Source organism: Chloroflexus sp. MS-CIW-1, from assembly GCF_030444705.1.
GTDB lineage: Bacteria > Chloroflexota > Chloroflexia > Chloroflexales > Chloroflexaceae > Chloroflexus.
On the sequence record NZ_JAUBWR010000002.1, the window covers coordinates 692,058 to 807,400 of the forward strand.

The window sequence follows — 115,343 nt, forward strand, 5'->3', positions numbered from 1 at the left end:
CCGCCGTTACCCCAAGGAAAATGCCGGTCAGACCACCGATTACAAACAACCCGATGAAGCCAAGCGCATAAAGCATCGGTGTGCGATAGCTGATCGAACCCTTGTACAGCGTCGCCGTCCAGTTAAAGACTTTAATCGCTGAAGGAATAGCAACCAGCATCGTGATAAACGAGAAGATCAGCCCCGCGTACACCGACTGGCTACTAACGAACATATGGTGCCCCCACACGAGGAAGCCCAGGATTGCGATAGCAATACTCGAAAAGGCAATGAATTCGTAGCCAAAGATCCGCTTGCGCGAGAAGGTGCTGATCAACTCGCTAATGACACCCATTGCCGGCAAGATCATAATGTAAACTGCCGGATGCGAGTAAAACCAGAACAGGTGTTGGAAGAGCAGCGGATCACCACCGAGGGCCGGATCGTAGATACCAACTCCCCACAAGCGCTCAACGACGACCAGCAGTAGGGCAATACCCAATACTGGCGTGGCCAGAATCTGAATGATGCTGGTTGCGTAGTTTGCCCAAATGAAGAGTGGCAACCGGAACCAAGTCAATCCTGGTGCCCGCATCTTGTGGATGGTGACGATAAAATTGAGTCCGGTCAGAATAGAGGAGAACCCCATAATGAATGCACCGGTAATCGTCATCACCACATTTGAGTTTGAGTAGGTTGAACTGAATGGCGTATAGAATGTCCAACCGGTATCAACCCCACCAAACACAGCAGCGATCAGGGCAAACAGACCACCGATCATGTAGAGATACCAGCTTAGCAGGTTTAAGCGCGGGAAAGCCAGATCACGGGCGCCAATCATCAACGGCACCAGAAAGTTCCCCAGCACGGCCGGGATCGACGGGATCAGAAAGAAAAAGACCATGATCACGCCGTGCAACGTAAACGCCCGGTTGTAGACATCAGACGACATCAGATCGCCCTGCGGCGTAATCAACTCGACCCGCACCAGTGTTGCGGCTAGGCCACCGAGCAGGAAGAAGAAGTTGATTGACAGCAGGTAGAGAATCGCGATCCGCTTGTGATCGACAGTCAACAACCACGACTTGAGCCACTCGACAAAAGTGCGTGAGTTATCGCGAATGTAGCTACTCTGTGGAAGTGAAAGCGTAGCCATAGGCTTAATTCCCCGTATCTGCTAATGACTTGATATACGCAATCAACTGGTTGAGCTGATCTTCACTGATCTGCCCTTGATACGACGGCATCACCGGCGCATAGCCAGCAACAATTTTTGCGGTTGGGTTCAGGATCGATTCGCGCAGGTAATTCTCATCAGCGGTCACAGTCGAGCCATCGTTTAGCTTTTGGGTTGCCCCGTACAGACCCTTTAAACTCGGTCCTACCCCACCACCTGCCATTGCATGACACCCGGCACAACCGAGGTTGGTGAAGAGCCGGGCGCCAGCCGCAGCCATTGGATCGCCAAGATTCGCGACCACTGTTGGTCGGCCAGTATCAATTGAACCGTCCGGTAAGATGACCGGCCCAGGTGTTGCCAGCCAACGCTCGTAATCGGCCAACGGTAGCGCTACCACACGCCCGATCATCAGTGAGTGCTCGGTACCGCAGTATTCTGCACAGAAGAGATGGTATTCGCCGGGCTTCGTCGCTTGAAACCACATGACCGTATACCGACCAGGTAGCACGTCTTGCTTCACGCGGAATGCTGGAATGTAAAAGCTATGGATGACATCCTGTGATGTCATAATGAGCTTGACCGGCTGCCCAATCGGAACATGCAGTTCATTATTCTCACGCTTCCCATTCGGATGCTGCACATGCCACATCCATTGCTTACCGATCACGTAGACATCAAGCGTGCGAGCAGGGGGCGTTCGTATCTGGACATAGAGAAATGCACCCCAGAAAAAGACCAGCATGACCAGAATGAGCGGAATAATGGTCCAGGTCAGCTCTAACTTTAAATTGGAATTAACAGGATTGCTCCGGTCAACTTTCTGACTGCGATGATAGCGAACGATGAGATAGAGAATGACGAACGGTAACACCCCAGCAAAAATCAGACTCAGGGCTACCAGGAAGAAGTAGAGCTGATCAACCTGCGTTGCAAAGGTTGATGCCTGATCAGGAAATAATGGAAAATCGCGCATACGTTCGTCCTGTCTGGAGGCGCATTCCTGCCCCGGTTACTACTACCATCAAGCTGGCACCGATTCGCGTGGTGGCGGTAGATGACCGCCAGGTGTCGAGCGACTCAACGTCACAATGAGCGTAATAATCCCGATAACGGTAAGCACACCGGCAATGCGGATAATCGTCATAATCGTCGGCGTGTACTTACCGGTAACAGGGTTGTACTGATAGCACAGAAGCAGGATTTGGTCGATGACGTTCCCGACCTTTCCGGCTGACGCCTCGACCAGACCCAACCTCAGATCAGATGCGTTAAACTCGATCCCGAAGAAGTAGCGAGCAGTTTTTCCTTGCGGCGTTAGCACAACAAAACCGGCAGCATGGGCATACTGATCAATGGTTTCATCGTAGTAATATTTGAAACCAATTGCATCGGCGACCCGCCGAATCTGCTCTTCACTTCCGGTCAGGAAATGCCACCCTTGCTCAGCACCGGCCCGCGCATAGCGCTGCAAGGTTAAGGTCTTAACACCCGCCGCCATCATCGGTGTTTCGAGTGGATCAATACTGATGTTGACCACCTGAAAATCCTGCCCGGCAGTCAGCGGTACCTGCTGTAGCGCCGCCAACACACCTTCACGCACAAACGAACAGAGCATTGGGCACTCGTAATAGCTCATCACGAGCACCACTGGCTGACCAGTAGTAAAGAATTGCCCCAGGCGAACTTCAATGCCCTGCTCGTCGATAAAACGGGCATCGAGCGGAACCTGTTCACCCATCCGCTGCTCGAAGGCAACGCCATCTGCCGGATTCGGCTTACCGCCCTGGGCTAACGCGACCGCAGGCATCCACAACAGGACAGCAAACCAAGCAACGAACGTTATCCAATACCGGCGTTTCATCACACCATCTCACGATCTAGGATGATGAAATTCATCACTTCACCGCATCAAAACCGTGCTCAAGCAGCAATTCCATCGCACGCTCAATCGGAATATGAGCACGACCGGCTCGTTCGTTGACCCAGCCATAGCTTTCGAGATGTTCCGTGGCTTCAGCAATAATCCGATCACCTTCTACCCGTGGATTTTGTTCGAGGCGCGGCGCTGGCGGCAACTGCAATTGCGTCACCTCGTCGTCCAAAAGCGCGTTACTGGTATCAGCTACAGAACCAGCAGTTAGTGCCAGAACTCCTGCCATTAACGCAAAGGAAAGTATCAGCACCCCGGCTACTATTACCACACCCCAGATAATTGGCTGCGACTGCGCATCGCTAACTTCGTGATTCAGCGCCAGACTCTCAGCGGAAGGCCCTTCACTGTGAACGTGAGCATGACTCATAGTAACGTCTCCTCTAGCGATGGCACACGAAGCAGTTGGTCAGGCGGCCATCGGTGGGGATCTGATATTCGATCACCAATTGCTTCCGTTCGGCCAGCGATAGCGAATTAACATCCCACTCCATATTGAAAACCTCTTCACGTGGTCGAATATGGTCTTCAGGAGCGCGATGACAACCGAGGCACCAGCCCATGTACAACGGCTGCGCTTTTGCCGCTAACTGTTGCTGATCGATTCGACCGTGGCATGAGCTACAGCCAATACCCTTTGCAACATGAATTGAATGGTTAAAGTAAACAAAATCGGGCAGGTCGTAGATACGGTTCCAAACCACCGGCTCCCCGGTCTGATAGCTAGTACGAACCACTTCCAACAAAGGGCTGTTCGTCCAGACCTGGGAATGGCAGGACATACAGGTTTCAGTTGCCGGAAAGCCTGCGTGAGCGGCCTTCTCGACCGTGGCGTGACAATACCGACAGTCGATCTTCAACTCGCTTACGTGATGCTTATGGCTGAATGGAACCGGCTGGGCTTTGGCCACTCCTACATCAGTATACCATGGCGAGAGGTAGAAACCGACCATCGCCGCAATCGTCCCTATGATCAGCATCACAAGGCCAAAGAGACTGGCCAGGAAGATCGCATTTGCATTACGCGGAAAGATTTGGGCAGACATACGTCGCGTCTCTCACTCTCTAGCCTAGCGACCGGCTTTAACTCGTTCCAGCTCAGCCTCACTCAACAAGGCCACATCGGTATTTTGACTCAATTGCAGGGCACGAACATACGCCGCAATCGCCCAACGGTCTTCAGGCGGAATACGGGCCGCATAACTGTACATTCTGCCAATACCGTTCGTGATCACATCAAAGAAATAGCCGATGGGCACCGTGCGCAATCGATCTTGATGCAAACTTGGTACCGTCATTGGTCCGCGATAAGCAATCACACCTTGACCATCACCGACCAATCCATGACACGGAGCGCAGAAAGCGTTGTAGCGCGACTGTCCGTGGGCAAGCAGGGCGGCATCAAGTTTGATCTCTGGTGGTAACTGATCGGCCAGTTGACCCTCGACCCGGCCAGTCATTAATGGCGAGTTGGGGTTATAACTGTTCAACGGCACCGTATTAGCAGGCGGCGGCTGCATTGCGCGCCCATCTGGAAAGAAATTGCTCACATCATTCGGCTTATATTTAGGCTGGTCATACATGTCAACGTGACAGGCAACCAGCACCAGGCAGAGCGGCAACCAGGCCAGCCGCACTACCCGAGCCAGAATTGATTGACGAATAGAATACTTCATACGCCAATACTCGTTTCTAGCACTAGCCAGCTTTCCCTGGCCGATCTGCTCTTACCCTGCACTGTGCCCACCGTCAAGCCCTTCACTGGGGTTGCGTACCCGTGCCAGATAGCTTGTACGCGGCTTGAGATTCAACTCATCGAACACGGTGTAGTTGTGCGGCTGCTTCTTAATCTTAGCCACGCGGCTATCAGGATCATTGATATTGCCAAAGATAATCGCCTCGGTCGGACAAACTTGCTGACACGCAGTGACTACCTCACCATCGCGAATAGGCCGATTACCTTCGACCTTCGCCTTGATCCGTGCTGCGCTGATCCGCTGTACGCAGTAGCTGCACTTTTCCATCACACCGCGATTACGCACCGTCACTTCTGGGTTGCGCATCAGCTTCAGACTCTCGCTGGTCAGGTCGCTATACTGCAAGAAGTTAAACCGGCGCACCTTAAAGGGACAGTTGTTCGAGCAGTACTTCGTTCCAACACAGCGGTTGTAGACCATGTTGTTGATACCTTCGGCATCGTGAACAGTAGCCGCAACCGGACAGACCAACTCACAGGGCGCCTGTTCACAATGCGCGCAGGTCATTGGCATTAAGTATGCTTCGGGATTGTCGAGGTCCTCACCAGCGTAGTAGCGATCAATGCGGATCCAGTGCATCTCACGCCCACGAGCGACCTCCTCTTTTCCAACGATTGGAATGTTATTTTCAGCCTGACAGGCGATCACACAGGCATTACAGCCGATACACGCCGACAGGTCAATCACCATCCCCCACTGATTACCGGTGCTGTAATCATAACCAGGCAACGATCCCGGTAGCAATGACTGATACTTCGGCTTCCGCTCAGGCGAACCGTACTTCTCGGCATAGACCTCTTTGGCAATGTACTTGGGGTCTTCCTTGAAGCGAGTAAATTCACCGGCGCGCACCACATCACGCCCTTCGAGCGTCCAGTGATCCTGGGTGCTTACCAGCAGATAACGTTCGTTGGTTGCAGCTACACCGACTCCGGCAACCAGCCACGGTGTTGCACTCGGACGCAAGCGATAGCTATTAAAACCAGCGCCTTCTGCCACTCGACCACCTTGTTGCCGACCATAACCGAGCGTTACCGTGATGGTATTTTCTGCATGACCGGGCACAATCCAGATTGGTAGTCGTAGTGCACCAACCGGTGTGGTGACATCGATCATGCGGCCGTTCTCACCGGTCAGCCGTTCCAGCGCCTGTTCACGAGCTCGCCCGGGAGCAGACAGACTATTCGGATCGAAAGGTAAATTGAGCAAGCGAATTGCGGTACGTGGACTGACCAGCGCCGCATTATCCCACGTCAGTTTCGTCATCGGACGTGGCAACTCTTGCAACCAACCGTTATTCGCGAAGCGACCATCCCAGATCGCCGGATCAGGCCGGAAGATCAACTCCAGACCATCTGTCGGCAATGGCGCCTCAAGACGCAGGCCACTGACAAGCGACACTTGAACCGGAGCAAAACGTGAGCCTTCAACGACACCTGAGCTAAGTGCTCGCTTGAAGAAGTCGTCGAATGCAGCATCTTCTAGACCGGTTTGCTGCTGCCAATACGCACGCACAATATCGTAATCGGTTGTCCCGATATTGCCGTTCAGGGCGGCCACCAGCTCATGTGCCGACCGCGAGCTGTATAGAGGGCGGATCAGCGGCTGAATAATCGTTGCTGTGCCGTCATAGGCACGCGCATCTGACCACGATTCAAGAGGATGGGTTAGCGGGATAAACCACGTTGCCAGAGCTGCCGTCTCATCTTCATAAGGATTGAGCACAACAGTCTGTTTTGCTTGCCGCATTGCCTCGGCAAAACCTAGATCGGCTGGAGCAGTAAAGACAGGATTACTATCAATAATGACCAGTAGCTCGACATTGCCAGCCCGTAAATCGTTCACCAGGGTCACTAGGTCTTGAAGATCTGACGGTTGCGCAACCGGTTCAGTATACTCGACAGTCGTTCCTACGGCACCGAGCTGGAGATTTATGGCATGAGCAATAGCGTGCACAACTGGCGGCTGCGCTTCACCGACAATAACGACCGCCCGCGAGCCAGCTCGCCGCAAATCATCTACGACAGCCGACACCCACTGCTGCTGCTTCTCGTTCAGACCGGTTGCCGGTGCAACCGCAGCGACCCCCAACTGATTTGCCACTGCTGCCGCTAATTGCCCGATCATACCAGCCGAGACTGCCAGCCGATGATCAGCAATTGCACCGGTTGGTGAAAACACCGGCTCGGCCACATACAAACGGCTCATCGTGTTGGTCTCGGCGCGAACCCGCCGCCGCTGCATCAAATCACGGGCATAGCGCACCCGGCCAGGCCCTTCGCTGACAAAATCGGCATCAAGTGCCAGCACAACATCAGCCTGCGTAAAATCGTAGCGAGGTTCATACGGCGCTCCAAACGCCAGCTTTGTACCAGCATACGTATTACTGCGCCCAACCGGATCGTACTGAATCCAACGTGCTGCCGGAAATGTTGTCAGCAGCTCCTTCATCTGTGAGCGCAGCGTTGGCGATGTGATCGTTGGCGTCAGTACCCGTAACCCCTGGCCTTGCAAAGCACGTTGCACCTGCAACATTTCGGTAATTGCCGTCAGGAATGTCTCCCACGTGCTCAGCAAACCGCTACGCCGTACCGTCTCAGGGCGATCAGGATCGTAGAGAGCCAGTAATTCGGCCTGGGCAAATACATCGGTTGCGCCCAGACTGGCCGGATGAACCGGATTCCCTTCGATCTTGGTTGGACGCCCCTCGTTACTCTTCACCGTAACCCCAAGCGCAAACCCATCGAGGGTCACGGCAGTAGCGTAGTAGTTGGGAATACCCGGAATCTGATCACGCGGTGCACGGGCAAAGGGCGCAACCTGCTCTTGCGGTTGTTTGATCGCGAAGGTGCAGCCAGAAAGACCGGCAAGCGCCAACGATGCTCCCATCAGTTTGAGGAACGAACGACGTGACACCGGATCGCTCAACTCACTCGCACCCTGGGGAAATTCACGGGCGAGCAGTTCGCGGAAGGCCGGCGTATCGACCAGTTGATCGAGCGAACGCCAGAATTGCTTGCCGCGCACTTGCTGTAACTGGGCGCGGACAGCCTCGATCTCAGGCTTGGCAGGGTGAAGATTCATCTCACTCATTGGTGTGGCCAGACTAGATACGTAGCGGTTCCAATCCCGCCCTCAAACTTGTGAATTCGGGCACATTCAATCACTTGTGATTATAACAGAAAGCTAACCCATCAATGCTGACAAGCTGATACTTGTCGTGTCTAGGTTTGGTATCTAGCAGGAATAGCGTAGTTTACAGTTTTCCAAACCAGACGTGATGCTTACAGTATGGGTATTATTGTTGCGAGCTAACTACCGAATTTATCGCCAGTTTCGGCGTGATCTTTGTGCCGACTTGTACAATTATAGTAGCATACCTTGCAGAAAACGCGCAACATGAACAAGCCCTGTGCAAGCCATCTCACAATCTATTGGCTGCACAGGGCTGTAAGAAGTTACTTGCCAGAATTGTCAGGAAGTGGCTGCAAATACCCGATAGGACTCATCGAGCAATTCGATAATATATCGCACCTGAACATTCTTTCCGCGGCGGCGTAGTTCTCCCGCTAATTGCAATGCGCAGCCAGGGTTTGCTGTGGCGATAATCTCAGCACCGGTGGTAAGGGCATTATCAATCTTGCGGGCGCCAAGACTCATCGCCATGTCGGGCTGAGTGATGTTATAGATACCGGCACTCCCACAGCACAGTGAGGATTCGGGCATTTCTTTCAGGGTGAGACCGGGGATGGCAGTCAACAATACCCGTGGCTGTGCACTGATGCGTTGAGCGTGTACCAGATGGCACGGCTCTTGATACGTCACCGTGATGTTCAATCGGCCTAATTCACTGCGATTGAAGTCAATACCGGCAAGAAATTCATGGACATCTTTTACCTTGGCGCTAAACCGCTCGGCGCGTTCACGCCATTCCGGGTCATCGTGCAGGAGGTGACCATATTCTTTGAGCGTGCTGCCACAACCGGCAGCATTGACAATAATTGCATCAACCCCTAATCCTTCAAATGCCGCAATATTACGTCGAGCTAACTCGCGACCACCGTCGAGATCCCCGCCGTGAGTGTGCAACGCACCACAACACCCCTGATCGGGCGGTAGAATGACCTCACAGCCATTTTTGCGCAAGACGCGAATGGTTGCTTCGTGCACGTGTGCAAAAGCAGTACTCATGATGCAACCGGTCAGCAACGCAACACTGTAGCGAGGTTCGCCCTCAGCCGGAAAAATCTGACCGTGTGGTACGCTATAGTGATCGCTGATTGGCGGCAACATCGCTTCGGTATCGGCCAGACCGAGGAGCTTGAGTAAACCACTCTTGCGAGCAAGCCATTGGATGCCACTGCGTTGGTAGAGCCGCATCATAGTTGAGAAGAGCCGGAATACCTCCATCCGCTTGAACAGTACTCCGAAGACAGCTCCACGCAGGGCACGTTGCCAAAACGGACGGGGAGGTAACTTTGGTTCTGGTGTGCCTGGTATGGCCGGTGGCCCGGCTTTACCGGCCCGTGCCTGCTCGATCTGGGCCCGGCTGGCTTCAAGGATGGCACCATACTGCACCCCCGAAGGACACACAGCCTCACACGCCCGACAATTCAAACACAGGCTCATCTGCTCTTGAAAGACTTCGCTGGCAAGACTGATGCGTCCTTCGTCAACCGCTTTCATCAAGTAGATCCGTCCGCGCGGCGAAGCCATTTCTAATCCGGTTTCACGGTAGGTCGGACACGACGAGAGACATAATCCACAATGCACACAGGTATTGATAATGTCAGAGCTTGGTTTATCTTTGATGCTAAAACCGATCAACGGGATGGTCGGCTGAGTTGATGATGACGATGCCTGAGTAACAGTCACGGGTCGTTCTCCTCTTTCGCTTATAGACGATTATCGGCAAACCAAAATGCTTCTGGGTTCATCTGGTTGTGCGGATCGATAGCAACTTTGATTGCCCGCATCTGGTCGCGGGCAGCCGGTAAGTGTCCCCACCTTTCCGCATGTGGTATGAAGTCTGGCGGTGCGGCTAACAAGTGAGTATGCGGGAATGCAGCGGCAAGATCGCTATGGAATGCGGCAATCTGCTGGAAATCACCGGTAACCTGGATGTAGATGATCCCATTGAGCGCGTGAGCCGTAACTGCTGCCGTCACCTGCCGATGATGAGCATGCGCTGTAATAGCCTGTACCGTTGCTGCACAGTGTGCCGGCCAGACACCGACTCGCAGCAACACTTGTTCTCTCATCGGTGCATAACGAGCTACGGTCTGATGCCAGAAGTTCGTCTCATCGGTATCGCGAACAACGGTCACCGATGCAGCACAGCGCTGAGCCAGAACGGTTGCTTCCTGTACATGGCGCTCAACTGCCGCTGGATGTCCTTCAGCACGCATCGCGACAACGATAGCCTGATGATCGGCCAGATACTCAACTGCCGTTGGCAGCAGGCGACTGGTAGCCAGATCATCGATGAACGCCCAGGCTGAGGCCGAATCGGGGAATTGTCCGAGCAGCGTTGCACTTGCTGGTGGTTGAGGAAAGACTTTCAAGGCCACTGCGGTGATGACCCCAAGTGTACCAGCGCTTCCAACGTACAATTTCACCAGATCGTAGCCGGTCACATTCTTCACAACCTGCGCCCCTAACCGAACCTGGATGCCGTCAGGTTCAATAACATCGAGTGCCAGCACCCAATCGCGCCAGGAACCATACCCTAACCGACGGGGGCCATCAACTGCCATCGCGACCAGCCCGCCCAGACTCTGGTGTGGGTCGGCCGAATCGAGGGGGAGCATCTGGCGATGCGGGGCAAGGATTGCCTGTAGTTCGGCCAGAGTGGTACCGGCGGCCACCTTAATCGTCAGATCGTCTGGTTCGTACACCAATATTCCCCGCCAGTGCATCGTCGAAACTGTCACCGCTTGCGACGAGCGTGCGACGGAACCACCTGTAGCAACAACCGGTATTCCCGCGTGATGACAGGCATTGATCAACTCGGCGGCAGCAGCGGGTGTTTCTGGCGCTACGAACGAACCGGGAATAGGCAGATTCTGGATTTTTGTCGGATCACGCTGTTGTAGACGCGCCGCACGAGCCGCTGCCAGCGCAGCCGGGGTTGTGTCAGGTGGAAATATCTTCGCCGGATTAAAACAACCGGTTGGATTAAAGACCTGATGGATGGTGGCGTGCAATTGCAGTTCGGCAGGCGAGAAGAAACGCGGCAAATACTCACATTTCTCCAGGCCGATACCGTGTTCACCGCTGACCACACCACCCTGGGCGATACTTAGTTCCAGTACACCGGCTGCAATCGCATGTGCCCGTTGACGTTGATCCGGATCGCGTGGATCGTAGAGCACCAGCGGATGCAAATTGCCATCGCCAGCATGGAACACGTTACACACTTCCATCCCATATTCAGCCCGCAATCGTTCAACGTGCTCCATCATGACCGGCAATCTGGTGCGGGGCACCACAGTATCGACCAGGTAATAGGCAGGAGCAAGTCGGCCAATAGCCCCCGCAACGGACTTTCTTGCTGTCCACACCCGCGCCTGCGTTGCCGGATCGCGTGCCGGACGCACCTCAAATGCACCATGCTGACGACAGATAGCAATGATCTGATCCAGTTGATCGTCAAGGCCATCTTGCACACCATCGACTTCAATAATTAAGGCGGTGGTGCCGGTTGTTTCCGGTAAACCCAGGCTATACGCACTATTTACTGCGCGAATTGCATTGTGATCCATCACTTCGAGTGAGGTGGGTAACGAACCGGCTGCGATCACCGCACTAACGGCTGCGGCAGCCGCAACCACCGACGGAAAGAGCGCCAGTACCACCCTCACCGCTTCGGGCAATGGGGTCAGCCGCACAATCGCAGCAGTTACCACACCGAGGGTTCCTTCACTCCCTGCCAGCAAGCCGGTCAGATCGTAACCAATAGGATCAAGAACGCCATCACCGCTCCAGTAGCGATGTCCGGTATGATCGACAACCTCAACCGCCAGGACATGATTACTCGTTACCCCATATTTGAGGCAATGCGGACCACCGGCGTTGGTCGCGATATTCCCGCCGATCGTGCTGGCACGCTGCGAAGAGGGATCGGGCGCAAATTGATACCCCAGCGGTGCGAGATAGGCGTTAAGGTCGGCATTGACCACGCCAGGCTGCACAATAGCCAGACGTGATCGCACATCAACCGTTAAAATGTTGTCCATCCGAGCCGTGCTTATTACCATGCCTCCGCAGAGTGGTACAGCCCCACCAGCAATACCGGTACCGGCGCCACGCGCCACGATTGCCAGACCAGCGCGGGCAGCCAGTCGTACCGCAGTAGCCACCTGTTCGGCAGTGGTTGGCACAACCACGATTGCAGGTGGATGGGCAACCAGCATGCTACCGTCGGAATCGTAGGTCAGTAACGCTTCCGGTTCGGTTATGACAGCCTCCGCCCCAAGCGCCGCTCGTAGTTCGGCGATCAGTTCGGCAGACGCAGCGACTGATGTCACGTTGCAAAACTCCTCTGGCGTTCAGACGACAAAACGTCCGGGATTCAGCAGATTTTCAGGATCGAATTCTTGCTTAATCCGCTGCATCACCTCGAGATTAGCGATCTGAGTGCCAAACGCTGGCACCTCATCCACAAGCGAGGTGGGGGCAGCGAGGACCATTGTTTGCGGTGCAGCCTGTAATACGGCAGTGTGCCACTCGTGCAACTGAGAAACTGAACCGCGCACTCGCAGGTAAGCAACACCGTTTGTGGCGCGGGCAACCGCCTGCAACGATACAGTGGCGTGCTGTGCAGCAGTTCGCGCCGCAGCCAGCACACTACTCAGCGCGGCAGGAAGACAGGTAACACGCACAACCAGCTCATCAGCCGCAACCGATGCTGTCTGTGGTATATCATTGATAGCTTCCCATAGCCGAATATGGGCTTCGTCGCGCAATGGTTCAGCCTGCACCCCAACCTGTGCAGCAAACGTAGTGACATCGCGAACATGGCGCTCAACGGCTGCGGCTAATCCTTCGCTGCGCACGGCCAATGCAAACGGCGTATCAGCAAGATCAATCCCCTCAAGATATTCCACTGCAACCGGGGTTAGTTGACTGGAGGCGATAGCATTCACTAACTTCCACAATGGTTCTGGCGTTGCGGCCCGACAGAGAATACTGGCAGCGGAACGTGGTTGCGGTATCAGCTTGAAATTGGCCGAGGCAATGATTGCCAGCGTCCCAAAACTGCCGAGATAGAGCTTCATCATATCGAAGCCGCTCACATTCTTTACTACCATCCCGCCAGCTTTCGAGATGCGTCCGGTCGCTTCCACCACCCGAATCCCGATCAGCAGATCGCGAGCTGAGCCATACCCCAAACGTCGGGGACCGTCCATTGCCGTTGCCAATAAACCACCGATTGTTGCCCGATCAGGCAACGGTGCATCAAGCGGCAACATCTGGCCATTCGCTGCTAATGCAGCACTGAGCGCACCCAGCGTCATACCGGCTTCAACCGAAATGGTAAGATCATCGGGTGTATAGTCGAGAATACGGTTCAGGCGACCGGTTAAGAGTACGGCGAAAGGACGTGACGGTGGACGACCCCATCTCTGCTGTGTGCCACCACCCCAGGGAACAATCGCAACGTGTTCGGCAGCCAGCCGGGCAACCGTCTGCGCCATTTCCTCAAGCGAGCCAGGTGCAACACTCAACAACGGCTGTTGACCATAGATATAGTATCCGGTAGGATGCTCTCTAACGTACTGTTCACCGACTAACGATTCCAGATCGGCGCGTAACAATGCGTTATTCATCTGCTTCAACTCGACTTCAAAGCACTCCAGGCCACACCCGAACGGCGCAGAGCCGCCAATTCACCGCAGCCACGCCCCTTGGGAAAGACTTTACCGGGATTAAACAGATCGTGCGGGTCAAAACTCTGATGGAGACCGGCCATTGCTGCCAGATCATCCGTCGAAAAGAGCAGCGTCATGTAATCCTGCTTCTCAACCCCAATTCCGTGTTCACCGCTGATCACTCCACCAAAATCAATGCTTACCTTCATCACACTGGTTGCCGCTTCAAGCGCACGCTGATTTTGCGAGCGATCACGACGATCAAAGAGAATGATCGGATGGAGGTTACCATCGCCAGCGTGAAACACGTTGGCAATCGGCAACCGAAACTCACGAGAAATGCGCCCAACCTCATCCATTGTCTGCGGTAATTTGGTGCGCGGTACCACCGTATCAACCAGATAGTAAGTTGGCGCCAACCGTCCCATCGCGCCAAAGGCATTCTTGCGGGCTGCCCAGACCTGATTTTGCTCGGCCAATGTGCGGGCAGGACGAACATCAATCGCTCCATTCCGCCAGCAGATAGCGGTAATATCATTCAACAATTCATCAAGACCATCTTCAACACCATCAACTTCGATCAGCAGAGCGGCGCCAGCAGCTTCGGGGAGACCCAGCTTATACATGTCGTTCACCGCCTTGATTGCCAGCCGATCCATGATCTCGAGCGCGGCGGGCAACAAGCCAGTAGCAATCACCTGTGATACTGTCGTTGAAGCACCGGCAATATCGGGAAAGAGCGCCAGCACAACCCGTACTGCTTCAGGAAGCCGGGTCAAGCGCAACCAGGCGGCAGTAACGAAACCAATCGTCCCTTCAGAACCGGTAATCACACCGGTAAGGTCGTACCCCGCTGCATACGCACTACCATCACCAGTCCAGATGATTGAACCATCGGGTAACACAACTTGCACTGCCAGCACATGGCTAGCCGTGATACCATATTTCAGACAGTGTGGGCCCCCGGAATTATTAGCGATATTCCCACCAATAGTACAGGCTTTTTGGGAGGATGGATCAGGGGCAAACTGATACCCAAACGATTTCAGATACTGTGATAACTCCCAGTTAATCACCCCAGGTTGACACAGAACACGTCCATTCGCAGTATCAACCTGTAAAATCTTATCCATGCGGGCTGTGGAGATAACAATACCACCCTGCATCGGTGTTGCGCCACCAGCAAGCCCGGTGCCGGCGCCGCGCGGGACAATCGGCATACCGGCACGTGCAGCCAGTCGTACAATTGCCGCCACCTGCTCAGCACTCGTTGGCAACGTCACCACGTGCGGCTCGCAAGTATCCATCACACAACCATCGGCATCGTAAGTCAACAGCGCATCAGGATTTGTCACGACGCCGCGTGGGCCAAGAATGCGCTCCAGCTCTGCGATTAGTTCAGCACGGTTCATTCCGCACTCCTACGGCCATCGAGGCCGCTTATCCAGGGTTTTGATAGGAAATTCTTTTAGAAGTGGCTGCTATGTGTGTAGTATACCATAAAAAGTAGGCGATAGTGAGGGAGAAAGGGAAAGTGCGCAGGAGCAGATAAGTCTTTTCAGAGTTCTCATTCGACCGAGTAGCAGTGAGGAGAGAGGGAAGATAAACGTTCGTAAACGAAGTAGTTTCCTGTGCCAACAGTGGTCTGCGACTAGCCCCCTCGGTAGTGCGCCAATCACATCCGTCAGCACACGGTAGGGGCAGGTTCCACCTCCTCCACAAGCAGCGGGTTGGGGGTTGCCGATGCCGTCTGTCGCACACAAAATGACTGCATGGAAGACCACTCGCCTTCACGCGAGTCCTCTTTCTTCTCTCACATGGTGAGAAAAAAGGCGAGGTAAAGGCAGGTACAGAATGTTCCCGCCGAGGTAGGCAGATTGCTCCGACCTGAACGGATGCTGCGAGTGTTCGTTTCCACCCGTGCGCCTGAACACACGGTGCAGAATCAGTCACCGTGTACGTGTACGTGTATAGGTCATGGGCACATCAGACACAACTACCTCCTTCCCCTGCCAGAATAGGAGAGGAAGGAGGAGATAACAGAACGGCATCGTCAATAGGGATTTCTCGGACGTCCGCTCACGGCGCAACAAAGCGACCCTGCCACATCTTGATCTGGGCAATGGTATCTTGTGCACGCAAATAAGACAAACGAGGGCTCCAATCAGGATTGAGAATAGCGAATGAAGCCTGTTCGTGATTGGGATTACCCTGCTCACCCCAGAGCACGGCGAAATTGATGTTCCAGAGGAACATATTTCCGACGAACGGATAGTTATCGTAAACGCGCAACATCGCCGAGCGGATGTACTCTGCCTGCTGTTCCGGGGTCACATAGTTACCAAATTCGTAGCCCGGCGTGTTATTTGGAGTTGCCCAGCCGTACTCGGTAATCCAGATCTCCTTGTCGCCCATACCATACTGCTCCATCCACTTCCGAACATTTTCTACATGGCGGAAGTAATGGGTTTCGTGGTCGTTCCAGCAGCGATCGGGAGCTGGCTTGCAACCGGGGATATAGCTCGGATTATCAGGCCAGAGGGTATCAGGCGGATTAGCCGCACCACCTGGATGCACTGCCTGGATATCGAAGTAGTTACGGGCTTCGCCTTTGTTGTAGGTGTACATCAGGCGATAGAATTCTTGATCAGAAAGCGCAATAGACGGATTGGTCACCCCACTCGACGACGAAGCTGCTGCCAGCACTAAAGCATCCGGATTCAGCGACTTAATGCGCGTATAGGCAGCCTTCAGAATTTCGACATAATGCCCGACATCCTCTGGCACAATCTCGCCACCATTCTCTACCGCCAGATTCGGCTCATTCCAAATTTCGTAGGCGTGAATTTTATTGCCATAGCGACGAACCATCTGCTCAAGGAAGTTCGCCAGGGTTTCGGGATCATCGGGTAGGCCATTGGTTGCGTTATAGGCGGTAGGTGAGCGCACCACATTGACCAGCAGCTTAATGCCAAACCGGTTAACTGCCTCAACAATCCGATCTAGTTCATCCCAACCGTAAATACCCTTGACCGGGTCTTCAATATCCATCCACACCACCTGCTGGCGGAACCAGTCAAAGCCGGCATTCTTCGTCAGTTGCAGCACACGATCGCGATCCGTGTAGTAGAGATGACCAACGACACCGAACTCCAGGTAATCGGGGTTAATTGGCACTGGTGTTGGCGCAACTGGGGTTGCGGTTGGCTCAACTGGCGCCACCGTTGGCTGGGTAGGTGCCATAGTTGGTACAGGGGTAGGCGGAGTTGACGTATCAGGAGTTGCGACAATCGCCGCCGTCGGCACATTACTGACGGGTGGATTAGCCGTTCCGCCGCCGCAGGCCACCAGAAATGCGGCAACTATCATCAACACAAGGAAGAGTGCAGACCAGCGCCGCATTCGTTTGATTAAAATACGAGACATACCCATAAGACCCTCTCAGTTCAAAGACGAGTGGCACGTGCAGATCATTGGAGCCACTGCCTGCTCATTCCTGCTCACTAATCCTTCGGCATAGCCTGAATTGCAAACCATGCCGGACGCGGGCTCCAGTCACCGTTAATCACGCCAAACGATGCCTGTTCGTGGAGTTCATTGCCCTGTGCGCGCCACGGTACTGCGAAGTTCAGATTCCAGAGGAACATCGCTCCCACCCATGGTGCATATTCACGGCGACCGATCTGAAATGCGCGGGTAATCCATTCGGCCTGTTGCTCAAATGAGATCGAATTACCGTACTCGTACCCTGGTGTATTGTTGCGCGTCGCCCAACCAAACTCGGTAATCCAGATCGGTTTATCAGCCAGACCGTTTTCGACCAGGATATTGCGAATGTCTTCGACCCGACGGAAGTAGAACTCACGGCTGGTACGCCACTGCGGGCCGGGGCCAGGGCGATCGGGCCAGAGTGTGTCGGGCGGATTGTAATGACCACCGGGATGCACACCAATTGCATCAACATTCGCCCGGAACTTTGGATTTGAAGCCATTGAGCGCACATACGACGTATCGCTCAACGCAATATTTGGGTTATTCGTTTCAGTGCTGGTTGGCGCACCACTGACCACAATTGCCATTGGGTCATTGGCTTTAATCGCCTTATAAGCCACTTCGAGCAGATCGACATAGTAGCTGGCATCAGCCACTCGTCCACCAACTCCACCATCGCGCGCACAGTCACCACCATTCTCACAAGCGCGATTCTGCTCATTCCAAATTTCGTAAGCCTGTACTCGTCCCTTATAACGCTTCGCCATCTCACCCATAAAGTAGGCGAAATCTTTAAAGTTTTCACGACGTGGCATCCCGTGGCTACCATTGGCCGTTGCCCAGGATGGCGAAGCAACGATGCTCAACAACAAATTCACACCCTGACGATGAGCATCGGCCACAATGTCATCAAGCTCCGCCCAATAAATTGCACCTGAACGGTCGTGGAGATCCATCCAGCGCACTTGCTGTCGAATCCAGTAAACCCCGGCGTCACGGCTCATTTGCAACACCCGGTTCCGATCCTGCCAGGCGGTACCCTGACCGTACAGGTGCGCATTGAAGCCATAGATGAACGGTCGTGGTAATGATTGATCAGGCGTGCGGTAATTGAAAGCGGGATTAGTGCGATGCTTGAGATCACGGTACTCATTGCCTAACAAACCGAGCAAAATGCGATAACGCGGATCAGGTTCATCTGGATGCCACTCCATGCGCTGGCGCTCAAAATACTGCACCCAGTAGACCTCGCCGGTTGCCTGATTCCGCTCCTGGAACTGCTCGGAGAGCGGGTAGCCAAACACTTCCAGACCACCATTTCGCAACCAGAAGGTTCGGAATGGCGCCGGACTATCACGTAACGTATGCCCTGTCTCGGCAAACCACGTACCGTCACCAGGGTTAGCAACTCTCTGGAACGGTGGCTCATTCTCACGACCTTCAACCAACCGCCGACCGAGCAAACGACCCAGGATGTAGAAGCGATTATTTTGGATCCCGAAATTTTCGGGATGCTCTTCCAGAATCGCCCGCTCGAAATATTGGACGCGGTAGAACTTCCCTGGCTCGGTAAAACTCTCTTCAATAAACGGTTCCGAGATCGGATAACCAAGGACAAACAGGGCATTCGGTGTATTCTTCCAGGTCTCTAAAAACCAGTTGACCGCGCTATGACCGGTTTCAGGAAAATAGCGCGCCTGATACGGTGGATACGTGTCGGGTACGCCCATCTGAGCGGCGCCAGATCGTGGCCAGATCAGCAGCGAGGCCGTCAGCACAAACAAGCCCAATACAGCAAAAATCCGTTGTGTCATGCAGAAACTCCCTTTGTGACACTGATCGCAATCATAGCATTTACCTGTCTAACTGCTATGGTAGCGAAACTTACATAGCAGGTGGCTGAGGAAAAGCTGATATTTCGCTCAGGAGAAGATCGGCCAACTGATAGCAGGTAACCGAGCGGATTATACTCTTCGCCAGGGATGAGCGTCAAGTTGTGACCAAAGAGCGTGACTATATCGGTAACGTAGTTTGTCAACAACCGATTTTCAATTTATAGACTCAGCGCGAAGACTCATACGTGTACGTTAAGAGCCTATCCGAATGATCACCCCTCTCCCGCAGCGCGGGAGAGGGGTTGGGGGTGAGGGCCACCCGCAGCGCCTGGCGGCCCTCCCTTTCCCCCCAGCCCCCTTCCGCTCCCACTAGGGGAGAGATTAGCGTAGCAGCGGCGACTCTGTGCTGAGTCTTTCAACGATACCGAGTTCACCAACCAGATCACCCCTCTCCCGCAGCGCGGGAGAGGGGTTAGGGGTGAGGGCCGCCCGCAGCACCTGGCGCTGCACGCTCAGCAGCGGGAACGTGCGGCGGATGGAGGAACAAAACGTTGGCCCCTCAACACAACGGTTGCCTAGGCCTGGTACGTTCCCAATAAGAAATCCGGGTTTGTGATCAGGCTCTAAGATGAATAACCCGCATTGGCTATCAGGAAGATGCCGTGCCCATCGTAGAGGGGTAGTTCGCGAACCGTCTCTCCACCATTGGCGGATATAGGTGTGACGCCTCGAATCTATTGTGCGTTGCGTCGTCATGCTGGACATTGACCGTCGCAATTGGGGATCCCCGCTCGGCCATCGGCGCATCCCGATACCTCTGCGGTTCGTACCAGCACGGAGCAACCTTCGCTGCCGTTATTTCCCGCGCTGTTGCGGATAGGTTCTTAGCCGGACACATGTGCCTCTGACGCCGATGACGACCTCGTACTTCCAAACGTTCCCAGACTGCGTGCGACGGAGATTGTTGTGATCGCATGGATAACAAATCGTCACGTTCTTCCATCTATTTCCGGTGAAGCGGCGATTAAAAAGAAGACGTTGAAAAATTCTTTGATCGTGTGGTATCATTTGCTGTCACAGTATCTTGAGTTCACTATCTTAATACCTCCCGATCCGAGAATTTTTCTGATAAACCAAAAGGTTTGAATGGTGGAATCAGTACAATTTCCTAGCATACTGCTATTGATGTAAAACAACATTGGACAACAGCAATGGATGTGCAGATCACAACCCTGACCCCCTTCTGGACCGGCGGTGTGGAGGGAACGACCGACCGGCTGCACGAAAGCGGACTGATTGGCAGCATGCGTTGGTGGTATGAAGCGATCGTGCGTGGGTTGGGCGGTGAGGCATGCGATCCGAGTCAGAGCAAGTGCACCTTCGACGCTGAAAAGTATCAGAAATCATCAGCCAGCACTCCATTGCAACGTCTGCGCGATGCTGGACTGTGCGATGCATGCCAGGTCTTTGGCGCGACCGGCTGGCGGCGACGGTTTCGTCTGACGATCATTAATGATCAGACGCAACCTATCTGGAAGGATGCACAACCACTCAACATCCGCCCCCCTGATCGCACGCGAGGCTGGTTTTTGCCGCCAGGGCGTATGGGTACGTTCACTTTACGACTGACTGGCGATCCAGAGGCAGTACAGCGGATTGCGGCGCTGCTCCTATTTTTGGAACAGTGGGGAAGCCTAGGCGCTAAACCACAGCTTGGGTACGGTGCATTTCGTATAGATAATCGTGAAGATGTGCTTGCCGTGGCAAAGCAGGCGAACTGGAATACGATTTCAGTATCACAGAGCGCGAGTGCCGACCCTGATCTGCGGCAATTCCTGTTCTTCCGGTTCGATTTCACTCCTAGGCAGCCGGGCTGGTGGACAAACATCCCAGGGATAAGTCGCGTTAGCATTCAGGTGCAACCATTGGTACAGCACTACAACATCGTACCGGTAACGCCAGCTTTGAAAAACGCATGGCGGTTTGGTCAAAAATGGAATCGTGCTGATGAGCAAACGATATTCGGCGCTGCACTTCCCAATCGTCAACGAGGACGAATAGTAGCAACATGGGCATACCTCGACCCCGGTAATAACCGGTGGTGCGTTCACGGCTGGGCGTGGTTGCCTGCACAATCGCAAACAGCGAGTATGCTGACGCAGACGTTAGGTAACGCAACAACCTGGAATCAGACGTTGAATGTACAGGGGACACTGACCCAACAACGTCCGCGAACAACTCAGGATGTGCGGCAACTGCTATAGGGGGCACTGCAATGCTTCAATCTCTGACCATCCACCGCTTTCGTGGTATTCGCGAGGGCGTGATCCAAAATCTACGGGCATTCAACGTCTTGATCGGTCCGAACAATAGCGGCAAGTCCGCGCTGCTGGAACTACTCTACCTGGGCGGCTTGAGCAGACGAACCTGCCAGCTCATCACCGAAACCATTGAGCCTCCCGTTCACGCGGCGACAACCCTCGTCGCAAGAGATTTTTTGGCGCATTCGCCCACCAAACGGCTACGTCAACGCCATGGCTATGCGGTGCGTGAGACGGATTCCTTCGTGATTGATCTAGACAAAGAAAAGGCTTTGGATCTGGAGCTTCCCGATCTTCCGGCAACACACCCGTTGCACCGATTCCGTCTGGCTGCTGAAGCACCAGACCGGTTTCGCAAAACCGACATGCAACACGCAGTCCTGTTTTCGCTCAGTCAGCCGAACCAGGCGCCGCCGGAGTTCATCCCAACGCTCCTCAACACCCATCATCCAGAGCACCCCTCGCAGCGCTGGCATTACGTGTGGGATCAACGCTGGGTGTATCGCTGGAACGATACTCAACCCCTGGATCGACTGGCAATATGGGCAGAGGCTGGCGACGGCGCGGCAGCACATGTGCTCTTCTTTGATTTTCACACCGCCCATGCCCACTTTGAAGGCGCCTTTGCGCAACGGTGCTATCGCACGGTGAACAAGTGGGAAGAGCGCATCGCGCAGAGCATGGCGCGGGTATTTCCGGATATGGCCGGAGTACGAGTGAACGTGAAACCGACCCCAACCGGCACGACCTGGGGCGGGTACCTGGAACTTCCCAACCGAACCCTGCCGATTGAGATCGATCAGTTCGGCGATGGCGCCCGTCATGCGTTCAAGGTGCTGGCTGCCCTCATCGCCCTGGTTGACCGCGCCGAACAGCACGAGTCGGGATTGTTCTTGTGGGAAGATCCGGAGTTGTTTATGCACCCTGCCACTCTTGGTCGGTTGCTCGATGAAGTTGCCCGGCTGGTGGCAGGAAAGGCTGTGCAGGTTTTCTTGTCTACCCAAAGCCTGGAAGTGCTTTCATGGCTTGCGCTTGCAATGAGAGAACCTGAGCAACAGACGTCGCTCAACCCATCCGATGTCTGTACGCTACGATTGCAGCTCGTAGGGGGAACCTTGCAAGTTCAGACGTTTCCAGGTGAGTCGATTGGAAGTTGGATGGAATTGTTTGGCGATCCGCGCACGACTGGCGAAGATGAACTGATCTCGCCGCTAGCACGTTTTCTGCGTGTGCGAGAGGTCAGGCCGTGAGTCCTGCGGAAGTCTTGATTATTGCTGAAGGCGCTACCGAACGTGAGGTGGGCAATGTTTTATACCAGAAAGGGATTCTTCATAACGGTTTGACTTATCGACTACCTTCAGGCATTCGCCAGCGTGAGGGGTATGATGCGGTAGTGGATATTCTCACCAGAGCAAACCCGCTACTCGCGTTGCAAGGCACTGGTGGCAATGTGCTGTTCATGCTCGATCAGGAGGATAGTCCTAGCCCCCTAGATCGGAAAGACCAATTCTTGCGCGATCTTCAACAGCGTGACACTAACGATTTCTGGCAAAACATTTCGTTCAGTCAGCATGCAAATACAAATAATATTTTTGAGTATCAAGCAAACAACCTGCATCTCGTGCTCCACATCTCGAATGCCGAAGTTCCAGGAATTTCAAGATGTGATTTTGATGGATATATCCTGAACATCTTGCAAAATTCCAATATTAACCAACAGGTTGTTAGCAGGATAGTTGCTGAGGGGCAGAGTTGCCAACAACTTTTGCACAAAGCTGAGATTGAGTTCACCAATCTCATGGTATCGAACGGATATTCATGGACACATGCCAAATCATGGCTGTATGCTTACATTACCGCTTTCCAGTATCGCAGATCGCATGTGTGGTTTGCGCGAGATGTGGTCAAATATACGTCAGATGACGAGCTCCGTCAGGTCTTTGCTTCACTGATCGCGGCCTGGAACCTTTTTAGCAACAAACTACGGGAGTAGCTATGATCGAACGCATCATGATTCACCGCTTTCGCGGTATTCGGCAGGGACACATTGATCGTCTACGGAAAGTGAACCTGCTCATTGGTCCGAATAATAGTGGCAAAACAGCACTGTTAGAACTCCTGTACCTGAGTGCAACATGTGGGCGTCCTGCGATCTTTATTCGGGATGATCTCTTGCCAGACGAGACTGGTACACTCCCTGCACGAACGGCACTGGCGCACGATTTCTCAGGGCATCCGCCGTTCCAGCGTTTACGCCAGCGTCACGGCAAACGTGGCGAGTGGCAGGACAATCCGGCCACGCTTACGCGAGAACGGGGAATAGCAGTGCGCCTCGACTTACTAAAGAAGGACGTTCGTGCGCCGGATGTGCCATGGGCGGAGTTTCGTCTGGAACCTCCGCTACCGGAATGGGGTGAAAAAGACATCTATGCCTTCGAGCAGGCAGACCTTGCCCAGATTGCCCTCTTCAGTCTGCCCCAACCAAAAGCGCTCGACGCCAGTATGATTCCGCCAACGTTTGCTGAGTCTGGCATTCAGCCAGGCGATGCTCACTGGTACTATCTCTGGGAGCCGGACTGGGTGTACCGCTGGAAGCTACAACACCCGCTTGATCGGCTTGCCGTCTGGACAACGCACGGATCAATGCCTGATCCAGCACGGGTGATGTTCTACGATACCGTCGCTGCCAGCTCTCATCTGACCACGTCCTTTGCTCAATGGGCATACAACACCGTTCCCGACTGGCACGAGCACATTGCTGAACGGATGGCAGAGATATTCCCGTCGCTGAAGGAAGCAACCATTGAGGTCACTGATGCGCCCGATAACCAGCATGGACGCACCGGTTATGTGCGGTTCCGTGGTCAAACACCATTGGGAATCGATCAATTCGGTGATGGCGCCCGTCACGCATTTAAGCTCATTGCCCATCTGGTTGCACTTGCTGCAACAGTAGACGACACCCATCCGGGGATGGTTCTGTGGGAAGAACCAGAGGTGTTTCAAAACCCTGCAACCCTGGGCCGATTGCTCGATGTCGTTGTTCAGCTTACAAAAGATAAGCCCATCCAGGTCTTCATCACCACTCAAAGCCTGGAAGTCATCGCCCATCTTACCCGCATGCTCCAGCACGACATCTTACCGCCCGAACAAACGCTGGCATTTCGTCTGAACCTGCGTGATGGGGTGCTCAGATCATCGTGGTTCAATCGCGAAAATCTGGCTTCCTGGCTTGAATCAGGTCGCGATCCGCGTGTTCTTGAAGACATTGATGCACCGCTTCAGTTTCAACTGCGGGAGGAAGTTCATGAAGATTCAAGTCTTTGCTGAGGGTAAAACTGAAGAGAAAGTGATTGAAAGGTTAAAGCAATTTTTTTCCTGGTCGTACCTTTCAGACCTTCGATTGTAGGGGAAGGGACAACACTAACAGGGAATTTGTCACTAAACTCGGCCCAGATATAGGACAACAGCCGGTTCGGGCGCTCATTCTGCGTGATCTGGATGATAGAGAGAATAACCAACAGATCATCCAAAGTATCAGCGATGGGCTGATTAAGTTATTTCATAAGAGAAAAATTAACGCAGTTCCCCAATTTCAACAACTACCATCGCACGGGAATGTTTTTATCTGGAAATCAACCAGTCTTGACTTTTACATTGCCGTTCATATTGCTAACTATCGCTGGAATACCAGTTTTACCAAAAGAACCATCGACGATCTGGTGTTGCAACTGGCGTTTAATCAAGATGTAGTCGATCATCTTGCGCAAAGGCAGAAGGTAGATGTAAACGGACAGATTATCATTCAAAAAGTGACGCAAGAAATACCGATGTTGCTGCGACAGAACGGCTTTCCGCCTCTGTCAGAAGCCAAAGATTATGTGCGTCTGTATGCAGCAGTGACTCGGATGCATACCTCGCCGCCAGTGTTTGCTGAGGTAGTGCTAGCAAACACGGATGATCATCTCTTACAGCAGAACTTTGCGTCGATTATTGCAGCAATTGAGGCACTTCAATGAGTTACGAATTCCATGCTCACTTCTCTTTTGCCCTTCAGGACGGTACCGTGCAGGCATTTGCGCTGCAATGGCTTGCCGGCGAGACGCAGGAGCTGCCAAAGCGCTGGGGTAATCTGCGCTTGCTGCGTGACCCGACTGCACGGCTGGCAGTGCTGGCGCAGGCAATGATCACGCCCCAACTCGAACGTGCCCGCAGTGGCACCCGCACACAGGCTGGCGGTTACCGCCTGTGGGTTGGACGGGACGCCGCAGCATTCCTTGCCCGCCAACGCACTACAATGCAGCAACTCGGTCTGGAGCCGTCATTACCTGACCTGGCAACCCTCCCGCCCGGCGCATGGGCGCTGCGCCTGACCTTCACGCTGAGCAAGCCGTATCTGAGCAGAGACGACCGTCTTTTTCACCTGCTGGAAAATCCGGTGAAGAAGGAGTGGGTCTTTGATGTTCCCTACGTTGCGCCGTCGGGATGGAAAGGTGCCCTGCGCGCCGCGCTGCGCCAGATGCGCGGGTATACCACCCTGGAACAGGAAGCGAGCGACTCGCAGATGGTGCGGCTGTTCGGCAATGTCAGGGGTGACGAAGAGGCATTTTGCGCCGGGTTTGTGCAGTTCTTCCCCACCTTCTTCGACCGCCTCGGTCTGGAGGTGATCAACCCGCACGATCGGGAAAAGGGGGTTGGCGCACGTGGTCCGATTTTGCTGGAATGCGTACCCGCTGGCGCACAGGGTGCGTTGATGCTGCTCTATGTGCCAACCGGCACGGCGGTCGATGCGCAGCAGAGCGCCGACGACCTCGTGGTCGTTGCGCAGGGCATTCAGGCGATGCTGAGCACCTATGGCTTTGGCGCGAAGACCAGCAGCGGCTTCGGCATAGCCGCAGATGACCTGGTGGATGGCGAGATACGCATCGCTACGCAGACGCTTTCTCTGAAGGGTAAACGGCTGAGTAATCTGGCAGCGGAGGTAGAACACTGGCTGAAGACCGCGCTGTAATGCTGCCGCCGTCCGAATCCAATGGCAGCACGTCGCGCCAGGCGTGAAGACGAACCGGCGCGGTGTGTGGAGGTGTTGTGCGTAGTGTAACATAACGCATTACGGTAAGGAGCGCAGCGCTGCTGCACCTCTACAGTGAATTGGTTGTGTTCGATGCCTATCGGCAATTGTGGCAGGTCATCAGAGGAACAGGCCCATGAGCTATGATTTGAATACATTGGTTACAGCACGGGATAATCTGCTACTGGCAGAGGTGGCAGCGTGGGTGCATGATATGGGAAAGTGCGCCGATGCATTCTATCAACCCGATGGTGTAGGATTCAACGCTAATCAATGTCAAGGAAAGCCCCGCGTCAATCCTCACAAGGCTGTATTCTCTGATACTGATCTACCAACATTGCGGTACTGGTCGTGTCTTACGACAAATCGCGGTCAGTGTGCTCGCCTCCAGGAAGCATTACATCCGACAGCGTTGTGGAAAACTCTACAAAGACATAATCTATCACTTCCAAATAAAGCTATCATACTTGCGGGTATTGGAAATGAAAATTTTCTTGAAATACTTCTTTGGGGCCGACCGCTCGTCTCTGAGAACTACAGTGGTTTTCAAACAATTCTCGGCAACAGCCTGGTATACCTGGCGGGGACACTAGGTCGTGCTCACGCAGTTGCCCACCTGGAAAAGGAAGATGCAGCAGATGGAGGAAGTTCGAAAGAGATAGTCAGTCCATTTGGCTTTACATTTTCTGGGGTAAGTTCACTCGATAACAAGCTGGTACAAGTTATTTCTCAATTTGATAGGCCAAGGAAAGACTTTATATACGAACTATATCTGCAATTCCGAGGTGCGCCAGGCGACACCCGACGGCCAATCAACGAAGTCACCCTGTGGGACTGGTCTTCGATTGTCGCTGCGCTTTACAAGGCTGAACTGGCTCGATGTGTGCTTACCAATCAACAACGCAAGCCATCGGATATTTCCTGGCGCTTACTGAGTATTCGCGTTGACGGCCTACAATACCTGCTTTCAGCCTCGCGTATTCCCGACGTACTGGCGCGCCGCGAGCTGTTGACCGATGCGTTGAACCGGGTGCAGACGCTGATTGAAGAGACCTACCCACTAGGTCTGGAAGTGTATCGCGACGAGAATGGATCGGTCTTTGTCGTGCCGGACATTGAGAACCTGCTGGATGAATCCCAAGTTGCTCAAGATGGTGGAGAGAGAAAGACCCTGAGAGATCTTATTCGAGATGCATTTGCTGCCGGAACAGTAAAGAATGATTCATCTCTCGCCATACGGCACGAACGTGTGCCTGAACTCTATCTGGATGACAAGCCGTGGAAGGGTCAGCCGGCTCCACAGGAGTTGCCACCGATTGTGAACCATCTCAAACGGGACATACGTGAAACTACTGACCCTCAATGGCTCGAAACACTCTGGCGTGGTCAGAATGCCGAAGTATGCACTGTCTGCGGTCTACGCCCGCAGGGACCCAGTCCCAAGGCGCGGGAGCGCAAGGTCTGCGATGTGTGCGAACAGCGGCGCGCCGATCGGGCGCAACAGTGGGCGCGCGCGCTGGGCTGCGGCGATCATCCGACTATCTGGATTGATGACCTGACTGATATCCACGGTCGCTATGCGCTCATCGTCGGCGCGTTCGATCTGAGCGGCTGGCTCGCGGGTGATCTGGTGCGCACCCTGGTTGTTCGTCAACCAGGTAACAGCAATCGTGTCGCCGACAAGGTTTCCAAAAATCCCTCCTTCGCCCGTCTGCGCCGAATCTGGGAAACGACACGCGCGTTCTGGCAGCAGGTCGCACCGGTAGAGCCGGGCGGGTTGTCAGACTCGCTGATCGGTCGCGTGGTGGGGCGCGCCGGACCACGGTTGGAGATTCAGGGGAGACTGAACAGTCAAGCGCTAACACCTTACCACACGTATGAACTGGTCTTGCACGGCGGCATCAGGCTTAGTGTGCTGTGGGACGGAAAATGTTTTATCACCTGTGATAATCTGGACTATTTGAACAGTCTTATGCGTCTGAAAAAGGTTCAGGATATCCTGAAACAGGGTGAGACCTTTCTGATCGAAGCATCGGATGATACCGGAAAGCGTCATCAACTAGACAGCATCACGCTCAGCCAGGATGCAGTGCCGATTGCCGACAGTTCCTTTGTTCCAGCCCTGCCTCTCCTCGCCGAACCACGGGTCTTCATGGCGCTTGTACCGGCGGATAAGGCCCTGGAGATCATCCGCCAGATCAAGACGAAGTACGAACGCGAGATGGGCAAGGTACGGAATCGCCTGCCGCTGCACCTGGGCGTGGTATTTGCGCCACGCCCCACCCCGCTGCGTGCCGTGCTCGACGCCGGGCGGGCGATGCTGGAGCGCCAGACGGTAGCTGGTGTGTGGGAAGTATTGTGCTGTGCGCGGAAAATGGTCAGTCAAGGCGATTCGCTGCCCCCGCGCTTCCAGCCTGACCAGGCGGGTCAATTCGCTGAGTGGTACGAAGTAACCTTGCAGCGGGATGACCAGCGCCTGACCTGGCATATTCCAGCTTTAATGGGCGACGGTCAGACCGAAGACCTCTGGTACCCTTACGTCTTTCTGGATGATCCAACTGAACCGACAACACGCAAACGGTATTTCAAGAGTCGCAATCCGTGGAAGGGTTGCGATGGCTGGCTGGTTCACGCCGATGAGTTGCAGGTCGGCGATCGGGTATGGTTCACACCCGCGACGTTCGACTTCGAGTTCCTTGATACAACCACTCGCCGCTTTGAGATCCACTATGATACCAATGGACGGCGGACGAACCGACGCACCCGACCGTTTTACATCGACGATCTGGAGCGGTTCGATAGGCTCTGGGAGGTTTTCCTGTGCCTGAGCACCACTCAGCGCCATCAAGTGGTGCGCACGATTGAGGTGACTCGTGAGGAATGGTTTGCACGGGATCGTAATGGCACGTCGGTCACCGATCCGGTGTTCAAGCAATTTGTGCATGACACGCTGGCTGGCGCCGGATGGGATTGGAAGGCGTTGCCGCAGCACATCCGTGATCAGTTTGTCGCTGCTGGTGTGCGTGGTGAACTGGCCGATCTGCTCGAACTGCGCATGGAGATTCTCAAGGAGGAATGAGGTTATGGCAATCTACAAGCGACGACGTTATCTCTTCATGACACTTGATCCGGTGCATATCGGTACCGGCGGCTACCGCCTGGGGCGCGTGGACAACAGCATCGTGCGCGAGCCGGGCACACGGGTACCGAAAATCCCTGGCACAAGTCTCCACGGCGCAGCCCGTTCTTACGCTGCCCAACTGTATGGAACGCCCGAAGCTGCCGGTCAAACGCACGACACGGTGACCAATCCCGAGCAGAATCCAGTGTGTTATACCTTTGGCTACATCAAGAAAAGCAATAACGGACAGGACGTCAAAGCCTACTCCGGCGTGGTCAACGTCTTCGACGCGCACATCGTGCTCTTCCCGGTGCATTCGCTGGTTGGACCGGTGTGGGTCGGCACGGTCGAGCGGTTGCGTGAGGCAGGTTTTGAAATGAGCAACGTGCCCGATGGGTGGGCAAAGGAGGTGGCACTGTTAACATTTGCGCGCCGAGATCCGCTCAACCTGGGATGGTTGATGCTCAACAGGGGCGGGCAGGTCACCGTGAATGCGCCGACCAATTGGCAAACCGAGCGCTGGAATGCGATTGAGAACAAGATCGCATTGGTACATGAGTCCATCTTCAGCCACATCGTCAACAGCAACCTTGAAGTGCGCACCTCGGTGAGCATCAACCCCGAAACCGGCGCTGCCGAGGATAAGGCGCTCTTCACCTATGAAGCCATCCCCCGCGCCACGTTTCTAACCGCTGAGGTGGTGCTGGATGATTATCGGGCAAATCACGCCGGATGGTCGCCCGGTCAAATTTCGCAAACCGGCAAGGGTCATCCGCTGCCAGGCAATGCCGTCTGGCAATCGCCCCTCGACGTACTCGATGCCGGTCTGCGCTTGATCGAGTGGCTGGGCGTTGGCGGTATGGGCACACGCGGCTTCGGTCGGATCGCTATCGTCGGTCAACCGCAGGAAGAGGATTATGGTCAGCAGGCCAATGCCGCGCAGTCACCATCGAATGAAGGAGTGACAACGCCGTAAAGCGAGGAGCAACTATGACCAACACGACTTCGATCAATCTTGACTACCTGGCTGCAAAATATGCACAGACTATCATCCAGAAGACGAAGGACAAGAAGGCTTCTGACATCGAAAACACGATCACCAAAGCACTAGGTGTGCTTCAGGAAGACGGGGTCTATGCCTGCTTTCTCTACTTGCTTGCCAGAGAGAAGGAGAACGGCGCTGTTGTCGTTGATGAAATGCTCAATCTGTTAAGTAGTCTACCGTTCGGTTGGCAGACGCCAACAAATAATAGTAATGAGATACTCCGCTTCATCAATGAACAGGTAACAAAAGACCTGGAGCGTCTGTTGTTGGCGCGTGAGGTGCTGGAACAGATGCTGATCTACGCACGCTATGGTGCAAAAGCGCGTGACAAGGGCGGAAGCGAGGCGCCAGGAGCATCGTCATGAACTGGATCGGGTATCGCATTGTTTTTCGTTTGCACTCACCGTTGCACATCGGCTGGCGCAAGGCTGGCAATGTGCAGGTCACCCGTCCCTACCTCACCGGTCGCTCCTTCTGGGGGGCGCTGACCGAACGCCTGGCGCGTGATACAGCGGCGCAAAAGGGACAGAAGGCAACCACCTCGAACGATTATCACGAGAGCGGTCATCAAGTGAACGAATACCTGGCGTTCACCTACTTTTACCCGGCGCTACAATCGGGCAATGACTATCAGGTGGTCTGGCCGTGGGATGATGAACGCACCTTTCGCCGACGTTTCCTGAGCAGTTATCAATCTACTGCGCTGGTTTATCCGGAGCATTCAGCCGCCGAAGGGTCACTGCACGAGATAGAGTTTCTCTCGCCCCACACGCTCGATACCGCCGATCCAGTTTACCTGATCGGGTATGTGTTTGCGCACAAAGATTGTTCGCTTCCCTGGCACGACGCACTGACACGTCTGCAATTCGGCGGCGAACGCGGCTACGGCTGGGGTAAGACAGAATTGGTGAGTCTTGAGAAGACAGACGATGCCTTCAGTTGCACCGTTGATTGTAGCGGTCGTCGCCCTGTTATAACCGTTCCGCAAGACAAACGCCTGCTCGCCCACACGAAACCGGATCAGGCAATGATCGCAGGCGAGGTCGAGCCGCTGGTTGGGCGCGAGTGGCATACGAACAACGGTGCAGGGCAGAGCTTGTCATTTACAGGTATTATGTATGTGCCAGGGAGCAGGGTTCTATCAGAGAAACAGCGTTTTACTATGGGCAACTTTGGAATCTGGAAGGTGCATACCAAATCATCATGCAGGGCTGGTTTCCCAACTCGCCCCTAGCAAATAATGTCCTTAACTCAACTCAACCAGTATCTGTGAGCGGGCAGGCTGTCGTAATCGTGGTGCCTGCTCCCATAAACGTTCGCGTTGCATTAAGCGAACAAACACATCAACCACCTGGGCATCCCAGTGAGTACCGCGACCTTCTTGAAGAATTTGCAGGGCCTGTTCGGGTGACAATGCTGGACGGTACGCCCGATCAGCGGTCAGCGCTTCAAAGGCATCGGCTACGGCAAGAATACGGGCGCCGAGTGGAATGTCGTCGCCGCGCAGACCGTGCGGATACCCGGTGCCATCAATACGCTCGTGGTGCGCGGCGATAATCGGCAGGATGTCGCGTAAACCGCGAATCTGCTCAAGGATGCGAATACCGATCTCTGGATGGGCTCGCATTTGAGCAGCTTCTTGTGACGAGAGCGGCCCTGGCTTGAGCAGCACATCATCGGGCACACCAATCTTACCGATGTCATGCAACAAACCCGCATAGTGAATACGCTCGATGTCATCGGCGCTCAACCCCAGCTCTTGGGCCAACCGCACTGCGTAGCGCGTCACCTGGCGAGAATGACCGTAGGTATACGCATCACGAGCCTCGATAGCACCGGCGAGTGCGGCAATCATCTGCTCGTATTGGTCTTTGAGGGCGCGATACAGACGAGCGTTGTCGAGTGCAGAGGCAATCTGTGAGGCAAAGACTTCTATTAGATGGCGGTCAGTAGCATCGAACGGTGGTTGCTCATTTCTAACCGCGAGATCGAGCAGACCAATCGCCCGATCACGGCTCCTCAATATCACTTCAATCCAGCGATCAGGAGAGACTGAGGGGCGATCTATCAATTGACGATGGACTATGCGCAGTGCCTCTTCACTCGTTGCTGCTAGCGTGAGCCGCCGCCCAGGATCAGGCCCAATAAGAGTAACCAGTGTCTCACCATCAGAATCGATGAGTGATAAACCAATATGGCTTGGAGTAAAACGACGACCAATAAACTCGATCAAACGAGCAGTCTGTTCTTCAATGTCGAGCGATGTTGCAATCGCCTGACTGAATTGATACATCAGGACTAAATCCGAAAGGCGTTCTTTTTCGCGTCGGACACGCTGCAACTCGATTGCAGTGCGAATTGTTTTCTGCAACTGCTCGGCATCTATCGGTTTGGCAATGTAATCCAGGGCACCAAGTTTCAACGCTTCACGGGCTGTTTCCACCGTCGCATGGGCAGTCATTACGATGGCATCGGTATGTAGATAGAAGGTGCGCAGATGTTTCACCAACTCAATGCCATCGACATGAGGCATTTGGAGATCTGTCAGCACCAGATCGAACGATTGTTCACGCAGTATCTCAATAGCCGACAGACCATGCTCAACGGCGGCTACATCGTAGTCACGACGAAGTAACAGGCGACAAAACTCACGAATATTTATCTCATCGTCCACAATGAGGATGCGGGGGCGGGGTGATGAAGTATTTACGTAATCCGCCATACGAGAGGCTCCTCAAACACATCCAGGTGAGGCTGGAGACCGGACATTTCAAGAAGAGTCTAATCGAGCGAGATTGCAGTAACCCTACAGCAGTCGCACATCTGATAACAGAATTGACACCGAGATCTAAATTGACCAGGCGAACCATGCCTGTATTATTAATAGTATAAACAGCGTCTGAATGCTTACGATCCACTTTGGGAACGACGGGCAAAATAGTTTGCTAATCGTCGTTCAAGCTCATCGAAGTCAAATGGCTTGGTTAAATATTCGTTAACACCGGCCCGAAATGCGTTCCGTTCAGTATCAGGAGTACCAAAGGCGGTGACCATAATCACATACACCTGAGATTGATTTTGGCGAAGCGTGCGCACCAATTCAATTCCACCCATGCGTGCCATGTTCATGTCGGTAATGATAACATCGCAATCGTGTACGGCCAGCTTTTCCAGCGCATCAACACCGTCTTCAGCTTCGATAACGTTGTAGCCATTGTTGTGTAAGAGGAATCGGTAGAGACGACGTGTTGCGGCATCATCTTCGACAACCATTATTGTGGGTGGCACAGCGCATTCTCCTCGACGATACGAACACTACCTTGTGCTACTGAACGTGAGCCAGGTTCTCTTTTAGGATGTTAGCCGAACGCTGAAAAAGAGCAACTTCCTGATCGGATAAAGGCAAGTTCAATACTTCTTCAGCTCCGTCGCGGCCAACAATGGTGGGCAGGCTAATAGCAATCCCGCTCACTCCATACTGTCCGATCATCAGACTACTAATGGTCATCACGGTATGTTGATCGCGTAGCACCGCCTCGGCAATTGCCAGCAAGCCCAATCCGATCGCGTAATAGGTAGCCCGTTTACGCTTGATAATCTCGTAAGCGGCATTGCGCGTCTGTTCAAGAATGGCATCAAGCGCAGCCTGATCGTACCCCTGACCGTTCGCACCAACAAAATCAACCAGCCTGACACCGGCAATGTTTGCCAGACTCCAGAGTGCCAGCTCACTGTCACCATGCTCACCGACGATATAGGCATGAACGGAACGCGGATCGACACCATAATGCTGACCGAGGAGATAGCGGAACCGTGCGGTATCGAGGATGGTTCCTGAACCGATCACACGGTGGGCTGCCGGGCCAGCCAGTTGCGCACCGATGGTTGTCAGAATATCTACCGGATTGGTAGCGACAACGATGACTCCATCATCGTTAACTGCCAGAATGCGGGGTACGATGTCACGGAAGATAGCCGCGTTGCGGCTCAGCAGATCAAGACGGGTTTCGCCAGGGCGTTGATTAGCACCAGCAGCAATTACGATGAGATCGGCGCCACTGAGGTCGTCATAGCTACCGGCGTAAATTCGCATGGGCCGCACGAAGGGTAAGCCGTGATTAAGATCCATCGCCTCACCCTCAGCGCGGGCGTGGTCTACATCGATCAGCACCAGTTCGTTGGCCAGACTGCGCTGCATCAGTGCATACGCGAAGGATGTACCAACCATACCAGTTCCTACTACGCCAACTTTTCCGGTGCGTTTACGTAAACCCATTGCAAGCCTCCTCATTCTCTATTGCTCTAATATCATACCATATCGCACCAGAGAATGCGTATGCACAGAGGGGTACATGGCTAATGCCAGTGCGCTGAGAGTAGCATAGCACTAACCAGCAAGCGAGAGGTTACGAATTTGTTATTTTGGGGATATCAATACTGACAACGTCCTAACGATACGCAGCCAGGTCACGCTCTTCGATGGTCGGCATATAGCGAGACATTTCTACCATCTTAAAAATTTTTTGATGGTGAGGCGTTACATTCATGGCAAAAAGCTGATACCCAGCCTTACGGGCACTCACCACAAACTTAAGGAGCGCCGAAATACCCGCCGAATTAATAAACGAAACCTCACTAAAATCGAGCACGGTAATCGGTCGCATCTCACGACATTCTGCGGCAATAGCAGCAGCAGAGATGGCATCAACGCTGGTCGTTAGAATGTGGAGGATCACTACGTCACCAAATTCTTCACGTCGAATGATGTCGCTCATTGTTGAGGTTCCTTCCGATACAGACGAAGGGTAAGCACCGTTCCTTGCTGGGACGATTCGATTTCGTAATCATCAACCAACGCACTGATCAAATACATACCAAAACCACGGAGATAGCCAGCTTCAAGCGTTTCATCATCAATCACACGCCGGGCGACATTGATTCGCTCAATGCCTTCGCCCTGGTCGCTGATCCGAATTTCGATCTTTTCCCCATCGATGTCAAACGTTACTCCCACCAGCTTGGCTGTGTCACCGCGATTACCGTGATCAATAGCATTATTGACTGCTTCGCTCACTGCCAGCTTAAGGTCTTCGACCTGTTCGGGGCTAAAGCCAGCCGCACTGCCCACTTCAGCAGCGCTGGCCCGCACTACTCGTTCAAAGATTGGAATTGATGGAATTCGTAGCTCTACTCGTTGCATGCCACTGCCTCTATGCGCGTTGTTCGCCTCATTTCTCTATCAGTGTACCGACAACGACGAACCATAGCATTGCCAATTACGACGATAACTGCCGCGTCGGAAGCGGTTGGGACCGGGTTGATCCATTCATCGTTGACGCCTGGCGAACTAGATGATCATATCGACGCAGATAGGCCTTCCCCAGTGACGTATTGCCGATTTGCAGATAACAGGCGCCCAGGTAATACAGAGCCTGCGCATGACGTGGATTGCGGCGCAATACCTTTTCAAATAGTGGAATGGCTCGTGTCGGTTCAAGCAATTCTTTGTAGCATAGCCCCAGCATAAACTGGGTCTCTAGATCGTCTGGCCACTGTTCGAGAACCTGCTGAAACTCACGTGCTGCCAGGTCGTAACGACCACGCCGAATGTACATGTAGCCAAGATCAAAACGCAGAGAGTGAGCATCGGGGGCCAGTTGCACCGCTTTACGCCAGGCCGCCAGCGCCCACGTATCCCGTCCTAATGTATTGTACACAAAACCGAGCAAGTAATGGGCTTGGGCATCGGTCGGCATGAGTTGCACCGCCCGCTCAAAGGCACGGGCAGCTTGGGCATTCATCCCCAGATCGTAGAGCAGTTTACCCATCTGTAAAAAGAGTTGACCGTGGTGTGGATGCAGACGTGCGCAGGCGAAGAGGATCTCGTAAGCTTGTTTTGGTTTCTTCTGCAAACGCAAGATGGCGCTCATCCGCAGACGGGCATCGACATAATGGCGATGTTGTGGGGGTACCTGTTCGTACTCTGCATATGCTTCATCAAAGCGGCGCTGACGGGCCAGCAAATTCCCAAGCAGGTAGCGAGCTGCATGCTCCTGGGGACGCCACTGCAACAATGCCCGGTAAATTCGCTCGGCTTCCTCTTCATAGCCTTGCTGCTTGAGCGCCTGACTCAACCGGTAGTACCACTGCGCAACTTCTTCCTCACTACGATTGACCAACGGTTCGTCGGGGAGTGGTTCGGGCGAAACGAACGTCGGTTCGACCCGTAATGCTTCAGCAAAACAGCGTTGTGCCAGCTCATAGGCGCCATGACTCTGGTGCATCAACCCCAAGTAGTAGCGAGGTTCGGCAGCCTGTGGACGCGCATTACATGCACTGCTGAAATGGATGTAGGCACGTCCAGCATCATCGATTCGCTGATAACAACGGCCAAGGGCAAAGTGGGCTTCGTACAGATTGGGATTGTATTCGAGGGTCTCCTTGAACGCGGCAATCGCCCGATCAATCTGACCAAGAGCAGCAAACGCAACACCCAGGTTGTAATGGGCTTCGGCCAGTTGTGGATCGGTCTGGACTGCCTCAAGATACTCGCGTAATGCCTCTTCCCAATGATCCTGAAATGCCAGGGAGTTACCAATGTATAGATAGATAATGGCCCGCTCGCGCTCAAAAATCTGGGCTTGCTCCTCACCATCGACATACGCAGCTATTAGAGCAGCCTTGAAGTGTTCAATCGCATCGGCATACGCTGCCCGCAGATACGAGCGCATACCCTGACTGAAAGCTGCACCGAGCCGTGTTCCGGCCATAAAACGCTCACTGCCAGCAAAGGTGTCAAGGTCGAGGGGCATAAATTGTAATTCATTGGTTGAAGCCATAGCGCACCTCGGCAACCGAATTATGCTGATCTCTACTATAGCATGCTCCTCGCCGCTCGTATATGGTAGAATCGTTATGTAAAAAATTACGACAATATGTAGTTTTATTTATCTGTACACGATGAACTATAGTAAAGGATAGCAATATTGTCGCAGTATTGTCTACACGATTCGTAGCAATTACACATTACGTTCTCGTAACTTCCTGCCCATTCCACGCGAAATTCAAGGGCTATAGACATTCGAGGAAACCCCTGTAACCTCCTTTGCCGGGGCTTTGCAACGATTTCAGTTTTTGGTCGAGTTCATTAATGACCAGCTTTCACACCCTGACAATGATCGCTGATTTGTGAGCGTGATCAAAAACCTGGGCTTTTGATAAGATTTGATAATGGTGCGCAATATCCGGTTTTGGGGCCTGTGCTGCGGAGCACGCTCGGCGGCCCTCACCTTCCCCCCAGCCCCCTTCCTCTCCCGCGCTGCGGGAGAGGAAGGGGGGGATCACGCCCCCATACCTTTGCCCTTGCCTCCGTCCGCTCCCCCACGAGGAGCGGACGGGGGGATCATGCCCCCATACCTTCCCCCAGCCCCCTTTCGATCCCGCGCTGCGGGAGCGTAGCAATGGCGATCTTGCGCCTGCATCTTGCAACGATGCCGCGTTTACGAACCCAATCCCCCCTCTCCCGCGCTGCGGGAGAGGGGCCGGGGGTGAGGGCACCCCCCATACCTTCCCCCAGCCCCCTTTCGATCCCGCACTGCGGGAGCGTAGCAATGGCGATCCTGCGCCTGCATCTTGCAACGATGCCGCATTTACGAACCCAATCCCCCCTCTCCCGCAGTGCGGGAGAGGGGCCGGGGGTGAGGGCACCCCAGGATTTAGCATTCTCTACGACAGGTGACCGATACCCCGGCAGCGGAACATCGACGACGACTCCATCCCTGATGCCTACGCGATCACCTGGATGTGCGGGTCGCTGGCTCGCCAGTGCGGTAAACGACTGGAACCCATCGGGGAGCGCATCAGCGCCCCATTATCCCAGGCACCTTGCCAGCACCCTGCCAACATCCTTCCGCTCGCGAGAGGGGTGACGGGTATGATCAGCGAACTAGCCGAACACAGCATCGTTCGTTCACGCAGGGAAAGAAGTGGACCAGAGGCCAGCGCACCGGGATACACAGTTTTCTCAGCCAGAATTGGTATTAAACACGTTCGCGGTAGTCGTCGAGGGTGAGCCGGATTTGTTGCAACAATTCACGGGCAATCCCACGACCAAATTGCGTCTGTGCCAACGCCTGTACTTGTGGTAGTCGCTCACGCCAGGAATCGACGTCGGTTGGCGGATCATCGGCTAGTGCAGCTTCCCAGAAGGTTTGTAGCGCTTCACAGCCGATGACATCTGCGATCACACTGCGTATTTCAGCCACTAGATCAAGCAACCTTCGGCGCAAGATCACGAGCGTTACATCATCGCTCAGGATACCGTTCGTCCAGGAGCGCACTTCCTGGATGAGTGTTGCAGCCAGCGCACGCGGTTTCCGCTGCGGTTGACTCATGATCAGATCAACCAGGCGCTCAAAGCCCAAAATTGCGCCATCGGCACGCTCGGCTTCGATCAATCCATCGGTGTAAAGAAGGAGGCTCTCACCCGGCGCAATAACTGCGCTCAATTCGGTATATTCACTCTCGCTATCAACCCCTAGCGGTAATCCGCTCACCTCTAACTCGCATACCGTATCGGTAATTAAGAGCGGAAACGTGTGACCGGCATTCACACAACGTACCTGACCGGTGTGCGGCTCCAGTTGCAGATAGAGCATCGTTACCATACCGTGAGGAATCTCACTCAAGACGCCTCGATTGACCGCCGCCATCGCTGTTGCCGGATCAGCATGGTAACGTGCTTCGTGGCGAAAGACGGTGCGCGCTACCGCCATCCGCAGCGCCGCAGGTAACCCCTTTCCACTAACATCGCCGATCATGATCCCTTGCCAGCCATGAGTAAGCGGTAAAAAATCGTACAGATCGCCACCTAAATCACGCGCTGGTAACGAAATTGCAGTAACTTCCCAACCAGGCAGATGTGGGGCCGCTTCCAGCAACAATCCCTGTTGAATATCACGGGCAAGTTGCAGTTCTTGCTCGAGTTCACGTGCCCGCCGCTGCGCTGCCTCGTCAACGACCGGTTCGGCAGGCGGTGGATCAAGCGGAGCGCGTGCTTTCCGCACGGATAGCAGCCTGCGCTGACGATGACTGAGCAGGCTTGACCAGACTCTCCGACGTATCAGCATGTCAGGAATCAGACGACCGTTATGGACAGGCATCTAACGATCTCCTTCAAGCCGAGCGATCCAACGCCGACAACTCTCTACCAGCCAGTGGGCAGCAACTCCTTCGAGCAGGTAATCGGGTGGTATCTGAGCCAACAAGCGTTCCGCGTTGCGATATTCGCGAATAGCATCCGTCATCCGATTCGTTTGCCGATAACACTCGGCTAGATGAAATGCAACCAGTGGATTATCATTGCTGAGATAACGTGCCTTTTCCAAATGTTGGATTGCCAGTGTCGGCTGCTGTTGCCGTTCGTAGATCATTCCCAACAAGAGATAGGCCTCGGTCAGCAATGGATTTAGCTCAAGCGCACGGCGAGCCTCGGCCAGTGCCAGATCGAGATCACCACGGTTGGCGTGGGCTTGGGCAGCAAGTGACAATACGACCGGTGCGTACCGACCGGCCAATGGTACACGTGCGAAGAGGTCTAACGCTGCATCGAGTTGACCACGTTCGAGTAGACGGCGACCTTCGTGGACAACCGTCTCATCGGTAAATAACGCCACCGACTTTTCACTCACACTGGCAGAGCTTGAACGCGATAGATGGGTTGGTAATCGCTTACGCAGCACCGGCGAGCCAGGCACTGCAGGCGACGTTGGCGGGTCTTTGCGGTAGAGAAACGCACCATCGACCGCAATCGGGGTTAGCCGGTCAAAAATATTCCACAGCGTCTCTGAAAAACCGAGGCAGAGGATACCGCCCTCGGTCAGCACATCGTAGAAGCGTGCCATCAGTGCACGGCAGGTATCGAGGGAAAAGTAGATGGTCACGTTCTGGCAGAAAAGAATATGGGTGCCATAGGCAAGAGCCGGAAAGGGTTCGAGCAAATTATGCTGCATAAAGGTCACGAGTTGACGTACCCGCTGGTGGACGGCCAGACCATTCTCGTGGGGCGTAAAGAAACGTACCCGCTGTAAGGGGGACAGATTAGTTAACGTGCGCCCACGATACACCCCACTTTGCGCTTTGGCTAAGGCAGCAGTACTGAGATCGGTAGCAAGAATCGTGACCGGACGGGGCAGCGGTTCACCGAGTGCCTCTAACACGGTGATGGCGATTGAATACGGTTCTTCGCCAGTAGCACAGCCAGCACTCCAGATTTTAATCGGTGCCCCCGCCGGCAATTTTGCATGAAGAGCGGGCAGGATGGTCTTGCGCAATGCATCCATGTGGGGGCGATTGCGAAAAAAGATCGTCTCGTGATTCAGCAACAATTCAGCCAGTTGCTGCAACTCGGCGCGGTCGGTTGCGAGCACCACATCGGCCAGATAGCGCGCCGGCGACCGGCCACAGGCGGCAGCCCGCCGCTCAACTGCACTACGCAAGGTCAGTAAACGCGCATCGTCGAGCACAACCCCGCAATAGTGTGCCAGCACATCGCGCAGTGGGATCAACATCTCTGATGATAGTGTCATGGCATACTCGCAGGTCTGGCAAACCGCTCGCACAACACCACCAGTATCTCTTCGGGCGGCAAGACCATCTCGGCTGCCCTCAGCTCAATGGCTGCCCGAGGCATCCCAAAAATCGTGCAACTGGCCTCATCCTGAGCAATCGTCAACCCCCCAGCCCGTCGAATAGCACGCATCCCGACTGCACCATCACGCCCCATACCGGTTAACAGCACCCCTACCGCACTGGCCCCATAGAGTTCAGCCACCGTTGTCATCGTAATATCAATGGAAGGGCGCTGTAACAACAACGGTGACGTGCTCAGATGGATTGTGCCATCGCGATTGAGCAATAGATCAGACCGATCAGGAGCCAGGACTGCATGGCCAGGACGCAACGGCATCCCCTCCGTCGCCAGTGCGAGCGGAATAGTGCTCGCTGCGGCCAACCATTCGGCCATACCAATACTGAAGCCATGCGCAATATGTTGCACCACAATGACCGCTGCGGCGAACGTCGGTGGTAGCCCGGCCAACAACTGGCGAACCACCTTTGGACCACCGGTTGAAGCCCCAATAACAACAACCGGAAACTGTCCGGGGGCAACCCGTGCTGTATGCACCTGATGGAGGGCCTCGCCAGAAACATCGTTTAATACTGAAGGTGGATGCCGCCGCCCACGCAAATGGGTCACCACCTTAATCCGGGCAATCAACTTCACCCGCCTAATCAGCATACGGCGCAAATGATCAAGTTCGTCGGGATTGGTCAGGCTGGGCTTTTCCATAACCTCAAGTGCCCCAGCCGCCAGCGCCTCAAAAGATGTTGTAGCATCATGACCGCTTACGGCTGCCGATAACACCAGAATGGGAGTGGGATGATAGGCCATAATCTGGCGAGTCGTTTCCACACCATCCAGCACCGGCATGCGGACATCGAGCGTAATAACATCGGGACGCAACTCGGCAGTCAGCGCAATGGCCGTTTTGCCATCTGCTGCTTCGCCAACGACTCGAATCGACGGATCACTTTCGAGCATTTGCCGTAGCAAACGGCGCACTAACGCAGAATCATCAACAATTAAAACGCGCAGAGGGTCATTCATACATACTACCCACGAATTGCGCCGCCGTTCGGCTCTGCCTCTATTCCATCTCTAACACTAAGCGCACCCGATTGGGTAGGTTGAGCAGATCGATGTCTTTGTTTAGATAATCATCAACTCCGGCCTCAAAAGCGGCACGCTTATCATCAGAAGAGGTCAACATTATAATCCGCAGATCATCCAGGGCCGGATTCTCGCGAATGCGACGACACACCTCATAACCATCGATGCCGGGCATCTGCACATCAAGTACCAGCAAATCGGGTGGTTCAGCAGCAATGGCGGCAAGCGCCTCTTCGCCGCTATGAGCCAGGCGAACCGTATAGCCGTACATCTCTAGCCGCATCTTTACGATGTCGGTAACGAGACGACTATCATCAACGACCAGAATTGTTGGCATAGTTACTCCTCGTGGCCAAGCAATTGCTGAATCACCTTCAGCAAGCTATCCTGATTAAACTGACTCTTCACGATGTAGGCCTGCGCTCCTACTTCCAGACCACGACGACGATGTTCTTCTGAGGCGAGGCTGGTAATTAAAATTACCGGTAGGTCAACGAGGGCCAGGTCGTTTCGGATGCGAGTCGTGAGGGTAAAGCCATCGACACGAGGCATCTCGATATCGCTTACTACCAGATCGTAGGTCGTTGCTCGTAACCTGTCAAGAGCATCGGCTCCGTCAATTGCTACCGTTACATCGTATCCAGCCGATTGGAGAATGCTCCGTAATAACTCACGGGTGGTGAATGAATCCTCGACAACCAGCAAGCGTGCCGGAGTGGTAGCAGTCGGTAAAGCTTTCCTTTCCGTGGCCGGCGGGAGTGAACGATGAGTATTACTTTCGACAAGATAGAACGGATTGATCAACAATATCAACCGACCATCACCGAGTTGTACCGCACCACTTAGAGCCGGACGACGCGCAAACAAGGGGCCGAGCGGTTTAACCACTGCCTCACGTTCGTCAATCAGATCATCAACTAACAACGCCACTCGTTTCTGACGTGCCTTGAGGATGAGCGCAGGTGCCCGCAGATGTCGTTGCAGCGGTGACTCGGCAGGCAGGTCAAGCAGAGCCGCAAGTGGGATGAGACTGATCGCACGTTGTTGATACGTGATCGCAGGCTGGTTATCGATGAAGTACACCTGATTGCGCTGAACCCAGATAATGCTCTGCACTGCGGTTGCCGGTAGCGCCACTACTTGCTGCGCAACCTGTACCAATACGATCTGACTGGTAATCAAGGTGAGCGGAATGGTCAGCGTGACCGTTGTACCCTGACCGACAACAGTATCGATCCGCACCTGACCACCCAGCTCGAGCAGATTGGTGCGTACAACATCCATACCAACGCCGCGACCAGAGATTTCGGTGATCGTTGTAGCTGTCGAGAAACCCGGTTGAAAAATAAGATCGAGTGCTTCTTGCGTATCGAGCTGCCCGGCCCGCTCGGCAGTCAACCAGCCAAGTTCAACCGCACGACGACGCAGCCGGTCCGTATCAATGCCTCGCCCATCATCCTGAATACGGATGCGAATTTCATTCCCTGCGGCCTCGGCGCCGATCCGAACTAAGCCAACCGGTGATTTCCCTGCCGCAATTCGCTCCTCCGGCAACTCAAGACCGTGATCTATCGCATTGCGCACCAGATGCACTAACGGATCCCCAATCAGCTCCAGCACCTTACGATCCAGTTCCGTTGTTTCACCGTATATGTCAAGTTGAACCTGCTTACCGGTAGCAGCCGCCAGATCGCGTACCAGACGTGGTAAACCATTGAAGAGCGTGGCAATCGGCAATAGCCGCACGGCCATCACTTCGTGTTCCAGCTCTTTCACCAACAGATTCTGGTGCAAAAGGTGTCGACCGAGCCGATCAAGCTGGTGTTGAACGTGATCGGTAAGCGTGGTTTGTGTACCGCGCAACTCGGCGAGACGGGCATCGAGCAACTGGCGTTGTGACGGTGAAAAACGGAGACGACCCAGATCATGTTCAAGCGCGAGCAGAGCACGTTGCTGGTGTTCGACCATTTTCTGTAATCGCTCTAACTCTCGTTCCAGTTCGGCAAGCCATTGCTGACCGATGTTCAGCTCACCGGCCAGATTGAATAGACGATCAAGCCGGTCAACACGCACGCGCACTGTCTGGCGACCGGTGCGTGAAGGCGATGCAGTATCAGGTGGCGTCGCGACTGGGGTTTCGGTGGCTGAGGATGTGGCTGGTGCTGGTAGTGGCGGCAATGGTGAAGTGGCAGCAGCGGCTGGAGTCGTCGTATCACCCAGAGCTTGCAGCAGTTCCGGCAATTGAGCAAGCGTGGCTGCTGACAGATGAGGAACTTCGCTGGTCAATTGCATGATCAGATCACCACCGCGAAGTAAGAGATCGATCAATGACCGTTCTGGTATGCGTTTGCCCTGTCTCACTTCATCTAACACATGTTCTAAGGCATGGGCAAGACGGGCAATTGGCTCAAAGCCCAACATCCTGGCCGAACCTTTAATCGTATGCACCGCCCGAAAAGCACGATCAAGCTCGGCGCGTCGTTGTGCCTCGTCAACCTGTGCCTCAAGCGCCACCAGAGCATCGTTCAAGGTACGAACATGTTCGGTAGTCTCATCACGAAATTGGGTATGAAAGGCGGTTAAATCCATACTCACTACCGATGATCAGATTGCGCCAACCCGTGCAGGCGCGCAGCAATCGCATTCAATTTTGCCGCCGACTCGGCCATATGCCGGGCACTCAGCGCCGATTGACGAGCCACTTCAGCAATCTCCCGCATCGTCTCCACGACCTGCTCACTGGCACTCTGCTGTTGAGCGGTTGCCAGACCAATCTCAGCCGCAGCTTGCGCCGTCCGTTCGGCAACCATCACGATATTGTCCATAACCTGACCGGCGCGATGGGCCAATTCGACGCCACGTTCAACCTCTTTGCTGCCCTCTTCAGCGGCCAACACTGCCGCACTGGTCGCCTGCCGGATTTCGGCAATGACCCCTTTGACCTCTTTCGCTGCTGCCAGCGTGCGATTGGCTAAACTCTTCACTTCGGCTGCAACAACAGCGAATCGACGTCCATATTCACCGGCGCCGGCAGCTTCGATAGCCGCATTGAGGGCAAGTAAGTGGGTTTCATCAGAAATATCATCAATCAGATCGATGATCTCGCCGATCTGCTGCGAACGTTCACCCAAACCGAGCACACGGGTTGAGATGTCTTGCACCCGCTGCCGAATGCGTTCCATCGCCTGAATACTTTCATCAACGGCACTCTGACCGGTACTGAGTTGTTCTAAGGTCTGCTGCGCTGCTTCCGAGACATGCTCAGCGGCCTGGGCAATCTGACGGGCCGTACTACCCAGTTCTTCAATCGTTGTCGAGACTTCGGAAACGGCACTGGCCTGCTCGCTTGCCCCACCCGCCTGTTGTTGCGAATTGGCCTGTAGTTCAGCAGCGGCAGCCGCCAATTCACTTCCCAACTCGACTTGCTGAATGCTACGCTCCATGAGCTGCTCGGTATTGCGCAGCAACTCTTCTGCACGCGCCTGCGATTCGGCCAGTGCACGACTGAGATCACGACTGCTTAACCAGGCCAGGATACTAATCGAAGCTACTGCTATCAGTAAAAAGCCACTGTCAATGAAGAGATTTCCCGCATAAAACGGTTGCCAACCGGCATACTGTTCGGCCAGCAGAAGCGCGAAATATGTCACGAGACTCAGCACACTAACCAGCAAGGTGTCACTACCACTGCCGAGCAGACCGGCACTGACAACCGCCACGAACAGCACACTTACCCGTGCGCCATCAACACCACCAAATAGCAACATCACCAGAACAGCTCCGGTTGTCATGGCCAGAAATAGCCAGCGACGCCCGGCAATTGTTCGTCCGCGCCTAAACGACCAGGCGGCCAGGCCGTATAAAGCCAATCCGAACAGGGTGATCAAGCTAGCAAGCACAAACGAGGGTAGGAGCGTATTGTCAGAAAGCCAAAAGCCAAGACCGACGATCCAAAAGATCACCTGAGCCACAGTGCCGGTCACAACTAACCACTGCAACAGAGAACGATTCTCGCGCAGCGCAGACAATTCGGTGAGAGAAAAAGGTGCGGTCTGCGAATTCATAACGCTTCCTCAGTATGATTCAAGCGAAGCCCCAGAGCAAGATCGGCGGCCAATCGGCGCAGATCGAGCACGACAACCGGCTGTTCGTCGAGCAAAGCCACGCCAGTTACCCATGGCAACCGCAAACGTGCAGCCAGGAAGGGGGCAAGTGGCGTGATAGTTGGCGCATCGGCAAGTAGATCAATCCGCACAGCCAGTAATTCTACAACCCGCCGCCGCAAACCGATGGTCAGTGCGTGCAAACGACCAGAAGCTGGTGGATCGGTCGGATCGAGCAGTGGCCCCAACTGATAGCGCAGAATTGCGCGGCCCCGCTCGTCACGATCCACGGTAGAAGGCCAGCCAATCGTATCAATATCACTCTGCCGACCAAGATACCTGCGGGTAATCGTTTCGATAAGCAGGATCACAACGCCTCCTGCACCAGGATCAATAAGGCTGACGGATCGAGAATTGCTATCGGCTGATCGTCATCACGTTGGTACACCGCCTGAATCACTCGCTGAGCCGATCCGGTGAGATTGATCGGCGGAGGGGTGAGGTGATCAGGGGCAATCGTGATCAAATCAATCACTGCATCAACCAGCAATGCCGCATCGGTCGCATGGTGCTGAATCCAGACCAGACGAGTTGAACGATCAAGAGGCGCAGCCGCCAGACCGAGCAGCAGGCGGGCATCGATTACGGTCAGAATCTGCCCCCGCTGATTAATCAGACCGGGAATCATCGGGGGGGCGCCAGGAACCGGCGTCGGTGTTCGCCAGCGCATAATCTCGCGAACCGATGTTCCGGGCAGCGCGTAGTATTCTGACGCTAAACGCATGGTAAGATACCCGGTCGTTGGTGATTGAGCTACTGACGACATCATACGCCATCAACACCTGTCAGATGACCGGTACTTCCGGTGATTACTGTGAGCATACGGCAAGCACGCCGGTTGGTCAAGCGGCTTGCCGGTATCAGCCTGCTATGCTATAATCGCTAGCGGAACAGAGCCGATCAGGCAGGCGGCGAACCATCCGCCTGCCAAATTTGTGTGTCAGAGCGCCGTGCAGTCCCGCTACCATGCGGGCGCCTGTCGGCATAGAGTGAAAGGAGCGACGCCGTGTCGCAACAACTGCTAGAAGAGTTGGGCCGGCGCCAATACCGCACCGACATTCCCGATTTTCGCGTCGGTGACACGGTGCGCGTCGGTGTAAAGGTTGTCGAAGGAAACCGCGAACGAGTTCAGGACTTTGAAGGGGTCGTTATTCGCCGACGCGGCGAGGGGATCAACGAGAACTTTACGGTGCGACGGATCGCATCACACGGCATTGGTGTTGAGCGTACTTTCCCGTTGCACGCCCCGCGCATTGATTACATCAAGGTTATTCGGCGGGGGAAGGTGCGCCGGGCCAAGCTCTATTACCTGCGTGGTCTCGCCGGTAAAGCAGCACGTATTCGCGAGCGCCGAGAAACGACGTAATCCTTACCTCTCAAACGGTCGAGGCGTTGTTTGCCAACGCCTCGATTTTTTCAATCTCTGAGGGCCTATCCAAATACTTCCGTCACGGCACAACGGATGAAACCCGTCGCCGGCGATAGATGATTGGTCTGACGCCGATAGAGTCGCATGATCGACAAGACGAACCCTTATCCCCACAAGTAAACCCTGACAGACCGGAACAGCGGCGCAATGCCCTGGATTCCCACTGCCGGAGGGTCGGTTCACGAACCGCCTCTCCTCCTGCAAGCGGAAAACTCTGTACCTGGAAGGTGACCAGAAGCAAGCATTGCCCACCCTTCACCTCTTGTCAGCCGGTCGTATAATACACATAGCAGAACTCTTTCACAGATGATAGATGATAGGAACAAGGCAATGCAAGAATTTTTTGAATTCAGCCTTGGGGCAAGAGTGTTGTACCAGATCGGGCTGGCCGGTGAACTGGGTCAGGTTATCAGCAGTTCGTTCCCGCAACGTCGGGCCTTCATTGTCGCCGATAAGGGCGTCGTACAGGCAGGATTGCTCGATCCTATTCAGGCCGGCCTGGCGCCCATCGAAGTGGTCGGGATGTTCGACGATGTACCGGCCAATTCCTCTGTCGCCAAAGTTGCTGAAGGCGCCGAACAGGCACAGGCCGCCGACGCCGATCTGATCATTGCCGTGGGAGGTGGTAGTCCTATCGATACTGCTAAAGGGATCCGCATTCTACTCACCCTTGGCGGATCGATTCCCGACTATGAAGGGTATAACGTGATTGACACGCCACTAACCCCACTGGTTGCCATCCCAACGACCGCCGGTACCGGTAGTGAAGTAACCCCCATCGCGGTTATTCTCGATGAAGAGAGTCAGCGAAAAATAAGTATTGTTAGTCGCTACCTTACGCCCACCTTAGCCATCCTTGATCCGTTACTGACCCGCACGTTACCACCACGCCTGACAGCAGCCACCGGAATGGATGCCCTCTCTCACGCGATTGAAACGTATGTCTCGACCGAGAACAACCCCCTCAGTGATAGCCTGGCCCTGGCCGCTATCGACATGATTGCCACTCATCTGCGCGATGCTGTACACGACGGCGAGAATATCGAGGCGCGGAGTCAGTTGTTGATCGCAGCCACTATGGCCGGTATCGCCTGTGGGAATAGTCTCTTCGGTGTGGTGCATGCGCTATCACACGCCGTTGGCGGAAAGTTCCCCGTCCATCACGGCACAGCCAACGCGATCTTCTTGCCACCAGCGATGCGTTTCAATAGCGAAGTAGTACCCGATCGCTATGTGCGTATTGCCAGAGCTATGGGCGTCAATGTTGGTGGCCGCAGCAACGCTGAAGTAATTGCCGATGGTATTGCAGCCGTGCGGACGCTGACGGCAGATTGTGGTCTACCAACAAAACTGCGCGAGGTGGGTGTACCGCGTGAAGCACTCCCTGAATTGGCGGAACTGGCTGCCGTTGAACCGGCGATTTTCAACAATCCACGACCGGCTCCCCCGGCAGAACTGCTGGCAATGCTCGAAGAAGTGTGGTGACGAGAACGAAGCTGGAGCAGTCACACCGCTTGCTCCAGCATCCGTTCATAGACTACCGATGACCTACCTGACAGGATTGTTAGCAGACAAAGAGACGCAGCCACATTCCGGGTAGCTGCGTTTGGCACTCGGCACCACTGGCACGGTACCATTACTCCTGAGCAACATCATCACGTGCGCTTGCGACCCGATGCGCAAACAGTTTTTGAAATTTCGCTACCTTTGGCGCCACCACAAACTGACAGTAAGGCTGATAAGGGTTCCGCACAAAGTACTCTTGGTGGTAGTCTTCGGCAGGGTAGAATGTCGTAGCCGGTACGATCTCGGTCACAATGGGATCGCGAAAAACCTTCTGTTCGGTCAGTTCACGCACCAGTTGCTCGGCGATCTGACGCTGTTCTTCAGAGTGATAAAAGATGGCCGAACGATACTGCGTTCCGACATCGGCTCCCTGCCGATTCAGCGTGGTCGGGTCGTGAATACTGAAGAAAATTTCGAGCAACTCACGGTAGCTGATCTGTTCCGGATCAAACGTGATCTGTACCGCCTCGGCATGACCCGTCTTACCACTACAGACCCGTTCATAGGTCGGGTTGGCGACATGCCCACCGGTATATCCGGACACGACATCTTTTACACCCTTGACCTGATCGTACACCGCTTCCAGACACCAAAAGCATCCACCGGCTAAGGTAGCCGTTTCGAGAGCCATAACAAAACTCCTTTGTTCAAATCTTCACCTGTATGTAGTCTACCTCAGTTTACCGGTGGATGCAGGGCAAAAAAGTTCACATTGGTGTTTCTCTATCCTGTCCAGTAAAACCAGGAAAGATAGGAACAGGCGTGGGGGCGAGAGCAAAAAGAGTAGTGCAAAGGGATGCGTGCCCTCCGCGGCCCATCCCTTACATGCGCCGCATCAGCTCGATCAGAGCAGCCGCCAGCTTCTGCCCATCGTGGCGCAACACACGCACAGCGCGACTCTGCAGCGGATTATCGAGCGACGTTGTGTACTGAATGACCGCCGCCGATAGATCGGCCTCGATGACCATACTCCCTTCGATGATCACTCCACGCTGACCATGCACATCACCGGGCAGTGTTGCCATCTCTTCGTAATCACTCGGATCAAGGTACACCGGTGTCTGATGGGCGGCAGCGTAGATGCGAGTCGTCTCTGGATCAATTCGTTGCGCATTCACCAATACGTAATCCGGGGTCAAACCGGCGTACTCCTTAATCACCCGAATATGGTCGGCCACGCGAAACCCACTCGTGCGCCCTGGTTCGGTCATCAGGTTACAGACGAAAATCTTCTTAGCGCTACTCGAACGCACTGCCTCAGCGAACTCCGCCAGGAGAAAATTGGGCAAAATACTCTCGAAGAGACTCCCCGGCCCTAAGATAATCGCATCAGCCTCACGCAGGGCCTCGAGGGTCACGCGCGTCAGCGGCGGTGGTACGGATTCCTTGTTCAAGTGCAACCGACACACATATCGCTCGGCCAGCTCAGGATGGAGATGAATATGGCGTACATCGATCAGCGTTCCATCGTCAAGCTCGGCCACCACATCGAGCGGTTCTGGGGTTGGTACCACATAGTAGACATTCGGCTGGTTAAGCAGCCCCGACGCCCGATAATAATACTCAACCGGATCGGTGATCGGCACGATACAGGTCATCCGATCAACCTGTTCACTTAACCCGGCTAACACAAGCATGCCAGCGCCACCAGAGATCACGACAACGCGACGTGGCCGATGGGTGCGGTCGTAGCCTAACACCAGCTCACCGTCGGCGGGTACCTGTTGCGGTCGTGGGATCACCACCACACCACTAAGCTGCCAGATACCGCCAGCCAACACGAGCAGACCGATAACGAGGAGCAATATTCCGCGCCACGGACGGGGTAGAAATTGCAGGGTCAGCCACCAGACCACTTCAGGCAGACCTTCAACAGTACGGTAGGCGTGGATAAAAAGGTACGCAACTCCCAGCGATAGTAGCACGATGCCCACGAAGGTGAGCGAGAGCGACGGGATGAGATGACGTAATGCACTCAGGCGATTAATAATCTGTTTCATGAACTTCTGCATTGTTTCCTGGCACAGAGGCCGCTGGTTGCCACTATCGGCTCTTCTGTCTTACCAGCGTATTACACCATGCGCAAAAGTTTACTCCTACTGAGCACCAAACTGCGACCGTAGTGCCGCGCAGAGCGTGCGGAGACCGCCATTGCTTCGTGCTGCCGCATCACAAAAGAACAAAGCGGCCAGCAACCCATCGGGGCAACTCCGCCAACGGCTCAGCACAACCTCACCGCTGGTCGTCATTGCCACTACCGGTTGGCGTTCGAGGTACAACCCATCACTGGCCAGCTCCAGCTTCATACCGGTGGCCTCCTGCCAGGCAACCAGTTGTCTAGGTTGGGCATGCAGGGGACTGTTAGGGGCCGGCGGTGGAGCGATGACCAATCCCCGCTGTCGGTAATGCGTTGCCAGATGACCGGCCAACAGCAGACTGGTCTCAAACGGTTCTAACACCTCACCACTCGGTTCGACGACCGCCAGTGCGGTACCATCGCCAGAAAGTGCCAGACCGAGGTGTGAGTCGCTCTCGCGCACCAGTTTGCGCAACCGATGCAGACTGGCTTCAAACGGGTGCGGTGCTCCCCGTCCAAACAACGGATCGGGATCACGATTAATCTCGATCACCCGTGTCTGACCACCTTCACCGAACAACATCGTGACCATCCCGGCAGTCGTACCGGCCATCGCATCGACAAAGAAAGTCATCGGCAGCCGCCGAATTGCGTCCAGATCAACAGCATGACGTAGTGACTCAATGTAAGGGGTTCGTATATCGATTGTTACCACATTGGGAGCAGGAGGTGGAAAGTCTACCGACGGTAAAGGATCACTGGCGGGATGGATGGTTAGCTGACTCTTATCATCGGCAATCAGGATCAACCCACCAATGTAGTATGGACGGTTACGCGCTGATACATAGAGTGCACAATCGGCTTGCTTCTGATCAAGGGCATAGTGGATTGCAGGCAGCGGTACCGGTGTGCTAGCGAGCAAGACGTTCACCCCCTTCGCTGCCAAGTCTTGGGCCAGCGTCTGTGCGAAGAAGTTTGCCAGAAAGCGTGTATCAAAGGCGATGAGACAACGGGCTGGCTGTTCGGCCAACGCTCCACCAACCGACATCGCCCGGCGACGCAGTTGTTCGAGAGTCAACCCGGCAGTGTACACTGCCTCCCAGGCCTGTAGGAAAGGGCGTCGATAGGCACTCATGCCAGTGTGCGAAACTCCTCGACGACGCTCAACATTTCATCGCGGATAGCTTGAACACGCTCCCACGTCTGCGCTTCAAAGCGGGTCGTAATTGCCGGTTCAGTATTTGAAGCCCGTACCAGCCCCCAACCATCGCCAAAATCGACCCTGACGCCATCGATGTCAATAATCGGGTATTTGCCAACAAACCGTGCACGCAAAAAGTCGATTACCGCAAATTTCCGCTCTTCCGGGAAGGGGATACGACCCTCATCAATCGATGGCAAGACCGGATACGGCGCGAGTGCCTCGGTCAGCGTTTGCCCCAACTCGTACAACGCATGCAGCAGCACCGCACCGGCGAAGGCGCCATCATCGAAGTAGCGACCAGGCCAGGGAAAGATCGTATGCCCGCTGAGTTCGCCACCCAGCACCGCATCAACGTCGCGCATCTTCGCCGAGAGACTGGTATAACCGGTCTTCCACATGATCGGTTCGCCGCCCAATGACCGAATTGCCTGTGGCAATACGGCGCTACACTTCACATCAAAGACGACCGGCCCTTTGCGTTTGGTCAGCAATGCTTGAGCCAGCACGATCAGATAACGATCGGCAAAGACCACATCACCGTTCTCGTCAACCACCCCCAATCGATCCCCATCACCATCGAGACCAATACCCAAATCGGCCCGCTGTTCACGCACAGTAGCCTGCAAATGACGGAGATTCTCGACCTTCAACGGATCAGGATGGTGATTGGGAAACGTTCCATCTGGCTCAACAAACAGCGGAATAACCTCAATACCCAAGGCTTCGTACATCGCTACTGCGAGCGGCCCGGCCACGCCATTCCCGCCATCCAGCACCACACGCGGACGATGCGTCCCAAAATCAAGCCAACGGCGTGCAGATTCGATATACGCTGGCCCAATATCAACCTGCTCGTAGTTCCCGTGACCCCGAATAAACTGACCACTGGCAGCAATCTGCCCTACCTCTTGAATTGCAGCCGACGGCAACGGCTCCGAACCAAAACGCGGTTCTGTGCGTCGCAACTTCAAACCATTAAACTCTGGTGGGTTATGACTAGCCGACACAATCGCGCCGGCATCGGCACCCAACGCTTCAACCGCAAAATACATTACCGGTGTCGCCACCATACCGATATCGATCACATCCATACCGGTGGCACGCAAACCGTTGATCAACGCCTCCTGGAAGCGTGGTGAACTCAGGCGAGCATCACGGGCTACCACAATCCGCTGCCGGCCCTCACGGCGAAAGAGGGTTCCGGTAGCCCGACCTAACCGTTCATAAATACCTTCATCGAGATCAACCTCGACGATCCCCCGAATATCATACGCCCGAAAAATCGTCTGATTGAGCGCTACACCCATAGTTTCCTCAAGTTGTGGACGACGTTCCCCAATGTCTCTGCTGCACAGATTGGGTTAGTTCGATCCTAGCCGAAAGCATGGTATCCGTCAAGGTAGGAAAACAGAATATCGGCACGAGACATGAGGGGAAAAACGAGTTTCCACTTTGCACGCTGAGATAAGTAGGGGTGCCCCCATAAACAGGTTCACCTACCATCTTCCGCTTAGTCTCCCAACTCCCGCAGTTTTGCAAGAAGCAGACGGCAGGCAAGGGATACGCCTGCCATCCTTCACCTGCCTTCCGATTTCCCAACCTCGCACACCTCTTCTCTCTGTTCCAATTGCGACCTACGTCAATTTGTGGTATGCTATGCCTGACTTTGTGCAACGTAGCTTTCCAGCGTAACAAAACTATGCCATTATCAGTGAATGCTATTCCCGGACCAAAAGGTCTCCCTGGGGTTGGAGTTGCGCCGCGGCTGCTGAATGATCCACTCGATTTTCTACTGCGCATCCATCGGCACTACGGCGATCTGGTCAAGCTCCCGCTTGGCAAGCACACGATGTATCTTGCGGTGCATCCCGATATGATCAAGCGGATCACGCAAGAGAACTGGAAAAATTACATCAAGCAATACACGACCATGGAAGACATCCTCGGCCAGGGGTTGGTCACCAGTAACGGCGACCACTGGCTGCGCCAGCGGCGTCTGATACAACCAGCGTTCCACCATCAACGGATTACCCAGATGGCAACGGTAATGGTTGAGGAGGCTGAGCGTATGCTTGAGCGGTGGGAAGCTTACGCTCGCCATCGGCAGCCGGTTGACATTCAGGCCGAGTTGATGCTGTTGGCCGAAAAGATTATCGTGCGCACGATGTTCAGCACCTCGCTGAGCGATACAGAAGCAGCACAGGTAGGAAAAGCATTCAACGACACCCTCAACTGGGTTGCCGGTCAACAATTTCGCCTGCTGCAGCCACCACGAAGCTGGCCAACACCCGCCAATCGGCGCTACTATCGCAATCTTACCCTGCTGGAACGAACCGTGTATCGCCTGATCAACGAACGCCAACAGCGCCAGGGTGAACACGATGACCTGCTGGAAATGCTGGTCAGCGCACGTGATGCCGACACTGGCGAACCGATGTCACCCAAACAAATCCGCGACGAAGTGATGACGATCTTCCTTGCCGGTCACGAGACCACTGCCGGTACGTTGTCATGGATTTTGCATCTGCTCGCCCATTACGGCGACAGCGAACGCAAATTGCGGGCCGAGTATGCTGCCGTCCTCGGTGGCCGAAACCCGACCCCTGCCGATCTGCCCCAGCTCAGATACAGTCGCATGGTCATCGATGAAACCCTGCGTCTCTACCCGCCGACCTGGCTGCTTACACGCACACTCGTCGGCCCAGACACCCTGGGCGATTACGAACTTCCCGCCGGTGCAACCGTTGCCCTCAGCCCGTATGTCACCCATCGCCATCCCGCGTTCTGGCCCAATGCTGAAAGTTTCGACCCCGAACGTTTCCACCCCGAAACGGTGGCAGGTCGCCATAAATTCGCTTACGTCCCTTTCCTCAGCGGTCCACGCCAGTGTATCGGGAACAACTTTGCCTTGATGGAAATGCAGATGGTGTTGCCGATGATCCTGCAACGCTTCCACGTCAGTGCTATTCCTGGCTACCCGGTACGCCCCATTGCAAAGGCCACGCTACGCCCGGGGCCACAGCAGTGGATGGAGGTGAGGAAGGTGGGGTGAGGGAAATACTTTTGATACCATAACAATCAGCCACGTAAGAGTAGACCCTACTTGTAGGAACGACTGTCCCAAGGAAGAATTACTATGCCGAGCGTGAGAAGCAGCATACACAGCAGTGTGAACATGGAGAAAGCTACGCTCGTTCACAGGGTGAAGGATAGATCCCTATGATCCTGGAAAAATTTTACCCTTTCACCAAACAGCTTAAGTGGCTTCTCATAGCTGCTCCACTCCTGACTATTATCAGCATTGGATATCAACCACTACGGATAATGGTCGAACAACAACGATTGTTCTATCAAATCGACCAAATGGCTCGTAACACACGACAAGATGAGGATAGCACTCGCCCTTTCGACCCGTGGCAAGACCTCATACCTCTCAATTCTTCTGAGGGGCGAGCAGTAGCTCAACAAGCTCTGATAGAAGCACAACACCTGGTTACGGTAACTCCATATAATACTGAAGCCTTCCGTCACCTTGGCCGGGCAGCAATTCTAGCTGACCAACCAGACATTGCCATTTCTGCCTTCTCACGTGCAGTCGAACAACGTCCCGATAGCCCCCTTATCTGGTTTGAGCTGGGGATTGCCTATGAGCAGCTTGCGCCATCTGAGATGGTTGGGTTGACAAGTCTTTACCCAGACGAAATCCCATGGGAGTGGTTGGGGCCACCACCAGTTACACAAGAATGGTCATTATCGCTAGCACCAACAACGTCATCGGATTGGTGGATACCAATCACACCGATCAAGCGAACCGTCTTTGTCGATAATCAGATAACTTTTCGTACCACGCTACCGACCAATCCGGTTGTTCTCAGTTTCTGGGTAAGCGACTACAGGAATGAAACCGCAGTTTACAACGTTACCCTGAACAAAGAATTGATTAGGACGTTCACAATTCCGCCGGCGGCTGATATACCGAGTTGGCATCACGTACACGTTGATATGTCGTCGTGGGGTGGACAAACGGCGACTATTACCCTCTCGACCAACTCCTCTCAACCTGGTTGGGGCGAACTTCGCCTGATCGACCGGACAGCCATTGCCTGTATTCAGGTGGATTGTCTACAACGGGCAACTGCGGCCTGGGCGCAGGGCAGATTTACGGCCACCGATTTTCTGCAAACAGGGATGGTTTCATTCAGGCAGCGGCAGTATGCTGAAGCGTTACGATGGTTTACCAGAGCCGCCATTTCAGGAGCCGATGTAGCGAGTACGGTGTGGTATACGCGCTACCTGATGACCAATGAGTCTGATGACCTCATTCAGAGTGTGACTTTTGATCGAGGCTGGAACAGTTCTGAAATGCGCTTGCGGGCATGGGTACGATGGGCTAGCATTCTTCACGACGCACAGCGTTTTGCGGAAGTAGAACGGGGATTACGGCACGTCCTCGACACAACGGCTCAGGATGATCGATCAGTTGACTGGCTCCTTTCAGAGGTATACCGCCGGTTAGGGGTGGCCCTGTGGGTGCAGGATCGACCTGGTGAGGCGCTGCCATTCGCAATGAAGGCTGTGGAACTTAATGATCGAAGTGTCTGGGCACATATTCATTATGGTAAGATTTTATACTTCTCTGATCCTGGACAAGTACATCAAACGGAACAGGCATTTGCCAAAGCACTGGCACTCGATTCGCGGCCACAGATTTGGTTGAATCTTATCGGTTTTTGGAAGTGGGTCAAAGAGAGCGAACGAGCCATCGCTTTGTGCAGGCAGGCTCAACGACAGGGGTTAAGTGAGGAAATACAATCTGAGTGTAAGTGATGTATCGATTGCCTGAACCATAATTTCACGGATAGTCCAAATTCAGACAGGTAAAAGTCAGAGAAACTCAAATGAAGCGTATTTTTGCAAATAGTGTTATTTATGCGATCGGTAACGCAGCGAACAGTGCAGCGCTCTTTCTTGTTATACCATACCTCGTCAACAAGCTGACGACTCAAGAGTATGGTGCTTGGTCAATATTTGAAATTGCCACTATGCTCGCCAACCTGTTTATCCTCGCCGGGCTAGAAGTTGGTCTGATGCGTGAATACTGGTGGCAGGCTGATGCAACGCTACGTTCTCGTATCGTTGGCAGCACGCTGATAACGGTTGCTGTAACAGGGGCAGTGATCACAGGCGCTGGTATGTTGCTCGCTGCTCATGGTATAGGTCGTGATTTCCCCGGCGCACCGTTTACTCTGATCCTGGTTCTCTTGATCGGATGGAGTGATGCTCTCTTTAATCTGATATTAACAGTATTTCGCATTCGCGAACAATCGGTAACATATATTACGCTGTCGCTGTTACGGCTGATAGCCTTTGCTGCTTTGTTAGTTGGATTTATAGAGGCTAGTTTTGGGTTAATCGGTGCACTCTTTGCCAGACTCGCTTCATCAGTTTTATTCTTTCTGTTTGGATTATTCATTGGTCGTCAATCTATTAGATGGTCTTTCGATCGATCCATGATGAGGCGGGTTGCCAGTTACGGTTTACCGTTATTACCAACAAACATCGCTGCTTACATTTTGCTAGCTGCTGACCGCTATATTATGGGCTACGTTCTTTCGTTAGAAGCAGTAGCAATTTACACCTTTGCTTACAAAGTAGCAGCTATCCTTGACGTGCTAGTGACACGCCCCTTTGCAATAGATTGGGCGCCACGACGGTTTAAGATTGCAACGCAGGCTAATCCTGGTCAGATGTATAGTCGGGTATTACTGTTCTACCTCTGGATAGTAATCACATTTGCTCTTTTTGTGGTGGTAATAACTCCATTTCTTTATATATTAATTGCACCGATCGATTATCGATCAGGAATGGAGATTGTACCGATTATCTTGTTAGCTTACATCATCTACGGCCTGAGTTATCCGTTAAACGTTGGCATCATGCTCAAAGATCGCACGCACGATTTGCCGGTTATTGGTATTATCGCAGCATTGAGCTGTTTAGGTTTGTGTATCTGGTGGATTCCACTGTATGGTATCAGTGGCGCCGCATGGGCTACCGTTGTCAGTTATACGCTCTGGACAGGCTTTATTGCTGCTAACTCATTGCGTCTTTTCCCGATCCAGTATCCACTCGGTATGATTAGTGTAATTGTCGGATGTGGCTTACTTACTTACAGCGGTCTATGGTTGATTGATAGATTATGGGCAGAAATTTCCATTGGTGCTATTGGAATCAGAACTGCTTGGGTCATTAGTGTCATGGGAGGATCAGGTTTTATACTGTGGCAACGACTTAACCAAAAGCGCGTATTAGCTTTAGATCATCCGATGGCTGGTGTTTGAGAGGGTTATTCGCATTATGTTTCAGAAACAAGGATTCCTGATACACGAGCAGAATAGTGGTCGGTATTTTGTTGATTATCAACAAACCCTTTCGATTGCTGTTAATGAGCTGTTGTTAGAATTACTCCTTGCTGCACGACCGTATATGCGAGGAACGTTACTCGATGTAGGATGTGGAAAACGACCATACAGATTGATCTATGATCGTTGTGTAGATTTTAGTGTCGGTACTGAAGTACAGTTTTCTCCTCATGGTACCGATCAGGCTGACCTGATCAGATATGCCGAACATCTGCCATTTGCGGATAATTCATTTGATACCATCCTTTGTACTGAAGTTCTGGAGCATACCAGACATCCGTTTCAGGTGGTGACCGAGCTGACTCGATTGTTGAAACCGGGTGGGTATCTCCTAATATCAACCCCCTTTATTTATCCAATTCATGAAGCACCCCATGATTACTGGCGTTTCACCAGGTATGGTCTGCAGAAGATGTGTCAGGATAATGGGCTTGAAGTGATTGAAATTAACTCTAAAGGGGGAATAATTATTACGATGTTAGTTTTGATCCATAACATCATAGTACGAGGAATGAATGTTGTAAGTAAAATCTTACACCTCAACCCACCTCTTTATGAGCAAAAGTGGTTCCGCTGGATGATTTGCTTGCCGCAATGGGCTTATCTGCAATTGTCACGGAATCTGCGTCTTGGCGTAAATAATTTGACAATAAAAGAAAAATTGGAACAACGATTTGATCACCTTGTCAAGCGGACAAATGCCCTTAACGAAGTGAACCATTGGCTAACTTGCGGTTATCTGTTGATTGCCCGTAAGCCGATCGGATAGCGTGAGATGAAAGGTTTCTGGCAACGAGCTGAGCTGATCTGGCATGTCGTAGCATTGACATTATTATCAGGTGCGTTTATACCGCTGTGGCGCGACCTGACATTCGGTGATCCTTTAAAAAGAGGGGGCGATCCGATCCAACAAATCGTCTTAGTTGCTGCCTACAGCGGTCTGCTGTTGTGCTGGTGGTACCGGCGACAAATGGTTATGGCTGCCGTTAAGGGATGGTTGATCTGGCTCGTCGTTGGATGGGCAATCGTTTCAGTTCTCTGGTCGCAAGATTCCACTCTTACGATACGTCGCAGTGTAACACTCTTGCTGGCTACGCTGTATGGCCTGTTTCTGACAGTGCGCTATCCTCCGCTTACCGTTCTACGACTACTTGGCTTCACGATGATAGTGATCCTCGGCGCCAGCCTGATCAGTGTTGCACTGGGAGCGTCGTGGGCAACAATAGACCCTTACTATCTGGGTAGTTGGAACGGTGTCATGTTTCACAAAAATGCTCTGGGACGATTGAGTGTGCTGGCGTTACTTATTTTTGGCGTATTGTTCCAACAGACAACCAGGCCCTGGCAGGTTGGTTGGGCGGTCGCCGGTCTGGCAGGCTTGCTCTTAATAATTGGATCCCAGTCTGCATCGGCAATTGTTGTGCTCAGTCTAGTCGTGATTGCATGGTTGATGTTGGTTCTCATAAATTCGCTATCTCATCAACAACAGCTCCAGGTAGCAGCACTTAGCCTTGGTACTGCAATCCCTGTTGGGAGCTTGATATGGTTTTTCAGTGCCGAAGTAGCGGCATTCCTTGGCCGTGATCTCACCCTGACCGGTCGCTTACCATTGTGGCAAGCTCTGTGGTCAATTGCCTGGAAGCAGAGTCTCCTTGGTTATGGTTTCGGTGCTTTCTGGCTTGAGTCAGGCCGCATGATAGAATTAGATATCGCTCTGATGCGGCAACGCTTCTGGTGGGCCCTTCACGCTCATAATGGCTATCTCGATATCTGGCTGGAAGTTGGTTTGATTGGTCTTGTCCTCACGTGCATCCTGTTGATCGTTGCTCTGTGGCGAAGTTTGCAAATGATACAAAGAAAGCGGGCCGGTAGCTATCTCTATTTTGTATGTCTATTTATCATTTTCTTACTGTTGCATAACCTTTCTGAAGCAATGTTACTCGAAAGTAGCCTGGCAAAAGCAATTTTCTGGATTCTTCTTTCGTGGTCATATTTCTCTGTTACTCAGCATACGGATAAACAGAATGGCTGATAATATTCTTGTATTCTGTAATCAACCGTTGCCGATTTCTGAGACGTTTGTTTACCACCAGATTGCCGGTCTCAGGCGATACCATGCCATCGTATTAGGTGTGAAGAAACCGAAGGGACCAGGCATTGATCTCTCCGGGCTTGATGTGCATCTGATTAGCCATGGCGGAATACGTGGCACAGTGCGCGAATTCGGTTTGAAGATGTTCGGCTACGTGCCCCAATCAGTACGCCAATTGCTCCGCCAATTCCGCCCAAAGCTGGTTCATGCGCATTTTGCTCCTTATGGTGCGATTGCTATCCCAATAGCCAGACAGTTCGGTTTACCATTACTGGTGAGCGTTCATGGTACCGATGTCACAATGAGCGATGCTGCTATCTGGCGTTCGTCGTACTTTGCTCACCGCTTGTACCTGTTGCGCCGCCATACCCTCACGCATATGACAAGCCGGGTGATCGTGCAGTCTGATTTTTTGAAGCGTATTGTCATCGAACGGCACGGTTTCAGGCCAGATCAGGTTGTGTGTATCCGGTATGGCATTGATACGGCTCAGTTCCATCCTCGACCTGGTGCTACCAAATGGGGCAGTATTTTGTATGTCGGTCGCTTAGTTGAACGAAAGGGTCTCTCGTTCCTGCTCCATGCTCTGGCTCTGCTACAAGCACGTTTTCCCGATCTGCACCTGACGGTGATCGGTGATGGACCGCTGCGTGAACAGTATGAAGTTTTGGCCTCTCAGTTGCTTGGTCGGCGTGTAACCTTTCTTGGTGCTCAGCCGACCACAATGGTGCGGCGTTATCTGGAACAAGCCTACATATTTTGCATGCCAAGCATCACTATGCCGTCAGGTGAAGCGGAAACACTCGGCGTCGTTTTCCTCGAAGCAATGGCAATGCAGGTGCCGCCAGTCAGTTTTCACAGTGGTGGTATTCCAGAGGTGATCATCCATGGCCAAACCGGGTTTCTGGCTAGAGAACGCCAGACCGAAGAATTAGCCCACTACATAGAGATACTCTTGACCAATCGGCAACTTCGCGATCGCATGGGAGTTCAGGGTCGGCAGTGGGTTGAACAGGAATTTAATCTGGTGAAACAGAACGCAAAGTTAGAAGCATTGTATGATGAAGTGATTGCTGAGGGTAGTTGTTACAGACGATCATCATTATGAGTAAGCAGTTTATACTCAACATTGTCACGCAAATGGAAGCAGGTGGCGCTCAAAAGGCGGCAACTCAGTTCTGTGAGCGATTAATACAGCGTGGTTTCAGATCAGAGGTCTGGTTTTTATATAAGAAACGACCAACATATATCAACCGATCATATGTTCGATGGATTTGTGAGGAGAAGCCAAGAACGATTCGAGAGTTTCTGGTTTTGTTTATCAGACTGTATTGGTGGTTACGCCAAGCAAAACCAGATGGATTGATTACTTATACACACTATGCAAATGTTATTGGGCAGTTTGTGGCCTATCTGGCCGGTATTCCTCATCGATTGTCTACACAACGTAATCCTTGCTGGAGTTATCCGATCATCGCTCGCTGGCTCGATCTAGTCCTAGGAACCGTTGGATGCTACACATCAAACATCTTTGTTTCCCAAAGTGTAGCTCGGTCGTTTCAATCATATCCAACGGCGTATAACAAGCGTAGTGTAGTTGTCACAAATGGGTTGGTCAAACCAAACGTATCTTGCAACAAATCAGAGGCAAGAAGAAAATTTGGATTGCCAATGGATCGAGTGATTGTAGTGAATAGTGGTCGTCTTGCATATCAGAAAAATCAACAATTATTGATAGAAGCCATCTGTGGTACGGATAATCCCAACTGGTATCTAGTCATTGCTGGTGATGGTGAACTACGTCCTTTTCTTGAACAAATCATTCGTGATAGGAATTGTACTGATCGGGTTAAATTACTAGGTGAATTACCTCCAGAACAAATTGGAGATCTCTTGATTGCAAGTGACATCTTCGCTTTTCCTTCAAGATTTGAGGCTTTCGGCTTTGCCGCTGTTGAAGCAATGATGATTGGTTTACCGATAATTGTAACTGACATGGACGTCAATCATGAAATTGTCGGCGATTCGGGAATCTTTTTGCCAATTGACGATCCAAAAACATGGCAAGAGGCAATACAATTACTGGCATCGAATGAAAATTTACGCCAGACATTAGGTAATGCTGCTGCAATACAGGCCCAACAATATGATCTCGATCTGATGGTAGATAACTATATTAAGTATTTGTTTAGAACGCCATGAAGCCTCCTCGTCTGCTAATCCTTAATGTTACTGTTAATCCTCTCTCTATAACGGAGCTTAATCATTATATCAGTGAGTCTATTGATTGCCAAAAATGTTGGATCATCGCTCATCATAATCTTCATAGTGTTTATCTTTATCAACGTGATATAAAGATGCGAATGTTCTACAAGCGTGCAGACATCGTTCACATTGATGGTATGCCTCTCGTCTATTGGGCGCGATTACTAGGATATCCGGTCAGCCGCGAACAGCGAGTCACCTACGTTGATTGGGTTCATCCCTTATTGGCACTGGCAGCTTATGAAGGATGGCGTGTCTTCTATCTGGGCGGAAAACCAGGTGTCGCTGCACGTGCAGCCGAGCGTTTACGCTGCCAGTATCCATCACTGATCATTGGCACGCACCATGGATATTTTCGGTCTGATGAAAATGATACGGTATTGGCAACAATTGCCGATTTCCGGCCTCATATCTTGATGGTCGGCATGGGCATGCCACGCCAGGAATATTGGATCCTGGACAACCTTGATCGAATCCGAGCAAATGCCATTCTGACCGCAGGTGCATGCTTTGACTACATCGCAGGTGAAATTCCGACGCCACCACGCTGGATGGGACGCATGGGATTGGAGTGGCTCTATCGGCTCATAAGTGAACCTAGGCGTCTGGGGCGTCGCTATTTGGTCGAACCATGGAGCTTGCTGCCCTTAATGATTAAAGACATTCAAACAAGATTCTTGCAGCGACATCGAATATGAATCTGCTGTCAACACCGTTCTTATCGTTGCAACAGTCGTTGATTTGGTTATACCTCCCTGATCTGGAACCTTGTGCCGAGTCGTTATGAAACAGAAGCAATAGTATGAGCCTGAACATTCAGCATTTGGTCTGGTATATTGCCGGTCTGGTTTCGATTTGCGTCTTTGTCTTGTTTTCTGGAAAGCTGGAAACGTATCGGACGTACCATGGCGATGAAACTTACTGGATCAGAAGTGGCCAATGGACATTCCAAAAGATGTTTGTTGAAAAAAATTATTCTTCAGAGGTATAGTCGAAAGAATACGGCCGTCATTTTGGTTTATTTGGTACACGAACTCCAAATGTAGCAAAGTTGATTATTGGTGGTGTACTGCATCTTTTTGGTTATACAACTATTCCTCTCCCTATCACCTGGGATTGGAATGATTCGAGGAGAATATCAAAAAGGGCAATGCAATTCCGGTTGCAGAACTGATCGTAGCTAGACAAGCTATAGTGCTAGTTACTGCTATTACAGCGGGCTTCATGTTTATTATTGGTTTTCATCTCCCGATGTCGCAACGTCAATACTCCTGGATAACTGCTTTATTGATTACCGGGGTATTTCTGTCTCATCCGTATGTCGCCAGATTAGGCAAGCAAGCAATGATCGACATGCCTATGATTTTGTTCAGCATCATAGCGATCTATGCCATCTGGCGTGGTACTAACCCTACATTAACCACATTAGATGCGCTAAGGTGGGGGATTATTTCAGGGTTGTCTAATGGAATTGCTATTTCAACAAAACTTAATGCAATATTGCTTTTGATAAGTTGCTTGTTGGTTGGATTGATAAACGTGTATTACTCTCGCTCAAAACCAAGTGTGCTCCTAGTGTTACCGATTTTGTTCTTTCCAGCCCCTGTCTTCTTCCTCCTCAATCCTCAAACATGGTCTGACATCGGTGCGGGAATTCAGATGATGATAGAACATTCAAACATTATTGCCGCCCGTCGTGAACGACTCCCAGAAGCTGCATTGTGGACTATCGGTGATAAGGTTGGTGCGTTTCAGAATGCAGTGTTTGGGAATCCTTTCAATGGCATCCTATTTCTCATTGGTTTCTATTTACTTCTGAGAAACTGGCGACAAACCTACCCTCTGATCGTATATGGCGTAATCACCATGGCAGGAGTCATTGTGTGGACACCCCTGAATTGGGATAGATATTATCTCCCGGCTGTACCGTTTTACGCGATCTCTGTTGGCTACCTTGTTGGTAAAGTATTAGAATCGACTTCTATCCTTACAGCACGTGAAGATGTTTCATCATTAAGGAAAGAGTCAAGCGGATAACATCAAATAATGCGCTCATCATAGTCGATCAACGCATTGGTGTTCTCCATGAAACCGTCTGATGCACTACACGTGTGTGACCCTGGGGTACCAGTGGCAAAGGATGTCACTCCGCAGATCCTGTTATGGGGACAGATTACAAAAGTCCATAATCATCGATCATCCAAAGCAAAAACGCACCACTGAGAGCAAAGAGATTGCAAAATATAATGGACTGGCCAAAAGAAGTGTGCCTGGCTCATCAAAGTATAAAGTTGGAATGTTCGCTTTAATATGGATATCCTCCGTTTTTTAATGATCTTTTTGTAGTGAAACAAATGTTCATCCCCAGCCAAGCTTTCGATGACATTCCAGAGCACGATTCCCTGAAATGAACAATAAAAATACTTTTACGAAATTCTAACTTCCCTCTCCAGATTATCATTGCATTGACCCATCACAATCCTCCGTGCTATACTATCTACCGGCATACCCCACGTTATGGGTTTGTTCCGGTTGATATGGTGTGAAGGCGCGGCCACGATGCCGGCAAGCGTCTTCACGTAAGGAGCCGGCATGCTAGAACGCCTACGCTTACGCTTGATTGGGAGCGTTCTTGCCTGGGATGTGATCGCAACAGTACTGTGCCTTGCCTTCGTTATTCACTCTGAACCGGTTGCCTCACGGTTCCGGTGGTTGCTCTACGTTGGGGTTGCGTTGATTTGGGGTCTGGTTTTCATCGTCCTGGCGCCACAACGCGCACTGTTTACCCGTACCCTCCTCGAAGCGTTTACGCGCCTGTTTCTCGCCGTTTTTCTGGCAACGACCTCGTTGGCAGGTTTTCTCTACCTGATAAATGGTGTTGTTCTTGAGCGCAGCGCCTTTGCTCGTTTTGTGATATGCGATCTGGTAGCGCTGAGCGTGATTCATCTCGGTTTCCGCACGATTACGCGCTGGCAGCAGCAACGGGAGAGTGGCCGACGCACGCTGGTGGTCGGCGATGCCAATACTGCTTTACGCCTGGTCGATGAGTTTGGTCATCGACCCTGGATCGGGCTACACATTGTGGGATATGTCTCTGATGAACGTGACGCACCGGTAGAACTGCCTCGCCTAGGTCATCTGGCTGACCTCGTCGGCCTTGTGCGCTGCTATCAGATCGATGAAGTGATCTTTGCGCTCCCGCCATCACGTCACGATACAGTGGTCGAACTATCGCTGCAATTGCTGAAAGAGCCGGTAATGCTACATACGGTGCCAACGACTCTTGACCTCGTCTTTGCGCGCACACCAGTGGAAAGTATCGGCGGTATTCCGCTCATCTCGCTACGCGAATCGGCGCTGACCTCATCACAGCGGTTTGTGAAACGGATGTTTGACGTTATCGTGAGCACCATCTTGATCATCCTGCTCGCACCGGTGATGCTCTTGATAGCTGTTCTGATTAAGCTGGAATCACCCGGTCCGATCATTTTTCGTCAGGAACGCATCGGTGAACACGGACGGCGCTTTCAGATGCTGAAGTTTCGCACGATGTATCAGGATGCTGACCGGCGCTGGCAAGAGGTGGCAAAACGTGATGATCAGGGACGGCTGCTTCACAAAGTGAAGGATGATCCACGAGTGACACGGGTTGGGCGGAAGTTACGGCGGACATCGCTCGATGAACTACCGCAACTGTTTAATGTGTTGCGCGGCGAGATGAGCCTGGTCGGGCCACGACCTGAGATGCCCTACATTGCGGCAGAGTATGAGCCATGGCAATGGCAACGGTTTCGCGTTCCCCCTGGGATTACCGGCTGGTGGCAGATCAATGGTCGGAGTGATAAGCCAATGCATCTGCATACAGAGGATGATCTCTACTACATCCAGAATTATTCGTTTTGGCTAGACCTACGTATTTTGATGAGAACATTGATTGTGGTTTGGAAGGGGCATGGCGCCTATTGAGAGTATGTCTGACAAGATGTTCATGCTACACTCGTGGATCAAAGTGTGTGTGCTAACGTGAGCAAGTGAAACCCTTTCTGAGCAGTCGCCCGACGATGTGCGACCGAGCATTGCAGTGTAGTTTAATCCGAATACCCCGTCATCATGTTACGGATGAAGCCTGCTGATGGAGGAAAAGTGATTCACGACCAGCCTGATGCAGATAGGGTCACACGGTAAAACAGTAGACGTAGGGATACAACGGTTTGCAAAAGAGGGATTAGTGGCTATATGATATGATAGTATTGTGGTCATTGTACCGTTAATTGCGGAAGACCGAATGTAGGAATGGTCGTTGATGAATCGCTGGAAAGACTGGTACGAGCAAGGGAAGCGAGACTACACGCGCGCCCTCTTAGACAATACGGGTACTACGAATGGGCCTGCTTTACGTTGCAACAATCGTCTGAGAAGGTAATCAAGGCATTAGGTCTCGTTAGAGGAATAACCCTGTGGGGGCACTCCCTTACCGAAATGCTCAAACGCTTGAGACAAGACCTGGAAATACCCGAGGAAGTGTTAGATAGCGTCCGTCTGCTGGATATGTATTACATTCCACCGCGCTACCCAAACGGTTTTGCGGCGGGAAAACCGGCTGACTACTTTACCGAACGATAGGCGAGAGAAGGTCTCTATGCGGCGGATCGAGTCATACAGTTCTGTGAAAGCTATCTCCCTGAATCGTGATGAGGTGATGCGACAATTGCGAGAGGTCTCGGCGAAAGCATTGGCGATCTTCCCCCACCTGCAAGAGGTACGCCTCATCGGCTCACTGGCAACCGGTTCTCATACCGGAACGAGTGATGCTGATCTGCTGTTGCAAGTGAATGAGCCAATTGCGAATCCGCTGGAAGTGATCAAACCATACTTCTTCTTTTTTTCACGCCATCTCGACATAGGGATCGACATGGTGCTCTACGATAAGGTAGTTGCAGACGAAGTGCAGCAGATGCTGCGGGGAAGCATCGTGTTGGCCAGTCGAATAGGTGATGAAGAACATTAAGCGCCTATCCGAATAACTTGTCGTCACGCTACAACGAGTGAAACTCGTCGATGGATTCAATCCAACGTGCGATCAGTCTGATACCAAATATCCCCTGTGATGCAAACCGATCTGGTAAGGTGACAACATTCGATGACCTTCATCTCCCACCACAAGAGATTTCGGATAGGCTCTACGTAGAAAGCTCGATACCAGGGATGCCGATCTGAGAGGAATCCGCGAAGGGCTACCAAACCAAGTGACCGCATGGCACACATCGAAGTACCTGTTACTAGCAATGAGGCATCGATCTCTAACCAAATACCTCGCTGGTGGCGGTTTATGACGCTCACAAGGGACGAATGGCTGGTCATACGCTGGCTGGCGCCACTCGCCTTTCTCCATACCTTGATCTACGTGTTCCTGGTTCCACCCTGGCAGCACTACGATGAGCCAGGTCATTTTTTGTACACGGCGTACATCATCCGTGGTGGAGTCACCGCGCCAGACGATGTGGCGATTGCCCGCGAAGTTGCCGACTCGATGTATCGCCATCGCTTTTGGCCGCTTGGGGTAAAGCCTGACCTGCTGAGTCCGCTTCCACCGGGTATTCCAACCGATCAGCGACAGCACCCGCCGTTTTACTATGAAGTAATGGCGTGGCTCCTTAGTCCACTTCGTTACTTACCGGTTGAACATCAGCTTTACGCTGGTCGTATGATCAGTGCCTTTCTGATGATGTTAACGGTTGTCACCGTATGGCGAGTTGGGTGCATCGTTTTCGCCAATGAACCACAGATGGCAGTAATTCTGGCGCTGCTCGTTGCGACTATTCCGGCATTTACCGATCTCATGAGTGCCTTTAACAGTGACGTGCTGATGAATTTTGCAGCGGTAACCGCGTTTCTGGGCTTTGCTATCCTTATGCGTGATGGCTGGCGGTTAACCGGTTTGGGGCTGGCCATCCTTGGCACGATGGTTGCAGTCCTCACCAAGCGCACAGCAGTACCGCTCCTCATTCCGCTGATTCTGGCGTTGATCTGGACTCTCTGGAGGCGTCCGATCCGCTGGTGGGTGTATCTGGCAGGGAGTGTTGCCTTCACCAGCGTGCTGCTGATGGTCAGCTTTACCTTCAACAGCCAAGGGCTGCATCCGCGTCCGTGGCTGGCGATGGTCGAGCAAGAGTATCTGCGCGTTAAGATCGTGCCATGGCTCCTGTCGTGGGGCAATTGGGAGCGGGCGTGGCCGTGGTATCGACGCACCCTCGAGGTTGCGCACAACCATTTTTGGGTACGCCTGGCCTGGGGCCATATCGCGGTCTGGCCACCGGTAGGTGATTGGCTCTTTGCCGGATTGAGTATTGCCGCTATCGTTGGTTTGCTCCGCGGGATATGGCAGCGGACATTGCTAACGTCAGGCTGGCAATCACGCTGGTTGTGGCTCTGTGTCGTGGCAGTGGTGATAGCATGGGTTGCATTATTCGGGCGGTTGCATCCTCTTGGCGATGGGACTCCATATATTCCGCGTGGTCGCTACCTTTACTGGGCCATGCTGCCTACTACGTGGCTGCTGATAGTAGGCTGGCGACAGCTCTGGCCTGAGCAATGGCGACGGCTAACGCCGTACATCTTACTCGTTGCTGTTGCGATATTTGATCTCGCGGCGCTCCTAACATTGGTACGTTTCTACTATTGACGATTGTTGACGAAAAACGCCTTGTCTGCTACTATCATTGGTCGCTCGGGCTAAAAAACGGAGTTTGGAAGCATGGACGATGAAATCGATTTGAGACCATATCTGAGCGCTATACTTCAACGGTGGTGGATCATTCTCGGCACTGCCTTAGGTGTAGCTATTATCGCAGGCTTCATCGCCTGGCTGCGAACCCCACCCTATACCGCCAGTACATCACTGCTAATTATACCGGCAAGCGCCCAGGTCACACTGGATAGCCGGTTTACCAGTCGCGATTCATTCCTGTTCACAACTACCGCGAATCAGCGTGAAGCATTACTTGGTCTGGCTCGTGATCCAACGCTGGAGGAGCGGGTAGCTACAATCCTCGCGGCTGAAGGAGGGCTACCGAATGATTACCAGTTGGGGGCTTTACGTGATCGGGTGACAATTGAAACGAATGGTGACTTAGTGCGGATCACTGCTCAAGCTGAAACTGCCGAAGCTGCCCGTCGCCTGGCGCTTTTGTGGGGGCAGGAATATACCCGCCTGGTCAATGAAACTTATACCCGGGATACCAGTTCAATCGAGCAGGTTGAACAACAACTGGCCGAAGCCCGTGAACGCTATAAGACGGCCCAGGCCGAACTAGAGGCATTTCTCGCCGGCGGGGAAATGGCCGTAGCTGAGCAAGAGGTACGTCGTCTTTCCGATCTGGTCAATAGTGCACGCTCAGCCGGCACAGAACGTTTTTCCGATTATTTGCGGCGCAGTAATGATCTTGAACAAATTTTACGTGATGTACAATTGTTGCGTGCACGATTGATTGACCAACCCGACGATACGACCAATGTGGATGATGCGATTGCTGCGCTATTGCTCCGAATCCGAAATCTCAGTGCACAGGGAAGTGACCGTCCTATCTTGCAACTCGATAGCTCCTTGAGTAGTAAGTTGTCGGTAACGGTGGCCGATCTAGATCGACTAATGACGACCCTCAACGCTGAATATCGTGCAGTGCGTCAGGAAGCGGAGCGCCTCAGTGAACTACCACCCGCTGAGTTGAGTCCCGATTCGAGTCAGCTACTTTATGAACGACTGGCTGCCGCGCAAACTCGGCTCGAGCAGTTAAATGCTCGCCAACGCGAACTTTCTCGTAACCGTGATCTTGCATTTAGTTTGATCGAGGTATTACTCCGGCGCATTGACGAGTTGCGGGTAGCAAATGCTGCTCCGCAGGTGTCGGTGCGATACCTCGGGACGGTTACCAATCCTGTAACCGCAATAGGTCGAACAGTGCTCACTCAGGCTGCAGTAGGTGCGCTGGCCGGCATTGTACTGACGGTGATGGTCATTGTGGTGCTTGAGGCGATGGCCGTGGCGCGGCGAAACACTGCATTAAACCCAAAACCGGCAGGAGATTAGTCTCCTTCTGTTTAACGTGTGCTGTATTTACGGGTATGGGGCGGGTTGGTAACCCGCCCTTTTAGATTGTTGACGATCAACGTCCTTGTGCTCCTGATACTCCAAGCCCTTGCCTTTGTACCAAGTGGGCGACTATTCCGCTTCATTGCCTGTACCTGCGGCTGCAATCTTCCCCTGTGCTACCAGTTCGCACATCGTTGTGATGTAGGGATGCAGGAAAGTGTCTTCAGCCACAAATGGCACGTGTTGACGTATCAGATTGTATACCGGTGCAGTACCGCGTCCCAATCGCGCATTGCTACCAAGTTCTTGCCGACGAAAGTCAATACCCTGGGCCGCAGCAAATAGTTCGAGCGCCAGAATCTGGCTGACATTGTCGAGAATGGTACGCAGTTTTAGCCCAGCCGTGACACCCATACTAACATGATCTTCGACGTTGGCCGATGTTGGGATGCTATCAACGCTGGCCGGATGGGCCAAGACTTTGTTTTCGGTTACCAGCGCTGCTGCAGTGTATTGCACGATCATAAATCCGGAATTGAGACCACCAGCGCGAGTCAGGAATGCCGGTAAGACGTGCGTGTTAGAAGCTTCATCGGTTAACCGCATTAAACGTCGTTCAGCGATATTCCCCAGTTCGGCGACCGCCAGACCGAGATAATCGAGAGCGATAGCCAATGGCTCGCCATGAAAATTACCGCCAGAAATGATCTCGACGTTGCCTGTATCATCAACAAAGATCAGCGGGTTATCGGTAACGGCATTCAATTCAATATCAAACACCCAGCGTGCGTAGGCAATTGCATCGCGTACAGCACCGTGTACCTGGGGAATACAGCGGAGCGTGTACGCATCTTGCACATGGCGCGGATCGTTGTTACGCACGAATTCACTACCGGCCAGTAAACGACGGAGATGGGCGGCACATTCGATCTGCCGTGGAAAGGGACGCAAGGCGTGGAGCCGAGCGTCGAAGGCGGCGGGTGTGCCGTGAAGTGCCTCCAGGCTGAGACAGCCAGCAATGTCGGCAGTGGCACTCAGCAGCTCGGCGCGGCTGGTTTCAAGGACACCCAATGCGCACATCACGGCAGTACCGTTGGTTAAAGCTAATCCCTCTTTGGCAGCCAGTTCGAGCGGTGGCCAATGCAAGCGGGCTAATGCTGTTGCTGCCGGTAGTATTTCTCCCTGCCATTCGACCTCACCTAGCCCGATCAGAGGCAAGGCCATATGGGCAAGCGGTGCCAGATCACCACTCGCACCCAGCGAACCCTTGCAAGGGATGCGGGGATGCAGGCCGCGGTTAAGCATATCAATCAGGCGTTCGAGCGTTTGTAGTCGTACACCCGAATGTCCTCGCGCCAGTGTGTTGGCCCGGATAAGCATAATGGCACGGGTTGTAGGAATGTCAAAGACCGGTCCTACTCCCACGGCGTGGCTCACCAGGATGTTGTGTTGCAAGCGGCTGACCTGATCGAGTGCAATCACGCGATCCTTGAATGCACCAAAGCCCGTTGTGATACCGTAAGCGATAACTCCCTGCTCTAGTAAGGTCTGCACAGCCTGAGCGGCCCGTGCGACTCGCACTCTGGCTGCTGGCGCCAGGCTCACCTCCGGTGAGCCGGGTTTACCGTAAGCAACTGCTACCACTTGTTCGAGCGTCAGACTTTCACCATCCAGAATGACTTCGTTTCCTTGCATAGTCCCTCTTCATAATGTCCTGGTACGTTGTTATTTCCCTGGGAGCACGGACTGCTGGCCCGCGTCCTATCGTGCATGGCTGCCATTTGACGCATCGGCACATCATCACCCCCGTTTGCAGAGAAAATCGGGGAAGCTGCATTCCCTCCTCGCCCTTTTGGGCAGGGAAGAGGTATACCGGACACACTGTGACACGAGTGCTGACACGTCTGAAAATCCCTGGTCTTCATCCTGCTGGTATCACAGGGTTGCAAACCCGTTCTCGCGACAACAATACAGGTCGTCAGCATCAGGACATCCGCTCATTCCAGACAACCTGCCCTCGCTTGATGACCTGTGCGACGGGAGCACCACCCAGCTCGTATACGAGCCAGCGGTAATCGTTCGCTGCCAGAATCAGCAGGTCAGCCTGCATGCCTGGCATGAGAGCACCGACTCTGCCACCTAAGCCAATGGCGTATGCTGCATTAACGGTCGTTGCCAAGAGTGCTTCTGCCGGTAGCATCCGCAGATAACGACAGGCAATGGCCATGGTAAGCGGCAACGACAGTGACGGCGCCGATCCGGGGTTGGCGTCAGTACTCAGCGCCACAGCAACTCCGGCATCGATCATCTGTCGAGCAGCGGCAAAATGCGTTGTGCCAAGATTGATCGAAACCAGCGGTAAGAGAACAGCGATCGTAGAACTGGCGGCCAGGGCCGAAAAGGCTGTCGTGCTGGTAACATCGAGATGATCGACCGAGGTGACATCTACTTCCAGGGCCATTGCCAGCCCACCCAGTTCGTTAAACTCATCGACGTGTGCCTTCCGTGGCAGACCGAGATCGCGGGCAGCCATGAGTACCCGCCGACTTTGGGGAACCGTAAATGCTCCACGCTCACAAAACACATCGACAAAAAGGGGGATGGCCTGGTCGGCAAATGACGAGCTGTGATACCAGCGCCGTGCCAGTGGCAACATCGTTTCGACAACTAGATCAACATAGCTATCGGCGCGATCAAGAAACTCCGGTGGTACCGCATGGGCAGCAAGAAAGGTCGGCACCAGTTCAATCGGTTGTAGAGCAGCGAGTTGTTCAATGACTGCCAGTTGGCGCAACTCGGTGTCGCATTCAAGACCGTACCCGGTCTTCACCTCAGCAGTGGTTGTGCCTAGACGCAGCATATGAGCCAGGCGGGGCAAGGTCTCTGCAACTAACGTCGCGGTCGAGGCCGCACGGGTTAGGCGTACCGTGCGGAGAATACCACCACCAGCAGCCATAATCTCTTGATACGTAGCTCCGGCACAGCGTTGCTCGAACTCGGTTATGCGTTCGCCAGCGTAAACAATGTGGGTATGGCAATCGATTAGACCAGGGCATACAGCCTGACCGGTAGCATCGATCTCTTGGCGGGCAGTGAAACGGCGCCGTAGCTCGTCGCTTGGTCCGACAGCGACAATCGCCGGGCCACGAATTGCCAGAGCACCTTGTGTGATGATACCAGCATCACGCATCGCAATACCCCGCCGGGGGCCGGGTGGCCCGGCACAGGTGACAATCTGGGATGCTGAGTGAATAAGAAGGTCACATTGTTCCATAGGTCGCTACTTTCAAACTGATCATGACGGTTCTGAAGGGAAGGACTGCCTGCATGGTGATGTTTTACCGGTTTGTTGCACCGCTGCATAGCAGAGATGTCTTGCTTCATCAACCGTCCTGAAACCACCGAGCTAACACGTCACAACCGGAGGAGGGTTCAGAACTCGCTCCTCCTGGTGCGATCTGTGCCCATCACTCGTCGTGCGACAACACATGAGTTTCCGTAATGTCGTGATTCGGCAGCATCGGTATATCGATACCGTGACGACGGGCAAACGCGATGGCTTCGGGATAACCCGCATCGGCATGACGCACAACACCCATACCTGGATCGGTTGTCAGAACACGCTCGATCCGGCGGGCAGCTTCAGGCGTACCATCGGCAACGATTACCTGTCCGGCATGGATGCTGTAACCGATACCCACACCACCACCGTGATGAATGCTCACCCACGTAGCACCGCCAACCGCATTGATCAGCGCATTGAGGAGTGGCCAATCGGCAATCGCGTCGGAGCCGTCGCGCATACCTTCTGTCTCGCGGTTAGGACTGGCAACCGATCCTGCATCAAGATGATCGCGACCGATCACAATCGGTGCTTTTACATCACCGCGAGCTACCAGTTCGTTCAAAAGCAAGCCAGCTTTAGCTCGTTCGCCATAGCCAAGCCAGCAGATCCGTGCCGGTAGACCCTGAAAAGCAACGTGATCGCGAGCGAGACGTAACCAGCGACCGAGGTGTTCGTCATCGGGAAAGAGATTGGCAATTGCACGGTCAGTAACATAGATGTCTTCAGGATCACCAGACAGGGCTACCCAGCGAAACGGTCCTTTCCCGGCGCAGAACAGAGGGCGGATATAAGCTGGCACAAAGCCCGGATAACTAAACGCATCACGTACACCGGCATCAAAAGCGCGCTGACGCAGGTTGTTTCCGTAGTCAAACACAATGCAACCGCGCCGTTGCCATTCGAGCAACGTTCGCACATGTTCGGCCATTGAGGCCATTGCCCGGCGATCGTACTCTGCCGGGTCACGCTCACGCAGTTCAGCCGCTTCTTCCAGTGATAATCCGGCGGGAATGTAGCCATAGCGAATATCATGGGCGCTGGTTTGGTCGGTTGCTACATCTGGCAGCACACCGCGCCGTAACATTTCAGGTAGTATCTCTGCTGCGTTTCCGATTAATGCAATCGATAATGGTCTTCCACTTGCCCGTGCTTCTTCAGCCCATGTCATCGCCTCTTCGAGATCGTCACTGAGTCGATCCACCTGCCGCAGCCGCAGACGGCGCTCGGCACGCCAGCGGTCAACCTCGATAGCAATCACAACTCCTTCATTAAGGGTCACCGCTAGCGGTTGTGCACCACCCATCTCGCCCAAACCGGCAGTAACCACCAATTTTCCACGTAGTGTTTCCCAACCCGCAGAACGGGCCAATGCTCCGAAGGTTTCGTAGGTTCCCTGTAAAATGCCCTGGGTACCGATGTAAATCCAGCTTCCTGCCGTCATTTGACCGTACATTGTCAGTCCGGCAGCTTCCCAGCGGTCAAAGTTTTCTTGGGTAGCCCAGGCCGGTACCAGATTGGAGTTGGCGATCAGCACACGTGGCGCATCAGGATGGGTACGGAAGACAGCAACCGGTTTTCCCGACTGCACAAGGAGTGTCTCATCCGGTTGCAGGCGACGCAGGGTAGCAAGAATCGCATCGAAGCATTCCCAGTTGCGTGCTGCCCGGCCACGTCCACCATAGACGATCAGGTGCATCGGATCAAATGCAACATCGGGATCAAGGTTGTTCTGGATCATGCGGTAAGCAGCTTCGATCTGCCAGTTGGCACAATGAAGTGTTGTCCCACGAGGAGCACGAATCGTGCGGTTCATCACGTACCTCCTTGTACAATGATGGCGTTCGTTGCTAATATGCCGTTATGGTAACGCTGAATAAAGCTCTCAGCAAGTGAAGCGCGACAATGCCTTACAGGTCTTCGTTAGCTCCGCCGCGCCAACGTCGCGGCATACTGTCGAAACACACGTTGCACCTCTGGCCCAGAACACGCCGGGCCGTGACCAAAACAGAGGGTGGAAAAACGGTAGGTTGCGAGGCGAGCAAGGCTGGCTGCGTTTGCCGTCTCATCTTCGAGCACCGGTGGCATATGCAGTCGTCTCCCGCGATGGACAGCAGCATCGGCAACAAAGAGTGTCTGCTGTGCTGGCCAGTACAATGCGATCTGACCAGTACTGTGACCGGGTATATGAACGGCAATCAAGCCACCGGCAAAGGGGATCATAGTGCCATCAGTGACGTGCTGATCAACCTGAGCCGGTGTGATGGTTTGGGGGATGATCATTGCTGCCAATTTGGCAGCGAGCCAGTTGAACCAACCAGGAGCGTTGTGGATGGTTGGCCGTAGTGCTCTGCCGTGCCTGACTTCTTCGGCATCGAGGGGATGCATCCAGACGGTTGCATTGCTTAGGGTTTGGAGGGTAGCTAAGTTGCCGGCGTGATCAATGTGATGGTGGGTCACAATGATGTGCCGTATATCGGCTGATGTCCGGCCCAGCGCCGACAGGCCGGCCAATACACCAATACCTCGATCAGGGTAGCCGGTATCAATCAGAGTGACACCTTCGGCGGTAAGCAAGAAGAAAACATTCACCGAACTGAGGGGCATCGACAGGCGTAATTCGTACAGACCAGGTACGATGAGGCGTGGCGCAGACATAGGCGTTCCTGTTGATAAAACGACCATTTGGAAAAAAATACTCCCGTTCTCTGAGCGGGTGGGCCGCTGTCTCGTGCACAACTGGCACCCTGAATACCGCATCGTCATTGCGATCAGGCACGACACACGACCTATGCCGTTCATGATTGCACCGCTGCGCCAGGGATACACCAACATCGTCGAATACGATCTGACGGGATATCCGTGTGATCGATTTCTGATGACGGCGGTATCATATGTCGGGGGCAACATCACCTGGGGCGCGGCAATACCGCACCCCTACGATTTGGACAGTGATGCCCATCAGTGCGTGCACGTGGTCGCGGATCGTGGCGTTTTCGGATAGAAACCAATCACCGGCGGAGACCGTGCCACGACCTTCATCGCTGCAAAGCTGTCTCGGCCACGCGCTAATAGTTCTCTTGTAGCCACTTCCGCCAACCAGCGTCAAATTCTTCGTAGCTGATGCCAAAGGCTTTCTGGAGCGCTTTATCGTAAAATTCGATCCCCGTTCCCGGCGTATCCCGCACCGCAGCCGCGAAGCGCCAGAAGCCATCAAGGCCACCCTGCGTTTCGACGATATATGCCACCAGCGAGTAGGCAAATCCGTAGGCCAGGCTGCGATCAACTTCAAGGGTGGTCATATGATCCATATCTTGCGGACGAACACCACCATTGGGATCAACAAGTGGAATAATGCGTCCCATCCGCACAGCAGCACTCACTGCGTTACGGCGTGGATTATTCGAGACGTATTCGGCCAGGCCCTCGCTCATCCAGTCGGTGATGCGGTACTCTTGTGCGAAGGCCCGTGTGTAGGCCCAGTGGGTCAATTCGTGGACGATAGTGCTATAGAGTTCTTCTTCCCAACCAACCTTGGGATCGTAAAAGCCAAACGCATACGAGAAGGGAGCAAAGATGTCTACCCGGTCGTTGCGCGGACGTGAACCAGCCGAGTACCAGGCCAGTGAATTCGGATTGACCGGTGGTGAAATTCCGAAGATTGGTCGTAGATAAACGTTGAATTTGTTTTCGGGAGTACGACCTAGCGTATCGATGACCTGCTGTCGGGCACGCACGACCATGTCTTCAATAATCGTATTGACCTCTGCGGCCCATTCGTAAGTGTTGAGCGTAAAATATTCGTTCTCGATTCTAATTTTCTGACCGAGTTGCTCTTCGGTCGGTTCACTCATCACCCATCGCCCATCGTCCATTTGCCGGAAGAGGATGTCGCGGCGGTAGCCTCCATCATCGATAGCCACCTGCCAGAACCCGTGTTCACGGGGTTTGACTTCCAAGACACGCATTCGCCCAAAGCGACTGCCGGCAAACGATGATTCCTGAAACGTTTTGAAGCGTTCTTCGACGAGACGCCGGAAAGGAGCGTTTGTCTGATCAACAACCGAGCGTAAGAGTTCGATGTTATTCGTGTTGTACGCTTCAACGTACCCGTCGAGCGCCTGCTGGATGCCAGCGGTAGCTATCTCCGGAGTGACGTCGGTGCCTACCGGTGGCTGGGTGGTAGGAACGGCTGCAGTTGCCGCCGACGCCGGTACCGTGGTGGGGACGACTTGAGTTGCGATCGGCGTCTGTACTGTCTGGTTGGTACATGCAGTCAGGATAAAAGTGAGGATGAATATGATCCAGCCAATTCTACGCATAACAGACCTCGTTTGTCGATAGCTTATCGGTACTACGCTTATTGTACCGCGCTTTGTGTTGTTTAGGAATATTATGATCGAGTGGTGGATTGGGTAGGGTGCAGCGGTATTGTGCCCCCTATCAGTTCGATGACGGTTAGCATTTCAGTGCTGCTGCGCCCTCTCCATTACCTGTGTGTGGAATGCCTATGGATCAAGCCCTTATCAATTGGCTTCGTTCATCAGAAGGAATGGCGGTGCTGGCCGATCTCGCCGAGCGCGATCTTGACGAGAGGAATATTCTGGCCGAATTGACGCGGCTGCGACGGTTGTTACCTGCTGAACGGGCACGGGTAGCAGTTGAACAAGCTCTGTTGCGCCGACGCGCCATAACCAAATTTCCGCAGGCCAACCGGATGCTGTTTACCCGTGATGCGCTTGAACAGGCTTCAGCGACCGTGATTGCCACCCATCGTGCCAACCGCATGGTCAGTGTCGGTCACGTAGCCGATCTCGGTTGTGGGATCGGCGGCGACACGATTGCGCTGGCTACTGCCGGTGCACGAGTGATTGCGGTCGAACGTGATCCGATCCGTCTGGCGTTAGCGCGATACAATGTCGATGTGCTTGGGCTTGGTTCACGAGTGGTCTTTGTCGAACGCGATCTGATGCGTGAACCACCTCCGTCGGCGGCTGCACTCTTTTGCGATCCGGCTCGACGTAGCGAAGGACGACGAGTGTTTGATCCTGAAGCCTTTCAGCCACCGTTATCGCATATCTTGAGCTGGCAGCGTTATACATCGGCACTGGTGGTTAAGCTGGCACCGGGGATCGATCCAACTGGGTTGCCGACTGATGCCGAAATTGAGTTTGTTTCCCTCGATGGTGAATTGAAGGAGGCAGTACTCTGGGCCGGGCCATTTATGACTACGACCCGGCGGGCGACGGTGCTGCGGAGCGATGGATCATGGGCAACTATGGTTGCCTCACCATCACCACCTCCCACGCTCAGTCCGCCGCTGGCAGTTCTCTACGAACCTGATCCGGCAATTATCCGTGCCGGTCTGGTTACCACATTAGCTGCACAGCTCGGTGCTCATCAACTTTCGCCCGATATTGCTTATCTCACGGCTGAAACGGCTATCCCAACCCCATTTGCCCGCTCATGGCCGATTATCACCTGGCTCCCCTTTCAACTAAAACGGTTACGGGCACTGGTCCGTGAACTTGATGGTGGTCTGGTCACGGTGAAAAAGCGCGGTTCACCACTTGACACCGATGCACTGGCGCGTCAGCTTCGCGGTACCGGTCAACGTTCACTGGTGGTCGTACTGACCCATACGCCGACCGGCCCGATTGCAGTGATCTGTAGCGCAGATTGGGCAGATATGGTAACGTAGTGTGGGTGGATAAGCGTGTGTCTGAACAATGAGGGGAATGGTGGCGGGCAACTGGACCCCTCACCTTCCCCCTTAGCCCCCTTCCTCTCCCACGCTGCGGGAGAGGAAGGGGGGATTATGTCCCGTCCTGGCCCCTTCCGCCTCACCCCTCTCCCGCGCTGCGGGAGAGGGGCTGGGGGTGAGGGTGGCCCTCACCTTCAGTTCGTTCATCCACACTGAACATTGTCAGCTACTAACCTGGAAGCTGGTTACCATGAACCTCTCACGTCCTGTCAGGTATCGGGGATTGATCATCTTGATCGTCATCAATTTTATGATGTACGCTGGCTTTTTTATGGTCATTCCCCTGGTTTCGGTGCATTACGTACAGACGTTAGGCTTTGCGGCGGTGACGGTTGGGCTGGCCCTGGCATTACGCCAGCTTGTGCAGCAGGGAGTGAGTGTTGGTGGCGGGGTACTCGCCGATCGTTTCGGTGGTCGTGGCCTGATTACTGCCGGCGTGCTGGTGCGTGCGGTTGGTTTTGTATGTCTGGCCTTTGCCGATACACCGCTCTTGCTCTTTGGGGCAATGCTCCTTTCAGCACTTGGGGGCGCGCTCTTCGAGGCGCCGAGTCGGGCCGGTATCGCAGCGTTGACAACTGAAGATGAGCGGGCGCGTGCCTACTCCATTAATGGCGTCGGTGGTGGATTGGGAATGGTTAGTGGCCCCTTCCTCGGTGCATTTCTACTGAAATATGGCTTCAGTACGGTAGCACTGGCCGCTGCTGCCTGTTTTACGTTGATCGGGGTAATAACGCTGCTCTTACCACCAATTGAGACGGCAACTGATCGTTCGCGACTAGGCTTTGGGCTTGGTCTGGCACTTCGTGATCGACCCTTTCTCGCTTTTACCACGCTGCTCATGGGATTCTGGTTTATGTGGGTGCAATTGACCATCAGCCTGCCGTTGATCGGTGAACGGCTGGCAAACGCTGCTGATGCCGTGCGCTGGATCTATGGGGTCAATGCCGGAATGACGGTTGTGTTGCAGTTACCGGTCATCGGGATTGTAGAACGCTGGCTTCGCCCGTTGCATATGCTAATCACCGGTATTGTGTTAATGGCATTAGGGCTGGGGATGGTTGCGTTTGCCGACTCGTTTCCATTCTTGATAGGCTGTGTGGCTATCTTTACTGTTGGTACGCTGCTGGCAACACCGGCTCAGCAGAGTGTCACTGCCAACCTGGCTGATCAACGAGCACTCGGCTCTTACTTCGGGGTGAATGCGCTGGCGTTGGCGGTTGGCGGGGGACTGGGTAACTTGAGCGGAGGCTTGTTGATCGATTTGGCAACCACTCTCAATGTACCGGCATTCCCCTGGCTGACGTTCGCGATTGTTGGTCTTATCAGTGCTACGGGGTTGACTATCCTTGGTACTTATTTGCAAACACGGTCGGCAACCATTCATCTAGTTGGCGGTCACCAACAGTAGGGATTTTTAGCGTTTTTTCGCTGCTGGGTATTGCGATGGAGGAGTAAGGTAGAGGAGTGAGAGGTGAGTGGGATAGAAAGACCCCCAAAATGTTAGCTGTGCGTGCGGAGAAGCGTAGCTTCTTGCTCCCAACGGTAGTCTGCTCTACGCCCTGCTGGTGCGCCGATCATGTGCATCACCGCTGCTATTTCCTGTTTTCTCTCTTGTGCCTATCGGCGTGCAGTAGGGGCAGGTTCCAAACCTGCCCCCGATCGCGTTCATGCGCCTGCCGGTGCCTTCTAGACGCAATCCATACACTGCGGGCCGGCCCATACTCCCGCGTGCTCGACGCCAGCGCGGTGTCTTCCAGACGCAACCTATACACTGCGGGCCAGCCCATACTCCCGCGTGCTCGACGCCAGCGCGGTGTCTTCCAGACGCAACCTATACACTGCGGGCCGGCCCATACTCCCGCGTGCTCGACGCCAGCGCGGTGCCTTCCAGACGCAACCCATACACTGCGGGCCGGAGGCCCGCGCACCCAGGTGTGAGCGAGAGGGATGGTTTCCCAATCTTATCTCACCCACCACCTTCCTCTTCCACGGGGGAGAAGAATGAAACACCACAGCGGACAGGTATCGCTGCGACCGATCCCGTTCGCGGATCATCCCCCTTCCCCTCCTTGCGGGGAGGGAGGTGAGGGGGCAGTCGCTCTCTGCGAGCGTGGGCACTGCGAACGTTGAAAAGCCCTAAATAATGGTGGTACACTTGGCAGAAGAAACGCTCCACACTATGAAAGGCGTAGCATAATGATAAAGAAAGGAACCAACCGTGCCTAACAACCGTTTTGCCTTCTTCAACGGTGAAATTGTCCCTATCGAGCAAGCACAGGTTAGCGTAATGACCAATGCGCTCAATTACGGTACCGGATGTTTTGAGGGTATTCGCGGGTATTGGAATGCCGACCATCAGCAGCTCTATGTCTTTTGTCTGCGCGAACATATGGAGCGACTACACCGCTCAGCCCGCATTTTGATGATGAAGTTGCCCTACAGCGTCGATGAGCTGTGTCAGATTACTATTGAACTCCTACGACGGGAGGAGTTCCGTGAAGATGTTTACATTCGACCCCTTCTCTACAAGAGTGATCCGGCGATTGCCGTGCAGTTACACGGTCTGACCGATAGTTTCACGATGTTTGCAGTTGGATTCGGGCAATACCTGGCTGGCTCGGCAATTAAAGCTTGTGTCTCGTCGTGGCGACGGATCGACGATAACATTATTCCATCGCGGGCCAAGGCTTGTGGTGCGTACCTCAATTCGGCGTTGGCGAAGAGTGAGGCGTTACTCAATGGCTATGATGAAGCGATTGTACTAAGTAATGATGGTCATGTGGCTGAAGCATCAGCAGCCAATCTGTTTATCGTGCGGAATGGCGTACTGATAACGCCGCCAACGAGCGGTGATATTCTGGAGGGGATTACCCGCCAGGTCGTTATGGAGCTGGCGCGTAATCAGTTAGGCATTCCGGTTCGGGAAGCACCCATCGACCGTACCGAACTTTACGTGGCCGACGAGGCGTTCTTCTGCGGTACCGGCGCTGAGATTAAGCCGATTATCGAGATTGATCGGCGTCCAGTTGGCAGTGGGACAGTTGGACCGATTGGCATGATGCTGGTCAACTTGTATGCCGATGTGGTGCGTGGGCGGGTGAAGAAGTATCAGCACTGGTGTACACCGGTGTATTAGAGATCTGTGCTGCGGAGGATGCCGGGCGGCCCTCACCTTCCCCCCTAGCCCCCCTTCCTCTCCCACGCTGCGAGAGAGGAAGGGGGAGATTATGCTCCGCACTTTCCCCCTTCCGCCCCTGCCGCTCCCACCAAGGGAGCGGAAGAGGGGAGAGGTAAGCGTAGCCGTGGCGATTCTGCGCCAGCGTCTGTCAACGCTGCCACTGACCGGATCACCCCGCTCCCGCAGCGCGGGAGAGGGGCTGGGGGTGAGGGCCGTTCCCTCTCTACTCAATCAACCCATGTTCAGCCAGAAATCGGCCAACCCGAGCACGGAAGGCATCGGGATTACGCCAGGCAATCAGATGCCCGGCCTCTGGCTCGTAGACGATGCGTGCGCCGCGGATGCCAACCGCAACCGCACGGGCCTGCTCATCGGGAACGAAGGGGTCTTTTCCACCGTGAAAGATGATTGTCGGTACCTGAATCTGATCCAGACACGGTGTAACCAATGCCTCTTGTGCCGCGAGTTGTTCGATCACCGACTCAACACCGGCGTTAAGTATTGGCCACCAGTCGGCGCCGTGCTGCGTAGCCATGTAGCGGTGCCAGCTTGGTGACATACTGGCAGTTGCTTGCCGATGCGCTTCGTATGTTGCTCGCGTAACTCGGGCAAACACGCCGTCCAGGATCAGAGCAGCAATCTTGTCTGGCCGAATACAGACAGCATTTAGCGCGCTAATCCCACCGGCGCTCATCCCGAAAACCGGTACCGGCGCCCGGAATAAGCCGGCTAATGCATCAGCCACTGCCTCTCCTTGCATACGAAAGTAGCGTGGCGTAAACAAGTCTGGTGGGCGTGCCGAGCCGCCGTGCCCCAACAAATCGAATGAGTAGACAGTAAATTGGTCGGCGAAGCGTTGGGCTAGCCGTACCTGCGTGGTGGCGCTGTAGGTATTTCCGTGCAGCAGAACGAATGGCGGGCCATTACCTACGGTGAAATAGTGCATAAGACCATAACGAGTAGGGACGTGGTTCATGGTTGTTCGCAATCAATTTGTAATCATTCTGTAATCTTTTACTGGTTATAGTACCATCTACATAACCTATAGTATTCCTAGCTACCGAAGTATAGCCGAAGATCGTACTAGCCCGCCAGGATATAACCAATGAAGTCTCATCGTGCCATAATCGCCCTGCTTGCAATATTGACCTTGTTCGTCACAATGATAGGTCGTGGCAGCACTGTGGAAGCAGTGGTAGTTCCGTCGACAGGTACACCATTTTACATTCAAACATCTAGCCCTAGTCGTGCATTGGGTATTGGTGACTGGTATACAAATTCAAGCGCAGGTGCAGGCAATGGTTACCACTATTTTACTCTACATGTACCCTGTGGCTGGCCCTCAGGCATACCGATACATATCGATCTCTTTCATCCCGATCTCAATGGTACACCGGGGGGAGGTGTTTCAGATGAAATAACTACAACTGGTACTACTGTATTTGAAGTCTACGGACCTGGAACTTCCCTCAACCCACCAACTCAACCTGCTCCAGGAGCCACAGGTTCACTGACTCAGGTAACATATAATCCGAACACTGTTGGCCCGCAATGGACACGACTGTATACGATTTTAGCACCGGTAACGTGCGGCACCTACATCCTACGCGCTCAAACCAACGGCACTGCCGACAATAGCTGGCGATTACGCTTCGGGTCGGATGACGACGCGAATCCTGATACCCCACCTCCTACCAACTATGATGACCCGGATGGCTTGCCGGGAACTGGTGATGAACTTTCTATCGGTCTGTCTGCAACAACATTTCAGCACGATGCTACTTCCGTTTCTTGCCTAACCCTATACGAGTATGTTGCACCAGGTCAAAACAGTGTCACGTTTCACAATTTTGACATGGACAATGCAACCAGGGTCAGATACTACTCACCCAACGACGTATACGATCCAAATGGATTGACTGGTGGTACTGCCGGCACATTATCATTAAATGCAGTTTGGAATAATAGCACTACTGCCACTCGTGTTGGCGATACGATATCCAATCCTACACCCGGATGGTGGCGGATTGTGTCTTGTATAAACAATAACAACCAGTTCATTCAGGAAGGTCAAACGAACGTTCTCTCATATATGAGCCCGCCGCCAGCTCCAAACCTTACGCTGAGCAAAACCGATGGCGTGACCGTCGCTGCGCCGGGCGATGTTATTACCTACACACTGACCTTTACCAATACCGGTAACCCGATTACATCGCCGGGTGCTGCGTACAATGTTGTGCTGACCGATACATTGCCCCCACAGGTTAGTTTTCTCAACTGTACAGCACCTAACGGTACCTGCACCCATAGCTCTGGAACAGTTGTGTACACTCGTACCAATCAGCTCAATTACAACGCAACAGATACGATTACGATCACAGTCCAGGTTGATCCATCTCTTACCAGCTCAGTTACGTTCACTAATACTGCCGTACTCGACTATCAAGATGGATACGGAAATCAATATCCTCAGGTACAGGCCAGCGATAGCGTCACGATTAATCAACCAAACATCGTGCTGAGCAAGACCGACGGGGTGACGACGGCGACGCCGGGGCAGTTGTTGACCTATACCCTGACCTTTACGAACACGGGGGTAGGCCCAGCGCACAACATCACGATCAGCGATACGCTGCCCGTAGAACTCGTTTCTGCCACCTGTACGTCTGGTAGTCTGGGTGGCACCTGTAGTGTGAGTGGGAGTAGCGTCACGTACACGGCGCCGACGACGGCCACATTAGGCGTGGGCCAAAGCAGCACGATTACAATCACGGCGCAGATACCCATCACGTTGACGAGCGGCGCGACGCTGACCAACACGGCGACGCTGAATTATACCGATAGCGCGAATAATGCCCGCCCACCGGTTACGGCGACGGATACCACGACCGTCCCCGCGCAGCCCAACATCGCGCTGAGCAAGACCGACGGAGTGAGCACTGCCGCACCAGGGCAGACGTTGACCTACACGCTCACCTTTACCAATACCGGCCCAGGCGCGGCGCACAACATCGTCATCAGCGATACGCTGCCGCCAGGAGTGAGTTATCAGAGCTGTAGTCTTGGGTCGCTGGCCGGGTCGTGTAGCGAGAGTGGCGGCACGGTGACCTTTACCCTCACCAATCCGCTCGCAGCCGGGGCCAGTGCCAGCGTGACCGTTACCGTGCAGGTGACCACCAGCGGTCCGACCACGCTGACCAATAGCGCGACGTTGACTTACACCGACAGCGCGAATAATGCCCGCCCGCCGGTTACGGCGACGGATACCACGACCGTCCCCGCGCAGCCCAACATCGTGCTGAGCAAGACCGACGGAGTGAGCACCGCCGCACCAGGGCAGACGTTGACCTACACGCTCACCTTTACCAATACTGGGCCAGGCGCGGCGCACAACATCGTCATCAGTGATACGCTGCCGCCAGGAGTGAGTTATCAGAGCTGTAGTCTTGGGTCGCTGGCCGGGTCGTGTAGCGAGAGTGGCGGCACGGTGACCTTTACCCTCACCAACCCGCTCGCAGCCGGGGCCAGTGCCAGTGTCACCATCACCGTGCAGGTGACCACCAGCGGTCCGACCACGCTGACCAACACTGCAACCCTCAATTACACTGATAGCGGGGGGAATGCGCGGACGCCGGTGACTTCGAGCGATACAACGCGCATACCTGGGCCGACGACAGTTGATCTGATCAAGCAAGCCACCTTAGTTGTTGACAGTAACAATGATGATCGGGCTGGTTCAGGTGATATTATTGAATATACCATCGTCATGACGAATACCGGCTCAGAGCCAGCTCTCCTGCTCACGATTGCAGATACTCCCGATGTGAATACCACGCTGATCGTGGGGAGTGTCTTGGTCAACCCTTCAAACGCAGTAGTGGTGAGTGGCAACAATCTCGGCGATACTACTGTTGAAGTCACCCTCAACGAGCTGGCGATCAGTGATAGTCTCACAATTACGTTCCGCGTGCAAGTCAATACACCACTCCCTGATAACGTGAGTGAAATTGCTAATCAGGCGATAGCCAGCGGCGTGAACATTTCATCAACACCGAGTGACGATCCGACAACAACTGTTCCTGACGATCCGACCCGCCTGCGAACACCTCCGCCGGGAGGTCCACCAACAGCCATTGTCCTGACCGAGTTCCGCCTGGTTGCAACAAGCACCGGCTGGGACATCCTCTGGTCGACCGGCGCTGAAGTGAATACTCGTGGGTTTCTGATCTATCGTTCGACCGCTGGCCGCGATAAAGCGCAACTATTGACTCCGCTTCCTATTCCGGCCCGTGGCAGCAGTACAAGTGGTGCGAGTTATCGCTTCAGCGACCATACGGCGCTAGTAGGGATTGACTACTCGTACTGGTTGGTAGAGATCGAGCTGGATGGTACATTTACCGAATATGGTCCGTTACAGTCTCGTGGTACGATAAACCAGCAATATCGCTGCTTTATACCGCTGATCGGGCGTTAAGGAGTCATATGACCATGAGACAGACCATCTGGCGTGTCCTACCAATTATCGCAGGAGGTATGTTATTTATCGTGGCATCCCTCTCAGTCTTGCCAACAGGGTCAGTGCGTGCTGAACGGCCCATGAGCATTACCGAGACATCAACGGCAGAGCCGCCAACCCAAACGCCGACTAACACACCAACCAGTACGTTGACGCCAACTCAAACATCGACTAACACGCCGACCAGTACGTTGACGCCAACTAGCACGCCGACCAGTACGCCAACCCCAACCAACACCCCGACAGGTAGCGGCGGGGGCGGCGGAGCCACATCCACCCCAACCAACACCCCGACGGGTAGCGGCGGGGGCGGCGAGAGTACACCTACCTCAACTCCTACAATTGTTTCCTCCATCACTGATCTGGCACTGACCAAATCGGTTGCGCCGTCGGTAGCCAATGTCGGCGACGAGGTGGTCTATACCCTCACGCTCAGGAACGTTGGCAGCGCACCGGCCACTGAGGTCACGATTGACGACCCCTTACCGGCCTTTCTCAGCCTGATCGGCGCCAATGCATCAAGTGGCACGGTTCAACTAGACGGGAATCGGGTGCAGGTGACCATTCCGGTTGTTGCGCCAGGTGAGCAGGTGGTGGTATCGATCCAGGCACGACTACTTGCCGAACCGCTACCGCCCGAAAACCGGAACGTGGCGACTGCCCGTACCAGTAGTGTTGAAATTACGACGGATAACAACACGAGCAGCGCGACAATCCTGCCAGTGTTACCCGACCTGGCACTGACCAAATCGGTTGCGCCATCGGTGGCGCAGGTCGGTGATGAGGTCGTCTATACGCTCACACTCGGAAATATTGGTAGCGCACCAGCCACTGAGGTCACGTTCCTCGATAATCTGCCATCGTTCCTACGTCTAATTAAGGTCACGACAACGGCGGGTAATGCGCAATCAGATGGCAATCAGGTGACAGTAACGGTGCCTGTTGTTAATCCCGGTGAGACGGTGGTGGTACAAATTACGGCGCAGGTTCTTACCCTACCAACTGACCCTGACAATGTGAATGTGGCGAGCGTGCGCACCAGCAGCAGTGAGGTTACTACGGATAATAATACCAGTAGTGCCGCCCTCACAATCACCACAACACCAACAATTCTGCCGCAAACAGGTGGTCATCTGAGCCGTTCGCTCCCATTTTTGATCGGCTTCGCACTTGTTACTATCGGTATTGGTGTATTGGTGCGACGTTGGTCTTTGGGTTCAAACACTGCTGAAACACACAGCCGTTAAATTTTACCCCCTTCTCATCTGGGCTGGCTTCCAGACAGCACGGTGCAGAAGGGGGAGAACATTTACCTTCTCATCCGGAGATAATAACGATGCGGCATCTTTTACTACTCTGCGTTGCCTTTGCCGTGGGAACAACTTTGGCTACGCCAATGACGCTGGCGCAGCCGACTAATGGTCTGGTACTACGCTCACGAGCCGATGGGGTAGAGATCGCATGGCAGGGGAATGGTTCAACTGAACCGCAACGTTTTGTCCTGTATCTGCGTGCAGATGCTTCACCGCTCCCGGTACTGCGTGAACTCCACGATCAGGCGATTGACGAACCGGTACCGGCACCGGGTTTGCCAGTTGTTACCATCAATGGCGATCAATATGAGCCGCTGCCTGCATTTATCTCTGAGATACCAAATACACCGCTCCGCCTCATCGGTGAAGGGTATCAGCGTGGTAGACGGATGGCGCTTTACGAACTTGCCCCACACTATCAATCTGATACTGGGCCACGGCTGACGACACAGATACGGGCATTTGTCGTTGGAGCAACGCTGCAACCGCCAACTAGCCTAACATCTGTGCAATTGACTAGTGTTCCCTCGCCCGATCCGATAGCAGCACGTAACGCTTGGGTTATTGACGTTCAGGCTGAAGGCATCCAGGAAATTTCGGCTGATACCCTCCGTGCGCTAGGACTTGACCTGGGCCAGGTTGCGGTCAGTCGCTTGCGCTTGCAGCGTGCCGGGATCAATCTGCCGTTAGAGCCGATCTTTCGCGGTGAGACGATAACCGCATTGCGGTTCTATGCCCCACCACCCGGTGACCGTTGGTCGGCAAGCGATCGTTACTGGCTGACGGTTGAAGAGAGCGGTAGTCCTGCCTTGATGGGAAGCCGAACTGCGCAACCGCAGGCTGGTGATCAACCGGCACTGGTGACGGTCGGCGGTGTCTGGCCAACCGACTCACCAACGCTGTACGAGTCAACGTTGGCCGGTTTCGATGGCGATCACTTTTTTAGTCGGCAGCTTGATGCCAGTGCTGGTGCGCCGATGAGCACAACTATCACTTTGACACCAATGCTCCCTCTTGCTAGTAGTGGTCAGATGAGTATCTCGCTCGAATTGGCGACGTTGGTCAGACACAGCGGAACACACCGCCTCCATGTTGCCGCCAATACCTGGGAGACGACCGTCACGTGGAGCGGTTCTGGCAGTCACCAGGCAACGGTTATCTTGCCATCTCCTACCACGATCATTACGCTGACGCTCGATCCGGTCAGTGGTATTGATCGTGTCTATCTGGATCGGATGCACTTTACCGCACCGGCTCAGACGACGTTTACGGCTGCTGGTGCGATCTTCAACGGTCAGACTGGTCGTTTTCGTTACTTATTAACCGGTGCACCAACGGGCATTACCGTGTACGACATCACCGATCCCTGGCAACCAGTACGATTGCTGTTCGATGATACAGTCTTCGCCGATGATGCACCGACACCGCGTCGTTATCTGGTAACCGGTTCAGCAACACTGCACACACCGACGGTAGCGCGTCATCAACCGGTTGATCTGACCACGCCGCGTCATACTCGTGCCATTTATATCGCTCCTCGCGCATTTCTAAGCGATCTTGCACCGTTGCTGAATCATCGGCAGGCGCAGGGCTGGTCACCGATTGCAGTTGCGGTTGAAGACATTTACGCCGGTTGGAGCGGCGGCGAGCCAGACCCACGCGCAATTCGGAATTTCTTGCGCTACGTAGTAACGACCTGGTCTCCTAATCTGATAGCAGCTATTCTGGTCGGTGATGGCAGTTCCGATCCACGCGATTATCTCCAACGCGGCTGGCCAACCCTTATTCCGCCATACCTGGCCATGGTTGACCCATGGTTAGGCGAAACTGCATGTGAGACCTGTTTTGCGCAACTGGATGGTGATGATCCGACCAGCGAAACGTTCTTTCAGGCTGACATCTGGCTCGGTCGGCTGCCGGTGAAGACGAGCGCGGAATTGCGTCGTCTGGTGAGCAAGCTGCTGAGCTACGAGCAGAGTAGCGGAGTATGGCAACGGCATGCAGTCTATCTGGCTGACAACCCTGACAGCAGCGGCGATTTTGCCGCTCTCCTTGAGGAGGCCATTGCGTTGCAGCCACCACAGACGAGTACTACTCGTGTATACTACCATCCTGACGGCGGTACAGGTCGGATTGACGATGCCAATGTCGCCCGTGAGCAAGCCTTTGCTGCGTTTAATCAGGGCGCGGGGTTACTCGTTTATGCAGGTCATGGGTTACAGTTTCAGTGGGCTTTTACCGCCGTGGGTATCGAGAGGCCATTTCTGCTGAATGTTGATACGGCAACCGAACTCCGCAACGCACCGGCCCTCCCTATCGTGTTGAGTATGACCTGTCTGACCGGCGCGTTTCAACATCCATCGTTTCGCGGTACAACCATTGATGAAGCACTGGTGTTGAATCCGGCAGGTGGGGCGATTGCTACCTGGAGTTCAAGCGGCTTTGGCGTCGCTTATGGTCATCGCCAACTGCTGTTGGGCTTTGTTGAAGCTCTCTGGAGTACGCCGTCACCAACGCCACTCGGTCAGCTCGTGACTGCCGGATATGCCCGTCTGGCCGCCAGTGGTGAAGCACCTGCCTCCCTGCGCACATTTCTGCTGCTCGGCGACCCACTCACCTCGGCAGCAGCACGCCCACTCTACCGACTGGATGTACCGCTGGTGCAGCGATGATCTTATTTTTCTGCCCTACAAAGCTCATCTGCTCCACCACACCCTCCCTCTCCCATTCGGGAGGAGAAGGGGGCTAAGGGTATGATCAAAAACCTGGATGGTTAATGCGGTTCTGCAATGGCATTCCAAACGATAGGTACCGGATCGTTGCTGATGAGAACCGTTGGCAGGCAGGGTATGCGTTGTCCTTCTGCGATGGGAGGGGTATGCAACGTCTTCCGTCCTGGTGCTGCGGCGCACGGCTGGCGCGCCCTCCCCTTCCCCCTGGCCCCCTTCCTTGCCCACACGGGGAGCGGAAGGGGGACGTAGGGGGGCTGGCGCGAACGCATGGTGGCCCGCGCACGCAATGGTCGGATATGCCCGGTACGAGCCTCATGCAACATCCGGGTTTTTGATCAGGCTCTAAGGGGAAGGTGAGGTCGTTAGGTGTGCGGTGTGGTCAGGTGGGGAGGAGCACGGTCAGGCAACAGCATAGCCAGGTATACCCCCACGCACCCATATGCGGGCCAGAGGCCCGCGCTCCCAGGCAAATAGATGCTAAAATCTGTTCGTCGCTTGACAACCTCGCTTTGATCTGCTACGACGATCGTACCCGTTCGATGCGCGCCCCAAGTGCGGCCAATCGTTCGTCAATCCGCTCGTAACCACGGTCAATCTGACCGATGTTGTAAATCACACTCCGTCCCCTGGCACAGAGTGCGGCCGTCACCATCGCCATACCGGCACGAATGTCGGGGCTGGGCAAGCCGTCGGGTTCGCCATACAATTGCGAAGGCCCAACAACCACGGCGCGATGAGGATCGCAGAGCACAATCCGCGCCCCCATACCAATTAAGCGGTCAACAAAGAACAAGCGGCTCTCAAACATCTTTTCATGAATGAGCACAGTGCCGCGGGCCTGGGTCGCAATCACAATGGCTGTACTGATCAGGTCAGGATTAAAGCCGGGCCACGGCGCCGAGTCAATCTTTGGAATAGCACCGTGAAGATCGTGGCGCACCACCAACTCCTGATCAGCCGGCACAATAATGTCTTCACCCTCTTCGCGCCACGTCACACCTAGTCGTCCGAACATAATCTTCGTCATCCGATGCTCACGTGGTCGTGCGCCAACAATCCGTAATTCGCTGCGCGTTACCGCCGCTAACCCGATTAGCGAACCTACTTCCATAAAGTCGGGGCCAATGGTGTAATCGGTGCCATGCAACCGACTGACCCCCTCGATTTCGAGCAGGTTTGTGCCGATACCGCTGATCCGTGCACCCATACTGTTGAGAAAATGACATAAATCCTGTACGTGTGGTTCAGAAGCAGCGTTGGCGATGGTCGTATGACCTTCGGCAATACTTGCGGCAATGATTGCCTGTTCGGTACCGGTTACACTCATCTCATCAAGAAAGATGTCGGCGCCCCGCAAGCCATCGGTCGTAAGAATATAACTACTCGGTGTAACCTCAACCTGCACCCCCAACGCTGACAGCGCCAGCAAATGTGTATCGAGTCGACGACGTCCAATTGCATCGCCACCAGGACGGGGTAGCATCACGTATCCTCGTCGGGCTAACAGCGGGCCAGCAAGCAACGGTGAAGTACGGATACGGCGCGCCAGTGTGGTGTCTGGTTCAACGGCTGCCAACTGATTGGCACGCAAGTGGACAACATGGGCCTCTGGTTGCTCGATTTGCACACCGAGATGAGCGAGCAACGCTAATTTCGTGCGCACATCCCCAATGTCGGGAAGATTACGTATCGTAACCGGTTCGTCAGTCAATAGACTGGCGGCCAGTAAAGGAAGAGCCGCATTCTTGTTGCCAGCGGGGCGAATAGCACCTGACAGGCGATGACCGCCTTCAATCACAAAATGATCCATACGCATGTTCCTTCGCAACCTTCAACAACGTGTACCCACGTACACGCTCACCTAATGATCGCACCTCTCCCGATTTTTGCCAACATCACCGAAGATCACAGGAGGGGTTTGCAGAGATTTCAGTTTTCGGTGTCATCTCCACCACTTGTCGGCACGTGAACAGCGTGCCATTCATCATGCATGATGAACGTCATCCAACCCCCAGCATACTCTCGATGCACGATGAAAACTTAAAAAAAGCTCTAGCCTCACTCGCTGGAGGGAAAAGATGGTTGACTTCACTGCCAAAAGGTGATCTTCTCACCACAGAGACCACGGAGATCACAGAGACTAACGATAATGTTATCTTTCATTGAACATAGGGTTGTGAAATTTTTCTTACATGCACCCAATGGCCAAAAATTACCCTTTCATTCATAAATCCTAGACGCTCTGTGTGCTCTGTGTGCTCCGTGGTGAGTTTTTGCAGTGGACTCATAGTTGAGATCGCCTGCTCCATTGAGCATGCATATGTTGATGAGCACGGTTGCACAACAGTATGAACCGGCCTGTGCTTCCAGATCGCATGAAACCGTTTCTTAGAGCCTATCCGAATAATTGTCTCACAGTACAGCGGATGAAACCTGATCATAGATGTACGGGCGCAGCGGCGCTGCGCCCCAACTGCTCTTCTTCTGCAACAGAGTATTCCGGATAGGCTCTTAGCGCGCTTTTTTGCGTCGCCATTTCTGGAGGAAATTCTGCCCGAATCGTTGCCAGCGCCCGATGTGCTGATTACCAGCATTGCGTGCCTTCGCGACCAGGTCAGCAGCCTGAGCCTTCCCCAGCGCCAGCGCTTCACGCCCAATCGCTTGCAACTGCTCTCGATTAACGATTTCGCCTTCAGCAAACCAACGCCATGCCGCCACTCCCGTTGTGTAGGTGCCAGCGTATGCAATTGCTACTCGCGGTACAACCCCCCAAACTGGAATGAGACCTACTAAGGTGCGTGCTAATTGTCGCCAGATAAAGGCACCACCAATCACCGGGAGCACTTCAAACAATCGTTCTCGAATATCAGGTGGAGCGCCATACGCCAATGCCAGACGATACACGAGCATCGCCTGATTTTTCGTTAGCACCAGCGTGTCAGCAGCGGCAAAGGGAAGAGTGAGGATCGGGATTTGCTCTGGTAATGCCGTAGCCAACACATACGAGGCATTGGTAAACGAAACACTGCTAATGAGTTGTTGCGCCACTACCGACCGCAAACCGGGTAACCGGCGAGCTGCCGCCAGATGCAACGAGGCTGGTAGACGATCAAGAATCGCCTCGGCTAATTGCCGGTTAGTATCAGGTGAATCTGGATCAGGAACAACCAGTAAACGCGCATGAGCAACACGCGGATGCAATGGCCCAGCGTCGGCGGGTAATACCATTCCCCACACTACGACAACTGTTGGCAGGTTGAGCGTAGCCAGATGTTCAATAACCGTTAGCTCACGAGCTGAAAGCCGGACATTTCGATCCAGACCAATGATAACAAGGTCGGCATGCCGTAGCTCATCTGGGATGATCGTCGTCAGACTGACCAGATGAATAGGAGATGGCCCGGTCTGACCGTACCGTTGCGTACCTTGCTCTAACCGGCGAGCAATACTCTGACACACCTCTGATGCGCCAGCGCACACAATGGTAAGCGGTAACTCAGCTTCTTTGCGAATATCTTCAACGTTGATCTCGCGCAGCGTATTCCAGGCGATATTCAAGCCATTCCAACCGGGCATATCCTTGACCTTCGTAGTGTCGATGAGGTACATCAGAAGTCATTATAGCACGTCCGATTAGTGATTTTCGTTCTGTGTTATAATAGCAATTAGTATGCACAACGCGCCGTGTGCGCTGAAAGAGGAGGTTACCAGTGGAACTCAATCATCGCCGACTCAATCGAGTAGACCTTATTGAGGTCATTGGGCGCGTTGATGCGGCTTCTGCACCACAACTCAAGCAACTGATTGAGTCATTGTTCGCCGACGGTCGTTATCGCATCGTGTTGGATCTCAGCCGGCTCGAATATATCAGCAGCCCCGGTTTACGTGTTCTGATTGAAGCTCGCAAAAAAGCGCGTGATTGGAAAATTACCGACCTTGAGGGGGGTGATATTCGGATCGCCAATTTACCACCCCGTATCAAAGAGGTATTCGATCTCACCGGCTTCAGTTCGCTCTTCGAGATCTATGGCGATACCGTCGAAGCAGTTGGTTCATTTTAGTACTGCCATATTACCGGATACACGTGTCCGGATCTACGATCGCCATGGAGAGTATTACCCTCACCGCCGACCTGGATGCACTGGCTAAGATCAGTGCTTTCATTACTGCCGCTGCCGAACGTTGTGGTCTCGACGAACGGGCTACCTGGCAGGTACAGCTTGCTGTCGATGAAGCTGTCACCAATGTGATCCAGCATGCGTATGACCCCGATCAACCTGGCGATCTGACTCTGAGCTGGCAGTGTCATGACCATCGCTTCATTGTGACCGTCCGTGACCATGGCCGACAGTTTGATCCATCGACCGTGCCAGTACCTGATATAACCTCGCCGTTGGAAGAACGGCAGGTAGGCGGGCTGGGAATCTATCTGATTACCCGCTTGATGGACGAAGTGCATTTCGAGTTTTCTCCCCAAGGCGGGAATTTGTTGACGATGGTTAAATATTTGCCTCATGACCAGCCAGCAGAAGCGAACGAAGTTGTCGTCATCGCGATCAACGACCGCATCGACGCGCTGACTGCTCCTCGCGTGAGCAAGCTGGTAAACGAGCGAATCAGTAACGGTGCACGCCAGGTTGTGCTTGATCTGAGTAATGTTTCATTTCTGTCAAGCAGTGGGTTGCGTGCGCTACTGCTCATTCGTAAAGAGCTGATGACACTGGGGGGCGAATTACGGCTGGCAGCGCTCCAACCGCAGGTCTACGAGGTTTTTACCATTACTGGCTTCACGCAGGTATTCAACATTCATCCTTCAGTTTCTGAAGCCCGCGCTGCTTTTTCTCAGAGGCGTTGAGTGTCGCGCGAACAGATTCTGACATGGTACGGGTTTATCATTGGTATCGTGGCATGGTTGTGGTTGTTGACCCTACCCACTTCACCGGTAGACCCACTCTACGTCTTGCTGTTTGCCATTCTTGCGTTCGTTGTTGATCTGCTGGCATTTCGCACTCCACCAGCCGATGTCCATAGTCTTGCCCCGCTGGTATTGATCACTGCCAGTCTTGCCCTAGGGCCAGTCAACGCTGCATGGGTGGCAGCGATTGAAGGTCTGCTCTCCGGCATTGTCATTCTGCTGCTCACCAATCGACCACGCACATCGTTTTCACTGCTGGGTCGGCCACTTTTGCGCAGCGGGTTGCGCACGCTGGGTCTCCTGGTAAGCGGTTGGGTGGCAGGCACGCTGAGCGACCAACCGCTGACGAATAGCCAGATCGGTGTGTTATGGATTGCGACGTTGATCGGTTTTCCCCTGATTACCCAAACCGGACGTCTACTCCGCGAGCTGTTGCAGGGTGGGCAGAGCGGTCTGGCAACGTGGTGGCGTTCGGCATGGCCGGCGATTGTTGGTGCGGAAATTGCCCCCTTGCCGCTAGCCTGGTTGGGCGCGGCAATTGCTCGTGAATTGGGTCTGCTCCATCTCGGGCTTGCCGGGCTTGCTCTGATCGCATCAGCAGCGATGCTACGCCGATTATCACTCAACCTCCAGCGTCAACGCCGTTCGGTACGTGAATTAGCACGGCTGAATGAAGTGAGTCGCGCCATCATTCGCAGCGAACTCGATGTTGACTCACTCTGCGAGTTGATCTACCGCGAAGCGAGTCGGATTGTCGATACCTCGTCGTTTCATCTTGGTCTGTTTCATGGCAATTACTACACGCTGATGGTACGAATCCAGGATCGGGTGCGTCTCCCCCGCCTGACCGTCGATCTCTCGGAAAATAGTGGGCTAATCGGCTGGATTCGTGAAACCGGGCGGGCGATTCTGGTTGAGGATTTTGCCCGCGAGATGGATCGCTTGCCTGCGCGTCCACGCTATCAAAGCGAACGGCCACCCCGGTCGGGAATTTATGTGCCATTGATTGCCGGCGAGACGGTCATTGGTTCCATTTCAGTTCAGAGCTATGAACCAGGCGCTTTTGATACCAATGATCTGCGACTTATCTCGCTGATCGCCGATCAGGCTGCGGTTGCCATAGCCCGTGCTCGCGCTTTTAATGAAGCTCGTCAGCGTGCCAATCAGTTGCAAGCGATCCGCGAAGTAAGCCAGCAAATTACTGCGATCCTCAATCTTGACCAGTTGCTGCCATCTATTGTGCGACTGATCCGCGAACGCTTCGGCTATCACCCGGTTCACATCTTCACGATTTCACCTGATGATGAGCGCATCTATTTTCGAGCTTCGACGGCCGATGGTGCTGATCTGGAACGGATTCGGGCCTTGCCGCTCCGTATTGGGCAGGGGCTGGTTGGCGAGGCTGCCCGACGTGGTGAACCGGTTTTGGCCGGTGATGTGTTCAACGATAGTCGGGTAATACGCGACACCCAACATACGCGCTCTGAGCTAGCAGTGCCGTTGCGTGTTGGCTCAACGGTGATCGGTGTGCTGGATGTACAGAGTGACAAACCGCATGATTTTGATGACGATGATCTCTTCATTATTCGCACGCTAGCCGATCAGATTGCGATTGCCATCGAGAGCGCGAACGCTTATACTGCGCAACAGGAAGAAGCCTGGACCCTCAACGCCTTGTTGCAAATTGCTGAAAATATCGGTCGGGCAACGACACTTCCAGACCTGCTGGCAACCGTGGTACGTTTGCCGCCGCTTCTGTTAGGCTGCCCACGGTGCTACATGGCCCTTTGGAATCGTGAACACCATGACTTTGTGTTGCACGCAGCCTATGGCTTACCACGCAGCGTCCGAGCGACACTGATCGACCAGCCAACCCGCTCACCGTTTTTATCGCGTTTACGCGAACATACGATGGAGACAGATCAACTCTGCATCGAGACCCTCTGGCAGGCACGGGATAATGTCGATCAGTGGCCGACACTGATTGCGGCAGCCGAAAGCGGAACGCTGATCGGATTACCGATAAAAGTGCGGACAACGCTCCTTGGAGTACTGGTGCTCGATTACAACGATCCATTCCTCTCCCTCAGTTCTCGTCAGCAGAATCTGTGTATCGGAGCTGCGGCCCAAATTGCCAGCGCTCTCGAAAGTCTGCTGCTGGCGGTTGAGGCAGCAGAGGCAGCTCGTCTTGAACAGGAATTGCGCGTTGCCCGTGAGATTCAGCGTACCCTGCTCCCGACACGTCTACCCACAGCCAGAGGATGGCAGATCGATGCCGCATGGCAATCGGCACGTCTGGTCGGTGGTGATTTCTACGATTTCTGGACGTTTTCATCGGGTGCAGGTGGTTCTCAGGAATTAGGTTTCGTGATCGCCGATGTGAGCGACAAGGGTATTCCGGCAGCTATGTTTATGGCAATGGCCCGTTCGCTGGTGCGTGCTGCCGCTCTCGATGGTTCAGCCCCGGCACGGGCAATGGAACGCGCAAACCGCTGGCTGTACCGCGACTCCGAATCGGGCATGTTTGTCACGCTCTTTTATGGTCGACTTGATCTCGACTCTGGACGCCTCGATTTTACCAGTGCCGGTCATAATCCGCCGCTGATCTATCGGGCAGCTTCCGGTACCATTGAAGAGCTACGAGTCCCAGGTATTGCATTAGGTGTGATTGCCGAAATAACCTTACCTGAAGCTACAACCACACTCGCACCGGGGGATGTGTTAGTCTGCTACACCGACGGCGTGACGGAGACGATTAATGAACTGCTGATCCCTTTCGATCTTGAAGGGTTACGATCCGTGATCAAGGTTTACCACACAGCACCGGCAAGTACCATGGTGCAGGCCATTCTGGCGGCAATTGCCCGCCACAGTCACGGTCAACCGCCGTTCGATGATATTACGCTCGTCGTGATTAAACGGGAGTAATGAGATACAGTCGTTGATGATGGATCGGATTCTACACCTGCTATCGTCTCAGAAAACGTTCAATCCGCCGAAAGATAGCAGTCTGGTACGGGCCGGTAAGCAGGAGTTGATGCCCTGTCGCTGGCCAGTAGCGTAGTTCGCAACGCGAACTGCCAAGCCGTGATGCAATGGCAGCCGCACTCTCCGGATCGGCAGTGTTATCATCGTGACCGTGCATAACCAGGGTTGGTACACGCACCTGTGGTAAAGCACGACGGGCTGCGGCCAGGGCTAGACGTAGTTCATCGGCAGCAGCAACCGACACCTTGACCGAGCGACGTAATATCTGTTGTACTGCGGGGTCATCAAGATCGAGATCGGGCTGACGACGCCAGATCGACGCTCGCAGCTCATCGCTGCTGAAATCAGCTCGTTCTAGCAAATAAAACCAGGGCGTTACGTAGCGTGCGATGCCCAACAGATCGACTCGCCAGTCACCACCCAAACGGTACGGCGTTGCCAGCATGACCAACCGTTGCACCGGACGCTGAGTAGCCAACAGCGCTGATAGGGCACCGCCGAGCGAAAAACCAACTACCGAGACGGTAGCTGCGCGCCTGGTGAGGGCATCAAATGCGAGACGCACCGCCGCCAGCCAATCCGTCCAGCGCACATCCATAAGGTCTTCCGGTCGTCCAGTATGGCCGGGGAGACGGATGCCAAACACCGTAAAACCAGCCCCGGCGAGATATTCGCCGAGATCGCGCATTTCACCGGGGTCGCCGACAAAACCGTGTACCAGAAGACAGGCGTGATCGCCACCCTGCAACAAGAATGGTTCAATCATTGGGATCAACGCGCACTAGTTTGCGGAAGATGTTGATATTACGCTCACCAATACCAGCAATCGCTGTCAGATCATCAACGCTCTTAAAGGGGCCATGAGCTTCGCGATAGGCGATGATGCGTTCAGCCAATACCGGCCCGATACCCGGTAATGCCATCAATGCCTCGCGATCCGCTCGATTAATGTCAATCGGTGTGAAATCGCTCAACATAGGATCAGCTACCGCTTCAGCTTCGGATGCTGCTTGATCAGAGGTGGTAGTGGTTGTCGTGGTGGTCGAATCTGCCACCTCACCGTGGACAACTAATTGATCTGGTTCAGGGATGGTTGCTACTGAAACACTCACTTCCGCAGAAGCTGTTTCGGCGGGAGATGTCCCCTGATCATGCGTCGTCTCTGGTAACGACGAGGCTGAACCTGCCGTTTCAGATAGCCCAGGTGTTGTCACCGACGCAGCATGCGCCGCTGTTTCTGGTGCTGGCTTCCCTGACGGGCTATCAACGCCGTTACGTCTGGCGGAAGCAGCATCACCAGAAGGAGGAGCCGTACTTCGACGAGTTGACGGCGGTGCGCCACGATGAATGCGCGTAACAACTGGTCGTGGTGCACTGCCGGTTGCTGACGGTGTTGACGGTGCTGGCGGTGAGGACGCAGGTGATGGTGGCGGTGTCGATGGCACTGGCATCGGTGGCTTTGCCGATAGATCGGTCACCGGTGCTGATCCACCGGCGTTCTGCATTCGTCGCCAGATCAGATACCCAATTCCCAGTAGTAAAACGACCAACAGCAATTTACGCCACATAGCAATCTGCTCCCCGCTCATTTCCAAAGCTTGTTCCCGGCACCTACCCTGTTATGATACTGGCGAACTCACGAGCGAGCGTAACACGGCCAGATTCATACGATCTTCAGCCATGTCCTCGCCTTTCGGTGTCTCAATAATCATTGGCAAACTGGCAAAACGAGGATCATTGACGAGCAACCGGAACGCTTCGAGTCCAATACATCCTTGACCAATATGCGCATGGCGGTCAACCCGACTTCCCAACTCCTTCTGTGAGTCGTTCAGGTGAAAACATTTAACCCATTCAAGGCCAATCAGTCGATCAAGTTCAGCAAACGTTGCCTCATAAGAGGCGCGATCACGAATATTATAACCGGCAGCGAAAATATGACAGGTATCAACGCAAATCCCTAGCCGGTTGTGGTATGGAATCAACTCGAACAAACGGGCTAGATGTTCAAAGCGATACCCCAACGCCGTTCCCTGACCGGCGGTCGTCTCAAGTAAAATCACCGTGTTACCACCCACACCATCAGCCAGTAACCGGCAAATTGCCTCAGCGACTCGCGCCAGGCCAGCCTCCTCTCCGCTACCGGTATGGGCACCGGGATGGGTCACCAGATATGGAATGCCGAGTTGGGCACAGCGTTCTAGCTCATCGGCGAACGCCGTAATCGACTTTTCGCGCAGATCGTCGGCAGGAGCAGCCAGATTGATAAGATATGAGTCGTGAACGATGACCGGATGAATACCGGTTCGCTGCTGCTCAGCTCGAAACAACGCAGTTTCCTCGGGAGAAATGGGCTTCGCCGTCCACTGCCGTTCGTTCTTGGCGAAAATTTGCATCGCCTCTAATCCAACCGATTCACCGCGGGCAAATGACTTTGAGACACCGCCCGAAATCGACATGTGTGCGCCAAATCGCGGCATGCGACCACCCTGAATACCTTTGCGCCGGCGAGTACCGGATACAGCAATTATATCACTATTCCCCTGACTTCATTATGCATTATGCGTTCGTTCCGTAGAATGCAGGTCCCCCCGCACCCTCCCCTTCCTCTCCCAGCAGGGGATGAGGAAGGGGGGAAATCGCCCACGCCCCTTCCCCCATAGCAGACCGGGAAATTGCCCCCGCATCCTCCCCCAGCCCCTTCTTCTCCCGGCAGAGGAGCGGAAGGGGAGCGAGGGATAGGTGCACAGACACCCGTACATCTCAGCCGATTCTACCCCAAGGGGTAGAGGAGAATCCGCCCCTACAATACGGTAACAGGCATCATCACCGTACCAAGAAGAAAGCCTGGCGGCAGAGCACTATCGGAACAGGAAGCTGTCGCTCCTGCACTCGTTGCTCTCGCCGCTCGCCTGCGACTGCTGAGAAGGAGGAAAACGTTGCATAGCTCTCCCGCAATATAGATAGCACTTGACACTTGTACAGCAGAACGTTAGACTAAAGACACAACCGCATTCCTTCCCATTGAGACGCCGTGCATGAATGTATGGAACACCAACTACCGGCCAACGTTCATCATCACCGTCGGATGTCCTTCTGGCGGTTTGTGGAATGGTTGCTGGTAATGTTTGCGCTTGTCAGCCTGGTTGGGGTGCTGGTCTACGGTAGTCTCCTGCTCTTCGAGCGTATCCTGGCTGATCGCATTTACCCCAACATCAGCGTGCGCGGTCTCCCAATCGGCGGCATGACTCGAGCCGAGGCAAGAGCTGCTTTGCAGCGTCGTTATGCCGATTTCCTTGCAACACCGATAACGCTCTCGTTCAACGATCAGATTTGGCGACCGGCAGCCGAAGACCTTGGCCTGAGACTGGCTATTGATGAGGCGCTTGATGTAGCATTTGCCATTGGTCATCAGGCAGAGCGGTCAGTGAACCTGCGAATGGCAGCCGCAACCTGGCAGTATGGCGTTGATTTGCCGATCCGTCTTACCTTCGATCAGCGGGTTGCGCAGGAAACTCTCAAAGCTATTGCCGCTGAAATTGATCGGCCACCGCAAAATGCCAGCGTCGATCTGCACGGAAGTACAGTAATTGTCGGCCTTGAACAATGGGGTCGCCAGACGTTGATTGACGAAACCCTAGCTGATATAGCTGCGGCTGTGCAACATCTGCAACCGCAAGAGGTTACGATCCGTACCCGAATCCTCGAACCAACCGTTCGTGACAGTGATCTTGCCCCAACAGTGAGCGAATTGCGTCTACTCCTTAGTGGCCCGCTCCGGCTGGAAGGTCGGGGTGGACGATGTCAACCCGAATGTCGCTGGGAATGGTCACTCGATCAGATTGCTTCCTGGATCAAACTACGCAGGTTAACTGCCATTGATGGGCGTCCGGCGCTCGCGGTTACGATTGATCAGTCTGCTATTCGTGCCATGTTGAACCCCATTGCGGCTGCCTTACGGGAAGAAGGAGGGTTACCAAGAGTCGACTGGAACAACGGTGATTTGCGAATTCGTACTCCTGGCACCCCTGGTCGTGGGCTGGCAGTTGAAGAGACGCTTGCCCGAATCAACGCTGCTCTTTACAGCAACGAACGGACGGTTATCCTGCCACTTCGTGATCTGCCACCACCGGTTACTGCCGAAAATCTAGCGATGCTCGGCATCAGAGCACCGGTTGGCGTGGGAGTCAGCTCATTCCGCAACTCGGCTGACTACCGGATCACAAATATTCAGGCGGGTACCCGACAGATCGACGGAGTCCTCATACCACCCGGCGCTACGTTCTCATTCAACACCACCCTTGGGCCGGTCACCGCCGAGCGTGGCTTCGTCGAAGGCTACGCCATCGTTGACAATCGAACGCAAAAAGAGTGGGGCGGCGGGCTTTGTCAGGTCAGTACAACCGTCTTTCGCGCAGCCTTTTTTGCCGGCTTACCCATCACCGAACGGCATGCCCATTCGTTTCGCATCGGTTGGTATGAAGAACTCGGTGAACCACCTGGTCTCGATGCTGCCATCTTTACCGGTGTCAACGACTTGCGCTTTGTTAATGATACCGGGGGGTGGTTGCTCTTGAGTGGGACAGTTGATCTCCGTCGTCAACAATTCACGATCACTCTCTACGGTCAGCCAACCAATCGACGGGTCGAGTATACCTACCGTATTCTCGAACGAATGCCCGCACCGACTCAACCGGTGTATGTTGATGATCCTACTCTACCGAGCGGTGTGATTCGGCAAACCGATACTGCTCGTGACGGACTACGGGTTGAGATCTATCGCACCGTCTACGTAGGAGATCAGGTACATCTCCGTGACACTATCCCCACGACATTTCAACCATGGCCCAACATTTTTGTTCGGGGCACCAAACGCTAATGTTTCGTTAGCATGATAGCACAGCGACACTGCGCCCCGATTCACCTCGCCGACAGGTTGACGATCTCTGCTATACTAGAATTGAGTTGTTTGAGCAACTATTCTCGTGAATAATATCACGACTGAAGATAACGAAAGGTAACTCAGAATGAAAGCGCACGAGATCATGACCCGCAATGTGATTTGCGTCAACGATGATGCCACTGTTGAAGACGCGGCCCGTCTGATGACGCGCAACCGGATCAGTGGTTTGCCGGTTATCAATTCCCATGGCATGCTGGTTGGCCTCGTCACCGAACATGACCTGATTGCCAAAGAAGGACGTACCGTCAAAGAAATCATGACGCGGAGTGTCATCAGTGTGAGCGCCGACACCGAAGTCGAACATATCCAACATCTCTTGACCAACCAGCGCATCCGACGGGTACCGGTCGTTGAGAATGGGAAAGTGGTTGGAATCGTCAGCCGTTCTGATCTTGTGCGCCAGATTGCTATGCGTTGGGTTTGCGGGGTATGTGGTGAGATTGTACGTACCCTCGATCCACCTAGGCATTGTCCACGCTGTGGCGCCGACACCCATGCCTTCACGCGCGAAGTCGTGCCACCGGGGATGTAATGACCGTCTGCAAACCTAACAACCTTAAGCAGGTAAGGACATCCCCAACCTTTATACCGGCTCGTGAATCATCGGCGAAGCATGGTAATGCGGCACAGAACAATTGCAACGAAGCCACGACTGTCGCGTTTGTAGATGTACTCGTGTAAAAAGCATTGTGTCAATCAGTTTTGCGATACCGTCATTGCTTGTCAGAACGGTAACCCTTACACGATACCGGATAGAGCGGGTGCTTCTTACCTGTTTGAACAATCTGCCTTCGTCGGTATCAGGCGCAAGCCTAAACCTCTGGTTTGGGTAGCACCTAGAGCGCAACCCACACTCGCGGGAGTGTGGTAGCAATAACAGATGGCGCACCAAACCGGCTCATATCCCCTTCCTGCCGGAGCGGAACGCCCAGCATAAGAGAGGAGACCACAACAATGGCCGAAGTTGCCGAAACGACTCAACCACTGCTTGAGCGTGCTACTGTCGATGAATTGAAGCACTACTACTACCAGATGCTTCTGTTACGACGTTTTGAAGAGCGCGCCGGCGAGATGTACGTGAAAGCCAAAATTGGCGGGTATTGTCACCTCAATCTTGGCGAAGAGGCTACCATCGTTGGCTTGATGGCAGCGCTGACTCCCGACGACTATATCTTCACCAATTATCGCGAGCACGGTTACATTATTGCCCGTGGTGTACCACCCGGCCCAGTAATGGCCGAACTCTTCGGTAAAGAGACCGGTGTATCCGGTGGTCGTGGCGGATCGATGCACCTGTTCGACCGCAAGACCAACTTTATGGGTGGCTATGCCATTGTTGGTGGACAGGTGCCATTGGCCGTGGGTGCCGCCTACGCGCTGCGTTATCAGAATAAGCCGGGTGTGGTCGTTGCGCAAATGGGTGATGGAACCACCAATATTGGTGCATTCTACGAGTCACTCAATCTAGCTAAACTCTGGAAATGTCCGGTGCTCTTCTTCATTGTCAATAACGGCTACGGTATGGGCACTTCAGTGGAAGCCGGTTCATCAGAACCCGATCTATGGAAGAAAGGTGCATCATTCCGCATTTACGGTGAGCGTGTTGACGGCACCGATGTGCTCGCGGTGCGCGATGTCGTGCGCCGATTACGAGCACGAGCCGAAGCCGAGGGTGAACCGGCGATTATTGATGCGGTTAGCTTTCGTTTCCGTGGTCATTCGGTTATTGACTCCGATCGCTACCGTGATCCTGAAGCAGTCCGCCGGGGTCGCGAATTGTACGATCCGATCCGAAAATTTGCCACGCTCCTGCTTGAGCACGGCGTTATTGATGATGCCTGGCTTAAGGCGGTTACCGAACGGGTTGAACGCGAAGTACAGGAGGCAATTGATTTCGCCAACAACAGTCCCGATCCGAAGTTTGAGGATCTCTACAAGTATATGTATGCCACACCGGTACCAAATACACCAACGACCGAAGATGCTATTCGTGCGGTAAAGATCAATCACGGTGAGTTTGACGTATAGCCGGTTATAGTGGAGTGTCATCCGCTTTCCCGATGTTCCGTGTGGTGTAGCGGATGTTGCATGGACTAAAGAGGTTGTTATGCCTGTTATTACGTATCGCCAGGCCCTGAATGACACCCTTGGCGAGGAGTTAGCCCGTGATCCAAATGTCTTGCTCATGGGTGAAGAGATTGGCGTGTTTCAGGGTTCGTATCGGGTCACCGAGGGCTTGCTGGCCGAGTTTGGCCCCAAGCGCGTTGTTGATACCCCGATTGCGGAAGAGGGATTCGTTGGAGTCGCTATCGGCGCTGCGATGCTCGGCCTGCGTCCGGTGGTCGAGATAATGACGATCAACTTTATCCTGGTCGCTATCGATCAGATCGTCAATCATGCGGCGAAGATTCATTATATGTTCGGTGGGCAGGTCAGTGTGCCGCTGGTGATCCGAACACCTTCAGGTGGCACTGGCCAACTAGCAGCCACCCACTCGCAGTCATTCGAGAACTGGTTTGCCTACTGTCCTGGCCTCAAGGTGGTCGCACCGGCCACACCTTACGATGCCAAAGGTTTATTACGGGCTGCCATCCGTGATGATGATCCAGTGATCTTTATCGAGTCGCTGGCGCTCTACGATACTAAGGGTGAAGTACCAGAAGATGATGATTACGTCCTTCCGATTGGGATTGCCGACGTAAAGCGACCGGGTACCGATGTGACGGTTGTCTCTTATTCACGAATGACAGCCGTAGCATTGCAAGTTGCGCAGCGGATGGAACAAGAGGGCATTAGTGTCGAGGTCGTTGATCTGCGTTCGCTCCGCCCGCTTGACCGACCCACCATCATCGAATCGGTGAAGAAGACGAATCGCGCCGTTGTGATCGCGGAAGACTGGTACTCATACGGTGTAACGGCTGAAATCGCGGCGACAATTCAGGAAGAAGCCTTTGATTATCTCGATGCGCCAGTTTACCGGGTCGCCGGCCTTGAAGTGCCGTTGCCCTACGCCAAAGAGCTGTCGGCAGCTTCAAAACCAAATGCCAATAATCTGATTTACGCCATTCGGCAGGTCATGCGTGGCACGAAGCGCATGCGATAACGATACGGTTATGAGGAATAGGAGGCTCCATGGGTGAAGTAACCATGCCTCGTCTCTCCGACACGATGTCGGAAGGCACTGTAGGCCGCTGGTTGAAGAAAGTCGGCGATCAGATTGCTGTTGGTGACATCATCGCCGAAATCGAGACCGATAAGGCCACAATGGAACTGGAAGCTTTTGAAGCCGGTGTTCTGCAACAGATTTTGATCCCAGAAGGACAGACCGTGCCGATTGGGCATCCGATCGCGATCATCGGTGATAGTGCGGCACCCGTTGCGCCAACACCGTCAATACCACCAGTCACGACGCAACCATCGGCTCCCTCGGCATCGGCTGTCACTCCAGTCACCGTTCAGGCAGTGTCTCCAGCAGCAGTAGCAGAGTCGGCTACGCCCGCACCGGCTGTCGGTGGTGATGACAATGGTCGGATTAAGGCATCACCGGTTGCCCGACGCCTGGCCGAAGAGCTAGGGATTGATTTGCGCCAGGTAGTAGGTACCGGTCCAGGCGGTCGTATTATCAAGGAGAATGTTGAAGAGTTTGCGGCCCGACGTGGTGCTGCTGGGCCAGCGCCTGTGGTGACACCATCTGCCCCGGCGCCGACGCCTGTACCGGTGTCACCCCCAACGCCGGCGCCTGCACCAGCGCCAGCACGCACCCCGACACCTGCACCGGCGCCAAAACTGGTCGGCGCCGAACCGCTGAGTCGGATGCGTAGGACTATTGCTCGCGCAATGACCGATAGCAAGCCTGGTGTACCGCACATCTATCTGACCATCGAGGTCGATGCTGACGCGCTGGTAGCATTGCGTGAGCAGATTACCGCCAGTGGAACCCGCATTTCAATTAATGATCTCGTGGTTAAAGCTGCGGCGAAGGCCTTAAGCAAAGTACCGGCAGTGAATGTCAGTTATAGCCAGACTGCTGACGGTCAACCCGGTATCGTGCGTCATAGCCAGATCAACATCGGTGTGGCCGTGGCCCTTGATGATGGTCTGGTAGCGCCAGTTGTTCGCGATGCCGATAAAAAGAGCATTAGCGTCATTAGTGCCGAAATTCGTGACATGGCACTGCGCGCTCGTGAGGGCAAGATTAAGCAACAGGAACTTGAAGGAGCGACGTTCCAGGTCACTAACCTTGGGATGTTTGGAATTGTCGAGTTCGGCTCGATTATCTCGGTACCACAGGCTGCTTCTCTGGCTGTTGGTGCGGTGCGTAAAGTTCCGGTGGTACGCAACGACCAGATCGTCATTGGTCAGGTGATGAACCTTACCCTCAGTGCCGATCATCGGGTTGTCGATGGGGCGGTCGGCGCGCAGTACCTGCAAGAGTTGCGTAAACTGCTCGAAGCACCGATGAATATCATCGTCTAACGAGCAGGTGAGACGCATTGCTGTCGGTCGCTGTGACCTTTGTGTCTTGTGGTGCAACCAACCACTATGACACCGAGGTCACAGTGTGTTTGAACCATCGCTTGTCATGACCATTACCGAGGAGCCGTATGAGTATAGAGATAGAGCTACCATCAGGGCCCCTGGTTGAAACTGACTGGCTGGCAGCCCATCTCGGTCACCCGCAACTGCGGATCGTCGATATGCGTGGAACCGTCTTGCCACCTACTGCACCTAAACCGCACTACTTTGCCCGCCACGACGATTACGCCGCCGGTCATATTCCGGGCGCCGTCTACATTGACTGGACACGTGACATTGTTGACCTTGATGACCCGACGCCCGTGCAGGTCGCTCCACCGGCCAAAATTGCTTACGAGCTAGGGAAGCGCGGTATCGGTGACGATTGTGTGGTTGTTGCTTACGATGACTGGTTTTCAATGTTTGCCGGTCGTCTGATGTGGGTGCTGCGCTATTATGGTTTCGAGCGCGTTCGGGTTTTAAATGGTGGGCTGGTGAAATGGCTGGCCGAGGGGCGTCCGCTAACTACGGAGGTTCCCAATTACCCACCGGCAACTTTCACGCCACGACCACAACCGCACCTGCGGAAAACAGCCGATCAAGTCTTGCAAGCCCTGGAGCGTGATCTGCTCTTGATCGACGCTCGCCACGAGCGAGAATACCGCGGTCTGGAATCACGTGCTGCCCGTGGCGGTCACATTCCAGGTGCCCACAACGTTTTCTATCAGAGCCTGGTCAGCGGGCCGCACCAAACTTACCTTTCCCCTGATCAACTCCGTGAACGCTTTCGCGCTGCTGGTATCGATCCGGATGCCGTCAATGATCGTGAAGTAGTTGCTTATTGCAACGGCGGTGTTTCAGCCACGCCAACTGCACTGGCTTTCGAGATCGTCAGCGGACGTCGGGTAGCGATTTATGATGGTTCCTGGAATGAGTGGGGGAATGATCCGACCAAACCACTCGAAGCTGATCGGGAAGGCAGTGAATGACATCAGGAGAGTGTGGGAGGCAGGTTCGGAACTTACCCTTGATAGTATACTGTTACGACGTGAACTGATGTATGACGTTCATCGGCCTATCAAACCCGACCGAAAACCGGCCCATTGAACATTCATTCCTACCATGCTTTAAGAGTGTGATCAGAAACTCGAGGTTTTGATCAGGCGCTTAGCAGGGGTATCGGCTGAAGTGGCGAGCAACGAGGAGCACGCCTGGCTCCTCACCTACCCCCTATCCCTTCCTCTCCCGCAGTGTGGGAGAGGAAGGGATAGGGTGCCACCTCACCCATCCCCCTGGCCCCCTTCTGCTCCCAAACAAGGCGAGAAAGGGATTGCTCAGGCACGGTATGTCCCAATGAGAAAGCAAGGTTTTTGATCAGGCGCCAAGGACTATCCGAATAATCCATCATCACCTCACAACGGATGAACCTTGTCGATGGATGCAAGACGATTCACAAGGAGGGGCGAGGCGCCGCCTCGTCCAGATAAGATCCCACGGCGATGGTCGTGGCGCCTAGGCTATCGAACGTCGTCGCAGCGCAGGAAGATGACGCTTTCGGATGGCACACCGATCTCAGTGAGGATAACCTGCGCTAACCCGCATCGCTCGGAACAGGATATGTCGGATCGGCGCTCGGCAGGTGAGTGCCCTGTCGTTATCGGCAAATTGTCACATCAAGGTACTACCTCGCCTACCGACGCGCAACTGTTCTCGCACGTACCCGGTGGTGCCTTACCGGGGGCACGCACGAACGTGCCGCTGAGCTATTGCTAATGAGATGTCAACTTACTCATCAGGGTTGCCGTACTCATTAATGTCAGCAGGATTCGGATCGTTGAACGGAATATTAGGTGGAGTCAGGGGATTGTTGTCTAACCCAATCAGCGGTACCGGTTGCGGATTGGCAATCGTGTCGCTGGTTTGGGTCAGGGTAAAGGTGGCAATAACCAGTTGCTGACTCACCGCACCCTGGGCGGTAAGCTGGTAGAAACCAACCGGCAACCGTTCATCGAGGAACAGTTCTACCATGAACTGACCGGCTATCGGATCGGCAAAGGTCGAGGGAAAACCTCGCACCGAGCCGTCTGGCATCGTTAACCACAGATCCACTCGTTCACCGGGGAAGAAGAGATCGCCATTCGCATAAAAGATGGAGCGTTGCGGAGCCTGCGCTCCGAAGGGAACGACCACCGACAGACGGGCTGGCCCACGTGGTGTTACCGGTCGTGAGCGTAGTTCAAAGTGGGCAAAGGCGCGAAACCCACTGGTATTACCGAGTGCGGTTACGGTGTAGCGCCCAACCGGATTCTTACCCTCAAACTGGAAGGAAGTTGAGACTGCGCCAGCGGGTGTTGCCCGTATCACCTGTTGGCCGGGCGGAAAATCGATGACGGTACCGTCGGGTGCTGTAAGCCAAAACGACACCAATTCACCGCCGATGAAGCCTCGACCATCGACCTCAAGGATCTGCCCCTGTAGAATGACATTCGTCTCCTGACCATTCAATGTCGCCCGGATAGTGGCATTACCACTTGGCCCTGGTTGTCCGCCTGGAATCACAACAAAGAAGGCCGATGCCGTATTTGCCCCGCCGCTACTCAAACCGCGCCCGGTCAGTCGGTAGCAGCCATACGGCCAGGTACCCGGTACCGTAATGGTCAGCGAAAGTTGACCGCCATTGTTGGTAAAGCGGGCAAACTGCACATTCGTAGGCATATCGATCACGCCGTCGAGCAACTGGCTGGCACCAACGGTAAAGATACGACCGTCGGGGAAGGTAATGTCAACTTCTACCGGTTCTGGACCAAAAGGTGGCTCAAGGACCCGATAATAATCGAAACGAGCAAGCAGGCTCTGAGTTTGAAAGATAGCCGGTGCTGGCGCGTTGGTGGTTGCACATGGTGCGAATCCCTGGGGTGTAAAGATTTCGACACGTGCCTGAGAAGCGGCTGAACCATACACAAATACCCCAAGAATCACGATAATAAAGATGCTGAATCCGAATGCAAAGGCGGAACGCAGTGAAAGTCTTCTCATAACCCCCTCCCTGGTATGCTGAGAAAAACCTGATAGGATGATGAAAATGTACAATTCACTGCGTCCAACGAGCAATCTGTGTAGATTACGCTATCGTTACAAGCATTGTTAGAACGGGAACAGACTTTATGAGTAAAAATGCGGTTTAAATTGGTGAAAAAAATGTACAGATTTTAACATACTACAAAAAGTAATCTCACCACAGAGAGGTTACAGAGATTTCCGCCTGCAATCATCTTGTTCGGCGCGCTGTCTTACTCTCTATGGTGAGTCGTGTAGTGAACTACAAGGAACGTGTATCAACCTCGTTCCGAACGCTGTAACTCCTCAACCCGTTGCAACTGTACGTAGAGCGGTGGAACACCGAATAAGGCCCGTTCCCAATCGGTCACTCGTGGATTGACCTCGCCAAGCGACCAGCGCCCACCGATGCGGATAATCTGCGTGCCGAAGTGCTGTGGCTGGCCCAGTTCGATGAGCAGGCGATCCCATGCCATCGCTCGCAGTGTCCACGCCCGCTCGTCACCCAATTCTGTGGCACGCCGGGCAAAGCGATGGGCATGACGAAAGTCGGCTGCTGTTTCACCACAGATCATGACCAGGCCTGCCAGGAAATATGCGCGCTCGTCGGTAAGGTATCCCTGCGCTTCCATTTCCAGTACGCGATCACAGCGTCGCCGCCGTTCAGCCGACGACGCCCCTTTGGCCTGTCCATCTATTGCTTCGCTGGCGAGGCGGCTTAGTTCGGTTATGGGATCCTCGGGAAGGAACTCATCATCTGGATCCATCACCAACTCCTTACCGTCTGACGGTCAGATATACAGTGCGTGTTTGCAAGTTTTTAGCTTCTCTTTTCAGTGTACCACGTATTAGAGGAGTCCTCGGTGGTGAATCGTAACAGGTTGTGGATGATGATCGTTACCGTCATTACGACAACGCACCACCTATCATGCAGAGCAGTGGTCATCTACGCCAGGCCAAGGGATAATCCCTTTACAATCCATCTTCAACGTGCGGCAAGTATGGCTGCCCGCTGCATCTTACCGCAATTACGACCGGACTGTACGTTGTGATAGATGCCACCCATCGAGCACATCGGCAAACGTTCGCCGATCATTCGCACAGCGTCGGCATAAGACTACCCAGCGCCAATCTTCCCCCTGCTGCACTGGCCGTCGGTAGACATCAATCCGCTGGTTCGTTCCACAACGGACGCAACACCCACCGGCACGCAGGTATGTAGCCCAGATAACCGGCATTGCCAGATGATCGAGGAACAGATGCAATGTTACCCCCGCCGCTAGTGGACGAATCCATCGATGGTGCTGCGCCAATGCCCAAAGTGTTGGTACCACAAGGAGCGGTTGATGCAGCCACGAACGTAATGAGCCGTACCTTGGCCGGTTGTCGCCACGCCGCGGCAGTCGATTGCGATAACGATTGTAGTGGAGGGCACCGCTAATACTCCAATCGCCGGTACGACTGATGTACAGTACCAGATGATCGAGGTCGATCAAGACACCACCGGCAATGAGTAGGGCTGCTGATAAAGGTTGCCGTGGATATAAACACATCGCCAGAACGGCTGAAGAGACGAGATGTTGATCAAATCGCATACTGCGCTCCGCTACGCTAAGAACGTCGTGAGTATAAAATTCAGAGGTTTCACCCCGCTACAGCATAACGTCTTAGAGCCTGATCAGAAAGCCAGATTTCTCATTGGGCACGTACCCGTGCGAACCATTGCGTGAGGTGTACCAATATGCTTTCGCGCCAGCCACGCTCCGCCCCCTTCCTCGGCCCGTGTGGGAAAGGAAGAGGCCAGGAGGGAAGGTGCGGGGCCAACCTCCCCTGCCTCGCCCCGTGTGGAGGAGGAAGGGGCCAGGGGGAAGGTGAGGGGTGCCAGTTGCCCGCCACTATTCCCCGAACCATTCTGGAGATACCATGGTCTCGCCTCATCAAAAGCCCGGGTTTTTGATCACACTCTGATATTTACGGCAATCTATCCGCTAACATTGTCGGTACAATCTCCGCAGTCGCTGTGCACTCTAGTTGCGCCAGAACGTCCATGACCGGCTGAAAAGTGCGGCGATGTAACGGTGATGGGCCGTATCGAGCGAGTGCACGTTGATGAACGGCTGTACCGTAACCCTTGTGCAGGGCAAAACCGTACTGCGGGTAACAGCGGTCGGCGCTTACCATCAACCGATCACGGGTGACTTTTGCAACAATTGAGGCAGCCGCAATCGAGAGTGAACGCGAATCACCACGGATGAGCGATTCCTGAGCAAGTGTGATGCCGGGTAGCCGTTCGGCATCGATGAGCACGCCATCAACCGCACAGGGTAGCGCCAACAACGCCTGGATCATTGCCAGACGGGTCGCCGGAACGATGCCATAAGCGTCGATGAGAAAAGCCGGCACGATACCAACCCCAA

General features: G+C 53.9%; 87 protein-coding genes (2 of these 87 cut by a window edge). 41 read left to right on the forward strand and 46 right to left on the reverse strand.

All coding sequences use genetic code 11. The features are described from left to right. The 13 genes from ctaD to QTO31_RS15825 all read right to left on the reverse strand — a co-directional run. Positions 1-1,135, reverse strand: partial view of a cytochrome c oxidase subunit I gene (ctaD, locus tag QTO31_RS15765; protein WP_301430046.1) — the 5' portion only. It extends 524 nt beyond the left edge of the window; 1,135 of the gene's 1,659 nt are visible here — the first part of the coding sequence; its start codon is at positions 1,133-1,135; the stop codon falls past the left edge of the window. Positions 1,136-1,139: 4 nt separating this feature from the next. Then, positions 1,140-2,132: a cytochrome c oxidase subunit II gene (gene coxB, locus QTO31_RS15770; RefSeq protein WP_301430047.1), complete on the reverse strand. Its 993-nt coding sequence runs from the start codon at positions 2,130-2,132 to the stop codon at positions 1,140-1,142. Positions 2,133-2,180: 48 nt separating this feature from the next. Next, on the reverse strand, positions 2,181-3,020 hold the full coding sequence (locus QTO31_RS15775; RefSeq protein ID WP_031459301.1) for an SCO family protein: 840 nt from the start codon (positions 3,018-3,020) through the stop codon (positions 2,181-2,183). A gap of 34 nt (positions 3,021-3,054) precedes the next feature. Beyond that, positions 3,055-3,459: a hypothetical protein gene (locus tag QTO31_RS15780; RefSeq protein WP_301430049.1), complete on the reverse strand. Its 405-nt coding sequence runs from the start codon at positions 3,457-3,459 to the stop codon at positions 3,055-3,057. A gap of 13 nt (positions 3,460-3,472) precedes the next feature. Next, positions 3,473-4,135 carry a cytochrome c3 family protein gene (locus tag QTO31_RS15785; RefSeq protein WP_301430050.1) on the reverse strand — a complete coding sequence of 221 codons (663 nt, stop codon included), beginning with the start codon at positions 4,133-4,135 and terminating at the stop codon, positions 3,473-3,475. 24 nt (positions 4,136-4,159) lie between these two features. Continuing rightward, the gene (locus QTO31_RS15790; protein WP_301430052.1) at positions 4,160-4,765 is read right to left on the reverse strand and encodes a c-type cytochrome; all 606 of its coding nucleotides are present in this window, start codon (positions 4,763-4,765) and stop codon (positions 4,160-4,162) included. Positions 4,766-4,816: 51 nt separating this feature from the next. Then, positions 4,817-7,939: a TAT-variant-translocated molybdopterin oxidoreductase gene (locus QTO31_RS15795; protein WP_301430053.1), complete on the reverse strand. Its 3,123-nt coding sequence runs from the start codon at positions 7,937-7,939 to the stop codon at positions 4,817-4,819. A gap of 381 nt (positions 7,940-8,320) precedes the next feature. Beyond that, positions 8,321-9,721 carry a (Fe-S)-binding protein gene (locus QTO31_RS15800; RefSeq protein ID WP_301430055.1) on the reverse strand — a complete coding sequence of 467 codons (1,401 nt, stop codon included), beginning with the start codon at positions 9,719-9,721 and terminating at the stop codon, positions 8,321-8,323. Positions 9,722-9,741: 20 nt separating this feature from the next. After that, a complete protein-coding gene (locus QTO31_RS15805; protein WP_301430056.1) occupies positions 9,742-12,375 on the reverse strand; it encodes an FAD-binding oxidoreductase in 2,634 nt (877 codons plus the stop codon). Positions 12,376-12,396: 21 nt separating this feature from the next. After that, positions 12,397-13,677, reverse strand: a complete 1,281-nt coding sequence (locus tag QTO31_RS15810) for an FAD-binding oxidoreductase (RefSeq protein WP_301430057.1) — start codon at positions 13,675-13,677, stop codon at positions 12,397-12,399. Between the two features lie 5 nt (positions 13,678-13,682). After that, a complete protein-coding gene (locus QTO31_RS15815; protein ID WP_301430058.1) occupies positions 13,683-15,131 on the reverse strand; it encodes an FAD-binding oxidoreductase in 1,449 nt (482 codons plus the stop codon). Positions 15,132-15,798: 667 nt separating this feature from the next. Further along, a complete protein-coding gene (locus tag QTO31_RS15820; RefSeq protein ID WP_411278403.1) occupies positions 15,799-17,145 on the reverse strand; it encodes a hypothetical protein in 1,347 nt (448 codons plus the stop codon). A 77-nt stretch (positions 17,146-17,222) separates the two neighbouring features. After that, positions 17,223-19,025 carry a cellulase family glycosylhydrolase gene (locus QTO31_RS15825; protein ID WP_301430059.1) on the reverse strand — a complete coding sequence of 601 codons (1,803 nt, stop codon included), beginning with the start codon at positions 19,023-19,025 and terminating at the stop codon, positions 17,223-17,225. A gap of 1,232 nt (positions 19,026-20,257) precedes the next feature. On the opposite strand from QTO31_RS15825, the gene cmr1 reads away from it, so the two are divergent. The 10 genes from cmr1 (at position 20,258) to QTO31_RS15875 (ending at position 31,838) form a co-directional block, all read left to right on the forward strand. Beyond that, on the forward strand, positions 20,258-21,310 hold the full coding sequence (gene cmr1 / locus QTO31_RS15830; RefSeq protein WP_031459290.1) for a type III-B CRISPR module RAMP protein Cmr1: 1,053 nt from the start codon (positions 20,258-20,260) through the stop codon (positions 21,308-21,310). Positions 21,311-21,321: 11 nt separating this feature from the next. Then, positions 21,322-22,617, forward strand: a complete 1,296-nt coding sequence (locus tag QTO31_RS15835; RefSeq protein ID WP_301430060.1) for an ATP-binding protein — start codon at positions 21,322-21,324, stop codon at positions 22,615-22,617. Next, complete coding sequence (locus QTO31_RS15840; RefSeq protein ID WP_301430061.1) at positions 22,614-23,360, forward strand: hypothetical protein; 747 nt, start codon at positions 22,614-22,616, stop codon at positions 23,358-23,360. Before QTO31_RS15835 ends, QTO31_RS15840 begins: the two co-directional genes overlap by 4 nt. Before the next feature lie 2 nt (positions 23,361-23,362). Then, the gene (locus QTO31_RS15845; RefSeq protein ID WP_301430063.1) at positions 23,363-24,697 is read left to right on the forward strand and encodes an AAA family ATPase; all 1,335 of its coding nucleotides are present in this window, start codon (positions 23,363-23,365) and stop codon (positions 24,695-24,697) included. Between the two features lie 392 nt (positions 24,698-25,089). Beyond that, complete coding sequence (locus QTO31_RS15850) at positions 25,090-25,386, forward strand: hypothetical protein (RefSeq protein ID WP_301430065.1); 297 nt, start codon at positions 25,090-25,092, stop codon at positions 25,384-25,386. Then, on the forward strand, positions 25,383-26,378 hold the full coding sequence (locus tag QTO31_RS15855) for an RAMP superfamily CRISPR-associated protein (protein ID WP_301430066.1): 996 nt from the start codon (positions 25,383-25,385) through the stop codon (positions 26,376-26,378). The genes QTO31_RS15850 and QTO31_RS15855 overlap by 4 nt, the downstream gene beginning before the upstream one ends. Before the next feature lie 196 nt (positions 26,379-26,574). Next, a complete protein-coding gene (locus QTO31_RS15860) occupies positions 26,575-29,517 on the forward strand; it encodes a CRISPR-associated protein Csx11 (RefSeq protein ID WP_301430068.1) in 2,943 nt (980 codons plus the stop codon). Positions 29,518-29,521: 4 nt separating this feature from the next. Continuing rightward, positions 29,522-30,535 carry a type III-B CRISPR module RAMP protein Cmr4 gene (cmr4, locus tag QTO31_RS15865; protein WP_301430070.1) on the forward strand — a complete coding sequence of 338 codons (1,014 nt, stop codon included), beginning with the start codon at positions 29,522-29,524 and terminating at the stop codon, positions 30,533-30,535. A 14-nt stretch (positions 30,536-30,549) separates the two neighbouring features. Beyond that, on the forward strand, positions 30,550-30,969 hold the full coding sequence (locus QTO31_RS15870) for a hypothetical protein (RefSeq protein ID WP_301430071.1): 420 nt from the start codon (positions 30,550-30,552) through the stop codon (positions 30,967-30,969). Then, complete coding sequence (locus QTO31_RS15875; protein WP_301430072.1) at positions 30,966-31,838, forward strand: hypothetical protein; 873 nt, start codon at positions 30,966-30,968, stop codon at positions 31,836-31,838. Before QTO31_RS15870 ends, QTO31_RS15875 begins: the two co-directional genes overlap by 4 nt. A 12-nt stretch (positions 31,839-31,850) precedes the next feature. Here QTO31_RS15875 and QTO31_RS15880 read toward each other — a convergent pair whose 3' ends face one another. The 14 genes from QTO31_RS15880 to QTO31_RS15945 all read right to left on the reverse strand — a co-directional run bounded on the left by QTO31_RS15880 (position 31,851) and on the right by QTO31_RS15945 (position 47,267). Continuing rightward, complete coding sequence (locus QTO31_RS15880) at positions 31,851-33,326, reverse strand: HD domain-containing phosphohydrolase (RefSeq protein ID WP_301430073.1); 1,476 nt, start codon at positions 33,324-33,326, stop codon at positions 31,851-31,853. 185 nt (positions 33,327-33,511) lie between these two features. Continuing rightward, entirely contained in the window at positions 33,512-33,892 is a 381-nt protein-coding gene (locus QTO31_RS15885; RefSeq protein WP_035419213.1) for a response regulator transcription factor, read from the reverse strand. A gap of 37 nt (positions 33,893-33,929) precedes the next feature. Then, positions 33,930-34,880, reverse strand: coding sequence for an L-lactate dehydrogenase (locus QTO31_RS15890; protein ID WP_031459278.1), 951 nt, complete (start codon positions 34,878-34,880; stop codon positions 33,930-33,932). A gap of 172 nt (positions 34,881-35,052) precedes the next feature. Then, on the reverse strand, positions 35,053-35,379 hold the full coding sequence (locus QTO31_RS15895; RefSeq protein ID WP_028458743.1) for an STAS domain-containing protein: 327 nt from the start codon (positions 35,377-35,379) through the stop codon (positions 35,053-35,055). Beyond that, the gene (locus QTO31_RS15900; RefSeq protein ID WP_031459277.1) at positions 35,376-35,804 is read right to left on the reverse strand and encodes an ATP-binding protein; all 429 of its coding nucleotides are present in this window, start codon (positions 35,802-35,804) and stop codon (positions 35,376-35,378) included. Before QTO31_RS15900 ends, QTO31_RS15895 begins: the two co-directional genes overlap by 4 nt. Before the next feature lie 76 nt (positions 35,805-35,880). After that, positions 35,881-37,443: a tetratricopeptide repeat protein gene (locus QTO31_RS15905; protein ID WP_031459276.1), complete on the reverse strand. Its 1,563-nt coding sequence runs from the start codon at positions 37,441-37,443 to the stop codon at positions 35,881-35,883. 1,200 nt (positions 37,444-38,643) lie between these two features. After that, complete coding sequence (locus QTO31_RS15910; protein WP_301430074.1) at positions 38,644-39,765, reverse strand: PP2C family protein-serine/threonine phosphatase; 1,122 nt, start codon at positions 39,763-39,765, stop codon at positions 38,644-38,646. After that, positions 39,766-41,190, reverse strand: coding sequence for a CheR family methyltransferase (locus QTO31_RS15915; protein ID WP_301430076.1), 1,425 nt, complete (start codon positions 41,188-41,190; stop codon positions 39,766-39,768). Continuing rightward, entirely contained in the window at positions 41,187-42,272 is a 1,086-nt protein-coding gene (cheB, locus tag QTO31_RS15920) for a chemotaxis-specific protein-glutamate methyltransferase CheB (RefSeq protein WP_301430077.1), read from the reverse strand. The genes QTO31_RS15915 and cheB overlap by 4 nt, the downstream gene beginning before the upstream one ends. Before the next feature lie 40 nt (positions 42,273-42,312). After that, on the reverse strand, positions 42,313-42,672 hold the full coding sequence (locus tag QTO31_RS15925; RefSeq protein ID WP_031459700.1) for a PleD family two-component system response regulator: 360 nt from the start codon (positions 42,670-42,672) through the stop codon (positions 42,313-42,315). 2 nt (positions 42,673-42,674) lie between these two features. Further along, complete coding sequence (locus QTO31_RS15930; protein WP_301430078.1) at positions 42,675-44,924, reverse strand: hybrid sensor histidine kinase/response regulator; 2,250 nt, start codon at positions 44,922-44,924, stop codon at positions 42,675-42,677. 5 nt (positions 44,925-44,929) lie between these two features. Continuing rightward, positions 44,930-46,399, reverse strand: a complete 1,470-nt coding sequence (locus QTO31_RS15935) for a methyl-accepting chemotaxis protein (protein ID WP_301430079.1) — start codon at positions 46,397-46,399, stop codon at positions 44,930-44,932. Next, on the reverse strand, positions 46,396-46,809 hold the full coding sequence (locus QTO31_RS15940) for a hypothetical protein (protein WP_031459697.1): 414 nt from the start codon (positions 46,807-46,809) through the stop codon (positions 46,396-46,398). Before QTO31_RS15940 ends, QTO31_RS15935 begins: the two co-directional genes overlap by 4 nt. Continuing rightward, the gene (locus QTO31_RS15945) at positions 46,806-47,267 is read right to left on the reverse strand and encodes a chemotaxis protein CheW (RefSeq protein ID WP_031459696.1); all 462 of its coding nucleotides are present in this window, start codon (positions 47,265-47,267) and stop codon (positions 46,806-46,808) included. The genes QTO31_RS15940 and QTO31_RS15945 overlap by 4 nt, the downstream gene beginning before the upstream one ends. A gap of 237 nt (positions 47,268-47,504) precedes the next feature. Here QTO31_RS15945 and rplS point away from each other — a divergent pair, with 237 nt between their 5' ends. After that, on the forward strand, positions 47,505-47,864 hold the full coding sequence (gene rplS, locus QTO31_RS15950; RefSeq protein ID WP_028458755.1) for a 50S ribosomal protein L19: 360 nt from the start codon (positions 47,505-47,507) through the stop codon (positions 47,862-47,864). A 393-nt stretch (positions 47,865-48,257) separates the two neighbouring features. After that, positions 48,258-49,412 carry an iron-containing alcohol dehydrogenase gene (locus QTO31_RS15955; RefSeq protein ID WP_301430080.1) on the forward strand — a complete coding sequence of 385 codons (1,155 nt, stop codon included), beginning with the start codon at positions 48,258-48,260 and terminating at the stop codon, positions 49,410-49,412. Between the two features lie 151 nt (positions 49,413-49,563). Here the strand turns inward: QTO31_RS15955 and msrA are convergent, their stop codons facing one another. From msrA to QTO31_RS15975, 4 genes are all read right to left on the reverse strand, one after another. Further along, a complete protein-coding gene (msrA, locus tag QTO31_RS15960) occupies positions 49,564-50,124 on the reverse strand; it encodes a peptide-methionine (S)-S-oxide reductase MsrA (protein WP_301430081.1) in 561 nt (186 codons plus the stop codon). 190 nt (positions 50,125-50,314) lie between these two features. Beyond that, the gene (locus QTO31_RS15965) at positions 50,315-51,493 is read right to left on the reverse strand and encodes a 2-phospho-L-lactate transferase CofD family protein (RefSeq protein WP_301430082.1); all 1,179 of its coding nucleotides are present in this window, start codon (positions 51,491-51,493) and stop codon (positions 50,315-50,317) included. 96 nt (positions 51,494-51,589) lie between these two features. Next, entirely contained in the window at positions 51,590-52,705 is a 1,116-nt protein-coding gene (locus QTO31_RS15970; protein ID WP_031459692.1) for a phosphoglucomutase, read from the reverse strand. Further along, positions 52,702-54,081: a phosphomannomutase/phosphoglucomutase gene (locus QTO31_RS15975; RefSeq protein WP_301430084.1), complete on the reverse strand. Its 1,380-nt coding sequence runs from the start codon at positions 54,079-54,081 to the stop codon at positions 52,702-52,704. The genes QTO31_RS15970 and QTO31_RS15975 overlap by 4 nt, the downstream gene beginning before the upstream one ends. Positions 54,082-54,473: 392 nt before the next feature. On the opposite strand from QTO31_RS15975, the gene QTO31_RS15980 reads away from it, so the two are divergent. The 14 genes from QTO31_RS15980 to QTO31_RS16045 all read left to right on the forward strand — a co-directional run bounded on the left by QTO31_RS15980 (position 54,474) and on the right by QTO31_RS16045 (position 71,639). After that, positions 54,474-55,826: a cytochrome P450 gene (locus QTO31_RS15980; protein WP_301430086.1), complete on the forward strand. Its 1,353-nt coding sequence runs from the start codon at positions 54,474-54,476 to the stop codon at positions 55,824-55,826. 167 nt (positions 55,827-55,993) lie between these two features. Next, positions 55,994-57,601: a tetratricopeptide repeat protein gene (locus QTO31_RS15985; RefSeq protein WP_301430087.1), complete on the forward strand. Its 1,608-nt coding sequence runs from the start codon at positions 55,994-55,996 to the stop codon at positions 57,599-57,601. Positions 57,602-57,672: 71 nt separating this feature from the next. Next, positions 57,673-59,115 carry an oligosaccharide flippase family protein gene (locus QTO31_RS15990; RefSeq protein WP_301430088.1) on the forward strand — a complete coding sequence of 481 codons (1,443 nt, stop codon included), beginning with the start codon at positions 57,673-57,675 and terminating at the stop codon, positions 59,113-59,115. A 16-nt stretch (positions 59,116-59,131) separates the two neighbouring features. Next, complete coding sequence (locus QTO31_RS15995) at positions 59,132-59,965, forward strand: class I SAM-dependent methyltransferase (protein ID WP_301430090.1); 834 nt, start codon at positions 59,132-59,134, stop codon at positions 59,963-59,965. Between the two features lie 6 nt (positions 59,966-59,971). Further along, positions 59,972-61,228 (forward strand): O-antigen ligase family protein, encoded by a 1,257-nt coding sequence (locus tag QTO31_RS16000; RefSeq protein ID WP_301430091.1) that lies wholly within the window; start codon positions 59,972-59,974, stop codon positions 61,226-61,228. Beyond that, positions 61,221-62,396 carry a glycosyltransferase gene (locus tag QTO31_RS16005; RefSeq protein ID WP_301430092.1) on the forward strand — a complete coding sequence of 392 codons (1,176 nt, stop codon included), beginning with the start codon at positions 61,221-61,223 and terminating at the stop codon, positions 62,394-62,396. The genes QTO31_RS16000 and QTO31_RS16005 overlap by 8 nt, the downstream gene beginning before the upstream one ends. Then, entirely contained in the window at positions 62,393-63,490 is a 1,098-nt protein-coding gene (locus QTO31_RS16010) for a glycosyltransferase family 4 protein (RefSeq protein WP_301430093.1), read from the forward strand. The genes QTO31_RS16005 and QTO31_RS16010 overlap by 4 nt, the downstream gene beginning before the upstream one ends. Further along, on the forward strand, positions 63,487-64,251 hold the full coding sequence (locus tag QTO31_RS16015; protein ID WP_367620643.1) for a WecB/TagA/CpsF family glycosyltransferase: 765 nt from the start codon (positions 63,487-63,489) through the stop codon (positions 64,249-64,251). Before QTO31_RS16010 ends, QTO31_RS16015 begins: the two co-directional genes overlap by 4 nt. Positions 64,252-64,777: 526 nt before the next feature. Further along, entirely contained in the window at positions 64,778-65,590 is an 813-nt protein-coding gene (locus QTO31_RS16020; protein ID WP_301430096.1) for a phospholipid carrier-dependent glycosyltransferase, read from the forward strand. A 555-nt stretch (positions 65,591-66,145) separates the two neighbouring features. Further along, on the forward strand, positions 66,146-67,519 hold the full coding sequence (locus tag QTO31_RS16025) for a sugar transferase (RefSeq protein ID WP_301430097.1): 1,374 nt from the start codon (positions 66,146-66,148) through the stop codon (positions 67,517-67,519). Between the two features lie 327 nt (positions 67,520-67,846). Further along, positions 67,847-68,176, forward strand: coding sequence for a HEPN domain-containing protein (locus QTO31_RS16030; RefSeq protein WP_201771232.1), 330 nt, complete (start codon positions 67,847-67,849; stop codon positions 68,174-68,176). Positions 68,177-68,252: 76 nt separating this feature from the next. Then, positions 68,253-68,561 (forward strand): nucleotidyltransferase domain-containing protein, encoded by a 309-nt coding sequence (locus QTO31_RS16035; RefSeq protein WP_201771231.1) that lies wholly within the window; start codon positions 68,253-68,255, stop codon positions 68,559-68,561. Between the two features lie 321 nt (positions 68,562-68,882). Then, on the forward strand, positions 68,883-70,235 hold the full coding sequence (locus QTO31_RS16040) for a glycosyltransferase family 39 protein (protein WP_301430099.1): 1,353 nt from the start codon (positions 68,883-68,885) through the stop codon (positions 70,233-70,235). 72 nt (positions 70,236-70,307) lie between these two features. Next, positions 70,308-71,639: a Wzz/FepE/Etk N-terminal domain-containing protein gene (locus QTO31_RS16045; protein WP_301430101.1), complete on the forward strand. Its 1,332-nt coding sequence runs from the start codon at positions 70,308-70,310 to the stop codon at positions 71,637-71,639. A gap of 132 nt (positions 71,640-71,771) precedes the next feature. On the opposite strand, the gene hutH is transcribed toward QTO31_RS16045, so the two are convergent. The 5 genes from hutH to QTO31_RS16070 form a co-directional block, all read right to left on the reverse strand. Further along, the gene (gene hutH, locus QTO31_RS16050; protein WP_301430102.1) at positions 71,772-73,337 is read right to left on the reverse strand and encodes a histidine ammonia-lyase; all 1,566 of its coding nucleotides are present in this window, start codon (positions 73,335-73,337) and stop codon (positions 71,772-71,774) included. 289 nt (positions 73,338-73,626) lie between these two features. After that, positions 73,627-74,916, reverse strand: coding sequence for an imidazolonepropionase (gene hutI, locus QTO31_RS16055; protein ID WP_031460837.1), 1,290 nt, complete (start codon positions 74,914-74,916; stop codon positions 73,627-73,629). A 193-nt stretch (positions 74,917-75,109) separates the two neighbouring features. Next, a complete protein-coding gene (hutU, locus tag QTO31_RS16060) occupies positions 75,110-76,801 on the reverse strand; it encodes a urocanate hydratase (RefSeq protein WP_367620644.1) in 1,692 nt (563 codons plus the stop codon). 107 nt (positions 76,802-76,908) lie between these two features. Next, the gene (locus QTO31_RS16065) at positions 76,909-77,643 is read right to left on the reverse strand and encodes an MBL fold metallo-hydrolase (RefSeq protein ID WP_031460835.1); all 735 of its coding nucleotides are present in this window, start codon (positions 77,641-77,643) and stop codon (positions 76,909-76,911) included. Positions 77,644-78,053: 410 nt separating this feature from the next. After that, entirely contained in the window at positions 78,054-79,307 is a 1,254-nt protein-coding gene (locus tag QTO31_RS16070) for a hypothetical protein (RefSeq protein WP_301430103.1), read from the reverse strand. 188 nt (positions 79,308-79,495) lie between these two features. Between QTO31_RS16070 and QTO31_RS16075 the strand changes: the two genes are divergently transcribed. From QTO31_RS16075 to QTO31_RS16085, 3 genes are all read left to right on the forward strand, one after another. Then, a complete protein-coding gene (locus QTO31_RS16075; RefSeq protein ID WP_301430104.1) occupies positions 79,496-80,686 on the forward strand; it encodes a class I SAM-dependent methyltransferase in 1,191 nt (396 codons plus the stop codon). A 253-nt stretch (positions 80,687-80,939) separates the two neighbouring features. After that, positions 80,940-82,157, forward strand: coding sequence for an MFS transporter (locus QTO31_RS16080; protein ID WP_301430106.1), 1,218 nt, complete (start codon positions 80,940-80,942; stop codon positions 82,155-82,157). A gap of 810 nt (positions 82,158-82,967) precedes the next feature. Next, positions 82,968-83,885 carry a branched-chain amino acid transaminase gene (locus tag QTO31_RS16085; protein ID WP_031460830.1) on the forward strand — a complete coding sequence of 306 codons (918 nt, stop codon included), beginning with the start codon at positions 82,968-82,970 and terminating at the stop codon, positions 83,883-83,885. A gap of 265 nt (positions 83,886-84,150) precedes the next feature. Here QTO31_RS16085 and QTO31_RS16090 read toward each other — a convergent pair whose 3' ends face one another. Then, the gene (locus QTO31_RS16090) at positions 84,151-84,903 is read right to left on the reverse strand and encodes an alpha/beta fold hydrolase (protein WP_301430108.1); all 753 of its coding nucleotides are present in this window, start codon (positions 84,901-84,903) and stop codon (positions 84,151-84,153) included. Positions 84,904-85,032: 129 nt separating this feature from the next. On the opposite strand from QTO31_RS16090, the gene QTO31_RS16095 reads away from it, so the two are divergent. From QTO31_RS16095 to QTO31_RS16105, 3 genes are all read left to right on the forward strand, one after another. Further along, complete coding sequence (locus QTO31_RS16095) at positions 85,033-88,401, forward strand: DUF11 domain-containing protein (RefSeq protein ID WP_301430109.1); 3,369 nt, start codon at positions 85,033-85,035, stop codon at positions 88,399-88,401. A gap of 8 nt (positions 88,402-88,409) precedes the next feature. Next, a complete protein-coding gene (locus QTO31_RS16100; RefSeq protein ID WP_301430110.1) occupies positions 88,410-89,690 on the forward strand; it encodes a DUF11 domain-containing protein in 1,281 nt (426 codons plus the stop codon). A gap of 89 nt (positions 89,691-89,779) precedes the next feature. Continuing rightward, on the forward strand, positions 89,780-92,428 hold the full coding sequence (locus QTO31_RS16105) for a C25 family cysteine peptidase (RefSeq protein ID WP_301430112.1): 2,649 nt from the start codon (positions 89,780-89,782) through the stop codon (positions 92,426-92,428). A gap of 577 nt (positions 92,429-93,005) precedes the next feature. Here QTO31_RS16105 and murA read toward each other — a convergent pair. Both murA and QTO31_RS16115 read right to left on the reverse strand, forming a co-directional pair. Next, positions 93,006-94,298: a UDP-N-acetylglucosamine 1-carboxyvinyltransferase gene (murA, locus tag QTO31_RS16110; RefSeq protein ID WP_301430113.1), complete on the reverse strand. Its 1,293-nt coding sequence runs from the start codon at positions 94,296-94,298 to the stop codon at positions 93,006-93,008. Positions 94,299-94,999: 701 nt separating this feature from the next. Further along, complete coding sequence (locus QTO31_RS16115) at positions 95,000-96,064, reverse strand: hypothetical protein (protein ID WP_301430114.1); 1,065 nt, start codon at positions 96,062-96,064, stop codon at positions 95,000-95,002. Positions 96,065-96,198: 134 nt separating this feature from the next. Here QTO31_RS16115 and QTO31_RS16120 point away from each other — a divergent pair, with 134 nt between their 5' ends. The 3 genes from QTO31_RS16120 to QTO31_RS16130 are packed head-to-tail and all read left to right on the forward strand — an operon-like array spanning position 96,199 to position 100,331. After that, the gene (locus QTO31_RS16120) at positions 96,199-96,549 is read left to right on the forward strand and encodes an STAS domain-containing protein (RefSeq protein ID WP_031458199.1); all 351 of its coding nucleotides are present in this window, start codon (positions 96,199-96,201) and stop codon (positions 96,547-96,549) included. Between the two features lie 44 nt (positions 96,550-96,593). Beyond that, positions 96,594-97,343, forward strand: a complete 750-nt coding sequence (locus QTO31_RS16125) for an anti-sigma factor antagonist (RefSeq protein WP_031458198.1) — start codon at positions 96,594-96,596, stop codon at positions 97,341-97,343. Beyond that, the gene (locus tag QTO31_RS16130) at positions 97,344-100,331 is read left to right on the forward strand and encodes a SpoIIE family protein phosphatase (RefSeq protein WP_301430115.1); all 2,988 of its coding nucleotides are present in this window, start codon (positions 97,344-97,346) and stop codon (positions 100,329-100,331) included. A 40-nt stretch (positions 100,332-100,371) separates the two neighbouring features. Here the strand turns inward: QTO31_RS16130 and QTO31_RS16135 are convergent, their stop codons facing one another. From QTO31_RS16135 to QTO31_RS16145, 3 genes are read right to left on the reverse strand one after another with little or no spacing between them, the layout of a single operon-like run. After that, a complete protein-coding gene (locus QTO31_RS16135) occupies positions 100,372-101,157 on the reverse strand; it encodes an alpha/beta hydrolase (RefSeq protein WP_031458196.1) in 786 nt (261 codons plus the stop codon). Then, entirely contained in the window at positions 101,150-101,959 is an 810-nt protein-coding gene (locus QTO31_RS16140) for a ComEA family DNA-binding protein (protein WP_031458195.1), read from the reverse strand. The genes QTO31_RS16135 and QTO31_RS16140 overlap by 8 nt, the downstream gene beginning before the upstream one ends. Positions 101,960-102,010: 51 nt before the next feature. Continuing rightward, entirely contained in the window at positions 102,011-102,871 is an 861-nt protein-coding gene (locus tag QTO31_RS16145) for a deoxyribonuclease IV (RefSeq protein ID WP_031458194.1), read from the reverse strand. Positions 102,872-103,437: 566 nt separating this feature from the next. On the opposite strand from QTO31_RS16145, the gene QTO31_RS16150 reads away from it, so the two are divergent. The 6 genes from QTO31_RS16150 (at position 103,438) to QTO31_RS16175 (ending at position 110,858) form a co-directional block, all read left to right on the forward strand. Continuing rightward, the gene (locus QTO31_RS16150) at positions 103,438-105,270 is read left to right on the forward strand and encodes a VanW family protein (RefSeq protein ID WP_301430116.1); all 1,833 of its coding nucleotides are present in this window, start codon (positions 103,438-103,440) and stop codon (positions 105,268-105,270) included. Positions 105,271-105,418: 148 nt separating this feature from the next. Next, on the forward strand, positions 105,419-105,886 hold the full coding sequence (locus tag QTO31_RS16155) for a CBS domain-containing protein (protein ID WP_301430117.1): 468 nt from the start codon (positions 105,419-105,421) through the stop codon (positions 105,884-105,886). A gap of 422 nt (positions 105,887-106,308) precedes the next feature. Next, a complete protein-coding gene (gene pdhA, locus QTO31_RS16160) occupies positions 106,309-107,382 on the forward strand; it encodes a pyruvate dehydrogenase (acetyl-transferring) E1 component subunit alpha (RefSeq protein WP_031458191.1) in 1,074 nt (357 codons plus the stop codon). A gap of 79 nt (positions 107,383-107,461) precedes the next feature. Next, positions 107,462-108,457, forward strand: coding sequence for a pyruvate dehydrogenase complex E1 component subunit beta (locus QTO31_RS16165; protein ID WP_031458190.1), 996 nt, complete (start codon positions 107,462-107,464; stop codon positions 108,455-108,457). Positions 108,458-108,486: 29 nt separating this feature from the next. Beyond that, positions 108,487-109,830: a dihydrolipoamide acetyltransferase family protein gene (locus QTO31_RS16170; protein ID WP_301430119.1), complete on the forward strand. Its 1,344-nt coding sequence runs from the start codon at positions 108,487-108,489 to the stop codon at positions 109,828-109,830. A gap of 128 nt (positions 109,831-109,958) precedes the next feature. Then, positions 109,959-110,858, forward strand: coding sequence for a sulfurtransferase (locus QTO31_RS16175; RefSeq protein ID WP_031458188.1), 900 nt, complete (start codon positions 109,959-109,961; stop codon positions 110,856-110,858). A 796-nt stretch (positions 110,859-111,654) separates the two neighbouring features. Here the strand turns inward: QTO31_RS16175 and QTO31_RS16180 are convergent. From QTO31_RS16180 to QTO31_RS16195, 4 genes are all read right to left on the reverse strand, one after another. After that, positions 111,655-112,905 carry a hypothetical protein gene (locus tag QTO31_RS16180; RefSeq protein WP_301430120.1) on the reverse strand — a complete coding sequence of 417 codons (1,251 nt, stop codon included), beginning with the start codon at positions 112,903-112,905 and terminating at the stop codon, positions 111,655-111,657. A gap of 299 nt (positions 112,906-113,204) precedes the next feature. Beyond that, complete coding sequence (locus QTO31_RS16185; RefSeq protein ID WP_031458185.1) at positions 113,205-113,693, reverse strand: hypothetical protein; 489 nt, start codon at positions 113,691-113,693, stop codon at positions 113,205-113,207. A gap of 261 nt (positions 113,694-113,954) precedes the next feature. After that, entirely contained in the window at positions 113,955-114,521 is a 567-nt protein-coding gene (locus tag QTO31_RS16190; protein WP_301430122.1) for a hypothetical protein, read from the reverse strand. A gap of 376 nt (positions 114,522-114,897) precedes the next feature. Further along, positions 114,898-115,343, reverse strand: the 3' portion of a protein-coding gene (locus QTO31_RS16195) for a ribonuclease HII (RefSeq protein WP_051871051.1). 238 nt of this gene lie beyond the right edge of the window; only the last 446 of its 684 coding nucleotides appear in the window; its start codon lies beyond the right edge, outside the window — the gene reads right to left on this strand; the stop codon is at positions 114,898-114,900.

Excerpts from the sequence above, each read along its gene's own strand:
- coxB (WP_301430047.1), bottom strand. The coding sequence starts at position 2,132 with ATGCGCGATTTTCCATTATTTCCTGATCAGGCATCAACCTTTGCAACG.
- QTO31_RS15775 (WP_031459301.1), bottom strand. The coding sequence starts at position 3,020 with ATGAAACGCCGGTATTGGATAACGTTCGTTGCTTGGTTTGCTGTCCTG.
- QTO31_RS15780 (WP_301430049.1), bottom strand. The coding sequence starts at position 3,459 with ATGAGTCATGCTCACGTTCACAGTGAAGGGCCTTCCGCTGAGAGTCTG.
- QTO31_RS15785 (WP_301430050.1), bottom strand. The coding sequence starts at position 4,135 with ATGTCTGCCCAAATCTTTCCGCGTAATGCAAATGCGATCTTCCTGGCC.
- QTO31_RS15790 (WP_301430052.1), bottom strand. The coding sequence starts at position 4,765 with ATGAAGTATTCTATTCGTCAATCAATTCTGGCTCGGGTAGTGCGGCTG.
- QTO31_RS15795 (WP_301430053.1), bottom strand. The coding sequence starts at position 7,939 with ATGAGTGAGATGAATCTTCACCCTGCCAAGCCTGAGATCGAGGCTGTC.
- QTO31_RS15810 (WP_301430057.1), bottom strand. The coding sequence starts at position 13,677 with ATGAATAACGCATTGTTACGCGCCGATCTGGAATCGTTAGTCGGTGAA.
- QTO31_RS15815 (WP_301430058.1), bottom strand. The coding sequence starts at position 15,131 with ATGAACCGTGCTGAACTAATCGCAGAGCTGGAGCGCATTCTTGGCCCA.
- QTO31_RS15820 (WP_411278403.1), bottom strand. The coding sequence starts at position 17,145 with ATGTCTCGTATTTTAATCAAACGAATGCGGCGCTGGTCTGCACTCTTC.
- QTO31_RS15825 (WP_301430059.1), bottom strand. The coding sequence starts at position 19,025 with ATGACACAACGGATTTTTGCTGTATTGGGCTTGTTTGTGCTGACGGCC.
- cmr1 (WP_031459290.1), top strand. The coding sequence starts at position 20,258 with ATGGATGTGCAGATCACAACCCTGACCCCCTTCTGGACCGGCGGTGTG.
- QTO31_RS15835 (WP_301430060.1), top strand. The coding sequence starts at position 21,322 with ATGCTTCAATCTCTGACCATCCACCGCTTTCGTGGTATTCGCGAGGGC.
- QTO31_RS15845 (WP_301430063.1), top strand. The coding sequence starts at position 23,363 with ATGATCGAACGCATCATGATTCACCGCTTTCGCGGTATTCGGCAGGGA.
- QTO31_RS15855 (WP_301430066.1), top strand. The coding sequence starts at position 25,383 with ATGAGTTACGAATTCCATGCTCACTTCTCTTTTGCCCTTCAGGACGGT.
- QTO31_RS15860 (WP_301430068.1), top strand. The coding sequence starts at position 26,575 with ATGAGCTATGATTTGAATACATTGGTTACAGCACGGGATAATCTGCTA.
- cmr4 (WP_301430070.1), top strand. The coding sequence starts at position 29,522 with ATGGCAATCTACAAGCGACGACGTTATCTCTTCATGACACTTGATCCG.
- QTO31_RS15870 (WP_301430071.1), top strand. The coding sequence starts at position 30,550 with ATGACCAACACGACTTCGATCAATCTTGACTACCTGGCTGCAAAATAT.
- QTO31_RS15875 (WP_301430072.1), top strand. The coding sequence starts at position 30,966 with ATGAACTGGATCGGGTATCGCATTGTTTTTCGTTTGCACTCACCGTTG.
- QTO31_RS15880 (WP_301430073.1), bottom strand. The coding sequence starts at position 33,326 with ATGGCGGATTACGTAAATACTTCATCACCCCGCCCCCGCATCCTCATT.
- QTO31_RS15890 (WP_031459278.1), bottom strand. The coding sequence starts at position 34,880 with ATGGGTTTACGTAAACGCACCGGAAAAGTTGGCGTAGTAGGAACTGGT.
- QTO31_RS15895 (WP_028458743.1), bottom strand. The coding sequence starts at position 35,379 with ATGAGCGACATCATTCGACGTGAAGAATTTGGTGACGTAGTGATCCTC.
- QTO31_RS15900 (WP_031459277.1), bottom strand. The coding sequence starts at position 35,804 with ATGCAACGAGTAGAGCTACGAATTCCATCAATTCCAATCTTTGAACGA.
- QTO31_RS15905 (WP_031459276.1), bottom strand. The coding sequence starts at position 37,443 with ATGGCTTCAACCAATGAATTACAATTTATGCCCCTCGACCTTGACACC.
- QTO31_RS15910 (WP_301430074.1), bottom strand. The coding sequence starts at position 39,765 with ATGCCTGTCCATAACGGTCGTCTGATTCCTGACATGCTGATACGTCGG.
- QTO31_RS15915 (WP_301430076.1), bottom strand. The coding sequence starts at position 41,190 with ATGACACTATCATCAGAGATGTTGATCCCACTGCGCGATGTGCTGGCA.
- cheB (WP_301430077.1), bottom strand. The coding sequence starts at position 42,272 with ATGAATGACCCTCTGCGCGTTTTAATTGTTGATGATTCTGCGTTAGTG.
- QTO31_RS15925 (WP_031459700.1), bottom strand. The coding sequence starts at position 42,672 with ATGCCAACAATTCTGGTCGTTGATGATAGTCGTCTCGTTACCGACATC.
- QTO31_RS15930 (WP_301430078.1), bottom strand. The coding sequence starts at position 44,924 with ATGGATTTAACCGCCTTTCATACCCAATTTCGTGATGAGACTACCGAA.
- QTO31_RS15935 (WP_301430079.1), bottom strand. The coding sequence starts at position 46,399 with ATGAATTCGCAGACCGCACCTTTTTCTCTCACCGAATTGTCTGCGCTG.
- QTO31_RS15945 (WP_031459696.1), bottom strand. The coding sequence starts at position 47,267 with ATGATGTCGTCAGTAGCTCAATCACCAACGACCGGGTATCTTACCATG.
- QTO31_RS15955 (WP_301430080.1), top strand. The coding sequence starts at position 48,258 with ATGCAAGAATTTTTTGAATTCAGCCTTGGGGCAAGAGTGTTGTACCAG.
- msrA (WP_301430081.1), bottom strand. The coding sequence starts at position 50,124 with ATGGCTCTCGAAACGGCTACCTTAGCCGGTGGATGCTTTTGGTGTCTG.
- QTO31_RS15965 (WP_301430082.1), bottom strand. The coding sequence starts at position 51,493 with ATGAAACAGATTATTAATCGCCTGAGTGCATTACGTCATCTCATCCCG.
- QTO31_RS15970 (WP_031459692.1), bottom strand. The coding sequence starts at position 52,705 with ATGAGTGCCTATCGACGCCCTTTCCTACAGGCCTGGGAGGCAGTGTAC.
- QTO31_RS15975 (WP_301430084.1), bottom strand. The coding sequence starts at position 54,081 with ATGGGTGTAGCGCTCAATCAGACGATTTTTCGGGCGTATGATATTCGG.
- QTO31_RS15980 (WP_301430086.1), top strand. The coding sequence starts at position 54,474 with ATGCCATTATCAGTGAATGCTATTCCCGGACCAAAAGGTCTCCCTGGG.
- QTO31_RS15985 (WP_301430087.1), top strand. The coding sequence starts at position 55,994 with ATGATCCTGGAAAAATTTTACCCTTTCACCAAACAGCTTAAGTGGCTT.
- QTO31_RS15990 (WP_301430088.1), top strand. The coding sequence starts at position 57,673 with ATGAAGCGTATTTTTGCAAATAGTGTTATTTATGCGATCGGTAACGCA.
- QTO31_RS15995 (WP_301430090.1), top strand. The coding sequence starts at position 59,132 with ATGTTTCAGAAACAAGGATTCCTGATACACGAGCAGAATAGTGGTCGG.
- QTO31_RS16000 (WP_301430091.1), top strand. The coding sequence starts at position 59,972 with ATGAAAGGTTTCTGGCAACGAGCTGAGCTGATCTGGCATGTCGTAGCA.
- QTO31_RS16005 (WP_301430092.1), top strand. The coding sequence starts at position 61,221 with ATGGCTGATAATATTCTTGTATTCTGTAATCAACCGTTGCCGATTTCT.
- QTO31_RS16010 (WP_301430093.1), top strand. The coding sequence starts at position 62,393 with ATGAGTAAGCAGTTTATACTCAACATTGTCACGCAAATGGAAGCAGGT.
- QTO31_RS16015 (WP_367620643.1), top strand. The coding sequence starts at position 63,487 with ATGAAGCCTCCTCGTCTGCTAATCCTTAATGTTACTGTTAATCCTCTC.
- QTO31_RS16020 (WP_301430096.1), top strand. The coding sequence starts at position 64,778 with ATGTTTATTATTGGTTTTCATCTCCCGATGTCGCAACGTCAATACTCC.
- QTO31_RS16025 (WP_301430097.1), top strand. The coding sequence starts at position 66,146 with ATGCTAGAACGCCTACGCTTACGCTTGATTGGGAGCGTTCTTGCCTGG.
- QTO31_RS16030 (WP_201771232.1), top strand. The coding sequence starts at position 67,847 with ATGGTCGTTGATGAATCGCTGGAAAGACTGGTACGAGCAAGGGAAGCG.
- QTO31_RS16035 (WP_201771231.1), top strand. The coding sequence starts at position 68,253 with ATGCGACAATTGCGAGAGGTCTCGGCGAAAGCATTGGCGATCTTCCCC.
- QTO31_RS16040 (WP_301430099.1), top strand. The coding sequence starts at position 68,883 with ATGACGCTCACAAGGGACGAATGGCTGGTCATACGCTGGCTGGCGCCA.
- QTO31_RS16045 (WP_301430101.1), top strand. The coding sequence starts at position 70,308 with ATGGACGATGAAATCGATTTGAGACCATATCTGAGCGCTATACTTCAA.
- hutH (WP_301430102.1), bottom strand. The coding sequence starts at position 73,337 with ATGCAAGGAAACGAAGTCATTCTGGATGGTGAAAGTCTGACGCTCGAA.
- hutI (WP_031460837.1), bottom strand. The coding sequence starts at position 74,916 with ATGGAACAATGTGACCTTCTTATTCACTCAGCATCCCAGATTGTCACC.
- hutU (WP_367620644.1), bottom strand. The coding sequence starts at position 76,801 with ATGAACCGCACGATTCGTGCTCCTCGTGGGACAACACTTCATTGTGCC.
- QTO31_RS16065 (WP_031460835.1), bottom strand. The coding sequence starts at position 77,643 with ATGTCTGCGCCACGCCTCATCGTACCTGGTCTGTACGAATTACGCCTG.
- QTO31_RS16070 (WP_301430103.1), bottom strand. The coding sequence starts at position 79,307 with ATGCGTAGAATTGGCTGGATCATATTCATCCTCACTTTTATCCTGACT.
- QTO31_RS16075 (WP_301430104.1), top strand. The coding sequence starts at position 79,496 with ATGGATCAAGCCCTTATCAATTGGCTTCGTTCATCAGAAGGAATGGCG.
- QTO31_RS16080 (WP_301430106.1), top strand. The coding sequence starts at position 80,940 with ATGAACCTCTCACGTCCTGTCAGGTATCGGGGATTGATCATCTTGATC.
- QTO31_RS16090 (WP_301430108.1), bottom strand. The coding sequence starts at position 84,903 with ATGAACCACGTCCCTACTCGTTATGGTCTTATGCACTATTTCACCGTA.
- QTO31_RS16095 (WP_301430109.1), top strand. The coding sequence starts at position 85,033 with ATGAAGTCTCATCGTGCCATAATCGCCCTGCTTGCAATATTGACCTTG.
- QTO31_RS16100 (WP_301430110.1), top strand. The coding sequence starts at position 88,410 with ATGACCATGAGACAGACCATCTGGCGTGTCCTACCAATTATCGCAGGA.
- QTO31_RS16105 (WP_301430112.1), top strand. The coding sequence starts at position 89,780 with ATGCGGCATCTTTTACTACTCTGCGTTGCCTTTGCCGTGGGAACAACT.
- murA (WP_301430113.1), bottom strand. The coding sequence starts at position 94,298 with ATGGATCATTTTGTGATTGAAGGCGGTCATCGCCTGTCAGGTGCTATT.
- QTO31_RS16115 (WP_301430114.1), bottom strand. The coding sequence starts at position 96,064 with ATGCCCGGTTGGAATGGCTTGAATATCGCCTGGAATACGCTGCGCGAG.
- QTO31_RS16125 (WP_031458198.1), top strand. The coding sequence starts at position 96,594 with ATGGAGAGTATTACCCTCACCGCCGACCTGGATGCACTGGCTAAGATC.
- QTO31_RS16135 (WP_031458196.1), bottom strand. The coding sequence starts at position 101,157 with ATGATTGAACCATTCTTGTTGCAGGGTGGCGATCACGCCTGTCTTCTG.
- QTO31_RS16140 (WP_031458195.1), bottom strand. The coding sequence starts at position 101,959 with ATGTGGCGTAAATTGCTGTTGGTCGTTTTACTACTGGGAATTGGGTAT.
- QTO31_RS16145 (WP_031458194.1), bottom strand. The coding sequence starts at position 102,871 with ATGCCGCGATTTGGCGCACACATGTCGATTTCGGGCGGTGTCTCAAAG.
- QTO31_RS16150 (WP_301430116.1), top strand. The coding sequence starts at position 103,438 with ATGGAACACCAACTACCGGCCAACGTTCATCATCACCGTCGGATGTCC.
- QTO31_RS16155 (WP_301430117.1), top strand. The coding sequence starts at position 105,419 with ATGAAAGCGCACGAGATCATGACCCGCAATGTGATTTGCGTCAACGAT.
- pdhA (WP_031458191.1), top strand. The coding sequence starts at position 106,309 with ATGGCCGAAGTTGCCGAAACGACTCAACCACTGCTTGAGCGTGCTACT.
- QTO31_RS16165 (WP_031458190.1), top strand. The coding sequence starts at position 107,462 with ATGCCTGTTATTACGTATCGCCAGGCCCTGAATGACACCCTTGGCGAG.
- QTO31_RS16170 (WP_301430119.1), top strand. The coding sequence starts at position 108,487 with ATGGGTGAAGTAACCATGCCTCGTCTCTCCGACACGATGTCGGAAGGC.
- QTO31_RS16175 (WP_031458188.1), top strand. The coding sequence starts at position 109,959 with ATGAGTATAGAGATAGAGCTACCATCAGGGCCCCTGGTTGAAACTGAC.
- QTO31_RS16180 (WP_301430120.1), bottom strand. The coding sequence starts at position 112,905 with ATGAGAAGACTTTCACTGCGTTCCGCCTTTGCATTCGGATTCAGCATC.
- QTO31_RS16185 (WP_031458185.1), bottom strand. The coding sequence starts at position 113,693 with ATGGATCCAGATGATGAGTTCCTTCCCGAGGATCCCATAACCGAACTA.
- QTO31_RS16190 (WP_301430122.1), bottom strand. The coding sequence starts at position 114,521 with ATGCGATTTGATCAACATCTCGTCTCTTCAGCCGTTCTGGCGATGTGT.